We start from the raw sequence: 115,343 nt of genomic DNA on the forward strand, positions 1-115,343 counted from the left end.
TCTTGGACAAAAGTGGGTTTACGATTCAGCACAAATTGAGATTGAGCCAGTTTTTCGGCGTCAATTTGATCTGTTTTCCTCACACGCAAGCTATCCAGTTGCTTCTTAGCTTCTAAGGGATTAAGCCTTGTATAAGCATAGCCATTATCTTCTAGAAAAGCTTGGAGACGACGAGAATAGACACCTGTTGCTTCAAAGATGATTTCTGGCTTATGGACGGTTTTCAAATCGCCAAGTAGCCGAGCAAAGCCTAAGGCGTCATTGGACATGGTATAGCCATGAACTTTCTCACCATTGACTAGAATGGTCACTTCTGAACTTGCCTTACTCACATCAATCCCAAAAACTGCACGCATGATATTACCTCTTTGTCTTGAATGATTCCTTGTTTTAGTGATGTCATTTTCAATACTCGACGTCTGGCGTCCCACATACTTTGATAACATTCTTTCTAAAACAGGTGCCTTGCCAGTTTTTGATGCGACGTCTAGCGTCAAAAGAGTTCTCGACTTAACAAGACACCTCTACTTTAACATAAAGAAAAAGTAGTGAGTACTCTCTCCCGTCGGAGATTTCCTCACTACTAATCTTAGTATGTTTTTGATTTTTGATCAGGAAACTCAACTTCTTCGAGTTTTTCAAATGAAGCAAATTCTTCCAACATTTTTTCCAAATCATCTTGTCTTTTAAATGTTACAGCCATAAAGCACCTCCGAAAATCTTATATATCTATTATACCCTTTTTTGCTCAAATGTATCTAAAATTTCCTAACCTAATTCAAAACTAAAATCTTCAATTGCCTCCTTATGTCATGGTATAATGGTCTTATGGAAAAAAGAATATCAGAATTAGTAGATTTACTTAACAAATATGCCGACGAATACTATCGTTCAGACAAACCAAGTGTGTCTGATGCCGAATATGACAAACTCTATCGAGAATTGCTAGAACTGGAAACAGCTCATCCAGAATGGGTCTTGCCCAACAGTCCAACCCACCGCGTTGGTGGCAAAATTTTAGACGGCTTTGAAAAATATACCCATGTCTATCCTCTTTTTAGCTTGCAGGATGCCTTTTCGCGTGAAGAATTGGACGCCTTTGACCAACGTGTTCGCAAGGAATTTCCACAGGCGACCTATATCTGTGAACTCAAGATTGACGGTCTGTCCATTTCCCTGACCTATGAAGCTGGCAATCTAGTAGTAGGTGCGACACGTGGTGACGGTAGTGTCGGTGAGAATATCACCGAAAACCTCAAGCGTGTGGCAGACATTCCCCTGACCTTGCCAGAGGCGGTTGATGTCACCGTCCGTGGCGAGTGCTATATGCCAAAAGCCTCTTTTGACCGCGTCAACCAACAACGTCAGGAGGCAGGTGAGGCTGAGTTTGCCAATCCACGAAATGCAGCGGCGGGTACCCTTCGCCAGCTGGATACGGGTGTAGTAGCTCAGCGTGGTCTTGCAACCTTCCTCTACCAAGAGGCCAGCCCTTCTGAAGCGACCAGCCAGTCGCAAGTGCTGAAAAAGCTGGATGCTCTAGGCTTTGTGACCAACCACGACTACCAGTTGGCCGACAGCATGGACGATGTTTGGGCTTTTATTGAAAAAATGGCAGAGCGACGAGACGATTTGCCCTATGAAATCGACGGTATCGTCATTAAGGTCAACGACCTAGCCATCCAAGAAGAATTAGGTTTTACTGTTAAGGCACCACGCTGGGCAGTGGCCTACAAGTTTCCAGCTGAGGAGAAAGAAGCACAAATCCTATCAGTTGACTGGACCGTTGGCCGAACAGGCGTTGTCACGCCGACAGCCAATCTCAGCCCAGTACAGCTAGCAGGAACGACCGTTAGCCGTGCTACCCTGCACAATGTTGATTACATCGCAGAAAAAGACATTCGCATTGGCGATACGGTCATTGTTTACAAGGCTGGGGACATTATCCCCGCTGTTCTGAAAGTGGTGGACAAGTACCGAAAAGATCAAGAAGTCATGCCTGTTCCAAGACAGTGTCCGTCTTGTCAGAGCGACCTAGAACACTACGAAGATGAAGTGGCCCTTCGTTGTATCAATCCCATTTGCCCTAGCCAGTTGATGAGCAAGTTGGAGCACTTTGCCAGTCGCGACGCTATGAATATAGCAGGTCTGGGGTCTTCTATTGTGGAAAAACTCTTTGGAGTCGGCTTGGTAAACGATGTTGCTGATATTTATAAATTAACTGTTGACGACCTCTTGACCCTAGATGGTTTCAAGGAAAAGTCCGCAGACAAGCTCTATCAGGCCATTCAGACATCAAAAGGAAATTCAGCAGAACGGCTCTTGTTCGGTCTGGGCATTCGTCATGTCGGCAGTAAGGCCAGTAAGATTTTGCTGGAAAACTTCGGTGATTTGGAAGCCCTAGCTCAAGCCAGCCAAGATGAGATTGCCTCCCTAGAAGGCTTGGGTCAGGTTATTGCCAAGTCCCTGACCAGTTTCTTTGCCAGCTCAGGAGCCCAGCAGCTTTTAGCTGAACTTAAGGAAAATGCCGTAAACTTAGCCTATCTAGGACAGGTGGCTGATGAAAATGCTGCCCTGTCTGGACTGACAGTTGTCTTGACTGGTAAGTTGGAACGGATGAAGCGGGGCGAAGCCAAAGCCAAGCTAGAAGCCCTAGGTGCCAAGGTAGCAGGCTCGGTTTCCAAGAAGACCAACCTAGTCGTCGCAGGAGCTGATGCGGGAAGCAAGTTGGCCAAGGCACAAGAGTTAGGAATTGAAATAAAAGACGAGGCCTGGTTAGAAAGCCTATAAGGTATAGAAGATGGAAGAACGTAAGCGAGCAAGATTGATTTATAACCCGACCTCTGGTCAGGAAATCATGAAGAAAAATGTGGCAGAAGTGTTGGATATTTTAGAAGGATTCGGCTACGAAACTTCTGCTTTTCAGACAACGGCCGCAAAAGATTCTGCTAAGAATGAGGCGAAAAGAGTAGCGGAGGCGGGCTTTGACCTAGTCATCGCAGCAGGTGGAGATGGGACCATCAATGAAGTGGTCAACGGCATTGCTCCCCTTGAAAATAGACCAAAGATGGCTATTATTCCAACAGGAACGACCAATGACTATGCGCGTGCTCTCAAGGTCCCTCGTGGCAATCCAGTCGAAGCTGCCAAGATGATAGGGAAAAAACAGACGATTTTAATGGATATTGGACTGGCAAAGAACCAAAAGAATGGTTTTTATCAGGAGCATTACTTCATTAACATCGCTGCCGCGGGTACTTTGACTGAGTTAACCTATAGTGTTCCTAGTCAACTAAAAACCATGTTCGGTTATCTTGCTTATGTCGTAAAGGGAGCTGAACTCTTGCCACAGGTGCAATTTACACCAGTTAAAGTGACACACGATGGTGGCGTATTTGAAGGTTCTATTTCCATGATTTTTGTCGCCTTAACAAATTCTATTGGTGGTTTCGAACAAATTGTACCGGATGCTAAATTAGATGATGGTAATTTCACACTACTAATGGTAAAAACGGGCAATTTATTTGAAATCCTCCACCTGATTCGACAGGTTCTAGATGGAGGAAAACATATAGATAGTGACTTGATAGAGTATATAAAGACCAAAAAACTCACTATTGAACAATTAAATACTGAAAATCGCCTTTTGCTCAATTTAGATGGTGAGTTCGGAGGAGATGCACCAGTTGAACTCTATAACTTGCAAAATCATATTGAATTTTTTGCTGACACTGATTTAGTTTCTGATGAAGCCATTACCGTGGATATGGAGCAAGTTGATAGAGAAAATATGACCAAGCGCTTTATCGAAGAAAGTAGTCAAATTGATTCCGCATTATAAATAGGAAGAAAAGACAGCTAGGTCTTTTCTTTTTCTATTTTAATAACGAATTAAACGCTTCCAATGGCGGTATTTTCTTGACAAATAGATGTTTTAGGAGTATCCTTACATGGTATTAAATTTTAAAAGGAGAATTCGTTATGAATTTAGGCGCATTGGCTTTAGGTTTGGCCTGTCTTGGTGTAAGTATTGGTGAAGGACTGTTGGTAGCTTCTTACCTTAGTTCGACTGCACGTCAACCAGAAATGCAAAGCAAGTTAATGGCTGGTGTATTCTTGGGTGTTGCCTTTATCGAGGGAACGTTCTTCGTAACCTTGGCTATGATGTTTGTCTTGAAATAGTAGAAAATAGAGAAATAGAAAAGGGGGGAACCTCCATTGGAAGAACATTTAAGTCCAACCCTTACCCTTGGTCCCATAACCTTTGACCTGACCATGGTATTGGTTTCTATTATAACCATTTCCGTTATTTTCTTACTTGTTTTTTGGGCCAGTCGTCGAATGGAACTGAAGCCAAAAGGAAAACAGAATGTTTTGGAGTACGTGTATGAATTGACTATCAATTTTACTAAGGGGAACCTTGGAGATGAAGATGCTAAAAGGTATAATTTGTTCTTCTTCTCAGTCTTCACCTTTCTTTTGGTAGCAAATAACTTGGGTTTGATGACCAAGTTGGAAACAACAGAAGGCCATAACTTATGGACTTCGCCAACAGCCAACATGGCCTACGATTTTGGACTAGCAGCCATTGCAACGGTTTTTTGTCATGTCGAAGGCATTCGCCGTAGAGGGTTTAAGCAATATTTGAAAGATTTTGTGACCCCTTTGGCAATGACTCCGATGAACATTTTAGAAGAAATTACCAACCTTGCTTCATTAGCCTTGCGTTTGTACGGTAATATTTACGCAGGTGAAGTTTTGGTTTCACTTCTTTTACAATTATCACAACAAAGTGCAGTAGCTTATCCAGTTGCATTTGCTCTAAACATTGTTTGGACAGGATTCTCTGTCTTCATTTCATGTTTGCAAGGCTATGTATTTGTCATGCTGGTATCCATGTACTTGAACAAAAAAATCCACGGTGCTGGTGAGTAAGAAAGGGAAAGAAAAATATGGCAACAATTTTAGCAATGCAATCTAGCACTGTTCTTGGAAACTTTATTCTCGTAACGGCTTCTTTTGCGATATTGATTATCCTTATTCGTGTATTCGCTTGGGACCGTATTACAGGTATTTTTGAAGAACGTGCCAATAAGATTGCCAATGATATTGATGCAGCAGAAGAAAAATTAACTGCTGCTTCAAATCTGGTTCAACAAAGGGAACAGGAATTGGTTCAAGGTCGTGTTGAAGGACAAAAAATCATTCAAGATGCTATCGAGCGGGCGAAACTAGAAAAAAAACAGATTCTTGAACAGGCAGATGTTGAAATCCAAGGCTTAAAACAAAAAGCTGAAATGGAAATTGAAGCTGAGAAACGTGAGGCACAAGAAAACTTACGTGTGCAAGTTGCTGAGTTAGCTGTTGATTTGGCTGGTAAGATTATTTTAGAAGATCTAGACCAACAAGCACATAGCAACTTGATTGACCGTTATTTGGATAAACTAGGAGACAAGTAAATGAACGCTAGAGAAAATGCCCTTGTGCAAAAATACGCTCTATCATTTGTTGAAAAAGTCAGTGATCATGCAGAAATTTGGGAAATGTATGACCAGCTTTCTGAATTGATTACGATTATCCATGATAGCAAACTCAATCGTCTTTTGTTATCTGCTACGGTATCAAGAGAGGAAAAGGCTGCATTCGTACGAACCGTTCGCCAGTCAAGTTTCTGGCAAATCAATGATTTAATTGAGGATATTATTCGTGACGGCCATGCAGACTTGCTACTGGAAACACTAGAGCGTGTTCGTTTACAAATCAGTAAATTTAAAAATGAATTTGAAGCCCATGTGGTTTCAGTCTATCCTTTGACAGAAGCCCAAAAAGACCGTCTTCGTCAGTTAGTGGAAAAGCGTTTCTCCTTGCGTGTACGTACGATCATCGAAGAATTAGACCAAAGTCTACTCGGTGGTTTTATTGTGACGGTTAACCACAAGGTAATCGATGCAAGCGTTCGGACACAATTGAAGGACGTTAGAAAAAAACTTTAGAAAATAGAAAGTGGTGTTCTTTTGATTAATGCACAAGAAATTAGCGCTTTACTAAAACAACAAATTGAAGGCTTTCAGCCTGACTTTGACTATACAGAAACTGGTGTCGTAACCTACATTGGTGACGGTATCGCCCGTGCGCAAGGTCTTGACAATGCCATGAGTGGAGAGCTTTTGGTATTTGAAAATGGCACCATTGGTATGGCCCAAAACTTAGAAACCAACGATGTTGGTATCATCATTCTGGGTGAATTTACAGATATCCGAGAGGGTTCTGTTGTTCGTCGGACTGGTAAAATCATGGAAGTCCCAGTTGGCTCAGCCTTGATTGGTCGTGTTATCAATCCACTTGGTCAGCCAGTGGATGGTCTTGGTGACATTCGTACGACAAAAACACGTCCAATCGAGTACCCAGCGCCAGGTGTCATGCAACGGAAATCAGTAAATGAGCCGTTGCAAACTGGTCTCAAGGCGATTGATGCTTTGGTTCCAATCGGTCGTGGTCAGCGTGAATTGATTATCGGGGACCGTCAGACAGGGAAGACCTCTGTAGCTATTGATGCCATTCTCAACCAAAAAGGCCAAGACATGATTTGTATCTATGTGGCTATTGGTCAGAAAGAATCAACAGTTCGAACGCAGGTAGAAACTCTACGCCAATATGGCGCCTTGGATTACACTATCGTAGTAACTGCATCTGCTTCTCAACCGTCTCCATTGCTATTTTTGGCTCCTTATGCCGGCGTTGCGATGGCAGAAGAGTTCATGTATGAAGGTAAACATGTCTTGATTGTCTACGATGATTTGTCAAAACAGGCGGTAGCTTACCGTGAATTATCTCTCTTGCTTCGTCGTCCTCCAGGTCGTGAAGCTTACCCAGGTGATGTATTCTACTTGCACAGCCGCTTGCTTGAGCGTTCAGCCAAGGTTTCTGATGAGTTAGGCGGTGGCTCGATTACAGCTCTGCCATTTATCGAAACACAGGCAGGTGATATTTCAGCCTATATAGCGACTAACGTGATTTCAATCACGGATGGACAAATCTTCTTGAAGGACGATTTGTTCAACTCTGGTATCCGTCCAGCCATTGATGCGGGTTCTTCCGTATCTCGTGTAGGTGGTTCGGCTCAAATCAAGGCCATGAAAAAGGTTGCTGGTACCCTTCGTATCGACTTGGCTTCTTACCGTGAATTAGAGGCCTTTACGCAATTTGGTTCCGATTTGGATGCGGCAACTCAGGCCAAACTCAACCGTGGTCGTAGGACTGTCGAAGTTTTGAAACAGCCCTTGCATAAGCCACTTCCAGTTGAAAAACAGGTTTTGATTTTGTATGCTTTGACAAATGGCTTCTTGGATTCAGTGCCAATTGATGACATTTTGGCATTTGAAGAAGAGTTGTATGCATATTTTGATTTGCATTTTGATAGTCTTTTGGATGTCATTCGCACAACAAAAGATCTTCCTGATACAGATGAGTTGAACGCTGCTATTCAAGCCTTCAAAGACCAGTCTGTCTTTAAGTAAAGGAGTGAATAATGGCAGGTTCTCTCAATGAAATCAAATCAAAAATTGCATCTACTAAGAAAACCAGTCAAATCACCGGTGCCATGCAGATGGTTTCGGCTTCTAAACTAGCCAAATCAGAGCAATTAGCGCAATCCTTTCAGATCTACGCTAGCAAGGTTCGTCAGATTACAACGGACCTCTTGCGTGGAGAATTGATGGCTTCAGATACAAGCAATCCAATGCTGATTCGCCGTCCAGTTCAAAAATCGGGTTACATTGTCATTACATCTGACAGTGGACTAAAAGGTTCATATAATTCCAGTATCTTGAAGGCTGTGATGGGGATGATTGAACAGGACCATGACTCAAAAGACGAGTATGAGATTATTGCCATTGGTAGTATGGGAGCTGATTTCTTCCGTGCCCGTGGTATCAATCCTGTCTTTGAATTGCGTGGTTTAGCAGACAATCCAAGTTTTGAAGAGGTTCAAAAAATCATTTCTAAGTCAGTTGAGATGTACAAGAATGAACTCTTTGATGAGTTGTATGTTTGTTATAACCACCATGTCAATAGCTTGACCAGTCAGGTGCGTGTCCAACAGATGCTTCCTGTAGAAGATTTGGACCATAATGAAGCAGATGGTTATACATCTACTTTTGAATTGGAGCCAAACCGTGAAGTCATTCTGGAGCAACTCTTGACGCAGTATGCAGAGTCAACTATTTACGGAGCGATTTTGGATGCCAAAACTGCTGAAAATGCGGCTGGTATGACAGCCATGCAGACAGCAACGGATAATGCTAAGAATGTCATTAACGATTTGACAATTCAATACAATAGGGCACGTCAGGCAGCTATCACTCAGGAAATCACTGAGATTGTAGCTGGTGCCTCAGCCCTTGAGTAATAGAAATAGAGGAAATAGAATGAGTTCAGGCAAAATTACTCAGGTTGTCGGACCAGTTGTAGACGTCGCGTTTGCAGCAGAAGATAAACTTCCTGAGATTAACAACGCACTCGTTGTATACAAAAATGATGATTCCAAGCAAAAAGTTGTGCTTGAAGTTGCTTTGGAACTTGGTGATGGCGTTGTTCGGACCATTGCCATGGAATCAACTGATGGATTGACTCGTGGGATGGAAGTACTTGATACAGGCCGTCCGATCTCAGTTCCAGTTGGTAAGGAAACTCTGGGTCGTGTCTTCAATGTTTTGGGAGATACCATTGACCTTGATGAGCCATTCCCTGCTGATTTTGAACGTGAGCCAATTCATAAAAAAGCACCAGCTTTTGATGAGTTATCTACTTCAAGCGAAATTTTGGAAACAGGTATCAAGGTAATTGACCTTCTAGCACCCTATCTAAAAGGTGGTAAGGTTGGTCTCTTCGGTGGTGCCGGTGTTGGTAAGACCGTTCTTATCCAAGAATTGATTCATAACATTGCCCAAGAACACGGTGGTATTTCTGTATTTACCGGTGTTGGTGAGCGTACTCGTGAAGGGAACGACTTGTATTGGGAAATGAAAGAGTCAGGTGTTATTGAAAAAACGGCCATGGTATTTGGTCAGATGAATGAGCCGCCAGGTGCCCGTATGCGGGTTGCCCTTACTGGTTTGACTATTGCGGAATATTTCCGTGATGTGGAAGGTCAGGATGTGCTTCTTTTCATCGACAATATCTTCCGTTTCACGCAGGCTGGTTCAGAAGTATCTGCCCTCTTGGGTCGTATGCCGTCAGCCGTTGGTTATCAGCCAACACTTGCAACTGAGATGGGACAATTGCAGGAGCGTATTACCTCAACCAAGAAGGGTTCTGTTACATCTATTCAGGCTATCTACGTGCCTGCCGATGACTATACAGATCCAGCTCCAGCGACAGCTTTCGCTCATTTGGATTCGACAACTAACTTGGAACGTAAGTTGACTCAACTTGGTATCTACCCTGCGGTGGATCCATTGGCTTCGTCATCACGTGCACTTGCTCCACAAATCGTTGGTGAAGAGCACTATGCAGTTGCCATGGAAGTCAAACGTGTCCTTCAACGTTACCAAGAATTGCAAGATATTATCGCCATTCTCGGTATGGATGAATTGTCTGACGAAGAGAAGACCTTGGTTGGACGTGCTCGTCGTATTCAATTCTTCCTATCTCAAAACTTTAACGTTGCTGAGCAATTTACAGGTATGCCAGGTTCATATGTGCCAGTTGCAGAAACTGTTAAAGGCTTTAAGGAAATCTTGGATGGTAAGCATGACCATCTACCAGAAGATGCCTTCCGAAATGTCGGTTCAATCGAGGATGTAGTCGCAAAAGCTGCAAAAATGAGATTCTAAGAGGTGGCCTATGGAACAAATGACTGTTCAAATTGTGACACCAGATGGAATGAAATATGACCACCATGCTGCCTTTGTTTTGGTAAAGACTGTCGAAGGCGAGATGGGAATTTATCCCGGACATGAGGAACTGATTGCCGTTTTGGAAATTGATGAAATGAAAGTCCGCCGTGTTGATGATGAAAATCACGTGGACTGGATTGCTGTCAATGGTGGGATTATTGAAATCAACAAAAATAGGATTACGGTGATTTCGGACTCAGCAGAGCGAGAACGTGATATTGATATCAGTCGTGCAGAACGGGCTAAGTTGCGGGCTGAAAGAGAGCTTGAAGAAGCCCATAACGCTCATAATGCTGATTTGGAAAAACGTGCCACAGTAGCACTCCAAAGGGCTATTAACCGTATTCGAGTGGGTAAACATTAAAAATGGGATTGAACTTAGTTCAGTTCCTTTTTTGCATTTCGTGGTATAATGGAAACATGATTATTTCAATTTTACAATTTTTTAGTCACATACTTTTTATCTATCTGGCCCATCATCTTTTGGTGACAACAGTTGACTGGTCACGGTGGTTAAAGGTTACAGGAGAAAACCAGCAGAAAATTAATTTGCTCATTCTCTTTCTAGCCATTGCTCTGGGCTACCTGGTATCCAACTTTTTCTTGGAATTGTTGGTGGTAGGGCGCTCATTTGCAAGTATATGATTTAAGTAAGAAAAGGATAGTAAATGGACACAATTATCGTTAAAGGTAGTAAAACTGGCTTGAAGGGTCAGGTTGAAATTGAAGGTGCTAAGAATGCTGTTCTACCTTTGTTGGCTGCGACTGTCCTAGCAAGTCAAGGACAAACCAAATTAACTCAAGTCCCAATTCTTTCTGATGTTTATACCATGAATAATGTGGTTCGAGGTTTGGGTGTTCGAGTTAAATTCGATGAAGAAACCAAGTCCATTGACATTGATGCTACTGGCCGACTGGGCAACGAAACTCCATATAAATATGTCAGTCAAATGCGCGCCTCTATTGTTATTCTTGGTCCGATTTTGGCACGTAATGGCTATGCCAAGGTTTCCATGCCAGGAGGTTGTACCATCGGTAGTCGTCCAATTGATTTGCATTTGAAGGGCTTGCAGGCACTTGGTGCAAAGATTAAGCAACGTGCGGGTTATATTGAAGCAAGTGCAGAGAAATTGCAGGGTACTCATATCTATCTTGATTTCCCAAGTGTTGGGGCTACTCAAAATCTAATGATGGCTGCAACGCTTGCTCAGGGTACGACTGTTTTGGAAAATGCTGCGCGGGAACCAGAAATCGTTGACTTAGCAATTTTCCTCAATAAAATGGGTGCTAAGGTCAAGGGTGCTGGTACAGAAACCGTTACCATTACAGGTGTTGACCAGCTGTACGGAGCAGAACACCAAGTTGTTCAAGACCGTATTGAAGCAGGGACCTTTATGGTGGCTGCTGCCATGACTGGTGGAGATGTCTTAGTTAAGGATGCTGTCTGGGAGCACAACCGTCCACTCATTTCTAAGATGCTAGAAATGGGAGTTGAGGTGACGGAAGAAGCTGAAGGGATTCGAGTTCGGTCACAAGTTGATAAACTTAAACCTGTTACCGTAAAAACCTTACCTCATCCAGGCTTTCCAACTGATATGCAGGCGCAGTTTACGGCTCTTATGGCAGTAGCCAAGGGGGAATCGACTATGATTGAAACGGTTTTTGAAAATCGTTTCCAACATTTAGAAGAGATGCGTCGGATGGACTTGCATTCGGAAATTTTGCGTGATACAGCTATCATTACAGGTGGTCAGACCTTGCAGGGTGCCCAGGTGATGTCAACGGATTTGCGGGCAAGTGCAGCTTTGATTTTGGCTGGTTTGGTCGCTGAAGGTGAAACGATTGTTGGGAAATTGTCCCACTTGGACCGAGGTTATTATCGGTTCCATGAGAAATTGGCAGGACTTGGCGCTGACATCAGACGTGTAAGTGGAGAAATTGAAAATGCTTAAGGAAAATCTAAACTATGTTGGAAAAAAACTGCTTATGGTTGCTATCGTAGCACTTTTAGCCCTACTGGTTTTTGCTCTAGGACTTATGGTAGGCTATGGTGTCATTGGTGATGGGGATAATTTGTTTGCAGTCCTATCCCCTGCAAAATGGCAGGATTTAATCAATAAATTTACAGGAAAGTAGGGTAACCTACTTTTTTGATGGGGGATTTTATGGCGAAGAAAAATGTAAAGAAACAGGCTATGAGCCTACTAAGTTTGTTAGCTACTATTGTTGTAGTTGGTGGTGGCTACTTTTTAAATAATACGAGCAGCGACAATGCTGCAAACTATTCTTATTATGTCAATCAGTCGCAAGCGAGCGATTTTACACCTAGCCAGGAGCTGGCTAGTTCGGTATTGACGGAGAAAGTAAGGAAACAACTTGGGAATTCCATTGAATGGAATGGAGCTGGCGCTTTTCTGATCAACGGCAATAAGACCGATTTAGATGCTTCAGTCGCTAGTGCACCTTATGGGGATAACAAGACTAAGACTGTGCAGGGAGAAACGGTTCCAACCGTAGCCAATGCCCTATTGGCTAAGTCAACACGTCAGTATAAGGATCGTGAAGCAACTGGTAATGGGCGTACATCATGGACTCCTGCTGGCTGGCACCAAATTCATGATTTGCCAGGGGAATATGATCATGCAGTTGATCGTGGACATCTGCTTGGCTATGCTTTGATTGGTGGTCTAGCTGGATTCGATGCCTCAACAAGCAATCCAAAAAACATAGCGGTTCAAACAGCCTGGTCTAACCAAGCCAATGATTCTACTTCGACAGGTCAAAATTATTTTGAAACCTTGGTAAGAAAAGCCTTGGACAAGAACAAGCGTGTCCGCTACCGTGTAACCCTAATCTATGCAGAAAACAATGACTTGATTCCAGTAGGAAGTCATTTAGAAGCCAAAGCAGCAGATGGTAGCTTAGAGTTCAACGTATTTGTCCCAAATGTGCAGAGTGGCTTGAGTATAAATTACCATAGTGGGGAAATTACGGTGAATGAGTAAAGAAATCAATTGCCAAACTTTCTTATTTTTGATAGAATATTCTTAATTGAATAGAGGTCTGTGAGACTAGTACACCTATGGAAACTGCCCAGGGAGTTGAGCCGTGACTGCAAGCTCAATCAGTGAAAGTTGGTCGAATTCACTCACGCAAGGGCTTAGAACTAAGGTCTGCCTAGCAGATGAAAACGGATGGTACCGCGTGACAACGCTCCGATATGAGTGGTGTCATGCGTTTTTTTTATTGGAGGAATTATGTCAAACATTGAACAACAGTTGGCTGAATTAAGCCAGACCACACTTGAAAAGTTAAAAGAAATCCAGCACCAAGGAGAAAAAGAACTACAAGACCTGCGTGTTGCGGTTTTGGGTAAAAAAGGGTCCTTGACTGACTTGTTGAAAGGCTTGAAAGACCTATCTAACGAAATGAAACCAATCGTTGGTAAGCAGGTCAATGAAGTGCGTGATGTGCTGACAGCTGCTTTTGAAGAAACAGCTCAAAAGGTTGCAGCAGCAAAAATTCAGCAGCAATTAGCATCTGAAACCATTGATGTGACCTTGCCAGGTCGTCAGGTCAAGGTCGGAAAACGTCATGTCTTGACCCAAACTTCTGAGGAAATCGAAGATATTTTCTTGGGCATGGGCTTCCAAATCGTTGACGGATTTGAAGTGGAAAAAGACTACTACAACTTTGAGCGGATGAATTTGCCGAAAGATCACCCAGCACGTGATATGCAGGATACCTTCTACATCACAGAAGAAATCCTTATGCGGACTCATACGTCGCCTGTTCAGGCACGGACTATGGACCAACATGATTTTTCAAAGGGTGCCTTGAAGATGATTTCGCCAGGTCGTGTTTTCCGTCGTGATACGGACGATGCGACCCACAGCCACCAGTTCCACCAGATTGAAGGCTTGGTTGTTGGTGAAAATGTATCCATGGGCGATCTCAAAGGTACGCTTGAAATGATTATCAAGAAAATGTTTGGTGAAGAGCGTCAGATTCGCCTGCGTCCATCATACTTCCCATTCACTGAGCCTTCTGTTGAGGTGGACGTTTCCTGCTTCAAGTGCGGTGGTGACGGCTGTAACGTATGTAAGAAAACAGGCTGGATTGAAATCCTCGGTGCCGGCATGGTCCACCCACAAGTATTGGAAATGAGTGGTATTGACTCAACCAAGTACTCTGGCTTTGCCTTCGGTCTTGGTCAGGAACGCATTGCCATGCTCCGTTACGGTATCAACGATATTCGTGGATTCTATCAAGGCGATGTACGATTCTCGGAGCAGTTTTAACGTAGCACTACTTAAGGCTGACAAAGTCAGCTCTTAAGTAGACGGAAATCGCCATTAAGCGACTTTCCTAGCTACCTTACTAGGATTTCAAGCGAAAAATATCGTTTCGCTTGAAATCCGTCGTAATCCTATAAAATTAGTAGATTGTTGATTGAGAGAAAGGATAGCTGCTATGGCGGTCTACCTACTCTCCTCACTAGTTCTAATGTTGAAAAAATGTCGTTTTCAACATTAGAACGTCGTAATCTCGCACTATTTAAGGTGTGGGAATCGCTGCTCTGCGACTTTCCTAGCTACCTTACTAGGATTTCAAGCGAAAAATATCGTTTTGCTTGAAAGCCGTCGTAATCTGATAAAGGTTAGTAGATTGTTGTTTGAGAGAAATGGTAGCCGCTATGGCGGTCTACCTACTCACCTCACTAGGTTTAGAGTTGAAAAAGTATCGTTTTCAACCTTAGAACGTCGTAACCATGGACGAGGAAGTGAAGGGAAATCGCTATTGAGCGACTTTCCTAGCCCAGTTAGAAATGAGAGGCAATGAGATGCAGATAGATTCGATACGTTTGGAAGAGGTTTCTGCTTTGCAGGAGTTGGCCAAACAGACCTTTGCAGAGACCTTCGCTCACGATAATGAGCCGAAGGAACTGGAGGCATTCTTCGAGGAAGTCTACTCCTTGGAGGTCTTGACTAGTGAGTTATCGGATCCCAACTGCCAGCACTATTTTCTAAGAATAGATCATCAGATAGCTGGCTATCTTAAGCTCAACCAAGGTTCTGCCCAGACGGAGCAGGAGTTGGAAAATGCCTTTGAAATCCAGCGTATCTATCTCTTGCAGGCTTTTCAAGGTCGCGGTCTTGGGAAGGTCTTGTTTGAATTTGCTTTGGAAAAAGCAGAGCAGTCAACTTGTGACTGGGTCTGGCTGGGAGTCTGGGAACACAATCTCAAGGCCCAACAACTCTATGCAAAATATGGATTTGAAAAATTTGGCCAGCATGAATTTGCGGTCGGTGATAAGATTGATGTGGATTGGCTACTAAAACGGCCTTTGCACCAGAAAGGATAATATGTTAGTAAGTTACAAATGGTTAAAAGAACTGGTTGACTTTGATGCGACAAGCCATGACTTGTCTGAAAAAATGTCAACAACAGGAATTGAAGTAGAAGGTGTTGAGCAAAAGAGTGCTGGCCTGTCTAAGTTGGTTGTCGGTCAGGTTGTGTCTGCTGAGCCCATTCCAGATACCCACCTCAATATCTGCCAGGTCAATGTGGGTGACGAAATCACGCAAATCGTTTGCGGTGCTCCGAATGTGAAAGCTGGCATCAAGGTAATCGTCGCTCTGCCAGGAGCTCGTATCGCTGGCAACTACAAGATTAAGAAAGGCAAAATCCGCGGAGTTGAGTCCTTGGGTATGCTCTGCTCATTGAGCGAAATCGGCGTGTCCGACTCAGTTGTGCCAAAGGTCTATGCGGATGGAATCTACCACCTGCCCGAAGATGCAGTTGTGGGTGAGCCAGTCTTTTCATACCTAGACCTCGACGACGAGATTATTGAGTTGTCCATCACGCCAAACCGTGCCGACGCCCTCTCCATGCGTGGCGTGGCTCACGAAGTCGCAGCCATTTACGACAGCAAGGTCAACTTCAAGCCTGTGGTCTTGGAAGAAAGCGACAAGAAGGCCAGCGATGTGATTGAAGTGGCCATTGAGTCAGACAAGGTGACTGCCTACACGGCTCGTGTCATTGAAAATGTGACCATCGCACCAAGTCCACAGTGGTTACAAAACCTGCTCATGAACGCAGGTATTCGCCCGCTCAACAATGTGGTGGACATCACCAACTACATCTTGCTTTACTTCGGTCAGCCAATGCACGCTTTTGACTTTGACAAGTTTGATGGCAAGAAAATCGTGGCTCGTCAGGCAAAAGAGGGTGAGAACTTGGTAACTCTTGACGGCGAAGAACGTGACTTGATTGCTGACGACATCGTCATTTCCGTTGCGGACAAGGCAGTTGCCCTCGGTGGTGTCATGGGGGGGGCCAACACAGAGATTGACAACAGCTCTAAAACCGTTGTGCTGGAAGCCGCCCTTTTTGACGGCAAGTCTATCCGCAAGACCTCTGGTCGCCTCAACCTTCGCTCTGAGTCCTCTTCTCGCTTTGAAAAGGGCATCAACGTGGCAACTTTGACGGAGGCTATGGATACAGCAGCTGCTATGATTGCAGAGCTGGCTGGCGGTCAGGTCTTGTCTGGCATCGTTTCTGCGGGTAGCGTGGACACTTCGGACGTCCCAGTCACAGCAACCATTGATTACGTTAACCGCTCGCTCGGGACTAAGCTTGACTATGCACAAATCGCAGACATTTTCCGTCGTTTAGGTATGGAAACAACTGGCGATGCAAGTCAGTTTACAGTCGCAGTACCGCGTCGCCGTTGGGACATTCGCATTCCAGCAGACTTGGTAGAGGAAATCGCTCGTATTTATGGCTACAATAATCTGCCGACCACTCTTCCGAAAGAGGACGGAACAGCAGGTGAGTTGACCCTGACCCAGAATATCCGTCGCCAAGTGCGTAGCCTGGCAGAAGGTGCAGGCCTGACAGAAATCATTTCCTATGCTCTGACAACACCTGAGAAGGCTGTGGAGTTTGCGGCTCGTCCAACCACTGTGACCGAACTCATGTGGCCGATGACCGTTGACCGCTCTGCCCTTCGTCAGAACATGGTGTCTGGTATGTTGGAAACAGTGGCCTACAACGTGGCTCGTAAGAACAAGAACTTGGCTCTCTACGAAATCGGTAAAATCTTTGAACAGTCTGGCAATCCAAAAGAAGACCTGCCGCAAGAAATTAATAAGTTTGCCCTTGTTTTGACTGGTTTGGTGGTTGAGAAAGACTTCCAGACACCAGCTGTACCAGTTGATTTCTTCCATGCCAAAGGAATTTTGGAAGCTATCTTTGCTCATTACAAGTTGGCTGTTGACTTTGTGGCGACTAGTGAGATTGCTGCCTTGCACCCTGGTCGTACAGCTGAAATCCATTTGAATGGGGCGGTTATCGGCTTTGTCGGTCAGGTACATCCTCAAACGGCTAAGGACTACGGAATTTCTGAAACCTATGTGGCTGAAATCAATCTGGATGCGATTGAGGAAGCTCTCCAGCCTGCTCAGCCATTTACCGAAATCTCTAAATTCCCAGCAGTTAGCCGTGATATTGCCCTGCTCTTGAGCAGTGATGTTAAACATCAGGAAGTCTTGGAGGCCATTGCGTCTGCGGGCGTCAAACGCTTGACTAAAGTGACCCTCTTTGACGTCTATGCGGGCAATAATATTGAGGCTGGTAAGAAGTCTATGGCTTACAACCTGACCTTCCAAAATCCTACGGATAGCCTGACGGATGAGGAAGTGGCTAAGTACATGGAGAAAATCAGTAAGTCGCTCGAAACACTTGGAGCTGAAATTCGTTAACATGTAAATCTTATGAAATCCTAGTCAGCGGGCTAGGATTTTTTGGAGGGAAGTATGAACACTAAAGATATTCACGAAAAATTTTTTCGAGATGGGAAGTTACTTGTTATTCCTAAGAAGTTGAAAAGTAAGCAAGTTTTATTTGCCTACTTGCAAGAAGAGTTGGCTAAGAAAGGCTCAACCTTCACAGAAAAAGAAGTCAATGCCTTTCTAGCTGAAATCTATGATGATTATGCTATTTTAAGACGCTACTTGGTGGATTATGGCTACCTGTCTCGAGACCAGTATGGATTGGAATACAGAATAGAAGAAAAGAGATGATTGCGGTCATCTCTTTTGTCTTACAAAATAAAGGGTTCAATCTTCAAGTCGACCACATCACCATACTTGGCTAGCAAGTCATTTGCTAGAGGGTGATAGAGTGTTCGTAGCTGTTCAATCTTGTCAGGGAACTGCTTGCCGATGTAGTCAAACTTGCACTCGATGGTTAAGAAAAGTTGGTGGAAGAGTTCGTTAATCTCATTCAAGCGGGTAATCATTTCTTCATCCTCTTTTAGAAAATCAGGGATTTCTGAGCGATTGTTGACAAAACCGTCGATGAGTTTTACAGGGAATGAGCCGTATTCTAAGACAAATTCGTACATAGTTTTCTCCTTTGTTATCATTATCCTAATTGTAACACAGATTGAAATAAGACAAAAGAATTTCAACTTTATTGCAGTTTAAGTTTTGTTTAAATTTACTTTTAGTTTCGTTTAAAGGTTATTCAGTAAACTAAGTATTGTCATCGAGGCAGATATTTGCTTAGAAGTTTTAAGATAAAGAGGGAAAAACATGAAAACTAGAATCGTACAAAAACAATTTAAACGTAAAGAAACAAAATATATCGTTGACAAGGAAACATTTGCTCTTTTAGAAAAAGATTTGCAGAAATATATGGTTTCAGATGAATTTGCAACTTCAACCATTACGAATATTTATTTCGATAATGAAGAATTCGATATGATTCAAGATTCCATTGCCAAAAAGAATGGACGAGAAAAAATTCGGATGCGTGTCTACGATTCTAAACCTTCTGAATCAAGTCAAGCTTTTCTTGAAATCAAGAAAAAAGAAAATAAAATTGGTTATAAATACCGCTTAACTTCAAACCCTGTTTCTGTAACAAACTATATTGAAAATGGAGTGATTGATTCCACAATTAAAGACGATAAAGTTACATCAGAACTAGAGCAATTGAGAGAACGCTACGGGACTATTAAGCCGAAGATGTATATCTACTACGATCGTGTATCCTACAAAGGAATCGAAGACAAAAAGGTTCGTCTCACAATTGATAAGAACTTACTTTATCGAGATTACGATGTAGATGCCATGGAGGGCAAATTTGGAAAGGACCTTTTGGATCCAACAAAAGTCATCATGGAAGTAAAAGTTCCAGAAGAACGACCAGACTGGTTGGTAGCCCTGCTCGAAAAATACCAGATCGAAAAACAATCATTTTCAAAATATGGCAATGCCTATAAGCTTGCCCACAACATCACTGGAGAGGAAGTAAATCAACATGCAGCTGTTTAACAGTATATTTTCAACGGCCAATAGCAGTATCACCTTAACACAGATGGCGCTGGTCTTTGCAGTCAGTCTGTCTATGGGGGTGCTCTTAGCAGCTGTTTATAAATATAAATCTAATTATACAAAGGAATTTGTCATCACACTAAGTTTAATGCCAGCTTTGATTGCAGTAATCATAGCATTGGTAAATGGTAACTTAGGAGCGGGTGTTGCGGTAGCAGGGACCTTCAGTCTAATTAAATTCCGCTCAGCGGCAGGTTCATCAAAAGAAATGCTTGCAGTCCTCTTAGCGATGGCTATTGGTCTAGCGACAGGGATGGGCTTCCTAGGTTTGGCTGTCTTTATGACGGTCATCCTATCTGCTTGTATTTTGATTTTTGAAAATATCAGTTTTGCCCAAGTCAATCAAAATCGTCGACATCTCTTGGTAACAGTGCCAATGAATTTTGACTACGACCAATTTTTTGAGAAACAATTTGGTACATCCTGCAAGCAAGCGGATCTCATTTCCCTCAAATACAAGAAGAAAAAAGAAGCGCTGATCTTAGAATATCAAGTTCTCCTCGATAAAAAAATTACAGATAAACGCTTGGTAGATACAGTGTTATCAGCCGGTCCCCTGGATGTCGTATTGAACAAGCAAATGCCGAAGAAGAAGTATTTGTAATATCAAAGAAGCCCTGGATTTCCAAGGCTTTTTTCCATTTCATAGAAACTATTCTTCATAAAAATCAACACTGTAATCCAGCAAGTTATCTCCGTCATAGCGGAAGCAAGCGGAAAAGAAGGGTTTGTCCTCTAATAGCCATTCTTGAAAATGCCGGTCGCCCTCCCAGGTTGGTTTGGAGAGCACTTGCTCATAAGGAACCCATTCTAAATCGCCTTCGTTGCAGTCAATAAGACTTCCTTCAAAACCGGTAATCTTAAAGACATAGGTGTACCAGTCTGTGTTTGGAGTAAAGTCTGGGAAGGTGATCACTCCTTTTAGAGCATGCTTCGTTACAGTAAGCCCAGTTTCCTCAAAGACTTCTCGAATAGCGCAAGCCTGCGGTGTTTCACCGGGTTCCAGTTTGCCACCAACTCCAATCCATTTACCTTGATGGACGTCATTTTCTTTCTTGTTTCGATGAAGGAGAAGAAATTCCTTACCATTATCAATGTAGCAAATCGTAGCCAGTTGGACAGGTTTCTTGGTCATAGTAGCTCCTTGTAGTTAGTTTGTTCCTATTATATCACAAAGGTGAGAGTGTCTGGCATTCTGAACGGGGACAGTTTGTTGTTTAGAATGTTGAAAGCCCTTTTCTGAAAACAGTTTTTAGGGTATAATAAGAACATCAAACTATTTAGGATGCATTATGTCAAAACAAGAACAAATCGAACAAACCATTTATCAATTATTAGAATTATTGGGTGAGGACCCGAATCGTGAAGGTTTATTAGATACGCCTAAGCGGGTTGCTAAGATGTATTTAGAAATGTTTAACGGTTTAGAAGAAGACCCCAAAGACCAATTTACAGCTGTCTTTTCAGAAGGTCATGAAGAGGTTGTTTTGGTCAAGGATATTCCTTTCCACTCCATGTGTGAACACCATTTGGTGCCCTTTTATGGCATTGCACATGTAGCCTATATTCCTAGCAAGGGGCGTGTGACCGGTCTTAGCAAATTGGCGCGTGCAGTGGAGGTAGCAAGTCGTCGTCCTCAATTACAGGAGCGTTTAACTCATCAAGTTGCTCATGCACTTCAAGATGCCCTTGAACCAGAAGGCGTTTTTGTCATGGTCGAAGCAGAGCATATGTGCATGAGTATGCGTGGTATTCGCAAGCCAGGTAGTAAGACAGTGACCACAGTTGCCCTTGGCAAATATAAGGAAGATGCTATTTTGCGCCGTGAACTCTTGTCCATGATTCACAATAAATAGGAGGTTCTATGTCAATCGAACAGTTAGCGAATCAAGTAACCATTATGGGGATTCTCAATGTGACGCCAGATTCATTTTCAGATGGTGGTCACTATAATGAGGTGGAGTCTGCCTTGGTACAAGTAGAAAAGTTGTTGGCTGAGGGTGCTACCGTCATTGATGTTGGTGGTGAGTCCACTCGTCCAGGTGCAACATTTGTGTCTGAAGAAGACGAGATTGCTCGCGTGGTTCCGATTATCCGCGCTATCAAAGAAAACTATGATTGTCTTGTCAGCGTTGATACCTATAAAACAGGCACAGCACGTGCAGCCTTGGAAGCAGGCGCAGATATTTTAAATGATGTTTGGGCAGGTCTTTATGATGGGGAAATGTTGGCTCTGGCTGCGGAGTACAAGATTCCTATCATTCTCATGCACAATCAGAAAGAAGAAAGATATGTGGATGTTGTTGGAGAGGTCAAAAACTTTCTAGCAGAGCGAGCTCAGGTTGCTTTGGATGCCGGTGTTACTGCAGATAAGATTTGGCTGGATCCAGGCTTTGGCTTTTCAAAGAATGTCCAACATAACCTAGATCTCTTACAAGGTTTGGAACAGATTACTGCCCTTGGTTATCCTGTTCTTTTTGGAATTTCCCGTAAGCGCGTGGTGGATTATCTGCTTGGAGGAAATAGTTTACCGACTGACCGCGATCAAGCAACGGCAGCCTTGTCTGCCTGGGCAGTCCAAAAAGGCTGTAAAATGGTCCGTGTTCACAATGTCGCTGCCAACCGTGACATCGTTAACGTTTGGGACCAATTGACTTCTGGAGGTCAACATGGATAAGATTTCTCTCAATAAATGTCGCTTTTATGGCTACCATGGTGCCTTCAAAGAAGAACAAGTTCTTGGTCAAATTTTCACAGTTGACTGTGATTTGTTTGTTGACCTGACAGCAGCTTCACAAACTGACAATTTAGAAGACACAGTTCACTATGGTATGGTCTTCGAAACCATTAAAGCAGTTGTGGAAGGCAAGCCCTACATCCTTATAGAAAAGGTAGCAGGTGTTATTTGTCAGGAGATTTTTGATAAATTTCCAAAGGTGGAGAAGATTCGCTTGGCCATTTACAAGGAAAATCCGCCCATTGCTGGACATTATGATTCTGTCGGAATTGAATTGGAGCGTGAACGACCATGAAGCATCTAGCCTATCTCAGTATCGGAGGGAACATGGGCAATCGGCAAGACTATTTACAGGCAGCCCTAGACAAATTAGCCAGTCACCCAGCTTGCCAGCTTGGCTTAGTTTCCAACATTTATGAAACTCCAGCTTGGGGCAAGACCGACCAAGATGATTTCCTAAATCTAGCCTGTCAAGTGTATACTGATTTGTCTGCTCAGGATTTTCTAAGCGTTTGCCAGAACATCGAACAAGAGTTGGACCGAGTACGGATTGAAAAATGGGGCCAACGCACCATTGATTTGGATATTATTTTTTGGGATGAGGAGAAGATTCAAGAAGAGGATCTGATTGTTCCCCATCCTTATGCACATGAGAGGGCATTTGTTCTTTTGCCGTTGGCTGACATTTCTAGAGATTTTTGCCATCCTATCCTTGGTCAAAAAGTAGAAGAGTTAGTAAGAAATTTAGGAGATACATCAAACATCAAGAAAATCTCTCTTGAATAAAAGGGGAAAATAAGGAGAACTATGGAAATTTTTGCAATTTTAGGAGTTTTACTGGCCGTTGTGACCATTATTTACTGGACATCAAAAAATTTACATGTTATCATTGCTGCACCACTAGCTAGTTTAATCATCGTTCTGACCAATCAGATGAATGTTTTGGAAGTTATGTTGGGCAAAGAGCAGTCTTATATGGCAGGCTTAGCAGGTTTTTTGATTAATAATTTTGCTATCTTTATGTTGGGGTCTATCTTGGCACGGTATATGGAGGCAAGTGGAGCTACGCAGACGATTGCCAATAGTATTTTGAAGGTAATGGGAAAGGATAGTCCCTATAAGGGCTTGTTAGCTATCACTTTGATTGCTTCTATTCTGACCTATGGCGGTGTGAGTATTTTTGTAGTTATTTTTACCCTACTTCCCCTGTCACGCCCACTTTTTAAAGAGTTGAATATCAACTGGGCCCTTTTTCCGATTCCTGTCTTTCTCGGAGCAAGTACCTATACCATGACATCCTTGCCAGGGACACCTTCCATCCAGAATGCTATTCCGACAAAAGTTTTGGGAACTAGCTTGACCGCGGCACCCGTTATCAGTTTAGCAGCCAGCTTGACGTTATTAGTATTTGGCTTGCTCTACATGGCCTACTGTCTCAAGAAAAGTCTAGCAAATGGAGAGACGTACACGGAAGAAGAGGATGAAACTGCAGTAGTGGTAGCTGATAAGACACCAAATCTATTTTTATCAGTCCTGCCTCTATTCAGTCTTATTGGGACGATTTTCCTAATGAGTAAAACTCCGAATGTCCTGACAATCGGTTTGTTGGTCTCTATTCTTCTATCAGCCTTGATGTTTTATCCATATCTGCCAAATCAAAAAGAAATTTTGAATGCTGCGACAACAGCATCTATCGTGCCGGCTTTTGCAACTTCTAGTACAGTAGCATTTGGGACGGTGTTAACCTTATCAGCAGGTTTTGCAGTCATTCAAGAATGGATTCAACAAATACCAGGATCGCCGCTGATTAGTTTATCTGTTTCGACAGCATTGGTTAGTGGTATTATCGGTTCCTCTTCTGGTGCAGTAGGTATTGCTTCAAGTAATTTCCTTCCTGCCTATTTAGAAATGGGGATTCATCCGGAGTTGCTGCATCGAGTGGTAGTTGTTGCATCAGCTATTTTGACAGTTGTACCGCAATCGGGTGTCATGATTACCTTCCACAATCTTTCGAAATTGAGTATGAAACGTGGACTCAAGTATTCATTTATCCTAGTGACAGTCGGACATATCTTGGCACTCATGGTTGTTTTAGCCTTGGTAGGCCTACTTTACTAGAAGAATTGAGATGGGATTTTCATTTGAAAATCCTATTTTTTGCACAAAACTTAACCATTTTATAATTAACTGGTTGACTAATAGCATTAAAAATTATATACTTTACTGGTAAAATACTTGTTAACTATAGAAGGAGAGTATTGTGAAGAAGAAACGAAATCTTGCCTTGACAGGCATAAGCTTATTGTGTGGTTTGACCTTGTTGGCTTGCCAGCAGAAACAAGCGACACAGGTGCTTGACGAAAAAGTAAAGCAGGAACAGGTTCAGAAAGAGGAAATAGTCTATGTCGTTGCGGAGTTGACAGAGGATGGTTATGTCCTTATTCACGGTGACCATCAGCACCTGGAAAAAGGTTTTGTTCCCTACGATGCCAAGTTTTTGAAGGAAACCTTGTTAGAGGATAAGAACTACCAATTCAATGAAAAAGATATCTTGTACAAGGTACGGACAGGTTATATCATTCAAGTGAAGGGGAAGGTCTATTATTATCCTAAGAAGGCTGGGGCTGGTCTTGTTACTTTAGAGGAAGCCCGAAAACTAACGGCAAATAATCCTGAACATGACCACCATGGACACAATCACAACCATGACCACACTCATGAAGAGCAAAACCAGTCATCGACCAATCAAGTAGGTGTGGCCGGGATTGATAGACCAACCAGCGACGGTTTTTTATTGAGCGATACCAAGCAAATTTCAAGCAAGACGGATACAGGCATTATCGTTGAGCATAATGGTCACAGTCACTTTATCTTTTATGGTGACTTGAAAGGTAGTAAGTGGGAGTACCTTATCCCAGCTGGAGCTGATGTGACCAAGAAACAGGGAAATAGTACATCTAGTCAGTCATCCAGTCAGGATGGTCAGGACCATTATCAATTCAATCCTGCTGATATTGTAGCTGAAGATGCTAATGGCTATACCGTTCGCCATGGAGATCATTACCATTATATTTTGAAGCAAACTGTCGGTGGAAGTCTGGGAAATCCTGTTCATACAGGTGCTAGCCAGTTTGCTAGTTCTACAGCGGCGGCACCGGTTATGCAAAATCACTTGGTGACTTTACCTGTTTCCCCAATAGCTAACCTACCAGTTCCAGTAGTTACTGCAGGTGCTAATCAAGCAGCGTCTGTGGTTTTTCGTCAAGGGATTGCTGGGATTGACTATCCGACCAGCGATGGCTTTCTCTTTGATGGAAGTGGGCTTATCGGTCAGAATGCGGTTGGTTTGCTCATTCAACATCAGGGGCATATCCATGTCTTGCGTAGGGAGCAAGTAGCTGCTTCCAAGTGGGCTTATTTGTTAGAAAATCAAGCCAGTCAAGTAAGTCCAATCCGTCCCCTGCCAGATGTGGTGACAACACTAGTTGCAAAACCAGTGGAAAAAACGGAAGTAGTAGCCGTTCCAAGTACCTCCAGCCAATCACAAGCAGCAAGTCCAGCACCTGTCACTCCTGCAGAGGCGACTGTGGTGGATGAGGTTGCGGACAAGCGAAACTATCTAGCTCAAGCTCTCGATTTGCAGATCGGCTCCATTACGCTTTTGGATACTCCCCAAGGTCAGGCCTTTATGTATCCCCATGGTGACCATGATCATGTGGTGCTCTTGAAGAATATTGACCTGACCAAACCTTTTGAAAGTGAAGAAGAGGAGCATAGTACCCCTACTCCGAACACTTCATCAATCAGTGAAACGACTTCATCTAGCTCAGAAAAGCCAACAAGCTCCAGCACCTCAACGCCAACTACTAGTAGCCAAGCAACAAGTGAGTCAGAAGCATCAACCACAACCAGCCCATCCTTGTCAGAGGTGGCTGAAGCGCCTAATTCAGCACCTGTCACTCCTGCAGAGGCAACTGTGGTGGACGAGGTTGCGGACAAGCGAAACTATCTAGCTCAAGCTCTCGGTTTGCCGGTCGGCTCCATTACGCTTTTGGACACCCCCCAAGGTCAGGCCTTCATGTATCCCCATGGCGACCATGATCATGTGGTGCTCTTGAAGAATATTGACCTGACCAAACCTTTTGAAAGTGAAGAAGACTTGGAAAGAAAAATTGATTACATTTCCAAGGTCTATGGTGTGCCAAAAGAAGCTATTCGGGTTTCTGATACTACTTTTAGTTTCAATGATCCAAGTCATGCCTATGACCCGACCCATGTCCATCCTTATGTGATTTTACGGTCTATGTTGATTATCCCTGAAGTAACTGGTGATCCGGAAACGGACTTTGAAGCGGAGCTTTTGGCGGTAGCCAAGCGGACAGGTATCGCACCGTCAAAACTCATCATTCGTGACAAGAAATTCATCCTGCCGCATGGAAGCCATGACCATGTCTTGCATATTCAGGCTGTGGAGGGCATTGAGCCCTATCTGACCAATAAATTGCCAGCTATTTCAGGTAGCTATCTGGAGGGGGAATTTGATCGAGCGAGTGTGGATAGTCAGCTTGAAAGTTTGCGTCAAGTGGCAGCTGAAAAGTATGGGACAAGTAGCAAGGAGTATCGTCGTATCAAGCGAGCTTTGGACGATTTTGCTAGCAATCTAGATGACCTGGTAACCAATTCGACCAAGGGCTATCTAGCAATGTTGGAGCAATTTGAAAAGGTTCATATCTTAAAAGAAACTACTAACAATCCAGAGGAACAAGTAGACCCACTCTATCAATCAATACTTGAACAGATTCGCTTGCTTGATATCAGCAACCTACCTGTCAATAAGGAAGACCTGACTAGTCAACTCAACCAAGCCAGTCAAGGTAAGGACAGACAGGCCTTGCTCAACCTGGAACACCTCTTGCAAGAATTGAAACATTTCCAAGACCGTCCTGATATTACAGCCATGGAGTATATGGATTATTTACTTGGTCAGTTGGATCAGCCGTATGTACCAGCTGATTTGCAAGAAAGATTAGCGAGTACACTGGATCACTTATTCCAAGCAACCTTAGGCGGCAATGGTTCCATCAAGCCACTGGACTTATCCAAAGAATTGGTTGACTTGAAAGTTGCACTCCATCTGGCCAAGGCAGCTAATCAGACCTACCCTATCCAAACCAGTCCTGCTTCTGAAAAAATGCAGGAAAACAGGGCAATCATGGAGGCATTTGTGAGAGATATCCGTGAGATGTTTACTAGACAGATGACCTTCCCTGAAATTGTGGAGAAAGCAGAGCATGAAACTCCAGTAACCTCTCCTAGTCATGTGACGGATAATCAGACCTATCAAGAGCTACTGACTCTACTTAGACAAACAGATTTAACTGGCACCCAGACCTCACAAACCGCCTGGGTTGAGCGGATTAACCAGGCAAGCTTGAAGGGGGATGAGCGTGAGTTAGCAAGTATTTCCCATAGTTTGAAGGAAATTCAGCACTTCCAAGACCGAGCAGAAATTCGATTGATGGAATACATGGCTTACTTGCTTACTCATATTGACAGCACTTATCTTCAAGCGCCTACTCGTCAGGAAGCGGCTCGCCTCATCAATCAAATCTATGGTTTGGTTGTGCGAAGGGAATTGGCAACTAGTCCAATTTCTTTGGCAGAAGACTTAATTGCCAGCAGTATTGCAGTTGCCAATGATGTAAAAGGGCAAATTAATCAGCAGTTTGAAATGTCGGATGACTATGGCATTATGCAGATGAATCGTCTAGAAATGAATATGTTTGTCGAAGGAACCAGAGATTTCTTTGTCAATCCGTTAAGTTTGCCTGAGGAAGTTCTGGTAAAAGTAGGGCAGACAAGTCCTGTTCCAGCAATTGAAGAAGGTGTAGGGGCAGCCAGTCCAACCAGTCAGGATAGACCGGAAAGTTCATCTAGTCCAATCCATGACCATGAAAGTGGCAGCAAGGAGGAAAGCTCATCCAGTTTATCACAAGCAGTTGAAGAAAACTCTTCGTCAGAAACTGGCTCAGGCTCCGAACAGGCAACCAGTCTTGCAGAGCTTGTTGAGGCAGAAGCGGTTGCTCCAACCAATAGTGATGTCCTAATATCAGAAGAAAGTGCTTCAAGCGATGGAAGCAAGCCTACAGAAGTGCAAGAAATCCCTTCGCCAACAGAAGAAACAAATGCCTCATCAGCTTCAGCTTCGGAGCCAAGCAGTCCAGCAGTAGCAGAACAATCTCTGCCTAGTGAAAGTGCTGGGGAAGAAGAAGTGGAATTATCCGATGAAGACCTAGAATGGCTATCCGATATTTTCGGTGAATTTACAGGTTCAACTTCCGAAGAGGAAAGTGAAGACATCGGCTTGACCTGGAAACCGATTGGTAACATTGAAGGATGGTCTTAATAATCCCTTCTAACCACGGACAGTTTCAAGGATGGTCCTAATAGATTTATCAGAATTGCAAATAAAAGCCCTGCCAAATGGCGGGGCTTTTATGCACGAATATCAAGAAGTGGCTTACGACCAAAACTTCTCTGCAATATCTTGACCTTGTTTAATTTTTGCCCACTGTTGCGGGATGGCCAATTCATTACCTGAATCGCACGATGCAAATCCACATTGGTGAGATAAGTAGAGACGATCTTTGGGTATGATTTTACTTGCTTCCTCAAGGAGTCTGAATACTCGTTCCTCATCATCTAAGTCTGATGTCTTACTTGACAGCAAACCAAGTACAACTTCAACGTTTGAATCACGTAAGCTTTCTAGAGCTTTGAGATCGCCAGCTCGCTCATCATCCCATTCAAGGAAGAAACGACTGTATCGTTGGTTTTTAAGGAATTTCTCAGCAATAGCTTCATAAGTTCCACCAGCTGCAGAGCGGCTTTCATAGTTTCCACGGCAGTTATGGGTCCAAACTGTTAATCCGATTTCGTGACCATAGACTGCCACGGCGTTGTTGATGGCGATAAATTCATCTGCAAGCGCACCTAGGGCATCAGGGTCGTCTTGCGGTAAGAATGGAACTGGGTTTGATGGGTCGAAGAGTTCCCAAAGGCAATCGTCAAACTGGATAATCTGTCCACCAGCAGCCTTGTACTGGTCTAAAAATTCTTTATAAGCAGCGATGAGACCGTCTTTCAATTCATCACGAGTCTTGTAAACCTGATCAGGTCCAACTTGTCCATTGAAAATTGTCAATTCATTAAAGGCGTGGGCTGGACCGAAAATAGTCTGTTTGGTTACAGTATCTCCTGCTAATTCTTTCACTTGTTTGAAAATATCAATGAAATGGTGATTTTTTGCAGAAAGTGGAGCAGTAATACGCAAACCAATGTCCTTACGTGTTTCGTATGGTTGCCCATCGTGGTCTTTGAAAGGATAGCCGTGTTCAGCAATGTACCGTTCGATTCCCTCTAAGCCCCAGAGAAAATCTAGGTGCCACATTGAACGACCAAATTCTCCGTCTGTTACAATATCCAAACCGTTTTCTTTTTGTTCCGCAACAATTTTTTGGATAAGTGAAGCTTCCGTTTCTTTGTACCCATCGAAGTCATCATAGAATGGGTATTTGATGTCATCACGAGCTTCGATCTGACGTTTGAATTCTCCTAAAGTAGATGGACGCAGTAGTGAGCCTACTAATTGAAATCTTGATGTAGTCATGTAAAATCTCTCTTTCGATTCGTGATGAACTTATTCTAACCTAGAAAGTCTCATTTGAAAAATAGTTAAAAAATGGCAAAATATATAGTTAGAAACTATAACAAAATGAAATAGAGAAATCCCTTTCGCTCACATGTCAAGTGTGTTATAATTTTAGGAGTGTAAAATCCGAACATTGTATATTTTAGGAGAGTGAAAAATGAAAAAACAATCCCCATTCCTTATAGCAGGAATTGTTATGTTAGGAGTTGTCATGCGTGCTCCATTTACGGCCTTACCATCCATTCTAATAGATATTGCAAACAGTCTAGGAGTTGAGGTTAGTTCGCTAGGAATTTTGACTTCAATCCCTCTTATCATGTTTGCGCTCTGCTCTTCTTTGGCACCTCGTCTGGCTGCTAAATTTGGAATGGAAAGGCTAATGGCCTTTGTTCTATTGGTCATGGCTCTTGGTTCTGGGATGCGAGTGTTTAATCTATCTACTTTATTTCTTGGTACTATGTTGGTTGGAGCAACCATTTCCTTTATCAATGTACTCTTACCTAGTATAGTCGCAGCAAATTTTCCTAAGAAGATTGGTTTCTATACTACCATATATATTACATTAATGGGGGTTGCGGCGACGGTTGCGTCCATGTTAGCTGTTCCAATTGTATCCGCAAGCTCTTGGCAGACCTTTATCATCTTGATAACAGCTGTAGTCTTGTTAGCCTTTCTGCTCTGGTTACCCAATATTCGCAATAATCACCGTTTTGAAGTAAAAAAACAGGATAGGCAAGCAAGTTCAATTTGGAAAAATAAAACGGCCATTGCTTTTCTGATTTTCGGTGGCTTACAGTCAGTTCTTTTTTATACTGAAATTACCTGGTTACCAACCATTTCTCAGTCAGTAGGTTTTACCAAGGCTGAAGCTGGTTTGATGGCAGGAATCTTTAACTTGACTGCCATTCCAATGTCCATGATCATACCAGCAATTTTATCGCGTCAGACTAAGGAAATGCGTCGAAACATTATGCTAGGAACATCATCCGCAACTCTTCTAGGTCTTGCTTTGATGACATTCTTACCAAGTAATTTTATACTTTGGAGTATCCTCCATATTATTCTTAGCTTTTCAAACGCTGCCCTTTTCCCCTATATGATGTTGGGCTTTACCTTGAAAACTAGCAACAGCCAAGCAACTGCTCAGTTATCAGGCATGGTGCAGACCGGTGGCTATCTCATTGCTGCATTTGGACCAGGTCTTCTTGGTTATAGCTTCCCTCTATTTGGAAGTTGGATGCCTCTGATTCTGGCACTTGCAGTCGTGACTCTTGCCATGATGTGGACTATTGTTCTGATCGAAAAAGAAGATATCATTGTCTAAATGTATAGGTTGGCAATTGCCAGCCTTTTTTATATCTGTTATCGTTGACGAGTAGACTAGAAAACTTTATACTCTTCGAAAATCAAAATCAGACGTTGTTGACTTGATTTGATGAACTTCAGTTCTATCTGCATCTGCGTCGCCTAGTCTGTTTTTGATTTTCATTGAGTATTAGAAATTCTAATAGGAATTCAGAAAGTGTGATTAGGTCATTAAAAATGTAAAATGCATCAAAATAGTTAAATGATCTATTTTAAACATTTAAAATAAGCCACAGCAATGAAATGACATGTTTTAAAATGTAAAAATACGCAAATGCATTGCAATGACATGTTTTAAAATGTAAAATTACGTAAATGCAATGAATTGACATAGTTTAAAATGTAAAAATACTCAAATGTATTGAATTGACATATTTAAAAATTGATTTTCCTGTCACAACAATGTATTCACGTGTTCTAAACATTTATTTTTTAGTTTTTAGAAATGAAAATGTTCATAAAAAAACCTATCTCACATAGGAGATAGGATTTTATACTTATGGACAATGAACTTAAATTCAGCTTATTGTCCTGAGCAATTGTAAAAAATTAATGTGCAACACGACGGCGCGCAGCTTTTTTACGATTTTCTTCAATGAAGGCTTCTTTCTTTTCTTCTGGTTCAATGATTGTTTTGTGAACGGTGAAGACTGCACCTGCTGCAAGAGCAACTGTAGAAAGAACACCTGTTAAGAAACCTTTACCAAAACCTTTAGCCATAGTTATTTCTCCTTTACTTGTGTTATAATAGATTTTAGCGAAAAAACAAAATATTTTCAAGGAAAAAGATGAAAACTAAAGTTATTGTGGTCATTGGACCAACTGCGGTAGGAAAAACTGCTTTAGGAATTGAATTGGCCCAGCGCTACAAGGGAGAAATTATCAGCGGTGATAGCCAGCAAGTCTATCGCAAACTGGATATCGGCACGGCAAAGGCTTGCCCTGAAGAGCAGGCTGCTGCGATTCATCACCTGATTGATGTCCGAGATGTGACCGAGGGCTATTCGGCTTATGAATTTGTAGCAGAAGCCAAATCCCTAATTACCGACATTACTAGTCGTGGCAAGTTGCCTATTATCGTGGGTGGAACAGGCCTATATATCCAGAGTCTACTTGAAGGCTACCATCTGGGCGGTCAAGTTGACCAAGAGCAAGTTCTGGCTTATCGAGCGGAACTCGACTGCTTGTCTGACGAGGTTTTGGAAACAATGGCAGAGCAAGCAGGTTTGATGGTCGAGGGAAACAGCCGTCGGAGAATCATTCGTGGGTTAGAGTTGAAAAAATTTGGCAAGAACTTAGAAAATACAGAGTCAGAATTTGAGCCTCTTTACATCTGCCTGACGGATGACAGACAGGTTCTTTACGACCGCATCAATCAGAGAGTGGATAAGATGATGGCGACGGGCTTGCTCGATGAAGTTAGCTGGCTCTACCAAGAACACCCAGAAGCCCAAGCTGCTATGGGAATTGGCTACAAGGAGTTTTTCCCATACTTAGCAGGTCAAATCAACCTAGAAGAAGCAGTTGATAAGGTCAAGCAAAATAGCCGCCGCTTCGCCAAACGCCAATTGACTTGGTTTAGAAATCGGATGCAGGTTCCCTTTTATTCAGTAGGCGAGCCAGATTACAAGTTGCAGATTTTCACCGCTGTGGAGGAATTTTTAAATGATTGAAACGCAGAAAGAACAAGAACGTGCCCTCCTGGTTGGAGTGGAACTACAGCAGACAGATAATTTTGACATGTCCATGGAGGAGTTGGCAAGCCTTGCTAAGACAGCTGGCGCTCTGGTCAAGGGAGTCTACACTCAAAAACGAGAAAAATACGACAGCAAGACCTTTGTCGGCTCAGGGAAACTAGAAGAAATTGCCCAGATGGTTGAAGCTGATGAGATTGATACCGTCATTGTCAATAACCGACTGACACCCCGCCAGAATGTCAATCTGGAAGAGATTTTAGGTGTCAAAGTCATCGACCGTATGCAGCTGATTTTGGATATTTTTGCCATGCGGGCACGGAGTCACGAAGGAAAACTACAAGTTCATCTGGCCCAGCTCAAGTATATGTTGCCTCGTTTGGTTGGTCAGGGGATTATGCTCAGCCGTCAGGCAGGGGGAATCGGCTCTCGTGGACCGGGTGAAAGCCAGTTGGAGCTCAACCGTCGAAGCATTCGCAACCAGATTCACGACATCGAACGCCAACTCAAAACGGTGGAGAAAAACCGAGCGACTGTCCGTGAACGCCGCCTACAATCAGGCGTCTTCAAAATCGGTTTGATTGGCTATACCAATGCTGGTAAGTCCACTATCATGAATGCCATGACGGATAAGCGACAGTACGAGGCCGATGAACTCTTTGCCACACTGGATGCCACGACCAAGCAGATTAACTTGGCTGACAAGTTCAACGTGACCTTGACCGATACGGTTGGGTTCATTCAGGACCTGCCGACCGAGTTGATTTCCGCCTTCAAGTCCACCTTGGAGGAGTCCATGAACGTTGACCTCTTGCTCCATGTCATCGATGCTTCTGACCCCAATCACAGTGAGCAGGAACAGGTGGTCTTGGACATTCTCAAGGACTTGGATATGTTGGACATTCCCCGTCTAGCTCTCTATAACAAGCTAGACAAGACCGATGATAGCTTTACCCCCAGTCAGTTTCCGCATGTCATGCTGTCCGCAAAGGATGAAAATGCCAAAGGCCATATTCAGATGATGGTCTTGGCCAAGATTAAGACCATGTTTGAACGATTTGAGGTCAGAGTACCACTGGCTGAAAGCTATAAATTGCATGAGCTGGCTAGTCTAGCCCTGATTGAAGAACGATGTTACGAAGACGATGTCGAAGTAGTATCCGGCTACATTGCCAGCAATCATAAATGGAAGTTGGAAGAATTTTATGACGGATTATCTTGATTTGGCAATCAAATACGGTGGCTTTACCAGTCTGGACAAGGTTTATCTGGCTAAGAAATTAGAAGATTTGACCGACCAGCAGAAATTGGATTTTATCACGCCACCGCCTTCGGTTATCAATGCCTATTTTGCGGAAATCTACCAGAAACAAGGGGCAGAAGAGGCGACGGACTATTATCTGACTCTTTCTCAGCAGCTGAGCCTTTTTCCAAAAGAACCCAGCTTTGCTGAAGACAAGCCCTTTGTCCGCCTCAACTTATCAGGCAAGTCTTTCGGATTTGCCTATGTGTCGGCTGACGGTCTGGCCCAGGTTTTTTCGGAGCAGGAAGAGGAAGTGACAGATAGCCTACTCTTTGAAATCGCCCAAGTTTTTCCCCACTATGTCGTCTTTGTGGAGGATGGCAATATTTTTATGAAAGTCAATCCCTTTGAGGACGCCGAGTTAGAGGAAGTTGAAACAGACTACCTCTTGACCCAGGTGGAAAAGACAGAAGGTTTGGTCAAGATTTCAGGCTTTAATCAGGAAGAAGTGCTGGAAGTAGCGGAAGGTTTTTCTGGTCAGTCATTTTTTGCCTGGTCGGGTCGCTCAGCGATAATATTTATAGAAAATAGAAAGTAAACAATGCAAATTCAATTTTTAGGTACGGGGGCTGGACAGCCCTCCAAGGCTCGAAATGTATCCAGTTTGGCCTTGAAACTCTTGGATGAAATCAATCAGGTTTGGTTATTTGACTGTGGCGAAGGAACTCAAAATCAAATTTTGGAAACGACTATTCGTCCACGTAAGGTCGCAAAAATCTTTATCACTCACCTGCACGGTGATCATATTTTTGGTCTACCAGGTTTTTTGTCTAGCCGTTCTTTCCAGTCAAGTGAGGAGCAGACTGATATTGATATTTACGGTCCTGTTGGCATTCGTTCCTTTGTATTGGCAAGTCTGAAAGTATCTGGGACACGCCTACCTTATCGCATTCATTTTCATGAGTTTGATGTTGATACGGTAGGTCAGGTCCTGGAAACGGACAAATTTACGGTATTCGCTGAAAAACTGGACCATACCATTCCTTGTGTCGGCTATCGTGTCATCCAGAAAGATTTGGAAGGGACCTTGGATGCAGAGGCTCTGCGCGCGGCGGGTGTACCATTTGGTCCTCTCTTTGGGCAAATAAAAAATGGTCAAAATGTGACGCTAGGAGATGGGACTGAAATTATCGCGAGTGACTATATTTCTCCTCCACGGCCTGGTAAGGTGGTGACCATTCTTGGTGATACGCGCAAGTGCTATGCAAGTGTCCGTTTAGCTGTCAATGCTGATGTGCTGGTGCATGAGGCGACTTACGGAAAAGGCGATGAGAAGATTGCTCGCAAGCATGGGCATTCGACCAATATGGAAGCCGCACAGGTTGCTAAGGATGCTGGTGTCAAACAGCTGCTTCTCAATCACATTAGTCCTCGCTTTTTGGCCAAGGATGTCAGTCAGCTGCGGAAGGATGCTAGAACCGTCTTCGAAAATGTCCACATTGTTAAGGATTTAGAGGAAATCGAAGTATGAGAACCATTCTGATAACAGGTGCTTCTGGAGGTTTGGTGCAGGAGATGGTACCTTTGCTCAAAGATGATTTCTTGATTTTATTAGGGCGAGATGTGGAGAAAATCGAGCAACTCTATGCCTTTCATGAAAAAAAGGCTGTCTTTGATGTAGACATCCGAGATGAAATAGCTCTGACGGCATTCTTTGAGGAAGTGGATAGCCAGTTTGAGCAGATTGATATCTTGGTCAATAATGCAGGCTATGCCATTTACGATGATTTTGAGAATTTTTCCAGCCAGCAGGTGCAGGCTATGTTTGACATCAATACCTTTGCTCTGATGACCATGTGCCGTTTAGTAGGTAAACGGATGAAGGCAAGACGGAGCGGGCAGATCATCAATATCATTTCTATGTCAGGATTGATTGCTTCAAGCAAGTCATCCGTTTATTCGGCGACCAAGTTCGCGGCCATGGGATTTTCCAATACTATTCGCTTGGAACTGGCTCAGTATGGTGTGACAGTTACTACGGTCAATCCAGGTCCAATCGCGACCAGCTTTTTCGATCAAGCTGACCCGGATGGAAGCTATCAAGAGAGCGTCAAAGCTTTCTTACTCCAGCCAGACTATGTGGCTCGTAAAATTGTTGCAGCCATAGGGACGAAGAAACGAGACATCAATCTGCCTTGGTCACTAGCAGTTGCTCATAAACTCTATACACTCTTTCCGAGGCTGGCTGATTATTTGGCAAGTACTGTTTTTAATTTGAAATAAAGAAAAGTGAACACATAATATGACCTAGATGGATTAATGCCATTCTAGGTTTTTTTGATCTAATCGGTTGACATTTTTTGACTACAAGTGTAAACTATAATTATAAATCGATTACAAATGTAGACAGAAATAGGAGTTATCTTATGAACCATTCAAAAGAAAATAAGCAGGAACACCAACATATGATGCATTCTGAGGAAGTTGGTCAGACCAGCCATCATTCTCATCATTCTCATCATTCTCATCATTCTCATCATTCTCATCATACTCATGATTCTCATGATGCTCATCAGCATCACCAAGGGCATGACCATGACATGATGGATCATGGTGGGCACATGATGCACATGGGGGATATGAATACAAAGCTCAAGGTGGCAGTGGCAGTCATGATTCCCCTACTGGCCATTTCTCCAATTGCAGGTTTCACTCTCTTACGTTTTCCGGGTGTTGAACTTGTCCAGCTGATACTAGGTTCTATTATCTTCTTCTACTCAGGAACACCTTTCTTTAACGGAGCTAGAGGGGAGTTGCAAGCTAAAAAACCTGCAATGATGACCCTGATTTCCATGGGGATTATTGTTTCCTATCTTTACTCAGTTTATGCAACAATTTTAGCGCTATTGGGACAAGAAAGCATGAACTTTTGGTTTGAGTTGTCTACGCTGATTGTCATTATGCTGATTGGGCATATCATTGAGATGAAGGCGGTTATGGGAGCAGGCGATGCCCTGAAAGACTTGGCCTCTCTCATTCCGAAAAAAGCCCATCTCAAGGATGGGACAGATGTTGCGGTAGAGGACTTGCAGATTGGGGATTTCCTCCTAGTCAAGGAAAATGAAAAAATTCCGGCTGACGGTAAGATTTTGAGTGTTGCTCATATTGATGAATCCATGATTACTGGGGAATCTCGAGCTGTCAAAAAAGAGGCAGGAGATAGGGTATTCGGTGGTTCGCTCAATCAAAACACGCCCTTTGAAATGGAAGTGACCACTCTTGGTAAGGACAGCTTTTTGGCGGAGGTGACCGAAATGGTCCGTCAAGCGCAAAACCAGAAATCCAAGCTTGAAAATATGGCTGACCGCGTAGCCTCTTGGCTCTTCTATGCAGCTTTAATTGTGGGGATTTTGGCCTTTATTTATTGGACCATGACGGCTAATCTTGCCTTTGCCTTGATGATGGCAGTTTCTGTTTTTGTCATTGCCTGTCCGCATGCCCTTGGTTTAGCCATCCCTCTTGTTGTGGCGCGTTTGACCACGATTTCTTCAAAAAATGGTCTTTTGGTTCAGAACCGAACAGCTCTTGAACAGGTTAACCAGATTCGGTTTGCCTTGATGGATAAGACCGGAACATTGACCGACGGAAAATTTCAAGTTCGTCACAGTCAAGATTTGGTTGAGGGAGCGGATGTGCTGGCCAAAATGGCAGCCCTAGAAGTTCATTCAACCCACCCAATTGCCCTTTCCATAGTGGAGGCGGCAGGTCAACATTCCTATCAAGTAGAGCAGGTTGAGAATATCCCTGGTAGTGGGATTCGAGGAGTCTTGGATGGAAGGGTTTATGAAATCATGTCTTACAAAGGTCTGCAGGAAATAGGTTTGTCAGTGGATCAGGACGTGATTGCTCCCTATCTTGATTTGGGTCTAACCGTGAGTTTTTTGGTGACTGATCATGTGGTCTTGGGATTTGTAGCCTTGGGAGACCAGATAAAAGAAGATGCTAAAGATTTTGTAGCAGGCTTGAAAGCGCAGGGTATTAGTCCTGTGATGTTAACGGGTGACAATCCAGCTACCGCACAAAAAGTGGCCAGTCAGTTGGGCATAGAGGATTACCGAGCTGAACTTAAACCAGAGGATAAGGCAAAACTGGTCAAGGACTATCAGGCGCGTGGGGCAGTTCTTTTCATCGGCGATGGGGTCAATGATTCGCCTGCTCTAGCGACGGCAGATTTAGGCTTTGCCATTGGCGCAGGAACTTCTGTTGCCATTCACTCTGCAGATGTAGTCTTGGTTCAATCCAATCCATCAGCGGTCTTGGATATGTTGAGCATTGCCAAGACAACCATCCGCAAAATGAAGCAAAATCTCTGGTTTGGGGCAGGTTACAACATCATTGCCATTCCCTTAGCTGCTGGAATCCTCTATCCAAGCATGGGCATTATGGTGGATCCTTTATTGGCGGCTGTGCTCATGAGTCTATCGACGGTTATTGTCGCTATCAATGCTATGGGCTTACGTTACGGTAAACCGTAGAAATTTTGACAGATAATATATATAAGTAAAACACCGGTCTATGTCGGTGTTTTATGATGTAGGAGATAGGGGTGCTGTTTTCAAGTAAGAACTGCGAGAAATCTACTGCGATAATTAGTATGATATTTGACTATAATCTGGTATAATGGGAAAAAACATCGTGAGAGTGTAGTATGAAAAAATTGTGGAAAATTATTTATAGTCGGGTTTTTATAGTTCTTGCCCTTTTATTATTGACAGTCTTTGCGATAGTTTGGGTGGTTGGCTCACTAGCAGTTTATGTCCCAGCTATCTTGACGGCATTACAAGTTTTTTCTATTATCGTAGCCATTTCCATTATCAATCGCCCAATGAACGCCAGTTTCAAGTTGACCTGGATTGTTTTTGTCATCGGATTTCCAGTTTTTGGAGCCCTCTTTTACTATATTCTTCAATCCAATATTGAAACCCGTCGCTATCGCAAAACTTTTCAGCGACAGGCGGAAATCATGCGCCAGTTTGGAAAGACCTCTGACAAGGTAATGAATGGCTTGGCCAAAGAGGATAGGGAGCAGCTGAAACTGGCCCATTACATGAGCGAGTATGTTGGTTATCCTCTTCATACCAATACAGATGCGGTTTATTTTTCGTCAGGCGAGGCCAAGTTTGAAGCTCTTTTAGAGGAGTTGAAAAAAGCAGAGCAGTATATCTTTATGGAGTACTTCATTATTGATGAAGGCTTTATGTGGGAGTCGATCTTGGACATTCTCAAGGAAAAGGCGGCTCAAGGTGTAGAAGTCCGATTTATGTATGACGGAATGAATTCACTCAGTAATCTCCCCTATTTTTACTATAAAAAATTGCGGAGTTTTGGCATACAGACCAGGGTCTTTTCTCAGATTATTCCCGCCCTTTCTACCGTTCAGAACAACCGTGACCACCGTAAAATTACGGTCATCGACGGCAAGGTGGCATTTACAGGCGGTGTCAACATTGCAGATGAATACATTAACAAGATAGAACGTTTTGGTCACTGGAAAGATGCGGCCATCATGGTCAAGGGCGAGGCCGTTTCCAACTTTACTCTCATGTTTTTGCAGATGTGGAACCACAATGAGAAAAAGCCAACGGATGATTTGAAATACTTGAAAGCGGCGCGTGAGGCGGAAGTGGAAGAAGTGACTGGTCAAGGCTATTTTCTGGCCTACGGTGAAAATCCCTTCGATAATGACGAGGTTGCCAAGCGTGTTTATTTGGATATGATCCAGTCTGCAACGGATTATATCTACATCATGACTCCATATCTGGTCTTGGATGATGAGATGATTGATAACCTGACCTATGCTGCCAAACGTGGTGTACGGGTTAAATTACTCTTACCGCATATCTATGATAAGCAATCGGCTTATCTGGCCGCTCGGATGGATTTTAGAACTTATTTAGAAGCTGGCATTGAGATTTATGAATACACACCGGGCTTTGTCCATTCAAAAGTCGTTTTGGTAGATGATAAGAAGGCGACTGTTGGAACGGTCAATATGGATTTTCGTTCCTTCTATCTCAACTTTGAGTGTGGCTTGTATGTTTACAATCACAAGCAAGTTCTGGTAGATATTTTACAGGATTTCGAAGACTCCTTTGCCCAGTCTCAACGGATTACCCTAGTCGGTTTTGAAAATACTTATCCTTGGTATAAGCGTCTAGCTGGTGCCTTGATGAATATTATTTCACCATTATTATAAATACAATTTAGACAGGTAGAAAATCTAATTTAGAGTTGACTTTCTACCAGTCTATTTTTTATTTTAAATGGTATAATAGAAAGACATCTTGAAGGAGTGAAACGCGTGATAAAACCCAACTATGACTGGCAATTATTGACCGGTTTTTCTGATGAACAATTTATCAAAATCGCAAAAAAAGAGAGCTTGGATCCCCTTGCTGCTAAGTTACTCTATGAACGAGGCGTTCAAACTGTTGAAGAGTTACAAGCCTTTTTACAACCAAGCCTAGAAGAACTCCACGATCCCTATTTGTTACATGATATGGATAAGGCAGTGGAGCGGATCCGTCGGGCTATTGAAGATTATGAACAAATCTTGATTTATGGGGATTATGATGCGGACGGGATGACCTCGGCGTCGATCCTCAAGGAAACCTTGGAGGAAATGGGGGCAGAAGTCCAGGTCTATCTTCCAAACCGTTTTACAGATGGCTATGGTCCCAATCAGTCGGTTTATAAGTATTTTATCGAACAACAGGGGATTTCTCTGATTGTGACGGTGGATAATGGCGTAGCGGGTCATGAAGCCATTGCCTATGCTCAGGAAATGGGTGTCGATGTTGTCGTGACTGATCACCACTCCATGCAGGAAACGCTTCCCAATGCCTATGCCATTGTTCACCCAGAACATCCAGAGGGGAACTATCCCTTCAAATACCTTGCTGGTTGTGGTGTGGCCTTTAAACTGGCCTGTGCTCTTCTTGAAACGGTTCATGCAGATTTGCTGGACTTGGTCGCAATTGGTACGATCGCTGATATGGTTAGCCTAACTGGCGAAAATCGTGTGATGGTCAAGTACGGACTTTCTCTTCTTAAACAAACGGAGCGAGCAGGTCTTCAAGAATTGATGAAAATTGCAGGAATTGATGTAGATAGCCTTGACGAAGAAACTGTTGGTTTCCAACTTGCTCCGAGATTGAATGCTCTGGGACGTCTGGATGATCCAAATCCAGCCATCGAATTATTGACTGGTTTTGACGATGAAGAAGCCCATGAGATTGCTCTCATGATTGATAGTAAGAACGTCGAGCGTAAGGATATCGTTCAAGCCATCTATGATGAGGCCAAGTCCATGCTTCGTTCTGATAGACCTGTGCAGGTTCTAGCTAAAGAGGGCTGGAACCCAGGTGTTCTAGGAATTGTTGCAGGTCGTTTGCTTGAAGAACTACACCAGCCCGTCATTGTCTTGTCCATAGAAGATGGTAAGGCCAAGGGCTCTGCCCGCTCGGTTGAGGCTGTGGATATTTTCCAGGCCCTCAAAGATCACCAAGACCTCTTTATCGCCTTTGGTGGCCATGCTGGTGCGGCTGGAATGACCCTGGAAGTGGAAAAATTGGACCAGTTGGCCGATACACTGACAGCCTACATCATTGAGAACAAGCTGGACTTGTCTAGCAAATCTTCCCTTGTCTTAGATGAAGAATTGGACTTGGAAGAATTAAATCTTGATACGCTAAAGTCCTTTGAAAAATTAGCACCCTACGGCATGGACAATAAAAAGCCGATTTTCTATGTTAAGGATTTCCAAGTGGAATCTGCACGGACCATGGGGCAGAATAATGCCCACCTCAAACTGCGTATCACCAAAGGTGGCTCTGGTTTTGATGTGGTGGCCTTTGGCAAGGGCAACCTAGCCCTAGAATTTTCACAGGCTAAAGACCTAGAATTAGCTGTTACTCTTTCTGTTAACAAGTGGAATGGCAATACCAGTCTTCAACTTATGCTGGTAGATGCTAGGGTCAATGGTGTCCAACTCTACAATATTCGCGGTAAACAACACCAGATACCAGTAGGCATTCCTATTTTGGATGTGGCCAACCCAGCGACGAAAGAAAAAGCTATAGTTCTAGCTAGTTTGCCTGAGGACATCAGTAGTCTGCGCAGCTATTTCCAAGAAAATGAATTTGAGGCGATTTACTTTAAAAATGAAATTGCCAAGCCTTACTATCTTGATGGTTATGGTAGTCGGGACCAATTTGCCAAATTGTATAAGACTATTTATCAGTTTGATGAGTTTGATGTGCGCTATAAATTGAAAGATTTGGCTGCTTACTTGAAAATCAAGGACACCCTGTTAGTGAAAATGATTCAAATTTTCCAAGAATTGGAATTTGTGACCATTACGGATGGTGTCATGCGGGTCAACAAGGAGGCACAGAAACGAGAAATCTCAGACAGTCAGATTTACCAAGACTTGAAAGAAACAGTTATCCAGCAAGAATTGATGGCACTTGGCACTGTTCAGGAAATCTATGACTGGCTGTGTGGGCAAGTTTGATGATGCTTGTATTTCTTGGTTTTCTACTTTTATTGCTTATCCATGTGTTAATTAGAGACATCAATGGCCGGAAAAAAGCCTTGAAAGCCTTGGAAGAAGTTGAACCAGTCCGGCAAGTCTTGAAAGTATTGAGGAGCAGAGGGTTGTCAGAAAAGGTGATTTACAAGGCATTTCTTAAAGATTTATTGAAAATGCCAAAAGCAGAGATTCCAGTATTTGTCCAAAAATTCATGGATGAACTTTCGATTTTTGCCTCAACCAGTTTTTACAAGTTGTTAAAAGCTGAAAGTTCGTCTATGACCAAAGAACAAGCACGGAGTTTGGTAGGGCAGGTTATGGAGATCTTGGAAGCTCCAGAAGAACTACACCAAAGCCACCTGTCTGACTTGCTAGGGAAAATAGACGGTAACTGCCCTCCCCACCATCCTTTCTGGCGCTTGTTTGCTGACTTAATTGACAAGGCCTTTCCTGGTCAGGAGCTGGCAGAGGAGGGTAAATTTAGCAAACAAGTCCATCAATTGCGCTATCTGATTTCCTACCAGCAGGCGACTTGGGTTCGTCAGCACTATGGACAAGGAAAATCAGATTGGCAGGCCTTGGCAGCCTACCTGGCTAGTCTGCCTCGTTGGTCCTATCGTTTGAGAGAATCTGCCCGTCTGCATAATAAGCAATTTTTTGCTAGGGATGAGAAAAAAATATTACCCATCAATCTTAAGGTCTTGATTGGATTTCATAGCGAATTCATCCTGGCACAAGAAGGACAATTTGCCTTGATTTTAGAAGAAAGACCTTATAAAAACGGTGTTGTCAATGGAGCCTCTTTCAATTATGCCAGAGCCAATAATAAGCGCCACTACCAGTTAGACATGGCTCCAGTTGGTCCGCATGACCCTCCTTTTCGTAAGAAAATGATTAGGTCTAAAGCTGGGACCTACCTTTCTCCTACTCGCATTTCTAAGCATAAAAGCAAGCTTAATCAGACAGCTTGGGAACAATCCTATTTCAATTCTCAAGGCTATTTTTCCCATATGGCACATAGCAGAGCTGCACTTGTAGCTAGCTTGAGTAGGCGTTTTGCCAAAGATATAAGATTTGAAATGTACCAAAAACTAATTTCATGGTATAATAAAGAGTAAAACTAAAAATTTAAAGAGAGATGAAAATGAACTTAAAAGATTACATCGCAACCATTCCTGATTATCCAAAAGAAGGTATCGAATTCCGTGACATCAGTCCTTTGATGGCTGATGGCAACGCTTATAGCTATGCCGTACGTGAAATTGTTCAGTACGCGACGGACAAGCAAATTGATATGATTGTAGGTCCGGAGGCGCGTGGTTTCATCGTTGGCTGCCCAGTTGCTTTTGAATTGGGTATTGGTTTTGCCCCAGTTCGTAAGCCAGGCAAACTACCACGCGAAGTTATCTCAGCTGACTATGAAAAAGAGTATGGTGTGGATACTTTGACTATGCATGCGGATGCGATTAAGCCAGGTCAACGTGTTCTCATCGTTGATGACTTGTTGGCAACTGGTGGAACTGTCAAAGCGACCATCGAAATGATTGAAAAACTTGGTGGTATTGTAGCAGGTTGTGCCTTCTTGATCGAGTTGGATGATCTCAAGGGTCGCGAAGCAATCGGTGATTACGACTATAAAGTATTAATGCATTATTAAGATTGATATAGCCAAAACTTATAACTGGTACTTATTTTCTTCTAATTGAATTGTATAACAACCTGTCTTATAATAATTATAAGAAACTCAGGAGGTTGCTTATGCCAATTAAAATTGAAAAATCATTACCAGCAGTAGATATTTTGAGAGAAGAGAATATATTTGTCATGGACAGCGTACGTGCAAGTCATCAGGACATTCGTCCCATCAATATTTTAATTCTCAATCTCATGCCACAGAAAATTGTGACGGAGACTCAGCTGCTCCGTCTTTTAGCAAATACACCCTTGCAATTGGAAGTGGAGTTTCTATACATGGTAAGTCATGAGTCTAAAAATACTCATTCGGACCATCTGGAGCAGTTTTACAAGACATTTGAGCAGGTCAAAGATGAATTTTTTGACGGACTGATTGTCACAGGTGCTCCAGTGGAAAACCTCCTCTTCGAAGAAGTGGATTACTGGCACGAACTAACTCAGGTCTTTGAATGGTCCAAAACACATGTTTATTCGACCCTTCACATTTGCTGGGGAGCTCAGGCTGGACTTTATGCCCGCTATGGCGTTCCCAAGCATGCCATGTCTCAGAAACTTTCAGGTGTATATAGTCAGGAAGTTACTCATCCAACTTGTTCTCTGATGCGAGGATTTGACGACGAATTTCGTTCACCCCATTCTAGGTACACAGAGGTCAAAGAAGAAGACATTACTCATTTAAAGAATTTACTGGTCCTTTCAAAAGGGGAAGATGTTGGCTTGTCTATCTTAGCTAGTAAGGATTTGAGAGAAGTCTATAGTTTTGGGCATTTGGAGTATGACCGCGATACGCTAGCTAAAGAATATGAGCGTGATTGTTTGGCGGGTAAAAATCCTAATATCCCAGAACATTATTTTAAAGACAATGATCCAACGAGTCGTCCTTCCTTATCATGGAATTTACCAGCAGCGCAATTCTTTACCAACTGGGTCAACTATGCTGTCTATCAGGAAACACCGTACGATTGGAAAACCTATGAGCAGTCGGCACTTTCAGCAAGTCTTTAATGTTTAAAGAGGAAATATGAACTATTCACAGCAATTTCGGCAGGGACATTTGGTCCTACCTTCAGCCATTCTGTTTCATTATCGGGATCTTTTTCCTTCAGCAGATGATTTTTTAGTCTGGCAATTTTTCTTTTATCAAAATACATCCAATTTAGAAACCTTGATTCCGAGTGAAATTGCTGAGGCGATAGGTATTCCTGAAGCAAATGTCAATCAATCCATTGGGAACTTGCAGGAAGCTGGATTATTAGAATTTAAGACCATTAGTATCTCGGGTGAGATTGAGGTTATTTTTGATGCTCTTCCTGCGCTTGAGAAACTGGATGACTTGCTAAATACTGAAGAAAAACAGGAATATAGACCAATTAATGATCTTAAAACTTTGGTAACTGATTTCGAACGTGAATTAGGTCGTTTCTTATCCCCCTTCGAAATCGAGGACTTACAGAAAACGATTGAAGATGACAAGACCTCTGTTGAATTAGTTCGTGCTGCCTTAAAAGAAGCTGTTTTTAACAATAAAACCAATTGGAAATATATACAAGCAATTTTGCGCAACTGGCGTCGTGAGGGAATTACAACAGTCGCTCAGGTAGAAGCAAAAAATGCAGAAAGAGAAGCTCAGGTTCCAAAGAATGTAACGGTATCCAATGACTTTCTTGATGCAATGAATCTTTGGAAAGATTAATATGGAAACAAAATTATCAAGACGATTAGAGGCAGTAGCCTCCTATGTGCCTCAAGGGGCTCGATTAGCAGATGTAGGGAGTGATCATGCTTATCTCCCTCTTTTTTTGGTGGAACAGGGCAGAATTGAATATGCCATCGCAGGCGAAGTTGTTCAAGGTCCCTACGATTCTGCTCTTCAAAATGTGGAGCAGGCTGATCAGTCAGATAAGATTTCTGTCCGCATGGCCAATGGTCTGGCGGCAGTTGAGCTAGATGACCAAGTAAGCACCGTTACCATTGCAGGAATGGGTGGTCGTTTAATTGCCGAAATCTTGGAAGCTGGGAAAGATAAACTTGTGTCGGTAGAGCGTCTGATTTTACAGCCCAATAACCGAGAAGATGATGTCCGTCGGTGGTTGGTCGCCAACGGTTTTCAGCTTGTTGCTGAGGAAATCTTGGAAGAAAATGACAAGATTTATGAAATCTTAGTGGCAGAGAAAGGAAATATTGACTTGACTGCCGACCAGTTACGGTTTGGCCCTTATTTGTTGGAAGAGCAGTCTGCAACCTTTCAGAAAAAGTGGCTCAAAGAACTGGACAAGTTGACTTATGCCTTTGAGCAAGTGCCCCGTGAACGCAAGGCTGACCGCTCTGCTATTTCCCAAAAAATCCAACAAATTCAGGAGGTGCTTCATGTTAGCAAGTAAAGTGATTGAGCGTTATCAGGCTTTTTGTTCGCCATCTTTGGCTATGGAGGGCGATGTGAAAGGGCTGCAAATTGGCACGCTCAAGAAGGACATTCGTCGGGTCATGGTGGCTCTGGATATTCGTGAAACGACGGTGGCGGAGGCTATTGACAAGCAGGTGGATCTGATTATCGTCAAGCATGCTCTGATTTTCCGTCCGATCAAGGATTTGGTGGCGGACAATCTTCAGACCAAGATCTATCTGGATTTGATTAAGCACGATATTGCGGTCTATGTCAGCCATACGGATATCGATGTGGTGGACGGCGGGCTCAACGACTGGTTCTGTGACCTTTTAGGTATTCAGGATACTAGCTATTTGATTGAAACTGCCGAGGGACAGGGGCTTGGTCGTGTGGGGACAATAGCAGAGCAGACCTTGGAGGAGTTGGCTTTGAAAGTCAAGGAGGTCTTTGGTCTGGACGCTGTCCGTCTGGTGACTTATGGGCATCAAGCACAGCAGTATGTCAACCGTGTGGCAATCTGTGGTGGTAGTGGCGGCTCTTACTACCATGAGGCCCTTGCCAAGGGGGCAGATGTTTACATCACAGGTGATATCTACTACCATACTGGACAGGACATGCTGACCCAGGGCTTGTTGGCGATTGACCCCGGTCACCATATCGAAGCCTTGTTTGTTAAGAAAATTGCAGATTTGCTGGAAACATGGAAGATAGAAGAAGGTTGGGATGTGGAAATCCTTCCATCGACCGTATCAACAAACCCATTCAGACACCTATAAAAGTCACAAATTTGTGGCTTTTTTACCTTCCTCTTGATTTTTTATAGTAGTTAAGGTATCCTAATTAATATCATATGCATGACTAAAGAGAAGGAGTTTTGGAATGACTTGGTTTACTGAACAGTCTGTAGTGTTACAGGCCTTGATTGGTGGTTTATTTACTTGGTTTTGTACTATTTTAGGCTCTGCTATTGTATTTTTCTTTAAAACTGTTAGCCGACGTTTGTTAGATACTATGCTTGGATTTGCAGCTGGTGTTATGATTGCGGCTTCTTTTTGGTCTTTATTAGCCCCATCGATTGAGTATGCTGAAAGTTCATACGGTAATCTGGCTTGGATACCAGCAGCAGTAGGTTTTGCAGCAGGTGGTATTTTTTTACGCTTGGTAGATGCCTGGATTCCGCATTTGCATTTGGGAAATGATAAAGATAAGGCAGAAGGTGGTGGTGAGAAGGAGAGAAAAAATCTATCCAAAACAGCCCTGCTCTTCTTAGCTATTACAATTCACAATATTCCTGAAGGTTTGGCGGTCGGTGTGACATTTGGTGCACTTGCTTCTAACTATAGTCCAGCAGCTTTTATCGGCGCAATTGGTCTTGCTATTGGGATTGGTATACAAAATATTCCTGAAGGGGCAGCCTTGGCTATTCCCATTCGGACGGATGGTGCTTCACGCTGGAAAGCCTTCTATTGGGGCTCCATGTCCGCTATTGTCGAACCGATTGCAGCAGTCATTGGGGCTTTTGCGGTAACCTTTATGACACCTATTTTACCTTATGCCCTCTCTTTTGCGGCAGGAGCCATGATTTTTGTCGTCGTAGAAGAGCTCATTCCAGAATCGCAGACAAACGGCAATACGGATATTGCAACACTTGGGCTCATGGCAGGGTTTATCATTATGATGATTTTGGATGTTGCCCTAGGATAATTTGTTAAAGTCTGTCGTCACAGGCTTTTTTCTTATGCAAATATCTCTGAAAATATGGTATAATGAACTGATATTAATTTAGGGAAGGTACTCTTATATGAAAGGTATTATTCTAGCTGGTGGGTCAGGTACACGCTTGTATCCTTTAACGCGCGCAGCTTCAAAACAGTTGATGCCAATTTACGATAAACCAATGATCTATTATCCATTGTCAACACTTATGTTGGCTGGGATTAAAGATATTTTGATTATTTCAACTCCGCAAGATCTTCCACGTTTTAAGGATATGTTAGGAGATGGTTCTGAACTTGGAATTTCACTTTCATATGCAGAACAACCTAGTCCAGATGGTTTGGCGCAAGCCTTCCTCATCGGCGAAGAGTTTATCGGTACGGATAGTGTTGCCCTTATTTTAGGTGATAATATTTACCACGGAAATGGATTGACCAAGATGTTGCAACGTGCAGCCAGCAAAGAAAAGGGAGCGACTGTCTTTGGTTACCAAGTAAAAGACCCAGAACGCTTTGGTGTTGTTGAGTTTGACGCAGATATGAATGCTATTTCTATCGAAGAAAAACCTGATGAGCCAAAATCGAATTTTGCTGTTACTGGTCTTTATTTCTATGACAATGATGTTGTGGATATTGCGAAAAATATTAAGCCTTCACCTCGTGGCGAGTTGGAAATCACAGATGTCAACAAGGCTTACTTAGAACGCGGCGACTTGTCTGTTGAGCTTATGGGACGAGGCTTTGCTTGGTTGGATACAGGTACACATGAAAGTCTTTTGGAAGCTGCGCAATACATTGAAACTGTTCAACGCTTGCAAAACGTTCAAGTAGCTAACTTGGAAGAAATTGCCTACCGCATGGGCTACATTACAAAAGAACAAGTGCATGAATTGGCACAACCACTTAAGAAAAATGAATACGGACAATACTTGCTCCGTTTGATTGGAGAAGCTTAATGACAGAAAACTTTTTCGGTAAAACACTAGCTGCCCGCCCAGTCGAAGCCATTCCAGGAATGTTAGAATTCGACATTCCTGTTCATGGCGACAACCGTGGCTGGTTTAAGGAGAACTTCCAAAAGGAAAAAATGTTGCCTCTCGGCTTCCCTGAAAGCTTCTTCGCAGAAGGGAAATTGCAAAATAATGTTTCTTTCTCCCGCAAAAATGTTCTTCGTGGTCTTCACGCAGAGCCTTGGGATAAATACATTTCAGTAGCAGACGGCGGTAAGGTTTTGGGAACTTGGGTTGATCTACGTGAAGGCGAAACCTTCGGTAATACCTACCAAACCGTTATCGATGCTTCAAAAGGTATCTTCGTTCCGCGCGGAGTAGCCAACGGTTTCCAAGTCTTGTCAGACTTCGTGGCCTACAGCTACTTGGTCAACGACTACTGGGCTTTGGAACTCAAGCCTAAGTATGCTTTCGTCAACTACGCTGACCCTAGCCTCGACATCAAGTGGGAAAACCTAGAAGAAGCAGAAGTTTCAGAAGCAGATGAAAACCACCCATTCCTCAAGGACATCAAGCCTTTGAGAAAAGAGGACCTCTAATGTTTCAAGCCTTTTTGGAAATAGCAGAGCAGTTAAACAAGTTAGGAATCACTCCCTTGTTAATGGGCTCAGTTGGTTTGGAAAGGCGCACAGGGAGGGACTGGCAGGCAGGAGATTTAGATATTCATGTTCCAAGTGATCCGCGTGGCTGGGAAGCCCCAGACGACCAACGGATTTATCAGGCGGACGCCTTGATTTCTATGATGAATCAACTAGGATATGTCCTTGTTGACCGTCATGAACATGAATTTCATAAAGATGGCTTATCTGTTGAATTCGGAGGTCTACATTCACTGCCTGAATTTGCTGGTGTAGAGCTAGAAGATTTGGAAGAATTAGAAACAGCAGGTGTTCGCTATTACCTACCGACACTTGAACAATACCTGAAAATCTACCAAGCCTCTTCAAAAGATTCCTACCGTGCAGAAAATAACAATCAAAAAGACTTTGCTAAGATTACTTACTTGAAAGAAATCTTGAAGTAAAATAAGCGAACAAAGCGAGCAGTTCTGTGTGTCATCACCGTAGTGAGAAGCTCCTTTGCTTTGCTAAGGAGCGAGGGAAACCATGAGATCTTAGGCTCATGGTTTAGTAATGAAACACCTTGGTGGTTGCTTACGACCCCACTACCTAAGTTGACACACAAAAAAGAAAAAACTTTTCGGAGAAAAAAATGTCTCAATTTAAAAATATTATCGTAACTGGTGGAGCTGGTTTCATCGGTTCAAACTTCGTACACTATGTATATAACAATCATCCAGACGTTCACGTAACTGTTTTGGATAAACTCACTTATGCAGGAAACAAGGCGAACTTGGAAGCTATTCTTGGTGACCGTGTTGAGCTGGTTGTTGGCGACATTGCAGATGCTGAATTGGTTGACAAATTGGCTGCTAAGGCAGATGCCATCGTTCACTATGCGGCCGAAAGCCACAACGACAACTCTCTCAACGACCCAAGCCCATTCATCCATACCAACTTTATCGGTACTTACACCTTGCTTGAAGCGGCTCGTAAATACGACATCCGTTTCCACCATGTATCGACCGACGAAGTATACGGTGATCTTCCTTTGCGTGAAGACTTGCCAGGTCATGGAGAAGGTCCAGGTGAGAAATTCACTGCGGAAACCAACTACAACCCATCATCACCTTACTCATCAACCAAGGCTGCTTCAGACTTGATTGTCAAAGCATGGGTGCGTTCATTTGGTGTTAAAGCAACGATTTCTAACTGTTCAAACAACTACGGTCCATACCAACACATCGAGAAATTTATCCCACGCCAAATCACCAATATCTTGGCAGGTATTAAGCCAAAACTTTACGGTGAAGGTAAAAACGTCCGTGACTGGATTCATACCAACGACCACTCGACTGGTGTTTGGGCAATCTTGACAAAAGGCCGTATGGGTGAAACTTACCTGATTGGTGCTGACGGTGAGAAGAACAACAAAGAAGTGCTTGAATTGATTCTTGAAAAAATGGGTCAACCAAAAGATGCTTACGACCACGTGACTGACCGTGCAGGACACGATTTGCGCTATGCTATTGACGCAAGCAAACTTCGTGATGAGCTAGGATGGACACCACAATTCACAGACTTCTCTCAAGGTTTGGAAGAGACTATCCAGTGGTATACAGATAACCAAGACTGGTGGAAGGCTGAAAAAGAAGCTGTTGAAGCAAACTATGCTAAGACACAGGAAGTTATTAAATAAGATTATTAAAGGCTAGGGCTCTTGCCCAAGCCTTTCTTGAAATAAGGAGCAAACATGATTTTAATTACAGGTGCAAATGGTCAGTTGGGGACTGAATTGCGTTATCTCTTGGATGAGCGTGGCGTCGAGTATGTTGCCGCTGATGTAGCAGAAATGGACATCACAGATGCAGAGAAAGTAGATGCCTTCTTTGCAGAGGTCAAGCCGAGCGTTGTCTACCACTGTGCAGCCTATACAGCTGTTGATATGGCAGAAGATGAAGGCAAGGAACTCAACTACAAGATTAACGTAACAGGCTCTGAAAATGTTGCTAAGGCAGCAGCAAAATACGGTGCAACCCTCGTTTATATCTCAACGGACTATGTCTTCAATGGTGAGTTGCCAGTCGGTCAAGAATGGCAAGTAGATGACCAACCAGATCCGCAATCTGAATACGGTCGTACCAAGCGTTTGGGTGAAGAAGCAGTTGAGAAGTTCGCAGACAAGTTCTACACTGTTCGTACAGCTTGGGTATTTGGTAACTATGGTAAAAACTTTGTTTTCACCATGCAAAATCTTGCGGAAACCCGCGATACTTTGACGGTTGTTAACGACCAGCACGGTCGTCCAACTTGGACACGTACGCTTGCGGAATTTATGGTACACTTGGTTGAAACTGGTCAAGAATTTGGCTATTATCATTTATCAAATGATGCGGCAGAAGATACAACTTGGTTTGACTTTGCGACTGAAATCCTCAAAGATACTAATACCAAGGTATTGCCAGTGGATTCTAGCCAGTTCCCAGCTAAGGCAAAACGTCCCTTCAACTCAACCATGAGCTTGGACAAGGCAAAAGCCACAGGCTTTGTCATCCCAACTTGGCAAGAAGCTTTGGAGGCATTCTATAAGCAGGAAAAGAAGTAGATCTTTCGGTAACCAAACTACAAAGTGTAAGTGTATAAGTTTTCTTTTCTACTTCTATTGTTGGTATTACAGATAACAGGACGAAGAAATCGATAGGAGCTTTTTGCACTTCCAGTCAAGTAAGTATAGATGATCGTGACTTTTGAAGTATGTTAGGTCGAGTAGTTTCTTTTTAGTACTTGTTCCAACTATCTTGAAAATAGTTGGAGCTTGGAATAATGTGAATAAAGTTTGTGTCAACAGTTAATGGTTGATTATATAGTCAAGTGACTGTATAAGTTTGGGAGAGTACTTTGGAAGCAGTCTCTTATACAAAGTAGGGCAAGGTGAATTAACCAAGTGATTGAAGAGAAACCAACTGACACTATAATAAAAACGAGGTTCTACCTCGTTTTTATTATAGTGTCAGTTCTTTATAGTGGAGTATAAGTTTGTTGAAATTAACTTTGATATACTTGATTAGTTCTCTTTTTGTATAATGTTACTAGCCACAGGATATACTCTACAGTTGCGACTTGGTTTACAAGGTATACTATTGGAAAATCAAAAATGGTACTTGTTGACTGGATTTGAAGAGAATAATGTTTCTGCGGAACTATTTAGTCTCTTACCTGAAAATGAGAAAGTACTAGGGTTCTACCTACACTTGCGTTGATTAGTTTATTTTTGATTTTCATTGAGTGTTATTTTCCAATATAGCACAACTACATGGTTGTTTTGGCAACCTGAATCAGATTGAGTTGTATGAAGTTCATTCATTCGGCTAATATTAGTTTTACTCGTAGCCCCCTCCTACAATTCCAAAATACTCTTCTAGAGTTAGACCAGAACGGTAGATTTCAGCGGCTTCTCGACCGATGTAACGAAGATGCCATGGTTCGTGCATATAGCCAGTAATGTGTTCTTTTCCAGGTAGATAGCGGACAATAAAACCGTACTCATGGGCATGATTGGCAATCCAACTAGCAGTAGCATTGTTTAATGTTAGCCCTTGATTTGAAAAAATATCAAAAGCTAAACCTGTCTGATGTTCGCTGTAACCAGGTCTTGCGGCGTAACGATCAGCTGCAGCCCTCCCATCCCTGAGCACATAATTTTGATACAATCCTGCTTGGTGGTTGTAACTTCTATACCCACTGTAACTGTTACTAATAGGATAACCTAAGACTCTCATTCTATTAGTCATCGCAAGAAAAGCTTGTTTTGCAGTTGTATTTTCTCCAGGTGCGTATGATGGAGAGAGAGGGTGCTTTTTATTAATAATAATAATTTTATCATATTTTCCTTGAATACTGTAGAATTGTCCGTTGTATATTGGACCTTTGTAAGTTACTTCGTGGCTTGTATTGGAAACGAAGTGAAGTTTTCCTAGCGTATCTTGATAGTACAAATGAATATGATAGAGTCCACTACTATATTTATGATTGGCAGCCGTGATGGCTACTGTATAGCTGCCATCGACCTGTTTTTGCCCGGAATACCAAACGATATCATCTTGACCGTTTGCATTAGACCATATTGGTACTTTGACTGTTTTCACTCCAGTAGGGGAGCTGATATTGCTGATACGGACAGAAAAGCTACCTGTTTGCTGATTGGTGGTTTCAACCTGAATATGACCGGCTAGATCTTTCGGTCCTGGTAGGGTATGCTTTGTTGCAAACAGAGCGGTTAGCTGATTGTTCGGTAATACACCATAGGCATGGATATGATATAGTCCGGTTTCATAATGATGATTCGTAATATCCAATGTTGCCCTGAATCGTCCTTCTGTTAATCTCGTTGTCTCATACCATTTTATTTCATCCTGACCATTGGTATTTGACCAGATCGGTACACGGACAGTCTTGAAATACTGAGGCACTCCAGAAATTAGAATGTCAACACTTGTATTGCTTGTTTGAGTGAGAGTATGCTCAATTTTAGGACTTGGCAAAGTATAATGGGTCGCAAATAATCCAGTTAACTGACTATTTGGCAATAGACCATAGGCATGGATATGATATAGTCCAGTTTCATAATGATGGTTCTTAATATCCAATGTTGCCTTGAATTGTCCATCTGTTAATCTCGATGCCTCATACCATTTTATTTCATCCTGACCATTGGCATTTGACCAGATCGGCACACGGACAGCCCTGACATAATCAGGTACACCGGCTACCAGAACTTCAACACTTGTATTGCTTGTTTGAGTGATTTTGTAATCAATTTTAGGTACTGGGAAAGTGTAATTAGTAGCAAATAAGGCGGCTAATCTATCATTCTTTTGTACCCCATAGACATGAATATGATATAGTCCAGTTTCATAATGATGGTTCTTAATATCTAATGTTGCCTTATAGCTGCCGTCCTTTAGTCTGCTTGCCTCATACCATTTTATATCATCTTGTCCACTTGCATCTGACCACATCGGCACACGAACAGCTTTGAAAGTATTAGGTACACCTGAAATCAGAACTTCTAGACTTGTATTGCTAGTTTGTCTAACGGTATGGTTTAATTTTGGAGGAGTAGTAGTAATGGTATCTGCTGCTAATCCAATCATTTGCCCATTGCGATTGGCATAGGTGTGAATGTGGTATTTACCGTATTCTAAATGTTTGTTTAGATCGACATATGCAATACTAGATTTATCTAGACTATACCATTGTAAATCATCTTGTTGATTGAAATCAGACCAAACGGCAACACTGATAGATTCAGTTTGTTTCATTTGATAATTATACTGAACAAGAAGCTGCTGGTTTTCTTGAGTAACAGTAATAACTGGAAGTGTATTGGTTGTTTCCTTGGTCGATAAACTTGTATCCTCTGACCTACTTATAGTCGTTTGCACTGGCGTGCTAGTTTCTGTGGCATTGTTGCTAGAAGCACTACGAAAGCCAGCCCCTGATGCATTTGTTAGTTGATTGAGAGACTCAACTTGTTCATCTGTTTCCGAATTATTAGTAATTGATTCGGTAAGGGATTGACTAGAAAGGTTTTGTTTACTATCTGAAGTAGTAGGTGCAGTCGTAGCGATAGTTGTCGTAGTAGTTGAAGTTGATTCGCTGATAGTTGGAAATTCACTTGTTTCAACAGAGGTTTGTGAAACTGTAGCTATTTCTTCAGCATGAGCCTGTAGATTAGAAAAAAGTGCCAGTACAATTGGAATAGCTAAGTATGGTTTAGGCTTGTAGGGAAAATTCTTTTTATTACTCATTACAATTTCCTTGTTAATTAATTAAGTCAAAAACAGTATACTATTTTCATCATATAAATACAAGTAATTTTAGAACTGTACCTTGAAAGGAACAGAACTTTTATTTACTGAAAAATTTTCCTTTTCAAATAGAGGAGAGTGTGCTATACTTAAAAAGTCATCTTATATTTTCTATGGAATTTTCAACATTTCTTGAAAATTTAGGAAAAATTATGTTAAGGAGTACTATGTGAAAAAGAAATCTTTGCTTTTTCTTTCAATATGTGCGTGGGCTTTACAAAGTCATTTGGTTCATGCTAACACATTGGCAGAAACAACAAGTACAGTTTCTCAAGGTAATGAGATATCTGAATCATCTGCAACAACTAAGGCTACTTCAAGTGTGACAGCTGAGTCAACAGTGCAGGCAGAGCAGACAGTTGAAACGGATGCTGTAACAAATAATCAAGTAGTTGTTGCCTCATCAAGTTCGGCTGAAACTGGTTCACAAACAAGCCTTGTTACACCGGCTTCAACTGCACAAAATAAGTCAGCAAGCACAAGTTCTGCTGATACAGTAGCTACCGCAACTTCTAAGACTGAAATTGCATTTGCACCATCCCCTTCACAAACGGAAACAAGTTCAGTTGCAACTGAGCCAACAGGCACTGTTTCGGTAGTAAATGTTGATGCTCAAAAGGGGAGCTTTGATGTAAAAGTGACCAATGTTTCGTCACCGAAAGAGATTTCAAACGTGTATGTCCCTACTTGGACAGAAACGAGTGGTCAGGATGACATTATTTGGTATGAAGCCAAACGTCAATTGGATGGGAGCTATCTATTAAACGTAAATAAAGCGCAACACAAGTATGGTTCAGGAAAATACCATTCCCATGTCTACTATCGAACAACAGATGGAAGTTTGACAGGTATTGGAGCAACTTCAGTTGTTTTACCAGAAGTTAAAACAAGCGGTACAATTACAACAACTGTCAGTGCTCAAACAGGTAGTTATCAAGTTAGGGTTAGTGATATTTCGGCTCCACGTGGGTTAGACAAGGTCTTAGTTCCAACATGGACAGCGGCAAGTGGCCAAGATGATATTATTTGGCACGAAGCCCAGCGCCAGTCTGATGGAAGCTACATTGCTAAAATTAGTAAAGTCCAGCATAAAAATGAATCTGGACAATATGTTTCTCATGTTTATTATCGAGGAATAGATGGCAGTTTAACTGGTGTAGGAGCGACTTCAGCGGTCTTGCCAGAAGTAAAGGCAAATGGTATTGTGAAGGCAACCAATATTAGTCCAGAGACAGGTAGCTATGAAGTAGCAATTAGTGATATCATTGCACCAAAAGGACTTGATAAGGTATTTGTGCCAACTTGGTCTGAAAATAAGGGCCAAGATGATATTATTTGGCATGAGGCCCAACGTCAATCAAATGGGACCTATCTTGCAAAAATAACTAAATCACAGCATAAGAATGACTCAGGAAAATATATTTCCCATGTTTATTACCGTGGATTGGATGGCAGTTTAACAGCCATTGGTGCGACCGATGCAGTTTTGCCAGAAGTCAAGGCAAGTGGTACAGTAACAGCTAAGAACATAAACACTCAAACTGGTAGTTATGAAGTTCAAGTTAGTAATATTGTAGCTCCACGTGGCTTAGTGAAAGTTCTTGTACCAACATGGACTGAGACAAATGGTCAAGATGATATCATTTGGCATGAAGCCCAACGCCAGTCTGATGGCAGCTATCTTGCAAAAATTAACAAAGCAGATCATAAATATGGTTCAGGGAAATACATTTCCCATGTTTATTATCGAGGAACAGATGGCAGTTTAACAGGCGTGGGAGCCACTTCAGCAGTTCTAACTGAAGTAAAAGCAAGTGGTACAGTAACAACTAAGAACATAAACCTCCAAACAGGAAGTTATGAAGTTCAAGTTAGCAATATTGTTGCACCTCGTGGTTTAGAAAAAGTATTTGTACCAACCTGGACAGATTCGAAAGGACAGGATGATATTGTTTGGCATGAAGCTCAACGTCAATCTGATGGTAGCTATCTTGCAAAAATTAGCAAAGCAAATCATAAATATGGCTCTGGAACATATATTTCCCATGTTTATTATCGAGGAACAGATGGAAATTTGACAGCCATTGGCGCAACAACTGTAGAATTACCCGAGGTAAAAGCGACAGGAACACTAACAGTTAAGAATATTAATAATCAAGCCGGTAGTTTTGAAGTTCAAGTTAGCAACATTACAGCACCTCGTGGCGTGGATAAAGTATTTGTACCGACTTGGACGGATTCAAAAGGTCAAGACGATATCGTTTGGCATGAAGCTCAACGTCAAACTGATGGTACTTATATAGCAAAAATTTATAAATATCAGCATCGCTTTGAAACAGGTGTCTACCATACTCACCTCTATTATCGTGGTTTGGACGGTAGTATGACAGGTGTTGCTGCTACAACAGCGGAGTTGGTTCCTGTGGATCCTGGCACTATAACTCGTTCCTATACTGTATATCTTGACCCAGGTCACGGTGGTATTGATTCGGGTGCATCATATGGGGGAGTCCATGAGAAGAATCTGGCTTTGTCTGTAGCTAATAAACTAAAAGATACTCTTTTGCAACGTGGCATTAATGTATTGATGACTCGTAATGCTGATTATAACGTTGACTTTTTAACTGAACGTTCTCGCATGGCAAATGAAAGTAACGCAGACTTATTCGTCAGCATCCACTTTAATGCTAGTGGTGCAGGTGTGACGACGGCAAAAGGAATTGAGACCTACTGGTATCAGCCGTATGATGCATATCCTTCTAAGATTAATCAGGCGAAGCATGCAGATCCAGTTCGTTTAGCAGAAAGCGAGATTTTAGCAAATAAAGTCCAGTCAAATCTGATTTCGGAAACAGGAGCGGTCGATCGTGGTATTCTCCGAAGAACTTTTGCAGTCTTGCGTGAAACAGCCATTCCAGCCATCCTTGTTGAACTTGGATATATGGACAATCCATCTGAATTGCAGACCATCAAGCAATCTTCATATCATGATAAACTTGCTGCTGGCTTGGCAAATGGTATTATGGATTGGTATGGCACTGTTGAGGGAAAGCAGTTACCGCGTTAGAGACTAGGGATTCACAATTAGATGCCTTGTGGAGTAAACCGATAGCAACAACTATGGTGATGACTCCAAGTTAGAAGTCTTTCCTTGATAAAATCGGTCCAGCTGTTCGTTTGCTATCTAAAAATACAGAAATTCTTTCCAGTGTGATACTGGCTCAAGCGATTCTTGAAAGTGCATGGGGAAATTCAACATTAACTCAGCAGGCCAACAACCTATTTGGTATTAAGGCAGATTCCAATAGGTTAGTGGGACATTTACCGTAAAAACCAAGGAAATAAGAGCAGAGAATGAAGTAATAGAAGAAGCTATTTTTAGATCCTACCCGTCTCTAACTCAGGGAATAATGGATTATGGTCAATTTTTTACCTCAACTCCATGGCGCAAGCAAAACTATCAGAAGTTTAGACAGTCGGATAGCTATCTTCAAGCTGTGATAGAATTGCAAAAATCAGGATACGCAACGGATCCTAAATTCGCTGAGAAATTGAAATCAATTATCGAACGCTATTCGCTAGATAAATTTGATTTTTAACCCTATAGATAAAACACCTTGAATGTTAGAAACTGTCTAGCTTTCAAGGTGTTTTTATTTCATAATTTTACGGTAATTTATTATAATGAACAATTTTTCTTTGTAAAATGCGAACTAATAAGTTGGAAACATAAAATTCTATTTGAAATTTTTGTAAAAATAAAGTAGGATAGTATATAGGAAATGTACCTAAAAGGAGTTTATGATGAAAAAGGATATTAAATTATATTCAAAGACTTTGTTGACATTACCAATTGTTGTAGCAACCTTGTCAGCTGGTCTAGTTCATGCAGAAGAAGTAGAGACACCGGTATCTACCAACAATCTTACGACTACAACTGAAAACACAGAAACTGTTGTTGAAACAGCAGAAAGCCAAACTTCTGTTGCTCCGGTCGAAAGCAGCCAACTATCATCTGCTGAAACTAGTACTTCTACAAGTACCAGTGAGGGAACAATTTCTAGTCCTGCTAGTGAAACGGCTTCTACGCTTTCCTCTGAGACAAGCAGTCCTGTGTCTGCAGTAGCAAATACAACAGTCACAACTTCTGCAAGTTCTACTCTAGGAACTGCGACAAGTGTGAGGAACGCTCCAGCACCAAAACAAGAGATTGTCAGTGTCCAACAGAGAGAACAAAACTTGGAGCTTAAGTATAACCTCCCTATTTCTAGTGGGGAAGTGGTTAGATTTGCGGTTTGGTCTGACAAAAATAGTCAAGATGACATTATTTGGTATAGTGCAGATCAGACGGGTGCTGCCTATGTTGAGCTTAAAAAACATAAGGATTACGGCCTCTATCATATTCATACCTATTCAGACCGCTCAGGTCATTTTACGGGATTGAATGCGACTTCAATTAATGTAGCAGCGCCAAAACCAGTTTCGAGCAAGGCAGTCTTGAAAACCGAATCAAGCTTTGAAGTTACGATTACGGATGTTCCAAGTCATATTTCCAGTGTCTCTGTGCCGATCTGGTCAGACAACAAGGGTCAAGATGACATCATTTGGTATACTGCTCAAAAGCGTGCAGATGGCAGTTACGGAGTCTTGGTTGACACACAAAAACACAAGACAGATATAGGTACCTATCACATCCATGTCTATGGTCAGAACAGCCAAACAGGTAAGCTAGAGGGTCTGTCTGCAACAAGTCTTACAGTGCCTGCTCGTCAAACTACCAAACCAGTTTCAGCTAAGGCAGTTTTGAAAACCGAATCAAGCTTTGAAGTTTCGATCACGGATGTTCCAAGTCATATTTCCAGTGTTTCTGTGCCAATCTGGTCAGACAACAAGGGTCAGGATGACATCATTTGGTATACAGCACAGAAGCGTGCAGACGGCAGTTACGGAGTCTTGGTTGACACACAAAAACACAAGACAGATACAGGTACCTACCACATCCATGTCTATGGTCAGAACAGCCAAACAGGTAAGCTAGAGGGTCTGTCTGCAACAAGTCTCACAGTGCCTGCTCGTCAAACTACCAAACCAGTTTCAAGCAAGGCAGTTTTGAAAACTGAATCAAGCTTTGAAGTAACTATCACGGATGTTCCAAGTCATATTTCCAGCGTTTCTGTGCCGATCTGGTCAGAAAACAAGGGTCAAGATGATATCATTTGGTATACTGCTAAAAAGCGTACTGACGGCAGTTATGGTGTATTAGTTGACACACAAAAACACAAGACAGATACAGGCACCTACCACATCCATGTCTATGGTCAGAATAACCAAACCGGTAAGCTAGATGGTCTATCTGCGACAAGTCTCACTGTGCCTGCTCGACAAATCACTAAACCAGTTTCAACCAAGGCGGTCTTGAACACTGAATCAAGCTTTGAAGTAACTATCATGGATGTTCCAAGTCATATTTCCAGCGTTTCTGTGCCAGTCTGGTCAGAAACAAAGGGTCAGGATGACATCATTTGGTACACCGCACAGAAGCGTGCAGATGGCAGTTACGGAGTCTTAGTTGATACACAAAAACACAAGACAGACACAGGCACCTACCACATCCATGTTTACGGTCAGAATAGCCAAACAGGAAAACTAGACGGCTTGTCTGCGACAACAATCACAGTTCCAGCACCGAAAGCTACCAAACCAGTTTCAAGCAAGGCAGTCTTGAAAACTGAATCAAGCTTTGAAGTAACGATCACGGATGTTCCAAGTCATATTTCCAGCGTTTCTGTGCCGGTTTGGTCAGACAACAAGGGTCAAGATGACATCATTTGGTATACTGCTCAAAAGCGTACAGATGGCAGTTACGGAGTCTTGGTTGACACACAAAAACACAAGACAGACACAGGCACCTACCACATCCATGTCTACGGTCAGAACATCCAAACAGGTAAGCTAGATGGTCTGTCAGCAACAACTGTAACTGTACCAAAACCACAAGTGGTAAAAGAAGAGGCTAAGGTGCCAACAGTAACTGTTACGCCAAAAGGTGCCTTTGCATTCGATGTAGAAATTTCAAATGTATCTACAGATATTATTGAAGTCTTATTCCCAGTTTGGTCAGACAACAAGGGTCAGGATGACATTATTTGGCATAAGGCAAATAGGATTTCAGCTGGATTATATAAAGCAAGTATTGATTTAGGAAAACACAATTATTATATAGGTACCTACCATATTCATGTTTATGGAAAAAACAAGACTTCTGATAAACTAGTTGGTTTAGGTGCAACATCACATATCGTACCTGAAATACAAACAAATGCAAGCATCCACATTGATAATGTCAACAATTATAATGGTACGTTTGATATTGTTGTATCAAATATCAAATCAACTGCCAAACCTCAATCAATTGAAATCCCAGTTTGGTCTGAGAAAAATGGTCAGGATGATATTAAATGGTATCAAGCTCAGGCGCAAGCTAATGGGACATATAAGGTAAAAGTTTTCGCAAGCGACCATAAATATTCAGATGGTTTATATCATGCACACTTGTACTTCAAGAATAGTCAAGGAAATCTTGAAATAGTCACAGCTACGACTACCAGCTTGGCCTTAGAAGCCCAATCTGAAAAACAGTTTACCGTTTCTAATAGAACCTTTACTATTTATGGTAAGTATAATCCTACTTATAGTGTTTTACAGAGCCTGGCAAATACTATTATTAATTTTGAAAATCAAGGTTATAGTATTGGATTTAAACTCATGGATGCAGATAGCAACAAGGGGATAGCCTACAACCAGCAGGCGAAATTCTATTCTGCTTCAACCATAAAAGGACCATTTGTTGCTAGCCTGGCAGCTAACAATAGTACAGCAGTGCAACAGGTCAAGAGTACAATGTTAGATGTATTAAGAACTTCAAGTAACGATGGATATAAGTATTTACGTGATACCTACGGACCAAATGCCATCTATAACTGGGCAAAAGAATCAGGAGTTGATCCGAATGTTGTAACACCATTGTATCCTTATCTTGCTGCACAAGAACTCTTTGCTCTTTGGCAGAGAAACTATAAGTTCTTTGTTAGCAATAACTTTGGTAAACAAGTAGGTACGTGGTTTGAGAATCCGAACCTTTCTCCTATCAAGGCAACCCTAGGAACTACCTATAAAACACAATCAAAAGCAGGTTGGATTGGATATCCTGGCTACCGTTCAGCAAGTGATGCGGGAATCGTTTATACTCCGCAAGGAAATTATATTTTATCTGTGATGACAAACGCAGATGGAAGACTGGGGTTAGTAAATCCAACTGTACAAGCATTGAATAGTGTATATCATGATATAAAAAAGTAAAATACTGATAAAGGTGAGCTGATTAGCTCGCCTTTTTTGGAGAAATAAATTTAAAACCTCAACTCAAAAGTGTCTTAAAAAATCAAAAATTTCAATAACGGAGAAAATTTGCAACTATTTAACACATTGGTTATAATGTAGTTAAGATAAACAGGAGGAACTATGAACAAATATTCATACAGTCATATTGTAAATGTGTTAAAAAACAGTCGTATTAAAAAACGTTTGACACAAATGGAATTAGCACAACTTACAGGAATAAATAGAACGGTAATAAGTCGGTTTGAAAAAGGTAGGTATGAACCTAGTCTTTCTCAATTGTTAAAATTAATCGAAGTATTAGATATTGAAATTGAGTCTTTATTTATTGAAACAGAAAAAGTATCTCAAAGCGTTTTTGAAGAGAATATGAATATTACAGTCGTGGGAACAGGCTATGTAGGCTTATCTGTAGCAACATTACTTGCAGGAAAACATAATGTTATTGCTCTGGATGTAGACGAAGAAAAAGTGAACATGATAAATAATAGAATATCCCCAATTAAGGATGACTATATTGAGGTGTTTTTCAATGAGAAAAAATTGAATTTAAAAGCAACCTTGGATCCAAAAGAGGCATACCTTAATGCTGATTATATTGTAGTAGCAACTCCGACAAACTATGATGATAGAAAAAATCATTTTGATACTTCTATCGTGGAACAAGTGATAGAGGAAGCTATCAGTATTAATCCTAATGCAATCATTGTGATAAAATCAACCATACCTGTTGGATTTACAACAAAGATCCGTGAGCGTTTTAGAACAAATCGCATTATTTTTAGCCCAGAATTTTTACGGGAATCAAAAGCACTATATGATAATCTATATCCGTCTAGGATAATTGTTTCGATTGAGAAAGATGATCCAGAAGAAATCGTAGAAGGTTCGAAAAGATTTGCATCGGCCTTAAAAAATGCAGCTTTAAAGGATGAAGTAGACGTTTTATTCATTGGTGCGACAGAAGCAGAAGCTGTAAAACTATTTTCAAATACTTATCTAGCACTTAGGGTTTCATATTTTAATGAATTAGATACATACGCAGAGTTGCGAGGTTTAGATTCAAAATCTATAATAAAAGGAGTCGGATTGGACCCACGAATAGGGGAGCATTATAATAATCCGTCATTTGGCTATGGTGGATATTGCTTACCTAAAGATACTAGGCAATTGCTAGCTAATTATAGCAATGTTCCTCAGAATATGATAACAGCTATTGTGGAATCAAATCGAACCCGGAAAGATTTTATAGCCGATCAGATACTAAAAAAAGCAAATTATTATGCCTATTCTGAACAAGTACAGTATTCTATCGAAGATGAAAAAGAAATGGTCATTGGTATTTTTAGACTAACAATGAAAACAAATTCAGATAATTTTAGACAAAGTTCTATTCAAGGTGTAATGAAACGTATAAAAGCAAAAGGGGCAAAAGTAGTCATATATGAGCCGAATCTTGCAGATGGTTCTACTTTTTTTGGTTCTCTCGTAGTTAATAATTTGAAAAAATTTAAAAATATGAGTCATGCAATTGTAGCTAATCGCTATGACTCTAGTCTAGATGATGTGCAGGATAAAGTTTACACGCGGGATATTTTTAGACGTGATTAAAAGAAAACTATCAGAGTCAAGCGAGGGAATCCTCGCTTTTTCAATGATAATCTATCTAAATTATGGTATAATTATCTGATTACTATTTTTTAGAGATATTGTTATGAAACACATTTTTATCATCGGTAGCCGTGGTTTACCTGCCCAGTACGGAGGTTTTGAAACCTTTGTCGAGCAACTGGTTTCCAATCAAGTAAGCCCCAATATCCGCTACCATGTGGCCTGTCTATCGGACAGCAGTCACCACCAACATACAGAATATAAGGGAGCCGATTGTTTTACAATCAATCCCCCAAAACTCGGTCCAGCCCGTGTCATCGCCTATGACATGATGGCCATTTCCTATGCACTGGAGCTAGTAAAAACTCAGAAAATGGAAGCGCCTATTTTCTATATCTTGGGAAATACCATAGGTGGCTTTATTGGTCCCTTTGCCAAGAAGATTCACTCTGTGGGCGGAATTTTATTTGTCAATCCTGATGGTTTAGAATGGAAGCGAACAAAGTGGTCCAAACCTGTCCAGGCCTATCTAAAATATGCTGAAAAGCTCATGGCCAAACACGCAGATTTGCTGATTGCGGATAATGAAGGTATTGAAGACTACATTCAGAATGCTTATCCAGGAACAAAAACACGTTTTATTGCATACGGAACGGACTTAAGCTCAACAGATTATCAGTCTGACAGTGAGGCAGTACTAGACTTTTTTGGCCAGTGGAATCTAATCGAAAAAGACTATTATTTGATTATCGGTCGTTTTGTTCCTGAAAATAATTATCTGACAGCTATCAAGGAATTTATGGCTAGTTCAACCGAACGTGATTTGGTCATCGTTGCCAATCATGAAGGCTCTGCTTATTTCCAAAAGCTTGAAGAGGAAACAGATTTTTCACGAGATAAGCGGATTAAATTTGTCGGAACTGTCTATGATAGTAATTTGCTCAAGTATTTGCGAAACCAATGTCGTGCCTATATCCATGGGCATGAAGTAGGAGGCACCAATCCCAGCCTACTCGAAGCGCTGGCTCAGACCAATGAGAATTTAGTTCTAGGGGTTGAATTTAATCAAAAAGTAGCCTTGGATGGGGCCCGCTATTGGTCTAAGGAACAGGGTAATCTCTCTCAATTGATTGACAGGATTGATGGACAAGCAGAAGCAGAAGACCTTGGACGGATTGCCAAAGAGCACATGAGTACTGCTTATACTTGGGAAAAGATAGTCCAAGAATACGAGGAATTATTTTTACAATGAAAGTAAACATATTGATGTCTACCTACAATGGTCAACAGTTCTTGGCTGAGCAAATTAGCTCTATCCAAGAGCAGACTTTTTCAGATTGGACATTATTGATTCGAGATGATGGTTCCAGTGACCAAACGAAAGATTTGCTGCAAGATTTTGCAAGACAGGACAGTCGCATCCGCTTGATAGATCTTGAGGAACAAAACAATCTAGGAGTGATAAAAAGTTTTCATCGCCTCCTTCGTTATGAGAAGGCTGATTATTATTTTTTCAGTGATCAGGATGATGTCTGGTTGCCTGACAAGCTGGAAGTCAGTTTGCAGGAAGCCCGATTATATCAGACTGACCAGCCTCTGATGGTCTATATGGATTTGACCGTCGTCAACCAAGACTTGCAAGTCATGACAGAGAGTATGATTCGTTCCCAGTCCCACCACGCCAATACTGAGTTGGTGCAAGAATTGACCGAGAATACGGTGACTGGTGGTGTTGCCATGATCAACCATGCCCTAGCAGAACTGTGGTCTGGAACAGAAGACATTTTGATGCACGACTGGTATTTAGCTTTGTTGGCATCGGCTTTGGGTAAACTGGTTTTTATTGACAAGCCTGGAGAACTCTATCGCCAGCATGCGGATAATGTCTTGGGAGCTAGAACCTTTTCTAAACGATTAAAAAAATGGATTCGGCCCCATATTCTATTTAAGGTTTATTGGGACTTAATAAAAAATAGTCAAAAACAAGCCAGCTTTTTACTTGATAAGCCCTTATCACCGACTGATAGAGAGTTAGTTCAAGCTTTTGTGATGATTATGGATAAACCTATGCTAGAACGCTTTAAAACTTTAAGAAAATATGGTTTGAGTAAGAATAAGGCTTTCCATACACTAGTATTTTCAACACTGATTGTGACAAAATTTGCCTACATCAAGGAGTAAATATGGATTTATTTTCCACTAAAAATAGAATTCTTTTGAAAGAATTGATTAAAACTGATTTTAAACTCAGGTATCAGGGGTCAGTCATTGGCTACCTTTGGTCCATTTTAAAACCGCTTATGTTGTTTGCGATTATGTATGTCGTCTTTATTCATTTCTTACGTTTAGGTGGAGATGTACCACACTTTCCGGTCGCACTATTACTAGGAAATGTCATCTGGTCTTTCTTCTCAGAAGCGACAAATATGGGGATGGTTTCCATTGTAAATCGTGGTGACTTGCTTCGAAAGTTAAATTTTCCTAAAGAAATTATTGTCTTGTCATCTATTTTTGGAGCAGCTATTAATTTTTCTATAAACTTAGTAGTAGTATTGATTTTTTCAATCTTTAATGGTGTACAATTTTCATGGACTATTCTGCTGGCTATTCCATTATTTTTGGAACTCTTTCTTTTAGCGACAGGTATTGCCTTTATACTCTCGACATTTTTTGTGAAATTCCGAGATTTATCGCAGATTTGGGAAGTGTTTATGCAGGCAGGAATGTATGCGACACCGATTATCTATTCTCTATCTTTTGTGATGGCTCAAAGTGAGTTGGCAGCTAAAGTGATTATGCTCAATCCTATGGCGCAGATTATTCAAGATATGCGTTATTTTTTGATTGATAGAGCCAACTTACCTGTTTGGCAAGTTATTGAGAATAAAGCTATTGTTTTGATTCCATATGTGATTCCGATCATCGTTTTTGTGATTGGTGTCAATGTTTTTAACAAGCATTCTAAGAAATTTGCGGAGATTCTCTGATGACAGAAAAGAATATTGCAGTAAAAGTAGATCATGTCAGCAAGTTTTTTAAATTACCAACTGAGGCAACACAAAGCTTGCGAACAACCCTGGTCAACAGATTAAAAGGCATAAGGGGCTATAAGGAACAACATGTCCTAAAAGACATTTCATTTGAAGTTGAAAAAGGTGATTTCTTTGGAATACTTGGGCGAAATGGCTCAGGAAAATCTACTCTTTTAAAAATAATTTCTCAAATTTATGTACCTGAAAAAGGTTCTGTAACAGTCGATGGAAAACTGGTTTCCTTTATCGAGTTAGGTGTTGGTTTTAACCCTGAATTAACAGGTCGTGAAAATGTATATCTGAACGGTGCCTTGCTTGGTTTTTCTCAGGAAGAAATCGATGCTATGTATGATGACATCGTTGATTTTGCGGAACTCCGTGACTTCATGCATCAAAAACTAAAAAACTACTCTAGTGGTATGCAGGTGCGTCTAGCCTTTTCAGTTGCTATCAAGGCTCAAGGGGACATCTTGGTTCTCGACGAAGTTTTGGCAGTTGGGGATGAGGCATTTCAACGGAAATGTAATGACTATTTCTTGGAACGAAAAAAAAGTGGTAAGACAACAATTCTCGTAACACATGATATGGGAGCGGTGAAGAAGTATTGTAATAAGGCTGTGTTGATTGAGAATGGATGCGTTAAGGCTTTTGGGGACCCGGATGATGTATCTAATCAATATAGTTTAGATAATGCGACAACTACCATACAAAAAGCATCAGTCTCAAAAAATAATGTAGTAGTTCCTAAAGAACCAGAAAAGAGTTCACCTATTAAAAATTTAAAAGTTAGCTTATTGAGTTCCCCTCAGACTACGCCAATTGAGAAAATACGATTTAGAATTACATACGATGTGTTGGAAAATATTTCAACATACGTAGCATTTTCGTTAACAGAAATTGATAAACATATTTGGATCTATAATGATAATTCATTAGATAGTTTAACTCATGGAGTTGGGAAAAAAACTATTGAGTACAGCTGTAGTTTAGAAAATGTCAATAATGTCACTTTAAAATTACAAGTAGCAGTAAGAAATGCTCAACATGAAATAGTTGCATTTGCAACATCAGAGGAAACTCCTATTATTATGGTGGCAAGAAATGATATTTCTGACGAAATGAAGTCTGAGAAAATAGCATCATCTGGACTGATTAGAAGAAATGGGAAATGGGTAACATTGGATGAATAATTTAGTTTCTGTTGTAATTACTTGTTATAACCATGAAGAATATATTAGACAGTGTATTGAAAGTGTATTCAATCAGTCATATCGGAATATAGAACTTATCATTATTAATGATGGCTCATCAGATCGGTCTGAACAAATCATAGAAGACGCACTCAAAGTAAATCCTTTTAAAAAAACGACCTATATATACCAGAAAAATCAAGGGATATGTGCAACCAGAAACCGTTGTTTAGAGCTTATAAACGGAGATTTTGTGCTTTTTGTTGATAGTGATAATTATTTAGAAGCTAATTTTGTCGAGGAAATGTTGAAAACAGCATATCTAGAAAATGCTGATATTATCTATACAAGTTTGAAAGATATTGATTCTGGAGAAGTAATTATTCCTATTCAAAAATTTAATTTGGAAAAATATTTCATTGGAAATCATATAGATAATTGTTCATTGATTAGAGTTTCTAAAATTGAAAATCAACGGTATGATCTAAACTTAAATAGAAAGAAGTTAGTTGACTATGATTTTTTTCTAGGTTTGATATTGTACCAAAATGCGAAGCCAGCCCCGTGTGATTCCACGTTCCTTAACTACAGAAAATTGGTAGATTCGATTAGTGAACATGGGAATGTTAAAAAATATTCTGATGCATACCTATATATAATGATGAAGTATTCTGCTGTACAACCAGAATTTTCAAAAAAAGGTTTAGCTACCTATATAGATAATTTATCAACTCCACAGTGGTTACAGCAAGAATGTCTTTTGATATATCTATCTGAGGACAGTTCATTTAAAAACTTCACTGTACAATTTTTATCGCTGAATAAATCTGGTACAGAACTAATTCATATTCCAAAGACCTGTAAGAAATTTCGTTTAGATTTTTCAGAACTTCCTATCATTGTAAAATTTATTTCAGTAAAGCTAGTTGGAAAAGATACTCATTTACTGCCAGAATTTACGAATGGGATTGAACATTTATCCGGATACATATTTGGAAAAAACGATCCACAACTTCTTTATGATATTTCTTCTTATGAGGAGGACTTGCAGGTTGAAGTAAGTTATGAATTAGAAATAGAAACAATGGATATCATTAGAAGTGTTGGCCAAAAGTTAGATGATGATGTTAAAGCACTAAAGTCTTTGAAAAACAGACAGGAACAAACTTTATTGCAGAATCGAGAGCTAGAAAATAGACTATCTAATTTACAACATGAGTACAATAACGTAGTTACATCTCGCCGATGGATTATTGCAACGAAACTAATTAATTTTTTTAGGAGAAAATAATGAAACGATTACTATTGTATGTCCATTACAATAAGTATGACAATTTAAGTTCCCATGTTGTTTACCAACTGGAAAAGATGCGTCCCTTATTTGAAGAAGTTCTATTCATTTCAAATAGTAAATTATCAAAGTTAGACCAAGAACGATTAGAAACATCTGGATTAATTACTGATTTCTTACAAAGAAAAAATAGTGGTTTTGACTTTGTCGCATGGAAAGATGGATTTCAAAAGTTAGGTTTTGAGCATGTATCGAACTATGATTCTGTGACCATTATGAACGATACTTGCTATGGTCCAATTTGGGATATCCAGGAAGTTTTTGGCCGCTTTGAAAGTGATTTGTCTACAGATTTTTGGGGCATGACAAATCATCGTGCTACGGAACGTTTTAAAGAACACCTCCAGAGTTACTTTGTCACTTTTAAAAAGCAGGTTGTTCAATCGCCTGAGTTTAAGAAATTCTGGTCGAATGTACGAGAATATTCAATTGTACAGGATGTTATTGATTATTTAGAATCGCCAGTAACCAATATTTTTGTGGATGCTGGATTTAACTATAAGGCAGTCTTTGATACAACAACCGAAGAGCTACATCATATGCCTTTACCAGATTTTTCATATTATAATGTTGCTAAGATTATTGAAAAAAGAGTACCTTTTATCAAAGTAAAAGCCTTGGAAGGAAATCCCCAGCAAACTTCATTTGTAATCGATGAGTTGGCACAGATTTCAGACTATCCTACCGAGCTTATTGTCGAACATATGTCGAATATGTTCACTCCGGCAGCTTATAACTTATTAAAGTACAAGTACTTAGATAAGAATATTCAACCTGAATTTTTGGATAAGAAGGTAGCGATTCACCTACATACTTATTATGTTGATCTTTTGGAAAGTTTTCTAGATATTTTTTCAACGTTTAGTTTTGAATATGATCTATATTTGACGACCGATAAGGGAGAAAAAGCTGATCAAATTCGAGAGATTTTATCACAAAGAGAAGCGATTGCCTCTGTCCATATCACTGGAAACCGTGGAAGAGATGTTCTTCCAATGCTAAAATTAAAAGAACAGCTATCGAATTATGATTTTATTGGGCATTTTCATACAAAAAAATCACTTGAAGCTGAATTTTGGGCTGGAGAATCATGGAGAAGAGAGTTGTTAGAAATGTTAGTGAAACCATCGGACGCGATAGTTTCCCAACTTGCACAAAATGATAAATTGGGCTTGGTTATTGCAGACATTCCAACATATTTCCGTTATATCTCTTTGGATCCATTTTATGAAGGTGCCTTATCTACGGATATGAATGTGCTATGGGAAAGAATGGGAATGAAGAAAGAGTTGGATTTTCAGGAATTTTCTACCTATGTCATGAGTTATGGTACCTATGTATGGTTTAGGTATGATGCCCTAAAACCATTATTTGATATTGATATTCAAGACGAAGAAGTGCCAGAAGAACCTCTACCTCTTGCAACAATTCTTCATTCGATTGAGCGGATGCTGGTGTATATTGCTTGGGGCAATGACTATGATTTCCTCATTTCAAAAAATCCAGTTACCTTGCCACCATTTGTAGATGTTACTTTATTGAATAAGAGAGAAGGGATTCGCTTTAACCCTGTTGCACCAGCTGATTTTACTTACTTTGGAGGCTTAACAGGTGCCTTGAAATATTTCTTCTTTATCAATAAGTCAATTGCAAAATATGTAGTGAAACGGTTGTTGAGACGATGTTAGGAAAGATTTTAGAGTTTCTTAAAGAGTATGTGAAAAATATTGATTTTAAGAAAAGTAAGGATAAACTTTTTTCAAATGTTCCGTTTATATTTTTAGCTTTAATAATTATTTTTTTACAATGGTACTATATCGGAACTGATATTATTAAGTCTCCTAGTTCGGACTATCTTTTTGTACTCTTATTGTTATTAACAAGTTTGATTATTCTGTATATTATTTGTTTACATATTAGTATTAGAGTGCACTTAAAGTTATTTCTCATGTTAATTTACTTCGGAATTATTTCGTATTACTTGCAAAAAGCAATACATCTAAATGATGCCAATTACTATTCTAGTTTGACTGAAACGATGTTTGATTATCCAGTTTCAATTTTAACTTATATTAGTATATTGCTCTTAAGTTCAATAGTAATTCGAACGATAATTGAATCAAAGGAAATTCAGCTACTTGATATAAAATTAGCATCTGAAAATCAAACTGTAATTCTTTTACTAATAGTAATTTTGAACCAAAATAATCAATTGGTTAGAACAATTATTAATTTTTTTAAAGTTTCCTTAACACTCAGTAATATCTCGGTATTAACTGAATTGTTTATTGGTGCCTTGTTCATAATATTTCTTTCTAATGGTTTGTTACAATTAATTCAAGAAAAAAATGGAAAATGGGTAGGTGTTTACACTGTATTTCTAAGTTCCATATTACTCTCATCCTTTTATAACTATTTTCTACAAAGTGGAGTTCGCATACAGAATATTACCAATTCAAATACTGTAGAATTTATGTTTAACGGTGCTTTGGAATTTCAAACGTTTATATTATTTGTGTTGTTCTGCTTAGTATATTTGATTATTAATAAATATTTACTGGCTACACTTGTTAATATAATTGTATGGTCACTTGTAATTTATGCAAATATTTCCAAGTTCAAACAACGTGATGAACCTTTATTACTGACCGATTTTACATGGTTAAGGAAATTTAGTTTTCTACTGAAGTTTATTAACTTGAATATATTTTTATTCGGGGTGTTACTAATATTAGGTATAGCAGTTGGATATACATTATATTTAAAAAAAGTTGATACATATAAAATAATAAATAGTATTAAATATAGACTAGTTGCTATCTTTACTCTGATTTTCCTGCCTTACTCTTTGTTATCTGTTTCGATAAATAATGTATCAGAGAATTATTATTTTGCTGAATTGAGAAATCGTACCGATTTTAATTGGCTTGGTTTTTCAGCTAACTCCAGATTTAAATCAGTAACGTATCTTTGGGCTCAACAATTCTTTAGTCCGATAATGAAAAAACCACTTAACTATAGTGAGTCAAACGTTAAAGAGTTAGTCAATAAATATACTCAAATTTCAGAACAGTATAATAGTGAAAGAACAAATCAAATTTTTGATCAAACAGTAATTTATATTTTGAGTGAGAGCTTTATTAATCCAGAGAGATTGTCTTCCCTTACGGTTTCAAGACCAATAGTTCCTAATATTATGGAAATTTCAAATGCCAATACTGGAGGAACTATGAAATCAGACGGTTACGGTGGAGGAACTGCCAACATGGAATTTCAATCATTGACAGGTTTACCGTTTTATATTTTTTCTGACTCGATTTCAGTAGCAAATACAGAAGTTTTTCCAAAATTGAAGTATATACCAGTACTTAGTGATTCATATAATTCTGAAAATAGGATTGCAATTCATCCTGATAGTGCTACTAACTATAATAGAAATAACATATATGATACCTTAGAATTTTCTAAATTTATCGCTAAAAGAGATAGTAAGGATGTTTTTATTAAGGATGAAATTGTTGGAATTTATCCGAGTGATCGCTCGGTTTACCAAACGATTGTTGAAGAACTCTCTGAAACAGATAATCAATTCTTTTCAGTGATTACAATGCAAAACCATGCTCCATATTCAGCTAATGACCCCTTGGATATTGTTGTTACAGGTAGCAACTTTACTGAGGAAGAAAATAATAGTGTTACAAACTATGCTAGATTACTAAATCATACAGATAATTTCACAAAAGATTTTTTGAATAGTTTGACTGAAATTAACAAGAAAATAACAGTTGTATTTTATGGTGATCACTTGCCGGGAATTTTTCCTGAGAATACATTTACCACAAATCCAGAGAGTCAGTTTGAAACAGATTTTTTTATTTGGAGTAATTTTGAAACGGTTAAAAAGGACTATTCGACGATTCATTCAAGCGATATGACTGCGGTGTTATTGGATCACACAAACTCAAAAGTATCTCCATATTATGCATTATTGACAAAAGTTGCACAAGTGGACATAAATTATAAGAAACAGGGAATGGTGAAAGAATCAGAATTTCTGAGAGATTTAGAATTACTACAGTATGATATAACTGAGGGAGAGGGATACATATTAAATTATCCAGATTTTTTTGAATTTAAATAAAGGAAGATTATATGAAAAGTAAGTTTTTTTCACATAAGTTAAAATTATTTGTTTTATCTATTCTGATAATAATGTGTTCACAGTTATTGCTGAGGATGCCAATAAATACAAATTTTAATCCTCTATTAGTGATATTAATTGCTATATCAGGACTATACTTTTTTTTAGTTAATCTGTCTGACTCTGAGTCTCTTGCTAAGAATGCTCTGATTACCATCCTGCTTTTTGGTACAGTTATTTCACTAGCTAAACCTGTTCAATTTGGTCTTGACGAAGAAACGCATCTAAGAAATACATTAAGACTTTCAGATGGATTTATTATTCAGTTTGAGAAGGAAAATATTCCGGATTATTCTTCGGTGTATAATCATGACATTTTAAGAAGTCCGGACACATATACTGACAATACTTATTGGTTAAATGTTGAACATCAGGATAGTCAATTTAGTGGAAAAATTATTGGGTTGAATAATATTGTTTATTTGCCTAGCGCATTAGGTTGGAATTTAGGAAAACTGATTTCGACCAAAATTTTTATTTCATACTATCTCGGAAGAATTGCTAATATAATAGTGTTCGGGCTCTTAATTTATTTGGCAATCAGATTGAGTAGAGTTTATAAAGAAATTGTATATTTATTTGGTACATTTCCAGCAATACTCTATATTTGTGCAGGGTTTCATTATGATTATCTCTATTATGCGGCGTCACTAATTTTAGCTGCATTACTAACAAATATTTTAAATCAGGACTCGCCTCTTACAGATAAACAAGTTATAGCTTATCTATCATTGACATTCTTGTTTACTTTTGCAAAGTTTCCTTATATTCTTTTAGGCGCATTAATCTGTTTATTACCTAATCGATATTATCAGTCAATGAAGCAAAGACTTAGAACGTGTTTCTATTTCATTTTGCAATTTATTTTATCATTCGTATATTACATAAATGGATCAATTATCAGAAGAATAACAGGTGGAGTTGTAGAATCTATTCCTTCTGAGACCTCCCTAGGCTACTTTCTTACACATCCGTTCCCAGCAATTAGAACGTTTTTTATAAGTACTTTGAGTGGAAGTTTGAATTCATTTGCAAGAGCGTTAGAATATACAATCATTGAATCAGAAGTCTTACAAAGTATTTCATTAATTCTGTTTTTATTTTTAATCTTTTTACTTAGTTTGAAATTAAAAATAAAGGTTTCCAATATGACAAAAATTTTGATATTCACTTTCTTTGTTGGAATTACAATATTAATAATTTATGCTATATCTGGTGATGTTAGAGTGTATAGACCTGGTGATATTTGGATTGGGGGTGTACAGGGAAGATACTATTATCTCATGTTGCTATTTTTACCAATTATTCTTTCTTCATTTTTAAGAGAAATACTAGTGAAAGACGATTATGTTATCGATCCAGATAATAACGTGGCAAAAATTATGCAACATTCAATCGCACTTTTAAATATTCTTACTATAGCAATTGCGATTTTTACACAAACGCCACATAAATTATAACTTGCTTAAGAAAACAAAGTAAGGAATATTTACGGATTCGTGTGTTTAATTATTAGAAAGTAGAAATGAAAAGTCCAAAAGTTTCAATTATTATACCAGTATATAACGCTGCTAATACAATCAAAAAGTGCGTTAGTTCTATATTAGGTCAAACCTTTAAAGATTTTGAACTTATACTAATAAATGATGGTTCCTCGGACTCTTCCTTATCAAAAATACAAAAATTTATGTTTGATAGTAGGGTTAGAGTAATTGATAAGCAAAATGAAGGGGCCTCAGAAACAAGAAATAGAGGCATTCGTGAGGCTAAGGGAGAGTACTTATTATTTATAGATAGTGATGATTATATTGATAAAGATTATGTGGAATCCTTGTATAAGGAAATTGAGCAATCAAACTTTGATATGATTATCAGTGGTATTCGAATGGTTGATAATTCTGGGAAAGAGTTAAATCAATTTCGGTTGAATGATTCTCCATGGTCGAAGTACATGATTACATCACCATGTACACGGATTATTAGAAGGAAATTTGTATTAAAGAATAATTTATTTTTCATAGATTACACTATGGAAGATATTCATTTCAACGCTGTATTTTTTTCAAGGACAGATCGGGTAAAAGTGATACCATACATTGGTTATAATTATCTAATGAATCCTGAGAGTACTACCCACACGCTTCATAAAGGAATTAGTAAGGAAGTCGACATTCTTCACATTATTTCCTCTATACATACTGCTGTCAATCCGACAGATTTAGTGAAATATTTTTATAGAAAAGTGTACATATATTATTTGCTAAAATCTGGAAGATATTCCACACCAGAAGTGTTTTTAAATGAATATAAAAGAATCGTAGATTACATAAAAACTAATCAACTAGAGTCAACGATTCGCTTATTTGATAAGCGAATCAGTGAGGAGAAATTTATGACAAAATTCATTATTTCTACATTTGGCGTTTTTGAAAAGTTTAACTTAATGTCATTATTTGCTAAGTGTTATTGTAAAGGATAGGAGACATATGAGATCAAATGGTAGAGGTCATAGTAACAATAGTCAATATGTTTGGAATATTGTTGGAACCGTATCATCTGTTTTAATATCAACTTTTCTACTATTAGTTGCAACTCGATTAGGAACCTCTCAACAAGCGGATATATTTGCTTTAGCCTATACTATTGCTCAACAATTATATATTATTGGGATTTTTGGTGTCCGTCCTTTTCAATCTACCGATGTTAAGGAAGAATTTTCGTTTCAATCTTATTTATCAACAAGAGTGATTACTATAGTAATGATGAATATGTGTTTGGTTGCGATTCTAATTGCAGGTGGTTACTCATTTGAAAAATTGCTAATTATATTATTTGTTTCTCTTTACAGATCATGTGATGCTTTATCAGATGTATATCAAGGTTTTTTTCAACAGCAAGTTCGTTCAGATTTGGCTGGGAAAATACTGTTTTATAGGAGTGTTTTCTCAGCAACTATTTTTGTGGTTGTGACTTTTGCAAGTAAATCTTTGATATTTTCAAGTGTTGCTCTGTTTTTGTGTAACTTTTTCCTCACATTTCTACTTGATTTTAGGTTGTATAGACAAAGTTTTAAAGCAATTTCTTGGAAAGATAGTTTACAAAATATTGAGATTTTTCAAATATTAAGAGCATGTTTTCCTTTGTTTTTTAATGGTTTTCTGATTAATTATATTTTTTCTGAGCCTAAACTTGCTATTGATGGACTATTAGAAGCTGGAAATGGATTTGAGGGGATGCAACGTGACTTTAATGTTTTGTTTATGCCGACATTTGTTCTTAATCTCTTGTTTATTGTTTTGCGACCGTTACTAACACAGTTATCAATATATTGGACAAATAAAGAATATTTAAAATTTAATGTGCAGATAAAGCAAATTACACTTGCATTGTTAAGTTTAGAATTATTAGTTCTACTAGGTGGCTATTTGATTGGTTTACCTATTTTGGGGGTAGTCTTCGGAGTCAACTTGTTAAGTTACAAGATGATATTTATGATTTTACTAATTGGTGGATTGTTTAATTTATTCGCAACACTTATAGATAACATAATGACGATTTATAGAAAACAAAGATTGCTTTTGGTAGCCAATATTGTTTCTTTTGTAATTTCAAAGTTAATCACTACAAGTCTAGTGAATAGCTATGGTTTAATTGGTGCCTCTTTAAGCTTTTTGATTTCTATGATAGTTTTTTTTAGCCTAAGTTTTGTGATATATCTGTATGCGAGGAAAGAATTGAAAGAGTGATGTGCAACATGAAAATACTAATGATTATCCCTGCCTACAATGAGGAAGAAAGTATTCTTCAAACGGTTCAGGGAATTATAGATTATAGAAATAGTGTGAATTTCCAATTAGATTACTTGGTCATCAATGATGGTTCAACGGATAGTACGAAGCAAATTTTGAACCATAATAAGTTAAATGCCGTTCACTTGGTACAAAATTTGGGAATTGGCGGTGCAGTCCAAACAGGATACAAATATGCCTTGGAAAATGATTATGATGTTGCTGTTCAGTTTGATGGCGACGGGCAACACGATATTCGTTCTTTAAATAGCTTAATTCAGCCAATCTTAGTTGGTCAGGCTGATATGGTAATTGGCTCTCGCTTTGTTGGTGAGACATTGTCAGAATTCCAGACCAGTTTTATGAGACGATTTGGAATAGGAGTTATTTCAAATATGATAAAACTAACTACAGGTAAACGAATTTGGGATACAACATCAGGATATCGATTAGGAAATAGAAAAGTGATTGCTCAATTTGCTAGAAGATACCCTACGAAATATCCAGAACCAGAATCAAGTGTGCATTTGATGAAGCAGAATTTTAAGGTGGTAGAAGCACCGGCTAATATGTTTGAAAGAGCAGGAGGTGTTTCTTCCATAACACCATTAAAATCTATTCGCTACATGGTTGAGGTTTGTTCATCAATCTTGATTGCATCATTAATGAAGGAGGGAGAGTAATGACAGTTCAATCCCTTGCAATGCTGATAGCTTCAATCGGTTTTCTTTATTATATTTTCAGAAATATCAATAAAAACAATATCCTATTCGAACATGCTTTTATGTGGATAGTGATTGGTTTTGGAATGATTGTTTTTGCCCTGTTTGAGGTTATACCAGTCAAATTAGCCTACTTATTTGGATTTGGGCTGACTTCAAACTTCTTATTATCTGTGGCAATCTTTATCCTTTTGGTGATTGGCTTTTTGCATAGTATGGCTTTATCTCAACAAAAGCAGCAAATTAAAAATCTTATTCAAGAAGTTTCAATGGCTAAAAAAAGAATTGCTGAATTGGAGGAATCTGATGCAGAATAATCATACCTTTGTTATCTGTGCCTATGGCGATAGTAGGTATTTGGAGGAGTGCATCCAGTCCTTGGTCTATCAGACTTTAAAAACCAATATTATACTCTACACTAGTACCCCGAGCAACTATATCCAAGGACTTTGTAAAAAGTACGAAATTCCGTTCTTTTCATCCGATGGTGGTGGTATTGGGAAAGACTGGAATAATGCCTTGTCCTTTGTACAAACTCAATTTGCAACGATTGTTCACCAGGATGATATTTATTTGGCAGATTATGCAAAAAAAATAGTTTCATCTATAACTGACGAGACCCTCATTGCCTATTCAGATTATCTGGAAGTGAAGGACGGCGAGGTCATTTCCCTCACATCAAACTTGAAAATCAAGCAATTGATGTTGCGGACGATTGCTATTTTTCCAAAGTGGAAATTTTGGCGTAATAGAGTGTTAGCATTTGGAAATCCAATTTCTTGTCCAGCTGTGACCTATAATTTGACGAAATTGAACGGTTTCAAGTTCAATGAAGAAATGAAAGTTTCTCTTGATTGGTTTGCTTGGTATCAGATTGCACAAAAAAATGGGAGCTTTACCTTTGTAGATGAGAGTTTGATGTATCACCGTATTCATGAAGAATCCGAGACGACAAATAGTATTGAAAATAATATTCGTACGAAAGAAGATTATGAAATGTATTTGTTGTTCTGGCCAAAGTTTATTGCCAAGTTTCTCCTGAGTTACTATGTTAAGAGTCAAGAGACGAATGGAGGAAACAATGGGGAGAACTAGGAAAGTAGAAAATACACGGACTCGTAAACAGACACAACACTTGTTTTTTGTATCCATTGTAGCAGCATTTTTGGTGTTTTGTTTAGCAATTGGGTTACGACATTTTTCTTTGTTGCGAGATGGTTATATTCCATTGAATACAGTTTTAGAAAAGCAATCATTTCAAAAAATTTCTGATGGGCAGTATGAGAAAAAAATCGGTAATATATCATACTCCTTGATCATTGATAAAGAAAAAAATAGCGTTACTAAAGCAGGTTATCAATTTGATATTAGCAATAATATTCAGCATTTCTTATGGGTGGACTATCTGTCAGCAGATAAGCTTGAGGAAATATTCAATGTTCAAGTTTCTTCCAATGGAATTTTTGTAGATGTTAAAGATATTGAATTTTCACAACATGAGTGGACAGAGGAATTTCCAAATCTTATTGCTCATGCTGGTGGGACCTATCGAGAAAAAGCCTACAATACATTCTATACGAACTCCTTAGAGGCTTTGCAGCAGAACTACTCTTTGGGTCATAGAGTGTTTGAAATAGACTTTTATCTGACAAGTGATGGAAAGATGGCTGCAGTACACGACTGGGACCAATTTGGTAACATGAATGGTGTAGCTATGAGTTCCCAGGAATGGAAAGCATTTCAAACATTTGGTTCGCCAGTTACTGAATCTCGATTTACAACGATGCTTATTGGTGATGTGTTAGATCAAATGCTGATCAATAAAGATATGTTTTTTGTGACGGATACGAAGATATTGGACGCTTCTGATGAAATGAAGTTGCAATTTACTGAAATCGTAAATGAAGCTATGAAGCGTGATCCGGAGTTACTGAATAGAATTATCCCTCAGATTTATAATGAAGAAATGTATGCCCTAATTCGAGAAATTTATGATTTTCCTGAAGTAATATATACTCTTTATGCATCTCAAGATAGTGCAGATAATGTTTTGGATTTTGTAAAAAATAATCCCGCAATTAGTGTAGTGACGACTCCTATAGGTCATGCAAATTTCTTCACTGCAGAATTTATTAATAATTTACATGCAGCAAATAAAAAAATCTATACCCACACTATTCATACATATGATGATTTGACCAAATATGCTGCGCTTGGAATCGATGGTTTCTATACTGGTTTGTTATTGCCAAGAGATTTTAATACCTTAACGAATACTGCTCAGTAGTCATTATTATCTGTTCAGCTATGTTATCAAATATTTCAAACACATGTCAATCAGTTTACAACCTTAAAGAAGTTGTCATGTAAATGAAATATTTTCTTTCAAAAAGAGAGGTTTTCATATGAAAATCTCTCTTTTTATGCTAGAATAGTATGTGGAGGTCTGATATGATTAAAATTTTTGGAAAGATTCGCTATCATTGGCAGCCAGAACTTTCTTTCTTTATTATTTACTGGTCTCTTACATTCACACCTCTATTTTTAGGTCTTTCTCTTCTGTTAGAAAGTTTGCATATTTCAAGCTTGTCAATTGTGCTTATTTCAGTATTTCTAGTTTTTAGTATGCTGGGAATGCATCGGTATTTTGAAATCAAAGAGGATAGTTTGAAAATAACAGCCGCGAATCCTTTTGGAAATCATTCAATTAAAATTGAAACAATTTCTAAAATCGAGGTCACCTATCTATCCATTAGCATCATTTCGACAGAATTTCCTGATGGAATTACTTATTATATGAGAAAATGGCCGAAGAAGTATTTTGTTAATCATTTAGGGATTCATCCTCATTTTTCTGGAGAAGTTGTATTGACAGACCACTTGATTAAACAAGATTATTTTGAAGAGTATTATTCAGAAAAAGCCAAATCACTTAAGTGAAATGGCTTTGGTAGGACAGGACTTGATGGCGAGAATGATTTCCTCTGAGGGGATGTCGGCCTGTTCTGGGGAATATTGGTCTGAAAAGATAACAATGCCCTCGTCATCATAGTCAAAGATAGGTGAGATAGTTTGGCAAAGCCCACAGGCTATGCACCGTTCTGGAATTAATTTTATGTTCATGTTTTTATTGTAATCATTATTTTAAAAAAATACAAGGAGTTGCCACGATAATGTCACAAGATCTATGGAATGAAGAAGTATATCAAACTGAAACAACTAGCCGTAAAGAACGTATGAATAAAGGAGTAGCAAGTACCAGAGTATTTACTATTTTGGCGACGATTTTCTTTTTGATCGTACTTGCTATTGGTATTTTTGCTATCTACCTGTCAATTGGGGGAAGTACCACAAATTCAACCCAGGAGTTTTATAATGTAAATAATGCTGCAGTAGCTGCGACAAGTTCAACTGTAGAAAGTTCTACTGAGGCTCCTGCGGCAGAGACGACAGAAACAACGGAAACTACCGCTAGTGAGTCAACTTCACTTGTAGACACTGGAGATGGCACTACTCTAACGGTCCAAGCAGGCGAAGGACTAGGACAACTGGCATATCGTGCAGGTGTTTCTATGTCTGAATTGGAACGCTTAAATCCAGAGAAGATGGTTGGTCCAAATGGCACATGGTGGGCAAACCCAGGTGATGTTATTCGTATTAGATAAGAGGAATTATGAAATCAATTCAAATTGCAATTGACGGTCCAGCTTCTAGCGGAAAGTCAACAGTAGCAAAAATTATTGCTAAAGACTTGGGTTATACCTATCTTGACACGGGTGCTATGTATCGGTCAGCTACCTATTTGGCTTTAACAAATGGTGTTGAGGTTACTGATCAAGATCGTATCGTGGACTTGCTTGCCCAAAATCCAATTCGATTTGGTCGTGATGAAGACGGGCAACAATTAGTTTTTGTTGGAGATGAAGATGTTACTTTACCAATTCGTGATAACCAAGTAACAAATAATGTATCAGCGGTAGCATCTCTCCCTTTGGTGAGGGAAGAATTAGTTCGCTTGCAACAGGAAATTGCACAGGCTGGTGGCATCGTTATGGATGGGCGAGACATTGGTACAGTCGTATTGCCTCAAGCGGAACTTAAGATTTTCTTGATTGCATCAGTGGAAGAGCGTGCTCTTCGTCGTTTTAAGGAAAATACGGAACGTGGTATTGAGACAGATTTGGAGACCTTGAAAGAGGAGATTGCTGCTCGCGACTATAAAGATTCCAACCGAGCAGTTTCTCCCTTGAAAGCTGCTGACGATGCCATTACATTTGATACAACAGGAGTATCCATCGAAGGTGTAGTGAAATTTATTTCAGAAAAAGCACAAGAAATTCTTGACAAGTAGTTTGTGACATGTTAGAATAGTCGTATTGAGAAAAGCAGAAGTGAGAACTTCTCGCCTTGCGACTAACGTTGTCTGGCTCTACGGATTAAGATTTCTTCGGAAAGAATAATGGTGTAGTGCGGACTTGTGTAGCAAGTCCGTTTCGTTTTTCTCGAAAAATATAAAATGAGGTGAAAAGCCATAGCAAAGCAAGATTTGTTCATCAATGATGAAATTCGAGTGCGTGAAGTTCGTCTTATCGGTCTTGAGGGTGAACAGTTGGGAATCAAACCGCTCAATGAGGCTCAGGCCATTGCTGATAGCGCAAACGTGGATTTAGTCTTGATTCAACCACAAGCCAAACCACCAGTAGCTAAAATTATGGACTACGGTAAGTTCAAATTTGAATATCAGAAGAAACAGAAAGAACAACGCAAAAAACAAAGTGTTGTCACTGTGAAGGAAGTGCGTCTAAGCCCAGTTATTGACAAAGGGGACTTCGAGACAAAACTTCGTCATGCCCGTAAATTCCTAGAAAAAGGAAATAAGGTAAAGGTTTCGATCCGTTTCAAAGGTCGTATGATTACCCACAAAGAAGTTGGAGCGAAAGTATTAGCTGAGTTCGCTGAAGCAACTCAAGATATTGCTATTATCGAACAACGCGCTAAGATGGACGGACGTCAAATGTTTATGCAATTGGCCCCAGCTTCAGATAAAAAATAAGCTTTTTAAGCAAAAGGAGAATTAACATGCCAAAACAAAAAACTCACCGCGCATCAGCTAAACGTTTCAAACGTACAGGTTCTGGTGGATTGAAACGCTTCCGCGCTTACACTTCACACCGTTTCCACGGTAAAACTAAAAAACAACGTCGTCACCTTCGTAAAGCAGGTATGGTACATGCTGGTGACTTCAAGCGTATCAAGTCTATGCTTACTCAAATGCGCTAAGCACTGATATTGCACTACTTATTATTTGAATTATTTGGAGGAAAATTAAATGGCACGTGTTAAAGGTGGCGTTGTTTCTCGTAAACGCCGTAAACGTATTTTAAAATTAGCTAAAGGTTACTATGGAGCTAAACATCTCTTGTTCCGCACTGCGAAAGAACAAGTTATGAACTCTTACTACTATGCATACCGTGACCGCCGTCAGAAAAAACGTGATTTCCGTAAATTGTGGATCACTCGTATCAACGCGGCTGCTCGCATGAACGGTTTGTCATACTCACAATTGATGCACGGTTTGAAATTGGCAGAAATCGAAGTAAACCGTAAAATGCTTGCTGACTTGGCAGTAAACGATGCAGCAGCGTTCACAGCTCTTGCAGATGCTGCTAAAGCACAGCTTGCTAAATAAGGTATAAGAAAATCTTGGGAAATTTTCCAGGATTTTTTTCTTTGACAGGCTAAATTTTAGTAAAAATTTGAATTATGAATAAGTAAGCTTTGAGTGTTCATATTAGGCACTCGCTTCCCAAATAGTTCTTGAGTTATCAACTTTATAAACTTAAACTTGTCTTGTTTCTAATGCAGTTTACATAGGACTAGCTGTAGCTGATATAAAATAATTTGCTGATGCTAGTTCATTGTTGTAATAATAACCTTCGTTGAGTAGCTTTACTTAATTGGTAAGTGCGGTTGAAGTTAACCTATTTATGGTATAATTATACTTATGGAAATTACTATTACAAAACGAGAAAATATATACAAAATGAACCTTTCCTATAATGTTTCCTCATCCTTGGAACAAGTTTGGAATTTATTAGCGACAGACAGTGGTTTTGCCCGCTGGTTTCCGCAGTTGAGGGTTGAGGATGACAAGTTGATATTTGAAATGGAAGACTTCCGTGAAACTATGGACTTATTGACTTATGAACTGCAGGAAAAAATTGCTTACACTTGGGATACGGCTAAGATTTCTTTCAGTCTGAGCCAGCGAGAGAAAGGAACACAGATCCTTTTTGAAGAAGAAATCCCTGTCGATTTTGGCAATGATCATGTGGACGCTCAAAAAGACATGACAGGTTGGCTAGTTCAAAATGAATGTATTCAACTTCTCTTGCAAGGACAGGACTTGCCTGACCACCTGCCTTTGCAGGAAAAATGGGCTGCATTTTTGGAAGAAGAATTGAAACGATAGAAGACTAGGAGATTGAGTAAGATGAAATGGTGGGCCCGATTGAGAGAAGAATATTATGAAACACGGTACAATTCTGGCGAGGATTGGTTGGAATGGTTCATAAAAAGAAAAATGACCTGGGGCTGGCGGTGGTTTTTAGTCGTGGCTATTTGTGTCCTCTATCGATTGTTTTGGCTAGAACCACGAAATATTTTTCGCTTCTTCTATTTTATTTTTGTCCTTGGACTTGTATATGGTTGTTATAATTTGATAAGGTTAATACGCAGGAAGTGAAAGAATGTGTGAGCGTCTTTATTGTTAGCACGCGTGATAAAAGAATGTAAATGAAAGGAATTACCATGCAACAAATTACTTGCCCTCATTGCGATACCGTTTTTACGGTTAATGAAACAGAATACAGTCAGCTGTTAGCACAGGTACGAGGTGCGGAGTTTGAAAAAGAAATCCATGACCGCTTGGAGCGGGAACGGGAATTATTGTCCCAAAGGGCAGAAAATGACTTGCAAGCTAAACTGGGTGATAAGGACAAGGAAATCCTTGAATTGACTGCGCGTTTGGATAAGCTGGCTAGTCAAACGGAGCTTGAAATCAGCTCTGCCATTTCCCAAAAAGACCAAGAAATTCTAGAACTGACTGCAAAGTTGGATAAGCTGACTAGTCAGACGGAGCTGGAAGTCAGCTCTGCTATTTCCAAAAAAGACCAAGAAATCCAAGAGCTTAAGGCTCAGTTGAGGCAAATCGGTTTGGCTAAGGACTTGGAGTTGCAGCAGGCGGTGGCTAAGGTGGAGAAGGAGCGGGATGCAGCTCAGAATGCCTTGGCCATGCAGGAGCAGAAGCAGGAGTTGGCCTTGGCGACCACCCGTCAGGAGTACGAGGTGCGTCTCAAAGCGGCGGATGAGCAGGTGGAGTTTTACAAGAACTTCAAGGCCCAACAGTCCACCAAGGCGATTGGTGAGAGTTTGGAACTGTATGCTGAGGCAGAATTTAACAAGGTGCGGCAGCTGGCCTTTCCAAATGCCTACTTTGAGAAGGACAATCAGGTGTCGGCACGGGGCTCCAAGGGCGACTACATCTATCGGGAGCTGGACGAGAATGGGGTGGAAATCCTCTCCATTATGTTCGAGATGAAGAACGAGGCGGACGACACGGTCAAGAAGCACAAGAACGAGGACTTTTTCAAGGAGTTGGACAAGGACCGTCGGGAGAAGGACTGCGAGTATGCTGTCTTGGTGACCATGTTGGAGGCGGACAACGACTACTACAACACTGGTATCGTGGATGTCAGCCACAAGTACGAGAAGATGTACGTGGTTCGTCCCCAGTTCTTTATTCAGTTGATAGGGCTTTTGCGAAATGCTGCGCTCAATAGCTTGAAGTACAAGCAGGAGTTGGCTTTAGTCAGAGAACAGCATATCGACATAACTCATTTTGAAGAAGATTTGGCTACTTTCAAGACAGCCTTTGCCAAGAACTACCAGTCAGCCAGCAACAATTTCCAGAAGGCTATTGATGAAATTGACAAGGCAATCAAGCGTATGGAGGCTGTCAAGGCAGCCCTGACCACTAGCGAAAACCAGCTTCGCCTAGCCAATAATAAACTAGACGATGTCTCCGTCAAAAAACTAACCCGTAATAACCCTACGATGAAGGCCAAGTTTGAGGCGTTAAAGGAGTAAAAACAATGAACACAATTGACCTAAATCTGCCTGTTGCAGAGATTATCAGCCAGCACCCAGAAGTCAAGGACATACTGGTAGAGCTTGGTTTCAAGCCCTTGGCAAATCCAGCTATGCTCAATACAGTTGGTAAGGTGACCAGTCTTAAGACTGGATCCAAGATGACAAAGATTCCGTTAGACCGTATTCAACATGTCTTGGAATGCAACGGCTATGAGGTAATAGGAGGAGAAGTATGACAGAACAACGGATTGATATTTTGAAGAATATTCTCTTAGAACTGCACAATGGTGCCAGCCCAGAGTCTGTTCAAGACCAGTTTAATCAGTATTTCACAGGAGTTTCTGCCTTGGAAATCTCTATGATGGAGCATGAACTTATGTCCAGCGACACGGGTATCACTTTTGAAGATGTCATGAGCCTTTGCAATATCCATGCCAACCTCTTCAAAGGAGCCATTGCTGATGTGGAAGTGGCGGATATGGATCGGGAAGGTCACCCTGTCTATGTTTTCAAGCAGGAAAACCTGGCACTGCGGGCAGCTCTCTTACGCATCCGCCGTATCCTCGACCAGTATGAGCAGACAGAGGATGTGGAGCTGAAAGACCAGCTCCTGCAAGGTTTGACACGCCAGTTTGACCTCTTGGGGCAGTTTGAAAACCACTACACTCGCAAGGAAAAAGTCTTCTTTCCGATCATGGAGCGGTACGGTCATGATGCACCGCCCAAGGTCATGTGGGGTGTAGACGATGAGATTCGCGATCTCTTCAAAACGGCTCGCAAAACCCTTGCAACAGGTGACATAGCAGCAACAAAAGCCCATTTTGAAACCTTTGCCAAGGAATTTGAAGAGATGATTTTCAAGGAGGAGGCCATTCTCCTCATGATTCTATTGGAGATTTTCACCCAGGACGACTGGCTCCAAGTGGCCGCAGACAGCGACGCCTACGGCTACGCCATTGTCAAGCCGACAACCAAGTGGGTGCCTCATCGGGAGGTTTTTGGAGAAATAGCAGAGCAGGCAGCAGATAGCATTTCTCCGCAGCCAGCTAGCCCAAACCAGCAGATTATCGACACGCCAGAAGGCCAGTTTACCATTACCTTCACACCCAAGGAAAAGTCAGAAACTGTTCAGGACAGGACTAGTCCGCAGACCTTCGGCAATGGTTATTTATCTGTTGAGCAGGCCAATCTTATCCTCAACCATTTACCGTTGGAACTCACCTTTGTCAACAAGGATGATATTTTCCAATATTACAATGACAGCCACCCTGTTGAAGACATGATTTTCAAACGAACGCCAAGCCAGATTGGACGTCATGTGGAGCTCTGCCATCCTCCCAAAATCTTAGACAAGGTCAAGAAAATTTTTGACTTGCTCCGCACAGGGCAAAAAGACCAGGTCACCATGTGGTTCAAGTCCGGGAGCATGGGCAAGTTTGTCTATGTGGTCTATAAGGCGGTGCGTGATGACCAAGGAGAGTTTCAAGGCGTTTTGGAGTATGTCCAAGATATCCAACCATTTTTTGAGATTGATAGCGATTTTCATCGGGATATTTAATCCAACCGGACCGCCCACAAGAGCGGTCCTTTGTGTTATAATGAGAACATGATTTCAGGAATTATTAACGTAAAAAAAGAGGCGGGTATGACCTCGCACGATGTTGTATTTAAGCTTCGCAAGATTTTGCAGGAGAAGAAGATTGGGCACGGGGGAACCTTGGATCCAGATGTGACAGGTGTTCTGCCTATCGCAGTAGGCAAGGCCACGCGCATGATTGAGTACATGCAGGAAGAGGGAAAGATTTACGAGGGGGAGATTACCCTCGGCTATTCGACCACGACCGAAGATGCATCGGGTGACCTTGTTGAACGGACGCCGGTTTTGGACATAGCAGAGCAGGCAGTGGATGAGGCCATAGCTAGTTTTATTGGCACCATTACCCAGATTCCGCCTATGTACTCAGCCGTTAAGGTCAAGGGCCGCAAACTTTACGAATACGCACGGGCGGGCGAAGAAGTCGAGCGTCCACAACGCCAAATTGAGATTTACAGTTTTGAACGGACTAGCCCGATTGAACGAGCAGATGACTGTGCACGGTTTACCTTCCGAGTTCGCTGTGGCAAGGGCACCTATGTCCGTACCCTGTCTGTTGATTTGGGAGCTAAACTAGGTTATGCCAGCCATATGTCCAAGCTAGAGCGGACAGGTTCAGCAGGTATGAGCCTGACAGACGCCCTGACAATCGAAGAGATTGCTGACAAGGTTGCTCAAAATGATTATTCCTTCCTCCGTCCCATTGAGCAGGGAATTGGTGACTTGCCGATAGTTGATTTGACGATTGAGCAAGTCAGTGATGCCAGATTTGGTCGTTTTATTACCTTAGATAGTCAGGAGGAATTGTTGGCAGGTTTTCATAAGGAGAAACTGGTGGCTATCCTAGAAAAACGTGACCAAGTCTATAAGCCTCGGAAGGTTTTTCTTGAAGAAGTTTTAGCCTAGTTGTGATAAAATAAACGATATGAAGATTAGAACGATTAAAAATTATCAAGAATTCCATCAGGAAGAGCCGACTGTTTTGGTTTTAGGCTATTTCGATGGGATTCATTTGGGACATAAAGCCCTTTTAGACCGTGCTAGACAAGTTGCAGATGAAAAAGGATTGTCAGTAACTGTACTTACTTTTCCAGAAACACCTCGTCTGGCTTTTGCGCGTTTTACACCAGAACTTTTACTCCATTTGACCAGTCAAGATCAGCGTTACCACTTGTTGGAGAAATACGGTGTAGACCAGCTGGTTTTGACAGATTTTACCAGTGAGTTTGCCAGCAATACCCCTCAGCAGTTTTTAGAACGCTACATCAAGGGGTTGAACGCACAAGTCTTAGTGGCAGGTTTCGATTATCATTTCGGAAATTGCAGAGCAGATGTGACAGACTTGACAGCCTTGTTTGACGGGCAAGTTGAAATTATTGAAGAAGTCTGCCTAGATGATGAAAAGGTATCTTCTACCCGTATCCGACAAGCTATTCAAGCAGGAGATGTTGAATTAGCCAATCGTCTGTTAGGTTATACTTTTATGACAGAAGGTATTGTGGTGCATGGAGATGCCAGAGGCCGCACAATCGGCTATCCAACAGCAAATTTGGCTCCATTTGACCGTGTTCATTTACCATCTGAGGGTGTATATGTTGCTGATGTTGAAGTAGATGGGAAACGCTATCGAGCCATGACAAGCGTTGGGAAAAATGTGACCTTTGATGGAACCGAAATGCGGATTGAAGCCCATATTTTTGGATTTGATCGCTTTATCTACGGAGAAAAAATAACTATTTTTTGGCTTGAAAAAATTCGAGATATGGTTAAATTTGATGGGATTGAAGGGTTGATGGAGCAGATGAAATCTGATGAAATTTTTGCTTTGAATTGGAGTCGGAATGCTTAAACATGTCATACAAGATCCTCGCTATGATAAAGGTATGACCTACCTAGCCGTTGTTTATGTCTTGTTAATTGTCCTTGAACTGATAGATCCTGGCCTAGCGAACTCTAGTGGTTACAATATTTTAGATTGGCTACTTTGGTTTACTTTTGTTGTTGATTATTTCCTTAATCTTTATTTTTCTGAAGATAGGGTAGAATTCATTCAAGGTCATGTTCTAGAATTAATTGCCATCATTCCTTTTGATTCCGTCTTTAGTTTCCTTCGTTTGGGGCGTTTGGCTCGGCTATTTAGGTTGGTCAAGGTGGCTCGCATTTTTGCCCTGTCCAACCGTTTCTGGGACACTCTTAACAAGCTCATGCATACGAATAGCTTGTCCAAAGTCTTACTCTTGAATGTATCTGCTGTTTTGACAGCTAGTGTCCTGCTTTCAGCAATAGAAGGCAAATCATTTTTTGATGCTGTTTGGTGGTCAATTGTAACCATGACAACTGTTGGTTATGGTGACATTGTCCCGCAGGATACGATATCAAAAATCATTGCCATTCTTTTGATGCTGGTTGGTATCAGTACCTTTGGTATGGTGACTTCGACAATCACTCGATTCTTCTCGGAGACTGAAAGAGAAACAAAACTGGATGCTTTAATTGCAAAAGTAGATGAACAGACAGAACTCCTAAGACAGTTAGAGAAAAAAATAGAATCTTTAGAAAATTTAATAGATAGAGATTAGTTTGCTATTGAAAACTATTCCAAAATACATTATAATAGAAAGAGAATGTAGAAAGGGATGATGGCATGATTACTTTATTTTTATCGCCGAGTTGTACAAGTTGCCGAAAAGCTAGGGCTTGGTTAACAAGTCACGAAGTCCCTTTTACTGAACACAATATAATGACTAGCCCTTTGACTGCTGATGAATTGAAAAAGATATTGGCTTTGACTGAGAACGGGACAGATGACTTGATTTCCACTCGTTCCAAAGTTTTTCAAAAGTTAAATGTTGATGTGGATGAGTTGTCCATCAAGCAGTTGATTGAGCTGATAGAGCTTTATCCTAGTCTTCTGCGTCGTCCGATTATCTTGGATGAGAAACGTATGCAGATTGGGTTTAATGAAGATGAGATTCGTGCATTCTTGCCACGCAAATACCGTAAACAAGAACTAAAAAATGCCACACTTCGGGCAGAAATAGGATAAGAGAGAAAAGAGATATGAACAAAAATTATTCATATCCACTTGATTTTTCGTGGAGCACAGAGGAGATTTCCTCCGTGCTTTCTTTTTTAAATCAGGTGGAGGCTACATACGAAAAAGGTGCTGATGCGAGTGCTATTTTGACTAGCTACAAACAGTTTAAAGAGGTTGTTAAAAGCAAGGGACAGGAGCGTCAAATCGACCGCGAATTTGAAGAAGTATCAGGCTATTCTACTTATCGCGTGATTAAGGCCGCGAGGGAGAAGAGGAAAGGGGTTATTCGACTTGGAAACTAAGTATCGACTAGCTCAATCACTTGTTCTACAAGCAGGTGAATTTCTAAAAACACATTTGCATGATGAACTTGAAATTGAAGAAAAAGAAAATGCCACGGATTTGGTGACTCAGCTTGACAAGCTGACACAACAATTTTTGACAAACCAGATAAAAAAAGAGTACCCATCAGATTTGATTTTTGGCGAAGAAGGTGGGGATGTTAGCTCTATTTCAAATGGAAATGTTTGGGTTATAGATCCGATTGATGGAACCAGCAATTTTATTGCTCAGAAAAATGATTTTGCTCTTATGTTAGCCTATTTTGAAAATGGCATTGGTCAATTTGGATTGATATACGATGTTATGCAAGACAAGCTATTTCATGGTGGTGGAAAGTTTCCAGTTTTTTGCAATAAAGAGCGTCTTGCAAGTCCTAGTCTGTCTTCCATCAGTCAGACTTTATTAGGGTTGAATGCCCAACTCTACGCTGCCAATAAACACGGTCTAGCTGACCTTGCAAATATCAGCCTGGGTACACGCTCTGTTGGCAGTGCAGGAATTGGATTTTCCCATGTCTTAGAAGGAAGATTATTTGCCTATGCGTCCTATCTCTATCCTTGGGACTATGCTGCCGCCAGTATTCTTGGACAAGGCTTAGATCTTAGTTTGTTGAGCTTGGAGGCTGAAAATCCATCATTTGATAAAAGAGAACACGTTATTCTAGTTGCTAATCAGCACTTGGAAGAAGTGAAGAGGTATTTATTCTAATGCAATTACCACAGGATTTTATTGATAAATATAGTGATTTGCTTGGTCAAGAAGCCCAAGCATTTTTTGAGAGTTTTGAACAACCTGCTATTTCAGGTTTTCGGACTAATCCCTTGAAGGAAGGTCAAATTGCTTTTGACAACCCAATTCCAGATATGCCATGGTCCTATTATGGCAAGGTCTCTGGGAAATCGCCAGAACACGTGACGGGTCTTGTCTACTCGCAAGAACCAGCTGCGCAAGTGGTTGGTCAAGTTGCTAGTCCTGAAAAGGGTATGAAGGTCTTGGACCTAGCGGCAGCGCCAGGTGGAAAGTCAACCCACTTGCTTTCCTATTTGGACAATACTGGATTGCTAGTGAGTAATGAAATTTCGAGCAAACGTGCCAAAATTCTAGCAGAAAATATTGAACGATTTGGAGCAAGAAACGTAGTCGTGACCAATGAGTCTGCGGACCGTCTAGCCAAGGTATTTCCAGCTTATTTTGATATGATTGTCTTAGATGCACCTTGCTCCGGTGAGGGAATGTTCAGAAAGGATCCGGATGCGATTCAATACTGGTCAAAGGACTATCCTGCCCAGTGTGCTAGTTTACAACGTGAGATTTTAGAATCAGCCTTGACTATGTTGGCTCCATATGGGCAGTTGATTTATTCGACCTGCACCTGGTCACCTGAAGAAAACGAAGAAATTGTCTCTTGGTTACTGGAAAATTATGACTTGGAATTGATAGATATTCCAAAAATCAATGGTATGGTTGAAGGGACTGGCTATTCTCAAACTGCTCGTATGTATCCTCATCATTTTTCAGGTGAGGGGCAGTTTGTTGCAAAGTTTAAATTTCTAGGGGAATCCAAGCAGAAAAAACTAAAACCAGGAAAATCAAATTTGAACAGAGAGCAGCAGACTCTCTGGAAAGAATTTGAGCAGAAGCAATTAACGGTGCAGTTAACTGGCTTGTTACAGGTTTTTGGCGATAATCTCTATCTCTTGCCAGATGGATTGCCGGATTTGTCTAACGTTAAGATTGCTCGTAATGGACTTCATTTAGGCACTTTCAAGAAGAAACGCTTTGAACCTAGTTTTGCCTTGGGCTTAGCACTTCACAGTAGTGAAGTCAGGAATCGAGTTGACATCAGTTTAGATGTTTTTCCAGCCTATGTTTCTGGACAAACTGTTGCAGTTTCTAAAGAACTGGTGAATGGTTGGTATCAGGTTGCAGTTCAAGGGAACGGTCTAGGATTTGCGAAAATTGTTTCTGGTACCCTAAAAAATGCCTTTCCTAGGGGCTTGAGATTTTAGTAGAAATAAGCAGATTTTTTTTGCAACTTGTCTTTTTATATGATATAGTGGATGAGTGGAAATAACTTGTAAATTCCTTGTAAAATACAAGGAAATCAAAAGGAGATTCCACTGAAAAATGTAAAGGAAAAAACGAAATGAAAAAAAAGCAGAAGCTTGGAATTGCAGCTTTGTTTCTTTTGAGTAGTGTAGCTCTTGCTGGTTGTTCCTCATGGATTGACCGTGGAGAGTCTATTACTGCAGTTGGATCTACAGCTCTTCAGCCTTTGGTTGAAGCCGCAGCAGATGAATTCGGTAGTGTCAATATCGGAAAATCTGTAAACGTTCAAGGTGGTGGATCAGGTACTGGTTTGTCACAGGTTCAGTCTGGAGCAGTTCAGATTGGTAATTCAGACGTATTTGCTGAAGAGAAAGACGGTATTGATGCTAGCAAATTAGTTGACCATCAAGTAGCTGTTGCTGGTCTTGCAGTGATTGTCAACGAGAAAGTAACTGTTGATGATATCACCACAGAAGATCTCCGTAAGATTTTCACAGGAGAGATTACCAACTGGAAAGAGTTAGGTGGAAATGACTTAACTATCTCCATCATTAACCGTGCGGCAAGTTCAGGTTCCCGTGCTACCTTCGATAGTATTATTATGGACGGTCATACAGCGGCACAAAGCCAAGAGCAAGACTCAAACGGGATGGTCAAGTCTATTGTTGCTCAAACACCGGGTGCGATTTCTTACTTGTCATTTGCTTATCTTGATGATTCCGTAAAAACAATTAAGCTTAATGGTGCTGAACCAACCGCTGAAAATGTAGCAACAAATGCTTGGCCAATTTGGTCATACGAGCACATGTATACCAAGGGAGCGCCTACTGAATTGACAGAAGAGTTTCTAACATACATGATGTCTGATGAAGTTCAAAATGGTATCGTTGAAAGTATGGGCTATATTTCTATTCATGATATGCAGGTTGAAAAGAGTGCTGACGGCACTGTGACAGAGAAGGAGTAAGCATGAAAAACGAACAATTAGCTAAAGAGTTGTCATCACCTTCTAAGAATTCTCGTTTGGAGAAGTTTGGTAAGGTTATTACCTTCCTTTGTCTTTCATTGATTGTATTTATAGTTGCCATGATTTTGATTTTCGTTGCGCAACGCGGTCTATCTACCTTCTTTGTGGATGGAGTTAGCATCACCGATTTCTTATTCGGAAGTAAGTGGGAGCCAAGTTCTAAAATCTTTGGCGCTCTGCCAATGATTTCTGGCTCGTTCATCGTCACTATCTTGTCTGCCATCGTAGCAACGCCAATTGCTATCGGTGCGGCTGTCTTTATGACAGAAATTTCACCAAAGCGTGGTGCTAAAATCTTGCAGCCAGTTATCGAGCTTTTGGTCGGTATCCCATCCGTTGTATATGGTTTCATCGGTTTGCAAGTGGTTGTGCCATTCGTTCGTTCTATCTTCGGTGGTACTGGTTTTGGTATCTTGTCAGGAGTATTTGTACTCTTTGTCATGATTTTGCCTACAGTAACATTTATGACAGTGGATAGCTTGCGTGCGGTGCCTCGTCACTATCGCGAAGCGAGTTTGGCCATGGGAGCGACTCGCTGGCAAACCATCTGGCGTGTTATCTTGAATGCTGCCAAGCCAGGTATTTTTACAGCTGTTATCTTCGGTATGGCTCGTGCCTTCGGTGAAGCCTTGGCGATTCAGATGGTGGTTGGTAACTCAGCAGTGATTCCAACTTCTCTGACTACGCCAGCCGCAACCTTGACTTCTGTTTTGACCATGGGTATTGGTAATACGGTTATGGGAACTGTACAAAACAACGTTCTCTGGTCATTGGCTCTTGTCTTGCTCTTGATGAGCCTTATCTTTAACATGATTATGAAATTTATTACGAGAGAGGGTAAGAAAAACTATGCACGCTAAAAAATTCGATAAATTGGCGACTGGTATTCTTTACTCCATCGCTACGGTGATTGTTGTCATCTTGACATCACTCATTCTCTACATCTTGCTCCGTGGTCTACCACATGTTAACTGGCATTTCTTGACCAGCAAATCCTCCTCTTATAAAGCTGGTGGTGGTATCGGAATTCAGCTATACAACTCATTCTTCCTATTGATTGTGACGCTCTTGATTTCTGTGCCCTTGTCAACAGGAGCAGGGATTTACTTGGCAGAATATGCTAAAAAAGGTCCCTTGACAAACTTCATACGTACTTGTATTGAGATTTTGTCATCTCTTCCATCCGTTGTCGTTGGTTTGTTTGGTTACTTGATTTTCGTTGTTCAGTTTGAGTATGGATTCTCAATCTTGTCAGGTGCCTTGGCCCTTACGGTCTTTAACTTGCCACAGATGACACGTAACGTAGAAGATAGTCTTCGCCACGTTCACCATACGCAACGTGAGGCGGGATTGGCTCTTGGTCTATCACGCTGGGAAACTGTTCTTCATGTTGTTATTCCAGAAGCTCTTCCAGGGATTGTCACAGGTATCGTCTTGGCATCTGGTCGTATCTTTGGTGAAGCAGCGGCCCTTATCTATACAGCAGGTCAATCAGCACCAGCACTTGATTGGTCAAACTGGAATCCATTAAGCGTTACAAGTCCGATTTCTATCTTCCGTCAATCAGAAACCCTCGCGGTTCACATTTGGAAGGTAAACAGTGAAGGTACAATTCCAGATGCAACCCAAGTTTCCGCTGGTTCAGCAGCAATCCTCTTGGTCTTCATCTTGATTTTCAACCTTTCTGCCCGTTATATCGGTAAGAAACTTCATGCGAAAATGACTTCAGCAGCCTAGAAGTCTGACTATTAAGGAGAAAAAATGGCAGATTACAACTGGAATGAACGCCATATCATCACTTTCCCAGAGGAAAAAATTGCCCTTTCAACAAAAGATGTTCACGTTTACTATGGTAAAAATGAAGCCATCAAGGGCATTGATATGCAGTTCGAGAAAAATAAAATTACAGCCTTGATTGGTCCTTCAGGCTGTGGTAAATCAACCTATCTTCGCAGTCTCAATCGTATGAATGATACGATCGATATTGCTAAGGTAACAGGCCAAATCCTCTACGAAGGAATTGACATCAACAGACCAGATATGAACGTTTACGAAATTCGTAAGCATATTGGAATGGTTTTCCAACGTCCTAACCCATTTGCAAAATCGATTTATCGCAATATTACTTTTGCTCATGAGCGTGCAGGTGTAAAAGATAAGCAAGTGTTGGATGAGATTGTTGAAACATCCTTGAAACAAGCGGCCCTCTGGGATCAGGTAAAAGACGATTTACACAAGTCAGCCTTTACCTTGTCTGGTGGACAACAGCAACGTTTGTGTATCGCACGTGCTATCTCCGTTAAACCTCAAATCTTGCTCATGGATGAACCAGCCTCAGCCTTGGACCCGATTGCCACTATGCAGTTGGAAGAAACCATGTTTGAGTTGAAGAAAGACTACACGATTATCATCGTTACGCACAATATGCAACAGGCAGCGCGTGCAAGTGACTATACTGCTTTCTTCTATCTTGGTGACTTGATTGAGTACGATAAAACAGCAAATATCTTCCAAAATGCCAAACTCAAGTCTACTAACGATTACGTTTCAGGACACTTTGGATAGAAAGGGAAACAATGACATCACCTATTTTACAAGTAAAAGATTTGTCTGTTTACTACAATAAGAAAAAGGCTTTGAATAGTGTTTCAATTGATTTCTATCCAAATGAAATTACAGCCTTGATTGGTCCGTCAGGTTCTGGAAAGTCAACGCTCTTGCGTGCGATTAACCGCATGGGCGATTTGAACCCAGAAGTAACCTTGACTGGTGCTATTGATTACAATGGTAAAAATATTTACAGTCCCCGTACAGATACGGTAGACCTTCGTAAGGAAATCGGGATGGTCTTCCAACAACCAAACCCATTCCCTATGTCTATCTATGAAAATGTTGTCTACGGCCTTCGTATCAATGGTATTAAGGACAAGCAACTTCTTGATGAGACTGTAGAGCGTGCCTTGATTGGTGCTTCTATTTGGAACGAGGTTAAGGATCGTTTGCACGATTCAGCAGTTGGTTTGTCAGGTGGTCAGCAGCAACGTGTCTGTGTAGCGCGTGTCTTGGCTACTAGTCCTAAAATTATCTTGTTGGATGAGCCAACATCAGCACTTGACCCTATCTCAGCTGGTAAGATTGAAGATACCTTGTATGGTTTGAAGGATAAGTACACCATGGTATTGGTAACACGTTCAATGCAGCAAGCGTCACGTATTTCAGATAGAACTGGTTTCTTCTTAGATGGAGATTTAATCGAATACAATTCTACAAAAGAAATGTTCATGAACCCTGCAAACAAAGAGACAGAAGATTATATTACAGGTAAGTTTGGTTAATCCTGTTAAAAAGAAAAGAGGTTTATATGTTAAGAGCGCAGTTTGAAGAAGAATTAGGAAAACTCCACAACCAATTTTACGCGATGGGAAATGAAGTTTTGGCTCAAATTAATAATGCTGTTCGTGCCTTTACAACTCATGATCGTGAATTGGCGAAAGAAGTGATCGAAGCAGATAAAAAAATCAATGATTTTGAAATTAAACTCGAAAAGAAATCTTTAGAGATTATTGCATTGCAACAGCCAGTTTCTACAGATTTACGTCGTGTAATCACTGTCTTGAAAGCAACAAGTGACTTAGAACGTATGGGAGACCACGCAGTTTCGATCGCAAAAGCTGCTATTCGTATGAAAGGCGAAGTCCGTATTCCAGTAGTTGAAGATGAAGTGAAGAAGATGGGCCGCGAAGTTCGAAAACTTGTTGAAGAAACTTTGGAGCTTTATCTTGGTGATGCGGATATGGAAGTCGCATATGAAGTAGCTGCTCGTGACGAAGTTGTCAATGAATTTTACTCAACAATCCAAGAATTGACAACTGAAGAAATCAAGAAAAATCCAGATGCATTGATTGCTGGTCGTGATTACTTCCAAGTACTAACGTATTTGGAACGTGTAGGAGACTACGCAAAGAATATCTGTGAATGGGTTGTTTACCTACGAACAGGTGATATTACTGAATTGTAAAATGGAAGTCCGAAAGGACTTCTTTTAGTTTACATTAAGGCAAATGCAATGAAACTTTAGATTGGTTTAAGTTTTTCATTTTATACTGTTCTTGTCATCTGGTGAGTAAAGACTCGCTATGATAAAATATTATTGAAAAGAGGAATTTTATGTCAATAATCAATCAATTAAAGTCACAGTCTAAAACAGTTTTGGCAGCAGTAGCCATTTCAGCCGCAACGATTGGATTTGTTGGAGGGATGAGTATTTCAAAATCTTCAACAGCTGTATCGACACAAAGCCAAGCAAGTTTGGCGCAAAATAATTCTGCAACAACGAATGGACAGGTAGCCGCATCTGCGAATACCCAAGGTATGCCACCAGGTCAAGGTGGAGCTCCCCAAGACATGCCACCAGGACAGGGTGGAGCACCTCAAGGCATGCCTCCAGGACAGAATGGGAATAGTCAAGGTATGACTCTACCAGATGCAGCAGGCGAAACATCCCAAGGAATGCCATCGGGTCGAAAAGGTGAGATGCGTGGTATGCCCCCTGGTCAAGGGACAAGCCATCCGGATACGACAAGTGGTGCAACACAGTCAAATTCATCATCAAGCACTTCATCAGACGAAGTAAATGCCTTAAAAGAGAAAATCAAGAAATAAAAGCTCAAATTTCAGGTAGTTCTAGCACTTCAAACCAATAGGAAAAATTTGAGATAAGTGGTATAATAAATTAGACTATGACAGAAAGCAGAGGCAACTTATTAATGTGAAAAAATATATTCAAAGACCAAGTTTTTACTTGTGTCTTTGAATTGTCTTTTAGATATTAGGTTAAGGAGATAGTCATGATTAAGATTTTGTTAGTAGAAGATGATTTAAGTCTTTCGAATTCTGTTTTTGATTTTTTAGATGATTTTGCAGATGTCATGCAAGTTTTTGATGGAGAAGAAGGAATCTATGAAGCGGAAACTGGTGTATACGACTTGATATTATTAGATTTAATGTTACCTGAAAAAGATGGTTTCCAAGTTCTCAGAGAATTACGTGAAAAGGGTGTTACAACTCCAGTATTGATTACAACTGCAAAAGAAAGTCTTGAAGATAAAGGTCATGGATTTGAATTAGGTGCAGATGATTATTTGACCAAGCCGTTCTATTTAGAAGAGTTGAAAATGCGTATTCAGGCACTTCTTAAACGTTCAGGTAAGTTCAATGATAATCAATTGACTTATGGGGATGTAACAGTAGATCTAGCTACCAACACAACAACAGTAGATGGTAAGGCTGTTGAATTACTAGGAAAAGAATTTGATCTTTTAGTATATTTCTTACAAAATCAAAATGTAATCTTGCCTAAAACACAGATTTTTGACAGATTATGGGGATTTGATAGCGATACTACCATTTCTGTAGTGGAGGTTTACGTTTCAAAAATCCGTAAAAAATTGAAGGGGACAACATTTGGAGAAAATTTACAAACTCTCCGTAGTGTTGGATATATTTTGAAAAATGCCTAAACAGTTGAGAAGTATAGTTAGCACAGATAAATTTTCTTATTTTATTCGATATTTTGCTGTTTTTACCTTAATTTTTGGACTGATTACGGTTATTATTTTCCAACTAATGCGCTCGACAATGTATCAAAGGATTGATGATTCTTTAGTGAGAGTAAAAGACTCCCCAGCTATGATAGTAGGTTTTGCTATAGCACGAACCTATGATCAAAATGTAGAGATGGTGATAGATTCTTCCTCAACTGTTGAATCAAGTTTCGATACGAGCTCGTCAAGTAATGTGAGAGAAGAGATGCCTCCGAAAAGCATTGGTGGTATTCAAGAGATGAAATTTGGTGCAAATACTCACGTTTTATTATATAGTAAAAACGAGAGTTTATTGAACCCAGACAATTTTACAGGGCTTTCGGAGTTTAAAGTTGATAAATCAAGTCTTGGTGAGATAAAAGAAGTAACAATTGAAAGTCCATTCGGTAGTGAAGAACATTATCGCTACATTTCTATTGAACTTTCTGAAGAGGATTTGGGATATTATTCAGATTATGATATTGCTTGTGCAACTGTTCTTATAAATGTAACACAGATTAAATCATCTATTTCAACTTATGAGTCAACAGTATTAATTGTCATGATTTCTGCCTGGTTGGTTTCAATATTTGCGAGTATTTATTTATCAAATATCAGCATGAAGCCGATTTTGATTAGCTATCAGAAGCAAAAAGATTTTGTAGAGAATGCCAGTCACGAATTACGTACCCCACTGGCTGTATTGCAAAATCGCTTGGAAAGTCTTTTCCGAAATCCAGAAGCAACAATATTGGAAAGTAGTGAGAGCATTGCTTCCAGTCTCGAAGAGGTTCGCAATATGCGCCTACTGACAACCAATCTTCTTAATCTAGCAAGACGAGATGATGGATTTAAGGTGGAAATAGTAGATGTTGAACCGGCTTATTTTGATGAAATATTTGAAAATTATTGCATGATAGCCGAAGAAAACGGTAAGAATATTGTAGTTGAAAATCACATTCAAAAATTCATTAGAACAGATAAAGTCCTACTCAAGCAATTGTTGACAATATTATTTGATAACGCCATGAAATACACGGATAACAATGGTGAAATCAAAATTATTGCTAGTCTAAAGGATAAAAGTATTCACATATCGATTGCTGATAATGGTTTGGGGATATCGGATGCAGATAAAAAGAAAATTTTTGATCGATTTTATCGTGTCGATAAGGCAAGGACTCGTCAAAAAGGTGGTTTTGGTTTAGGGCTTTCTTTGGCTCAGCAGATCATTAAAACCCTTAATGGTCAAATTGTGGTAAAAGATAATCAACCAAAAGGTACCATTTTTGAAGTTCATCTACCTAAATAATGATAGTTCTACATAGATTTATGCAACTTAGTAGAAGTAGCTGACACTTTTTGATATGTAAGCTAGTCTGAAATTCGGTATTTATAGTTCAGCCCCTCCATTGATTAAAAGAATATAAAAATTGGACCGATTTTTTCTTGGTCCAATTTTCCTTTATGAAGAAAAGTTTGTTCAATAGCAGTGGATGATGATTATTTGATATTGCTCAGCTCTTAGAAGCGAGTCTGGTCTAGGGCCCAGCACCAGTATTATGAAAAATAGTGAGCATAGGGTATTGAAAAATATGATATACTATGTGCAGGTAGGTATGATATATGAAGAAACGATTATTAAATGTTATTTTTCTGCTTTCTGTTACTATGCTGTCTGCATGTACACCCCAAGAAGTGGGTAAGCAGTTAGAAGGAATTCAATCCATTATTTTCCAAAAAGACAGCCAATTAGAGGCAGAATTAGAAAAACTAAAGGAAGAGGTTAGAGTCAACTATTACTATCAGCAATTAGACAGTGACCAAGAGCGTCGAGTCTATCTTCAGTTTGTTAATGGTTTAAAGAAAGGTGAGAAAACAATTACCATTGATACAGAAGAGGAAGAAGTCTATACCCGTGTCTATTTTTCTGTTGCAAATGATTATCCGGAATTTTACTGGCTGACAGATGAAATGTCTGACGGAATTAGTCTATCGGATTTGTCCCTGCCAGGCTATCCCAAAGATTATAAAGAGATCATGAAGAAAGTGGAGGATACAGCTTTTGATATTCTTTCCATGAGTCCACAGGGTTCAGACTATGAAAAAGTTAGGTATTTCTACGAGTACATCATCAATCAAACAGATTATGATGTTGATGCACTGACAAATGATAGTTTGGCTTGGAAGAGGCAGTCTGTCACTAGCGTGTTACTTGATAGAAAATCTGTCTGTGCTGGCTATAGTAGAACCTTTCAGTATTTATGTAAACTTTCTGATATCGAATGTATTTATGTTTCTGGTATGGCTAGGGATGTAGATGGAACAGAGTTTGGACATGCCTGGAACCTTGTTAAAATTGCTGGGAACTTTTATGGTGTAGATACAACCTGGGGAGACCCTGTTTTTGATGCGGCAATTGGTGGGGAAGAGAATCAGGATATTTCTTATGATTATCTTTGTGTTACTGACCAACTGCTTGAAACGAGTCGAGTAGCAGATCGTGACCTCTTGTCCTACTGGGGAAATGAGTATCCATATCAGTCTCGTGTACTTTCTTATCCTGTTTGTGATGATAACTCCTTGAATTACTATGTAGTCAACAATCAATATTTTGAAAGTTTTGACAAGGAACAAGTATTAGAATCTATTTCTAGACAAGTGACAATGGGGAACCAGAAGGTAACTATGCAGTTTTCTGATAGTGCCTTACTCGAACAAATGCTACAATTCATTGAGTCACAGGACTTAAGTATTTTTCAAGCGTTTGGAGAATATGTTTCGACCTATCAATATTCTAGTAATGAGCAAACTAATACACTCCAATTAACAAATTGGGAATAAAAAAAGGAAACCCGAAGGTTTCTTTTTTTTATTAAGCAAGTTTTGATGCAAGACGTGCTTTGTCGCGACTTGCTTTGTTTTTGTGAATCAAACCTTTAGTTTCTGCTTTATCGATTGCTGAGCTAGCAGCGCGGAAAAGCTCTTCAGATGGGTTAGCTTCAAATGCTTTAATTGCAGTACGCATAGCTGATTTTTGTGCTGAGTTTTTCTCGTTTTGTTTAACGTTCAATTCAGCGCGTTTGATAGCTGACTTAATGTTTGCCAATGGTTTCACCTCCACCCTTTCTTGTACTAACTATACCATTATATCTGAAAAGATAGGTTTTGACAAGTGAAATTTATTTTTTTAGATAAATTTTATCGATTTCGTGGTTTTCAGCCTTATGAAGTATGATGTCGGCTCTGTTTCTCGTTGGCTCAATATATTTTTCGAGGTTGGCGAGATTGATATTTTTCCAGGTGTTTTGTGCAATGGCGATGATTTCTGGATAGGTCATTTGCGTAAAACGATGATAGTAGTTGCTAGGGTCGTTTTTGGCCAATGTCAACAATTTTTGAAATCGTTCCAAGTACCAGCTTTCGATGTGATCCACATCAGCATCGACGTAAATGGATAAGTCAAAGTAGTCACTGACATACAGACGTTGGTTCTGTGGATTTTGAAAAACATTAATTCCCTCAACAATTAGAAAGTCAGGTGCTTTGATTTCTTGCATCTGGTCGGGTACGATGTCATAAATCTCATGAGAATAGACAGGGATTTGACAATCGTAACCATTTTTTATTTTATCTAGGAAATCAATCAATTTTTCCATATCATAGGATTCAGGAAACCCTTTTTTATTCAGCAATTGTCGTTCTTCCAAGATTGCATTTGGGTGGAGGAAACCGTCGGTTGTGACTAGTTCAACTTTAGCATGTTTAAAGGTACGGGCGATAAGAATCTGTAGAAGTCTGCTTGTTGTTGACTTGCCAACGGCTACACTTCCAGAAACCCCAATAATAAATGGTTGCGGTTTGATAGATTTTTGCAGGAAGAGGCTCTTGGTGAAATTGAGGTCCTTTCGAGCCTTCCGATAAATATGAATGAGGTTGATTAAGGGAAGATAGATATCAGAAACTTCGTGTAGTTGTACGCGGTCATTAAAACTCTTAATAGAGTTCAATTCATCTTGACTTAAAGGTATTGTTGTCTTTTTATGAAGCTGTTGCCAGGTAGAACGGTCGATTTCTTCAAAATTTAAAAATTCATTCTTCATAGTTTATTCTTTCTAATAGAAGTAAGCGTTTTACATAATACTTACATTTTATCATATTTTCCAATCTTGCAAAACTCTTGAAAACGTTTTTAAGAAATGGTATAATCGGAGTATGTCTAATATGTATTATGAAAAAAATCCAAGTGTAGCACATGATATTCATGAACTCCGTGTCAGCTTACTAGATACTCAGATGTCTTTCTTAACAGATGCTGGTGTATTTAGTAAGAAAATGGTTGATTATGGAAGTCAGGTGCTTTTAAAGTCCCTTGATGTTGCGAAGGGGAAGACTCTCTTGGATGTAGGTTGTGGCTACGGACCTCTGGGATTGACCTTAGCAAAAGTCTATGACCTAAATGTTACCATGATTGATGTCAATAGCAGAGCCTTAGAGCTAGCCGAGAAAAATGCTGAGAAAAATGGTGTTTCTGCGACGATCTTTCAATCTGATGTCTATGAAGCAGTTGAGGGTAGTTTTGATTATGTGATTTCTAACCCTCCCATTCGAGCTGGTAAGTCAGTTGTGCATGAAGTGATTACAGGTGCCAAGGAACATTTGGTTGACGGCGGGAGCTTAACCATTGTCATCCAAAAGAAACAAGGGGCACCGAGCGCTAAAAAACGGATGGAAGAAGTGTTTGGGAATTGCCAGATTATTAAAAAAGATAAGGGATACTATATCCTTGAAAGTGTGAAAGAATGAGAGCAGTTGATTTAATTCAGAAAAAACGTGATGGCTTGGAGTTAACTACTGAGGAAATTCAGTGGTTGATTGATGGCTATGTGGATGGCAGTGTACCAGATTACCAAATGTCAGCTTTGGCGATGGCTATCTATTTTAAGGGAATGTCCACAAGAGAGATTTCAGATTTGACCATGACTATGGTGCATTCGGGTGAGGAAATTGACCTTTCAGCGATTGCAGGTGTTAAGGTTGATAAGCACTCAACTGGCGGTGTAGGTGATAAGGTTACCTTGATCTTGGCACCACTTGTAGCAAGTTTTGGTGTTCCTGTTGCAAAGATGAGTGGTCGAGGTCTGGGCCACACAGGTGGCACACTTGATAAGTTGGAATCCATTAAGGGATACCAAATCGAAGTAAGTCAAGAAGACTTTATCAAGCAGGTGCAGGAAACAGGAGTAGCTGTCATTGGTCAATCGGACAATCTGGTTAAGGCTGATAAATTACTTTATGCCCTGCGTGATGTGACGGCAACTGTGGATATCATTCCTTTGATTGCAAGTTCGGTCATGTCTAAAAAGATTGCGGCTGGTGCCGATGCCATTCTTCTCGATGTAACGGTTGGCGAAGGTGCCTTCATGAAGAACATCGAAGATGCGCGTGTTCTGGCACGAACCATGGTGGACCTTGGAAAAGCAGTTGGGCGCAAGACAGTAGCTGTCTTGACAGATATGTCCCAGCCGGTAGGGACCTCCATTGGTAACCGCTTGGAAATTTTGGAAGCCTTGGAAATTCTTAAGGGAAATGGCAGAGCAGATGTGACAGAATTTATCTGTGAATTGGCTCAAATCATGCTCAGTTTGGCGAACGTTGAAAAGTCAGTCGAAGAAGTTCGTCAGCATATTGATAACGGAGCAGCCCTCAAGAAATTTGAAGAAATGGTTGTAGCTCAGGGCGGAGATTTGGAAGATTTGTACCGTCCGGTTCAAGTTTCTATTCAGGTTGACGTACTCTCTGATGAAGATGGTTACATCGTTGGACTTCCAGCCTTGGAATTCGGACTATTTGCTATGAGAATTGGTGCTGGTCGGGCTGTTAAGACAGATGATTTGGACTATGAAACAGGAATTGTCTTCCATAAGAAAGTCGGAGAAGCGATTGCCAAGGGTGAAAAAATCGCAACAATTTATGCAAATGAAAATATTTCGGAAAATTTGCTTACAAATTTCAAGAAAAATGTTAAAATAGATAAAGTAAGTGTAAAAACGAAAGAAATCATCGAGATTATATCATAATGTACGGAGAAAGTATGAAACTTAATAAATATATCGATCATACCATTTTAAAGCCAGAAACCTCTAAAGAACAGGTTGCTCAGATTTTGGCAGAAGCCAAAGAATATGACTTTGCTAGTGTCTGTGTCAATCCTACTTGGGTAACCTACGCAGCCCAAGAATTGAAGGATAGTGACGTAAAAGTTTGTACCGTCATCGGCTTCCCTTTGGGTGCAAACACACCAGCTGTTAAAGCCTTTGAGACAAAAGATGCTATTGCAAATGGTGCTGATGAAATCGATATGGTCATCAATATTGGCGCCTTGAAAGATAAAAATTATGACCTTGTTTTAGAAGATATTAAAGCAGTTGTCGAAGCGAGTGGTGACAAACTTGTCAAAGTTATTATCGAAACTTGCCTTCTAACAGATGAAGAGAAAGAAAAAGCTTGTGAACTATCAAAAGAAGCAGGTGCAGATTTCGTCAAAACTTCGACTGGTTTCTCAACAGGAGGTGCCACTGTGGCAGATGTAGCCCTAATGAGAAAAACGGTTGGACCGGATATGGGGGTTAAAGCTTCTGGTGGAGCTCGTTCTTACGAAGATGCCATTGCCTTTATCGAAGCTGGGGCTAGCCGTATTGGTGCATCATCTGGCGTTGCAATCATGAAAGGAGAAAAGTCGGATGGCGACTACTGATTTAATTGATTTATCTGTTGAAGTTAGTAAAAATGCCTATGTCCCCTACTCTCGTTTTCCAATTGGAGCAGTACTAGTTGCTAAAGATGGTCAAGTATTTACAGGGGTAAATATTGAAAATGCCAGCTATGGCCTGACCAACTGTGGTGAACGAACAGCTATTTTTAAGGCAGTCTCAGAAGGCGTTACAGACTTTTCAGAACTGGTTGTTTACGGTGAAACAGAAAAACCAGTATCTCCTTGCGGAGCTTGCCGTCAGGTGATGGCAGAATTTTTTGAACAGGATCTAAAAGTGACCTTGGTCGCTAAAGATAAATCGACAGTCGAGATGACAGTCGGGGAATTACTTCCGTATTCTTTTACAGACTTAAAATAGGTTTGTAAAGCAGTCTTTAGGCTGTATCATTTCATCACTGCAACTTTTTGTTGCCAAAGAATTTTTTAGGAGGGTTCAGAAATGAACAAGAAACTTGTTGGCTTGGGTGTTGTATCTTTAGCAGCACTTACTCTAGCTGCCTGCGGTAGCCGTACTTCAAATAACTCATCATCAGATTCAGCTTCATCTTCAGTAAAAGCTGCAATCGTTACTGACATCGGTGGTGTTGATGACCGTTCATTCAACCAATCAGCTTGGGAAGGTCTTACTGCATGGGGTGAAGAGCAAGGATTTGAAAAAGGTAATGGCTATGACTATTTCCAATCTGCAAGTGAATCTGACTATGTCACAAACCTAGATTCAGCTGTTTCAGGTGGTTACAATCTAGTATTCGGTATCGGTTTCGCCTTGGAATCTGCAATTGCTGAAGTTGCTCCAAACAATACTGATACACATTATGTAATCGTAGACTCTGTTGTACCAGATCTTGATAACGTAGTTAGCGTTGGTTTCGCAGACCACCAAGCTTCTTACTTGGCAGGTGTTGCAGCAGCTAAATCTACAAAATCTAACCACGTTGGTTTCATCGGGGGTATGGAAGGTGTCGTAATCGACCGTTTTGAAGCTGGTTTCGTAGCAGGTGCAAAATCTGTAAATCCAGATATCAAAGTAACAGTTGACTACGCTGGTTCTTTCGGTGATGCTGCTAAGGGCCAAACACTTGCTGCTGCACAATATGCTGCTGGTGCAGATATTATTTTCCATGCTTCAGGTGGCACAGGTAATGGTGTATTTGCGGCTGCTAAAGCTGAAAATGAGACTCGTAATGAAGCTGATAAAGTATGGGTAGTCGGTGTTGACCGTGACCAATCTGCAGAAGGTGAATATACATCTAAAGATGGCAAAGCTTCAAACTTCGTATTGGCGTCAACAATCAAAGAGGTTGGTACTGCTGTTAAAGATATCGCAACTAAAGCAGTTGCTGGAGAATTCCCTGGCGGTACTGTAGTTCAATTCTCATTGAAAGACAAGGGTGTAGAATTGGCTGAGACTAACCTTTCAGAAGATGCTTCAAAAGCTGTAGCAGATGCAAAACAAGCTATCATTGATGGTAAGGTAGAAGTTCCAGAAAAACCATAAGAACATTCTTTTGAATAAACTTTTTCCGAATCGGCGGCCGAAATCGGTCGCCCTTTTCGGAGCTGAGAATTTTTCTCAGTAAAGCCTATTACTATCTAGTAGGTTTTACTGACAAAAATGATAGTCAGAAAGGAAGAAGATTATGACTAGGGATAATGTCATTGAAATGCGCAATATCACCAAGATTTTCGGTGAATTTGTCGCGAATGACCACATCAATTTACATGTCAGACGAGGTGAAATCCACGCCCTTCTCGGTGAAAATGGTGCTGGTAAATCAACTCTTATGAATATGTTGGCAGGTCTTTTGGAGCCTACTAGCGGAGAAATTGCAATTAACGGTGAAGTTGTATCAATTGACTCGCCTTCTAAAGCTGCCCATCTAGGTATCGGTATGGTGCACCAGCACTTTATGTTGGTTGATGCTTTCACTGTTGCTGAAAATATCATTCTTGGTTCTGAAACAACAAAGGCAGGTATGATTGACCTCAAAAAGGCCATTGCTGAAATCAAAGAATTGTCTGAGCGTTACGGCCTAGAAGTTGATCCGACAGCTAAGGTGGCAGATATTTCTGTCGGAGCTCAACAGCGCGTAGAGATTTTGAAGACCCTCTATCGTGGTGCAGACCTCTTGATTTTTGACGAGCCAACGGCTGTATTGACCCCTGCGGAAATTGCAGAGCTTCTCAAAATCATGAAGAAATTGATTGAAGAAGGCAAGTCTATCATTCTGATCACTCACAAACTGGATGAAATTCGTGCTGTTGCGGATCGTGTTACTGTTATTCGTCGTGGTAAATCCATTGAAACAGTTGATGTCGCGGGTGCAAGCAATGAAGACTTGGCTGAGTGGATGGTTGGACGTTCTGTATCTTTCAAAACAGAAAAAATCCCTTCAAATCCTAAGGAAGTTATTCTGTCTATCAAGGATTTGGTAGTAAACGAAAACCGTGGCATTCCGGCAGTTAAAGGCCTTAACCTTGAAGTACGAGCTGGAGAAGTAGTTGGTATTGCTGGTATCGATGGAAATGGACAGAGTGAGCTTATCCAAGCCATTACAGGGTTGCGTAAGGTTAAATCAGGTTCCATTACCATCAAGGGTGAGGAAGTAGTTGGTAAAACACCTCGTAAAATCACTGAGATGCAAGTAAGCCACGTTCCTGAAGACCGTCACCGTGATGGCTTGGTATTGCAAATGTCTGTTGCAGAAAATATTGCTTTGCAGACATACTATAAAGAGCCAAACTCTAAGAATGGTATTCTGAATTACAATATTATCAATGAAAAGGCACGTCAGCTAATGGAAGAGTTCGATGTGCGTGGTGCCAGTGAGTTAGTTCCTTCTAAGGCCTTGTCAGGTGGTAACCAGCAGAAAGCCATTATCGCCCGTGAAATTGACCGTAACCCAGATCTTCTCATCGTGAGCCAACCAACTCGTGGTTTGGACGTTGGTGCTATCGAATACATTCGTAAACGTTTGATTGCAGAGCGTGATAAGGGCAAGGCTGTTCTTGTTGTTAGCTTTGAATTGGATGAAATTTTGGATGTTTCAGACCGCATTGCTGTTATCCATGACGGTACTATTCATGGTATCGTCGATCCTGCGACGACAAATAAGCAGGAGTTGGGTGTCTTGATGGCAGGTGGAAAATTAGAGAAGGGAGAAAGTCATGCCTAAGAAATATCACAATGTGGCCCTTCCATTTTTGGCAGTATTTTCTGGTCTGTTGTTAGGTGCCATTATCATGCTTGTCTTCGGTTATGACCCAATTTGGGGCTACGAAGAACTATTCTATTCAGCTTTTGGTAATGTGAAATCAATCGGTGAAATTTTCCGTGCTATGGCACCACTGATTTTTACCGCTTTAGGTTTCGCAGTGGCTAGTCGTGCTGGTTTCTTCAACGTCGGTTTGCCTGGTCAAGCCTATGTGGGCTGGGTATTCGCAGGCTGGTTTGCCTTGTCAAATCCAGATTTGCCCCGTCCAGTTCTTATTTTAGCGACAGTAGTTATTGCTATGATTGCCGGTGGTATAGCTGGTTCTATTCCAGGTATCTTGCGTGCCTATCTTGGTACCAGTGAAGTTATCGTCACAATCATGATGAACTACATCTTGCTTTACTCATGTAACTATATCATACGTGAAGTATTCGCTGATGATTTGATGAAGAATACGGATTCGACGATCAACGTTTCAGCCAATGCTTCCTATCAGACAGAATGGCTCCGTGCTTTGACAGATAATTCGCGTATGAACCTGGGGATCTTCTTTGCAATTATAGCTGTCTTGGTCATCTGGTTCTTGTTAACTAAAACAACTCTCGGTTTTGAAATTCGTTCAGTTGGTTTGAACCCAACGGCATCCGACTACGCAGGTATGTCAGCTAAACGTACCATCATTCTTTCAATGGTTATCTCAGGTGCCCTTGCGGGTCTTGCTGGTGCCATCCAGGGTCTTGGTACCTTCCAAAATGTCTACATTCAAAGTGGTAATTTGGATATTGGTTTCAACGGTATGTCTGTTGCCCTCTTGGCTTCAAACTCACCGCTCGGTATCCCATTGGCAGCCTTCCTATTCGGTGTTCTCTCTGTTGGGGCACCAGGTATGGTTCGTGCCCAAATTCCACCTGAATTGATAAACGTTGTAACAGCGTCTATCATCTTCTTTATCGGTGTGAAATTTATCTTTGAGCAATTGCTTAAAGCAAAAAATAAAGCGAAAGGAGCGAAATAAGATGAATATTTCCATTCTTGCCTTACTCATTTCGCAGATGTTAATCTATTCAGCACCCCTGATTTTTACCAGTCTTGGTGGCGTATTTTCTGAACGTGGCGGTATTGTAAACGTTGGTTTGGAAGGGATCATGGTAATTGGTGCTTTTGCCGGCGTTGTCTTCAACATTGAATTTGCTGAAACCTTTGGTAAAGCAACTCCTTTGTTAGCAATCCTAGTTGGTGGTTTAGCAGGTGTCTTATTTGCAGCAATTCACGCTATGGCTACCATTAACTTCCGTGCAGACCACGTTGTATCTGGTACGGTGTTGAACCTTCTAGCTCCAGCCTTGGGTGTCTTCCTTGTCAAAGTTATCTATAACAAGGGACAAACTGACAGCATCACTCAGTCATTCGGTAAGTTTTCATTCCCAGTATTGGCTGATATTCCGGTTATTGGAGATATTTTCTTTAAGAATACGAGTTTGATGGGCTATGTTGCTATTGCAACTGCATTCCTGGCATGGTTCATTCTCTATAAGACTAAGTTCGGCCTTCGTCTTCGCTCAGTTGGTGAGCACCCACAAGCAGCTGATACACTTGGTATCAATGTTTATGCTATGCGTTATGCAGGTGTATTGATTGCTGGTTTCCTTGGTGGTGTTGGTGGTGCAGTTAGTGCCCAATCCGTAAACATCAACTTCTCAGCAACAACAATCGTTGGCTCAGGTTTTATTGCCTTAGCTGCAGTTATCTTTGGTAAGTGGAACCCAATTGGTGCCATGTTAGCTAGTCTTTTCTTTGGATTATCTCAAAGTTTGGCAGTAGTTGGAAGTCAGCTTCCAGGTTTGAAAGATATTCCGACAGTATATCTACAAATCGCACCTTACCTTATCACAGTCGTAGCTCTCTCTGCCTTCTTTGGAAAAGCTGTTGCACCAAAAGCTGATGGTGTTAACTATATCAAATCAAAATAATATAATAAAAGAACTCCCAGCACTTTGCAGTTCTCCAAAAAGTTTGTAAATAAATAATTTTTGGAAGGTAAATGCATGTTGGGTGTTCATTATTTTATCAAAGGAGGTAAGTCAGTATGCGTCGCCTAGTTTTGAATATTGCAATGAGTTTGGACGGTTATATCGCTCGAACAGACGGGAGTTATGATTGGATTGAAGGCCATGGTACTCGTCAGTATGATACTAGTTTGCAGTTTGATAATGCTGGATTTTTTGCAAGCTGTGATATGGTCATTATGGGGCGTAAATCTTTAGAGGATTGCCCGCTTGAGATGATTGAGGGATATCAGGAAAAACAATTTATAATTGCTAGTCGTAATGCACAAATTGACTATGATAATGTTCGTTTTGTGAATGATATTGTTCCGGAAATTGAACGCTTGCGCTCTTCTGAGGGTAGCGATATTTGGCTTTTTGGAGGTGCAAATTTGGTTCAAACCTGTCTTAAAGCGGGAGTGGTTGACCATCTTATTGTCGGCATCATTCCAACCATACTTGGAGATGGAATAGCACTTTTTGATAGACTGTCCAAAGAACAGAAATTGATTTTAGTAGAATCAACAGTCACTGATGGCATTGCCATGTTACGGTATGATATTAGAAAATAGAGCCGTTTATCTGAGCCTGACATAGATGGCTTTTTCTGTCTAGCTTAATTTTACAAATTGGGGTTCTAAAAGTTCCTACAGCCGAACGCGTGCCACTTGATGTCTTTGTTTATTGGTCGCTTCCAGTTTGACGTTGGAATAAGGCAATTCCATGGCGTTCGTGATGTAAGTTTTATATTTTAGAAATGTTTTAAAAACAGTTTTAAAGACAGGATTGACAAGGTCCAGGTTGTCTTCTAGAAGCTCTAAGAAATATTTCGAGTTCATCTCTTGGAAATGGAAGAGAAGGATCTGATAGAGTTCGTAATAGAATTTCAGTTCCACAGAGAAATTCACTGTCTTCTGGACAACCTCTCTCGGTGTTACTGTTTGCCCAAAAGTGCGGGAATAGAAGCGATTCAGCGACAGTTTACGGCTATCTTTTTGGAGTAAATCAGTCCAGTGGACTGATTTAGCCTGAGCCTAGAAATAGGAGAGCGAAGTTCCAGTAGCGATTCTGGGAACTGTATTCTTGAGATTTTCTAACGAAATGATTCATAATTTGAATACGGACACGGTTCATAGCACGGCTCAGGTGTTGGATAATGTGAAATCTATCAATGACAATTTTAGCTTTTGGGAGTGAAACAGTCTGGGAATAGACTGTTTCAGCCTGAGTCTAGAGATAGTATAGCGAAGGGACTAGCTATTTTGTAGCCAAAGCATGGTCACGACCTCGACAGTTTCTCTGACCTCCCTAGAATACTTGTAGAAATAGTTCTTGATGGTGCTTTGGCAGTTGCTGTCAAGAATGGTCACAATCGATCTCGTCTCAAAATTCTGAGCAATAAAGGCGAGTTTTCCCTTGTTCCGACTAAATTCATCCCAGCTCAAGACTTTTGGCAATTTCGTAAAATCATGCTCAAATTGAAACTGAGCCAGTTTCCTCTGGACGACCGATACGGAGATATGTAATCTTCTAGCGATGGCTATATTGGTCATATTTTCTGTATGGAGTTGTGTGACTTTCTCCCAAATAGGTTGGGAAATCTGACAGTTTTTCTTGACTAGAGCTGCCTCAGCTACGGTCACTTTTTTGCAAGATTTGCGCTGAAACCGGCGTTTTTTAAGCAGGAGGAATGTTGGAAACCCCAGACAATCTAAAATAGGGATTTTTGACGACTTTTGAAAATCGTACTTGATACATTTTCCTTGACAATAAGGACAACGAGAACTGTAATCTCTACAGTGGATTCACCCACTACAGTCTTATAGAGCCAGATAAAAAGGAAAGGTTCGCCTTTCCTTTTGTGTTGGCTTTTATTACTAAGTGAAATATGATAAAATGGACTATCTGATAAAGTAGATATAGAAATATGGGAAAATTCTGTCAATCCTGTGCGATGTCCTTGAATTTGCATCTTAAAGATGTTAGAGAAACAGAAGTAGGTGGCAGTTTATCAGGTATTTATTGTTTTAATTGTTATGGCAATGGTACATTTTGGAACCCAATATAAAATTTGAACAAATGCTTGAGAAAGGCAAGAGTGCCAATTCAAATGGGAAGGGAATGCAGTTGTCAAATTTTTGATGAAAGCAAGTTACCCAATGATGCTGAAGATAGCAGAAAGATGGAAAAATAGAATATTTTCCAGTAACTAATAAGAATAAGATAGTTCAGAAAGGATACTTATTGTGCATTACAAACACTTATTATTCGACCTAGACCACACACTCCTTGACTTTAATCATGGAGAAGAAGTTGCTTTGACGCAATTTCTAGAATCCATGCAAGTGGAGGATATT

The 115,343-nt window shown here is 40.5% G+C and carries 112 protein-coding genes, 3 pseudogenes and 1 other annotated feature (1 of these 116 running past the window's edge); of the genes and pseudogenes, 104 read left to right on the top strand and 11 right to left on the bottom strand.

Translation table 11 applies throughout. The annotated features are described in order from the left end of the window. Together NF418_RS00005 and NF418_RS00010 are read right to left on the bottom strand one after the other, a co-directional pair. Positions 1-356: IS110 family transposase (locus NF418_RS00005; RefSeq protein ID WP_256777888.1), on the bottom strand; the 356-nt coding region annotated here is incomplete at its 3' end. Between the two features lie 233 nt (positions 357-589). Then, positions 590-703, bottom strand: a complete 114-nt coding sequence (locus NF418_RS00010; protein ID WP_256777889.1) for an SPJ_0845 family protein — start codon at positions 701-703, stop codon at positions 590-592. A 125-nt stretch (positions 704-828) separates the two neighbouring features. Between NF418_RS00010 and ligA the strand changes: the two genes are divergently transcribed. The 18 genes from ligA to NF418_RS00100 all read left to right on the top strand — a co-directional run bounded on the left by ligA (position 829) and on the right by NF418_RS00100 (position 17,980). Continuing rightward, a complete protein-coding gene (gene ligA / locus NF418_RS00015) occupies positions 829-2,787 on the top strand; it encodes an NAD-dependent DNA ligase LigA (protein ID WP_256777890.1) in 1,959 nt (652 codons plus the stop codon). 10 nt (positions 2,788-2,797) lie between these two features. Beyond that, on the top strand, positions 2,798-3,838 hold the full coding sequence (locus NF418_RS00020; protein ID WP_256777891.1) for a diacylglycerol kinase family lipid kinase: 1,041 nt from the start codon (positions 2,798-2,800) through the stop codon (positions 3,836-3,838). 140 nt (positions 3,839-3,978) lie between these two features. Continuing rightward, on the top strand, positions 3,979-4,179 hold the full coding sequence (locus tag NF418_RS00025; protein WP_105109681.1) for a F0F1 ATP synthase subunit C: 201 nt from the start codon (positions 3,979-3,981) through the stop codon (positions 4,177-4,179). Between the two features lie 36 nt (positions 4,180-4,215). After that, the gene (atpB, locus tag NF418_RS00030; protein WP_256777892.1) at positions 4,216-4,932 is read left to right on the top strand and encodes a F0F1 ATP synthase subunit A; all 717 of its coding nucleotides are present in this window, start codon (positions 4,216-4,218) and stop codon (positions 4,930-4,932) included. Between the two features lie 17 nt (positions 4,933-4,949). Beyond that, complete coding sequence (atpF, locus tag NF418_RS00035; RefSeq protein WP_256777893.1) at positions 4,950-5,456, top strand: F0F1 ATP synthase subunit B; 507 nt, start codon at positions 4,950-4,952, stop codon at positions 5,454-5,456. After that, on the top strand, positions 5,457-5,990 hold the full coding sequence (locus tag NF418_RS00040; protein WP_172022836.1) for a F0F1 ATP synthase subunit delta: 534 nt from the start codon (positions 5,457-5,459) through the stop codon (positions 5,988-5,990). Between the two features lie 3 nt (positions 5,991-5,993). Continuing rightward, positions 5,994-7,514, top strand: coding sequence for a F0F1 ATP synthase subunit alpha (gene atpA, locus NF418_RS00045; RefSeq protein ID WP_256778052.1), 1,521 nt, complete (start codon positions 5,994-5,996; stop codon positions 7,512-7,514). Between the two features lie 11 nt (positions 7,515-7,525). Further along, positions 7,526-8,404: a F0F1 ATP synthase subunit gamma gene (locus NF418_RS00050; RefSeq protein ID WP_024398204.1), complete on the top strand. Its 879-nt coding sequence runs from the start codon at positions 7,526-7,528 to the stop codon at positions 8,402-8,404. 19 nt (positions 8,405-8,423) lie between these two features. Further along, positions 8,424-9,830: a F0F1 ATP synthase subunit beta gene (gene atpD, locus NF418_RS00055; protein ID WP_172005235.1), complete on the top strand. Its 1,407-nt coding sequence runs from the start codon at positions 8,424-8,426 to the stop codon at positions 9,828-9,830. Between the two features lie 10 nt (positions 9,831-9,840). Continuing rightward, positions 9,841-10,257 carry a F0F1 ATP synthase subunit epsilon gene (locus tag NF418_RS00060; protein WP_172084593.1) on the top strand — a complete coding sequence of 139 codons (417 nt, stop codon included), beginning with the start codon at positions 9,841-9,843 and terminating at the stop codon, positions 10,255-10,257. Positions 10,258-10,313: 56 nt separating this feature from the next. Continuing rightward, positions 10,314-10,538, top strand: coding sequence for a DUF1146 family protein (locus NF418_RS00065; protein WP_172050474.1), 225 nt, complete (start codon positions 10,314-10,316; stop codon positions 10,536-10,538). A gap of 23 nt (positions 10,539-10,561) precedes the next feature. Continuing rightward, the gene (gene murA / locus NF418_RS00070) at positions 10,562-11,845 is read left to right on the top strand and encodes a UDP-N-acetylglucosamine 1-carboxyvinyltransferase (RefSeq protein WP_256777894.1); all 1,284 of its coding nucleotides are present in this window, start codon (positions 10,562-10,564) and stop codon (positions 11,843-11,845) included. Beyond that, a complete protein-coding gene (locus NF418_RS00075; protein ID WP_256777895.1) occupies positions 11,838-12,029 on the top strand; it encodes a DNA-directed RNA polymerase subunit beta in 192 nt (63 codons plus the stop codon). The genes murA and NF418_RS00075 overlap by 8 nt, the downstream gene beginning before the upstream one ends. 29 nt (positions 12,030-12,058) lie before the next feature. Next, complete coding sequence (locus NF418_RS00080; protein ID WP_256777896.1) at positions 12,059-12,898, top strand: DNA/RNA non-specific endonuclease; 840 nt, start codon at positions 12,059-12,061, stop codon at positions 12,896-12,898. 252 nt (positions 12,899-13,150) lie between these two features. Then, on the top strand, positions 13,151-14,194 hold the full coding sequence (gene pheS / locus NF418_RS00085; RefSeq protein ID WP_024403151.1) for a phenylalanine--tRNA ligase subunit alpha: 1,044 nt from the start codon (positions 13,151-13,153) through the stop codon (positions 14,192-14,194). Between the two features lie 542 nt (positions 14,195-14,736). Next, a complete protein-coding gene (locus NF418_RS00090) occupies positions 14,737-15,258 on the top strand; it encodes a GNAT family N-acetyltransferase (protein ID WP_256777897.1) in 522 nt (173 codons plus the stop codon). A gap of 1 nt (position 15,259) precedes the next feature. Then, a complete protein-coding gene (gene pheT, locus NF418_RS00095) occupies positions 15,260-17,659 on the top strand; it encodes a phenylalanine--tRNA ligase subunit beta (RefSeq protein ID WP_256777898.1) in 2,400 nt (799 codons plus the stop codon). A 54-nt stretch (positions 17,660-17,713) separates the two neighbouring features. Next, entirely contained in the window at positions 17,714-17,980 is a 267-nt protein-coding gene (locus NF418_RS00100; protein WP_256777899.1) for a DUF2087 domain-containing protein, read from the top strand. A 20-nt stretch (positions 17,981-18,000) separates the two neighbouring features. On the opposite strand, the gene NF418_RS00105 is transcribed toward NF418_RS00100, so the two are convergent. Then, complete coding sequence (locus NF418_RS00105; RefSeq protein ID WP_256777900.1) at positions 18,001-18,303, bottom strand: hypothetical protein; 303 nt, start codon at positions 18,301-18,303, stop codon at positions 18,001-18,003. Positions 18,304-18,493: 190 nt separating this feature from the next. Here NF418_RS00105 and NF418_RS00110 point away from each other — a divergent pair, with 190 nt between their 5' ends. Further along, positions 18,494-19,237, top strand: coding sequence for a polyphosphate polymerase domain-containing protein (locus NF418_RS00110; protein ID WP_256777901.1), 744 nt, complete (start codon positions 18,494-18,496; stop codon positions 19,235-19,237). Then, positions 19,224-19,901: a DUF4956 domain-containing protein gene (locus NF418_RS00115; RefSeq protein ID WP_256777903.1), complete on the top strand. Its 678-nt coding sequence runs from the start codon at positions 19,224-19,226 to the stop codon at positions 19,899-19,901. The genes NF418_RS00110 and NF418_RS00115 overlap by 14 nt, the downstream gene beginning before the upstream one ends. Positions 19,902-19,949: 48 nt before the next feature. Here NF418_RS00115 and NF418_RS00120 read toward each other — a convergent pair whose 3' ends face one another. Further along, positions 19,950-20,432, bottom strand: coding sequence for an NUDIX hydrolase (locus tag NF418_RS00120; RefSeq protein ID WP_256777904.1), 483 nt, complete (start codon positions 20,430-20,432; stop codon positions 19,950-19,952). Positions 20,433-20,589: 157 nt separating this feature from the next. Here NF418_RS00120 and folE point away from each other — a divergent pair, with 157 nt between their 5' ends. From folE to NF418_RS00150, 6 genes are all read left to right on the top strand, one after another. Continuing rightward, positions 20,590-21,153: a GTP cyclohydrolase I FolE gene (gene folE / locus NF418_RS00125; protein ID WP_002938082.1), complete on the top strand. Its 564-nt coding sequence runs from the start codon at positions 20,590-20,592 to the stop codon at positions 21,151-21,153. An 8-nt stretch (positions 21,154-21,161) separates the two neighbouring features. After that, positions 21,162-21,974, top strand: a complete 813-nt coding sequence (gene folP / locus NF418_RS00130; RefSeq protein ID WP_256777906.1) for a dihydropteroate synthase — start codon at positions 21,162-21,164, stop codon at positions 21,972-21,974. Then, positions 21,967-22,329, top strand: coding sequence for a dihydroneopterin aldolase (folB, locus tag NF418_RS00135; protein WP_256777907.1), 363 nt, complete (start codon positions 21,967-21,969; stop codon positions 22,327-22,329). The genes folP and folB overlap by 8 nt, the downstream gene beginning before the upstream one ends. Continuing rightward, a complete protein-coding gene (gene folK, locus NF418_RS00140; protein WP_256777908.1) occupies positions 22,326-22,820 on the top strand; it encodes a 2-amino-4-hydroxy-6-hydroxymethyldihydropteridine diphosphokinase in 495 nt (164 codons plus the stop codon). The genes folB and folK overlap by 4 nt, the downstream gene beginning before the upstream one ends. A gap of 21 nt (positions 22,821-22,841) precedes the next feature. Beyond that, positions 22,842-24,152, top strand: a complete 1,311-nt coding sequence (locus NF418_RS00145) for a GntP family permease (RefSeq protein ID WP_256777909.1) — start codon at positions 22,842-22,844, stop codon at positions 24,150-24,152. Between the two features lie 142 nt (positions 24,153-24,294). Continuing rightward, on the top strand, positions 24,295-28,440 hold the full coding sequence (locus NF418_RS00150) for a pneumococcal-type histidine triad protein (protein ID WP_256777910.1): 4,146 nt from the start codon (positions 24,295-24,297) through the stop codon (positions 28,438-28,440). 114 nt (positions 28,441-28,554) lie between these two features. Here NF418_RS00150 and NF418_RS00155 read toward each other — a convergent pair whose 3' ends face one another. Next, positions 28,555-29,703 (bottom strand): cobalamin-independent methionine synthase II family protein, encoded by a 1,149-nt coding sequence (locus NF418_RS00155; protein ID WP_256777911.1) that lies wholly within the window; start codon positions 29,701-29,703, stop codon positions 28,555-28,557. Between the two features lie 199 nt (positions 29,704-29,902). On the opposite strand from NF418_RS00155, the gene NF418_RS00160 reads away from it, so the two are divergent. Continuing rightward, complete coding sequence (locus NF418_RS00160) at positions 29,903-31,069, top strand: MFS transporter (RefSeq protein ID WP_256777912.1); 1,167 nt, start codon at positions 29,903-29,905, stop codon at positions 31,067-31,069. Positions 31,070-31,659: 590 nt separating this feature from the next. Here NF418_RS00160 and NF418_RS00165 read toward each other — a convergent pair. Then, on the bottom strand, positions 31,660-31,830 hold the full coding sequence (locus NF418_RS00165; protein WP_002941416.1) for a DUF3042 family protein: 171 nt from the start codon (positions 31,828-31,830) through the stop codon (positions 31,660-31,662). A gap of 68 nt (positions 31,831-31,898) precedes the next feature. Between NF418_RS00165 and miaA the strand changes: the two genes are divergently transcribed. The 20 genes and pseudogenes from miaA to rfbD all read left to right on the top strand — a co-directional run bounded on the left by miaA (position 31,899) and on the right by rfbD (position 52,611). Further along, positions 31,899-32,783, top strand: coding sequence for a tRNA (adenosine(37)-N6)-dimethylallyltransferase MiaA (gene miaA, locus NF418_RS00170; protein WP_256777913.1), 885 nt, complete (start codon positions 31,899-31,901; stop codon positions 32,781-32,783). Continuing rightward, a pseudogene (hflX, locus tag NF418_RS00175) lies at positions 32,776-33,805 on the top strand (GTPase HflX); the annotation flags it as partial. The gene miaA and the pseudogene hflX, both read left to right, overlap by 8 nt. Before the next feature lie 204 nt (positions 33,806-34,009). Continuing rightward, positions 34,010-34,645: a cystathionine beta-lyase gene (locus NF418_RS00180; protein ID WP_256777915.1), complete on the top strand. Its 636-nt coding sequence runs from the start codon at positions 34,010-34,012 to the stop codon at positions 34,643-34,645. 3 nt (positions 34,646-34,648) lie between these two features. Continuing rightward, positions 34,649-35,578: a ribonuclease Z gene (gene rnz / locus NF418_RS00185; RefSeq protein ID WP_256777916.1), complete on the top strand. Its 930-nt coding sequence runs from the start codon at positions 34,649-34,651 to the stop codon at positions 35,576-35,578. Next, on the top strand, positions 35,575-36,330 hold the full coding sequence (locus NF418_RS00190) for an SDR family NAD(P)-dependent oxidoreductase (protein WP_172082728.1): 756 nt from the start codon (positions 35,575-35,577) through the stop codon (positions 36,328-36,330). Before rnz ends, NF418_RS00190 begins: the two co-directional genes overlap by 4 nt. A 143-nt stretch (positions 36,331-36,473) precedes the next feature. Beyond that, positions 36,474-38,582, top strand: coding sequence for a copper-translocating P-type ATPase (locus tag NF418_RS00195; RefSeq protein WP_256777917.1), 2,109 nt, complete (start codon positions 36,474-36,476; stop codon positions 38,580-38,582). 173 nt (positions 38,583-38,755) lie between these two features. Next, positions 38,756-40,303: a cardiolipin synthase gene (gene cls, locus NF418_RS00200; protein WP_256777918.1), complete on the top strand. Its 1,548-nt coding sequence runs from the start codon at positions 38,756-38,758 to the stop codon at positions 40,301-40,303. Positions 40,304-40,408: 105 nt separating this feature from the next. After that, the gene (recJ, locus tag NF418_RS00205) at positions 40,409-42,622 is read left to right on the top strand and encodes a single-stranded-DNA-specific exonuclease RecJ (RefSeq protein WP_256777919.1); all 2,214 of its coding nucleotides are present in this window, start codon (positions 40,409-40,411) and stop codon (positions 42,620-42,622) included. Then, entirely contained in the window at positions 42,607-43,758 is a 1,152-nt protein-coding gene (locus NF418_RS00210) for a DUF3114 domain-containing protein (protein ID WP_256777920.1), read from the top strand. Before recJ ends, NF418_RS00210 begins: the two co-directional genes overlap by 16 nt. A gap of 26 nt (positions 43,759-43,784) precedes the next feature. Beyond that, complete coding sequence (locus NF418_RS00215) at positions 43,785-44,297, top strand: adenine phosphoribosyltransferase (protein ID WP_222328175.1); 513 nt, start codon at positions 43,785-43,787, stop codon at positions 44,295-44,297. A 101-nt stretch (positions 44,298-44,398) separates the two neighbouring features. After that, the gene (gene metA / locus NF418_RS00220) at positions 44,399-45,340 is read left to right on the top strand and encodes a homoserine O-acetyltransferase MetA (RefSeq protein ID WP_256777921.1); all 942 of its coding nucleotides are present in this window, start codon (positions 44,399-44,401) and stop codon (positions 45,338-45,340) included. A 16-nt stretch (positions 45,341-45,356) separates the two neighbouring features. After that, complete coding sequence (locus tag NF418_RS00225) at positions 45,357-46,028, top strand: DnaD domain-containing protein (RefSeq protein ID WP_171998776.1); 672 nt, start codon at positions 45,357-45,359, stop codon at positions 46,026-46,028. A gap of 1 nt (position 46,029) precedes the next feature. Beyond that, positions 46,030-46,716, top strand: a complete 687-nt coding sequence (locus tag NF418_RS00230) for a tRNA (adenine(22)-N(1))-methyltransferase (protein ID WP_256777922.1) — start codon at positions 46,030-46,032, stop codon at positions 46,714-46,716. Then, positions 46,703-47,497, top strand: coding sequence for a Nif3-like dinuclear metal center hexameric protein (locus tag NF418_RS00235; protein ID WP_256777923.1), 795 nt, complete (start codon positions 46,703-46,705; stop codon positions 47,495-47,497). Before NF418_RS00230 ends, NF418_RS00235 begins: the two co-directional genes overlap by 14 nt. Positions 47,498-47,600: 103 nt before the next feature. Then, positions 47,601-48,425 carry a ZIP family metal transporter gene (locus tag NF418_RS00240; RefSeq protein WP_256777924.1) on the top strand — a complete coding sequence of 275 codons (825 nt, stop codon included), beginning with the start codon at positions 47,601-47,603 and terminating at the stop codon, positions 48,423-48,425. Positions 48,426-48,522: 97 nt separating this feature from the next. Beyond that, positions 48,523-49,392, top strand: a complete 870-nt coding sequence (rfbA, locus tag NF418_RS00245; RefSeq protein ID WP_256777925.1) for a glucose-1-phosphate thymidylyltransferase RfbA — start codon at positions 48,523-48,525, stop codon at positions 49,390-49,392. Then, the gene (locus NF418_RS00250) at positions 49,392-49,985 is read left to right on the top strand and encodes a dTDP-4-dehydrorhamnose 3,5-epimerase family protein (RefSeq protein ID WP_256777926.1); all 594 of its coding nucleotides are present in this window, start codon (positions 49,392-49,394) and stop codon (positions 49,983-49,985) included. The genes rfbA and NF418_RS00250 overlap by 1 nt, the downstream gene beginning before the upstream one ends. Then, positions 49,985-50,470 (top strand): phosphoribosylanthranilate isomerase, encoded by a 486-nt coding sequence (locus NF418_RS00255; RefSeq protein ID WP_256777927.1) that lies wholly within the window; start codon positions 49,985-49,987, stop codon positions 50,468-50,470. Before NF418_RS00250 ends, NF418_RS00255 begins: the two co-directional genes overlap by 1 nt. 188 nt (positions 50,471-50,658) lie before the next feature. After that, on the top strand, positions 50,659-51,705 hold the full coding sequence (gene rfbB, locus NF418_RS00260; RefSeq protein ID WP_002937117.1) for a dTDP-glucose 4,6-dehydratase: 1,047 nt from the start codon (positions 50,659-50,661) through the stop codon (positions 51,703-51,705). Positions 51,706-51,759: 54 nt separating this feature from the next. After that, the gene (rfbD, locus tag NF418_RS00265) at positions 51,760-52,611 is read left to right on the top strand and encodes a dTDP-4-dehydrorhamnose reductase (RefSeq protein ID WP_256777928.1); all 852 of its coding nucleotides are present in this window, start codon (positions 51,760-51,762) and stop codon (positions 52,609-52,611) included. A gap of 775 nt (positions 52,612-53,386) precedes the next feature. Here rfbD and ldcB read toward each other — a convergent pair. Continuing rightward, positions 53,387-55,816, bottom strand: a complete 2,430-nt coding sequence (ldcB, locus tag NF418_RS00270) for an LD-carboxypeptidase LdcB/DacB (protein WP_256777929.1) — start codon at positions 55,814-55,816, stop codon at positions 53,387-53,389. A 229-nt stretch (positions 55,817-56,045) separates the two neighbouring features. Here ldcB and NF418_RS00275 point away from each other — a divergent pair, with 229 nt between their 5' ends. From NF418_RS00275 to NF418_RS00370, 20 genes and pseudogenes are all read left to right on the top strand, one after another. Continuing rightward, on the top strand, positions 56,046-58,943 hold the full coding sequence (locus tag NF418_RS00275) for a GBS Bsp-like repeat-containing protein (protein ID WP_256777930.1): 2,898 nt from the start codon (positions 56,046-56,048) through the stop codon (positions 58,941-58,943). Between the two features lie 110 nt (positions 58,944-59,053). Beyond that, positions 59,054-59,206 carry a glucosaminidase domain-containing protein gene (locus NF418_RS10630; protein WP_373325935.1) on the top strand — a complete coding sequence of 51 codons (153 nt, stop codon included), beginning with the start codon at positions 59,054-59,056 and terminating at the stop codon, positions 59,204-59,206. A gap of 8 nt (positions 59,207-59,214) precedes the next feature. Then, a pseudogene (locus NF418_RS00285) lies at positions 59,215-59,475 on the top strand (glucosaminidase domain-containing protein); the annotation flags it as partial. Positions 59,476-59,680: 205 nt separating this feature from the next. Continuing rightward, positions 59,681-63,235, top strand: coding sequence for a GBS Bsp-like repeat-containing protein (locus tag NF418_RS00290; RefSeq protein ID WP_256777931.1), 3,555 nt, complete (start codon positions 59,681-59,683; stop codon positions 63,233-63,235). A gap of 162 nt (positions 63,236-63,397) precedes the next feature. Next, the gene (locus tag NF418_RS00295) at positions 63,398-64,885 is read left to right on the top strand and encodes a nucleotide sugar dehydrogenase (protein ID WP_256777932.1); all 1,488 of its coding nucleotides are present in this window, start codon (positions 63,398-63,400) and stop codon (positions 64,883-64,885) included. Between the two features lie 103 nt (positions 64,886-64,988). After that, entirely contained in the window at positions 64,989-66,137 is a 1,149-nt protein-coding gene (gene cps2T, locus NF418_RS00300) for a beta 1-4 rhamnosyltransferase Cps2T (RefSeq protein WP_256777933.1), read from the top strand. Then, positions 66,134-67,066: a glycosyltransferase family 2 protein gene (locus NF418_RS00305; protein ID WP_256777934.1), complete on the top strand. Its 933-nt coding sequence runs from the start codon at positions 66,134-66,136 to the stop codon at positions 67,064-67,066. The genes cps2T and NF418_RS00305 overlap by 4 nt, the downstream gene beginning before the upstream one ends. A 2-nt stretch (positions 67,067-67,068) precedes the next feature. Next, positions 67,069-67,872: an ABC transporter permease gene (locus NF418_RS00310; RefSeq protein WP_256777935.1), complete on the top strand. Its 804-nt coding sequence runs from the start codon at positions 67,069-67,071 to the stop codon at positions 67,870-67,872. Further along, a complete protein-coding gene (locus NF418_RS00315) occupies positions 67,872-69,107 on the top strand; it encodes an ABC transporter ATP-binding protein (RefSeq protein WP_256777936.1) in 1,236 nt (411 codons plus the stop codon). The genes NF418_RS00310 and NF418_RS00315 overlap by 1 nt, the downstream gene beginning before the upstream one ends. After that, positions 69,100-70,398: a glycosyltransferase family 2 protein gene (locus NF418_RS00320; RefSeq protein WP_256777937.1), complete on the top strand. Its 1,299-nt coding sequence runs from the start codon at positions 69,100-69,102 to the stop codon at positions 70,396-70,398. The genes NF418_RS00315 and NF418_RS00320 overlap by 8 nt, the downstream gene beginning before the upstream one ends. Further along, complete coding sequence (locus tag NF418_RS00325) at positions 70,398-72,146, top strand: rhamnan synthesis F family protein (RefSeq protein WP_373325936.1); 1,749 nt, start codon at positions 70,398-70,400, stop codon at positions 72,144-72,146. Before NF418_RS00320 ends, NF418_RS00325 begins: the two co-directional genes overlap by 1 nt. Next, positions 72,140-74,599, top strand: a complete 2,460-nt coding sequence (locus NF418_RS00330) for an LTA synthase family protein (RefSeq protein WP_256777939.1) — start codon at positions 72,140-72,142, stop codon at positions 74,597-74,599. The genes NF418_RS00325 and NF418_RS00330 overlap by 7 nt, the downstream gene beginning before the upstream one ends. A gap of 11 nt (positions 74,600-74,610) precedes the next feature. Further along, entirely contained in the window at positions 74,611-76,119 is a 1,509-nt protein-coding gene (locus tag NF418_RS00335) for a DUF2142 domain-containing protein (RefSeq protein ID WP_256777940.1), read from the top strand. A gap of 65 nt (positions 76,120-76,184) precedes the next feature. Continuing rightward, positions 76,185-77,138, top strand: a complete 954-nt coding sequence (locus tag NF418_RS00340; protein ID WP_256777941.1) for a glycosyltransferase family 2 protein — start codon at positions 76,185-76,187, stop codon at positions 77,136-77,138. A 7-nt stretch (positions 77,139-77,145) separates the two neighbouring features. Continuing rightward, positions 77,146-78,405 carry a lipopolysaccharide biosynthesis protein gene (locus tag NF418_RS00345; RefSeq protein ID WP_256777942.1) on the top strand — a complete coding sequence of 420 codons (1,260 nt, stop codon included), beginning with the start codon at positions 77,146-77,148 and terminating at the stop codon, positions 78,403-78,405. A gap of 8 nt (positions 78,406-78,413) precedes the next feature. Continuing rightward, positions 78,414-79,130, top strand: coding sequence for a glycosyltransferase family 2 protein (locus tag NF418_RS00350; RefSeq protein ID WP_256777943.1), 717 nt, complete (start codon positions 78,414-78,416; stop codon positions 79,128-79,130). Further along, positions 79,130-79,486 carry a DUF2304 domain-containing protein gene (locus NF418_RS00355; protein ID WP_044775505.1) on the top strand — a complete coding sequence of 119 codons (357 nt, stop codon included), beginning with the start codon at positions 79,130-79,132 and terminating at the stop codon, positions 79,484-79,486. The genes NF418_RS00350 and NF418_RS00355 overlap by 1 nt, the downstream gene beginning before the upstream one ends. Further along, complete coding sequence (locus tag NF418_RS00360) at positions 79,476-80,264, top strand: glycosyltransferase (protein WP_256777944.1); 789 nt, start codon at positions 79,476-79,478, stop codon at positions 80,262-80,264. Before NF418_RS00355 ends, NF418_RS00360 begins: the two co-directional genes overlap by 11 nt. Beyond that, entirely contained in the window at positions 80,239-81,456 is a 1,218-nt protein-coding gene (locus NF418_RS00365; RefSeq protein WP_256777945.1) for a glycerophosphodiester phosphodiesterase family protein, read from the top strand. The genes NF418_RS00360 and NF418_RS00365 overlap by 26 nt, the downstream gene beginning before the upstream one ends. Positions 81,457-81,620: 164 nt before the next feature. Next, positions 81,621-82,109 (top strand): EbsA family protein, encoded by a 489-nt coding sequence (locus NF418_RS00370; RefSeq protein WP_172052896.1) that lies wholly within the window; start codon positions 81,621-81,623, stop codon positions 82,107-82,109. Here the strand turns inward: NF418_RS00370 and NF418_RS00375 are convergent. Continuing rightward, positions 82,098-82,292, bottom strand: a complete 195-nt coding sequence (locus NF418_RS00375; RefSeq protein WP_105109740.1) for a ferredoxin — start codon at positions 82,290-82,292, stop codon at positions 82,098-82,100. The genes NF418_RS00370 and NF418_RS00375 overlap by 12 nt on opposite strands. A gap of 50 nt (positions 82,293-82,342) precedes the next feature. On the opposite strand from NF418_RS00375, the gene NF418_RS00380 reads away from it, so the two are divergent. The 26 genes from NF418_RS00380 to NF418_RS00505 all read left to right on the top strand — a co-directional run bounded on the left by NF418_RS00380 (position 82,343) and on the right by NF418_RS00505 (position 103,795). Further along, on the top strand, positions 82,343-82,834 hold the full coding sequence (locus NF418_RS00380) for an SAG1386/EF1546 family surface-associated protein (protein ID WP_256777946.1): 492 nt from the start codon (positions 82,343-82,345) through the stop codon (positions 82,832-82,834). Between the two features lie 8 nt (positions 82,835-82,842). Further along, positions 82,843-83,520, top strand: coding sequence for a (d)CMP kinase (gene cmk / locus NF418_RS00385; RefSeq protein WP_256777947.1), 678 nt, complete (start codon positions 82,843-82,845; stop codon positions 83,518-83,520). 26 nt (positions 83,521-83,546) lie between these two features. Beyond that, positions 83,547-83,675: a sequence feature (ribosomal protein L20 leader region), on the top strand. Between the two features lie 40 nt (positions 83,676-83,715). Continuing rightward, positions 83,716-84,222, top strand: a complete 507-nt coding sequence (gene infC, locus NF418_RS00390) for a translation initiation factor IF-3 (protein WP_002940606.1) — start codon at positions 83,716-83,718, stop codon at positions 84,220-84,222. 26 nt (positions 84,223-84,248) lie between these two features. After that, positions 84,249-84,449, top strand: a complete 201-nt coding sequence (gene rpmI, locus NF418_RS00395; protein ID WP_024375714.1) for a 50S ribosomal protein L35 — start codon at positions 84,249-84,251, stop codon at positions 84,447-84,449. Between the two features lie 49 nt (positions 84,450-84,498). Beyond that, the gene (gene rplT / locus NF418_RS00400) at positions 84,499-84,858 is read left to right on the top strand and encodes a 50S ribosomal protein L20 (protein WP_256777948.1); all 360 of its coding nucleotides are present in this window, start codon (positions 84,499-84,501) and stop codon (positions 84,856-84,858) included. A gap of 354 nt (positions 84,859-85,212) precedes the next feature. After that, positions 85,213-85,641 carry an ATPase gene (locus NF418_RS00405; protein ID WP_256777949.1) on the top strand — a complete coding sequence of 143 codons (429 nt, stop codon included), beginning with the start codon at positions 85,213-85,215 and terminating at the stop codon, positions 85,639-85,641. Positions 85,642-85,979: 338 nt separating this feature from the next. Further along, entirely contained in the window at positions 85,980-87,317 is a 1,338-nt protein-coding gene (locus NF418_RS00410; protein WP_256777950.1) for a DUF2130 domain-containing protein, read from the top strand. A gap of 5 nt (positions 87,318-87,322) precedes the next feature. Beyond that, the gene (locus NF418_RS00415) at positions 87,323-87,556 is read left to right on the top strand and encodes a DUF1858 domain-containing protein (protein WP_256777951.1); all 234 of its coding nucleotides are present in this window, start codon (positions 87,323-87,325) and stop codon (positions 87,554-87,556) included. Next, positions 87,553-88,878 carry a DUF438 domain-containing protein gene (locus NF418_RS00420; protein WP_256777952.1) on the top strand — a complete coding sequence of 442 codons (1,326 nt, stop codon included), beginning with the start codon at positions 87,553-87,555 and terminating at the stop codon, positions 88,876-88,878. Before NF418_RS00415 ends, NF418_RS00420 begins: the two co-directional genes overlap by 4 nt. 51 nt (positions 88,879-88,929) lie before the next feature. Next, positions 88,930-89,820 (top strand): tRNA pseudouridine(55) synthase TruB, encoded by an 891-nt coding sequence (gene truB / locus NF418_RS00425; RefSeq protein WP_256778054.1) that lies wholly within the window; start codon positions 88,930-88,932, stop codon positions 89,818-89,820. Between the two features lie 19 nt (positions 89,821-89,839). Further along, positions 89,840-90,763, top strand: coding sequence for a bifunctional riboflavin kinase/FAD synthetase (locus tag NF418_RS00430; protein ID WP_256777953.1), 924 nt, complete (start codon positions 89,840-89,842; stop codon positions 90,761-90,763). After that, the gene (locus tag NF418_RS00435) at positions 90,756-91,493 is read left to right on the top strand and encodes a potassium channel family protein (RefSeq protein ID WP_256777954.1); all 738 of its coding nucleotides are present in this window, start codon (positions 90,756-90,758) and stop codon (positions 91,491-91,493) included. Before NF418_RS00430 ends, NF418_RS00435 begins: the two co-directional genes overlap by 8 nt. Positions 91,494-91,558: 65 nt before the next feature. Further along, positions 91,559-91,960: a Spx/MgsR family RNA polymerase-binding regulatory protein gene (locus NF418_RS00440; protein WP_044690746.1), complete on the top strand. Its 402-nt coding sequence runs from the start codon at positions 91,559-91,561 to the stop codon at positions 91,958-91,960. Between the two features lie 14 nt (positions 91,961-91,974). Further along, positions 91,975-92,253 carry a UPF0223 family protein gene (locus NF418_RS00445; protein WP_105107616.1) on the top strand — a complete coding sequence of 93 codons (279 nt, stop codon included), beginning with the start codon at positions 91,975-91,977 and terminating at the stop codon, positions 92,251-92,253. After that, on the top strand, positions 92,243-93,001 hold the full coding sequence (locus NF418_RS00450) for an inositol monophosphatase family protein (RefSeq protein WP_105107615.1): 759 nt from the start codon (positions 92,243-92,245) through the stop codon (positions 92,999-93,001). The genes NF418_RS00445 and NF418_RS00450 overlap by 11 nt, the downstream gene beginning before the upstream one ends. Further along, positions 93,001-94,302 carry an RsmF rRNA methyltransferase first C-terminal domain-containing protein gene (locus tag NF418_RS00455; protein WP_256777955.1) on the top strand — a complete coding sequence of 434 codons (1,302 nt, stop codon included), beginning with the start codon at positions 93,001-93,003 and terminating at the stop codon, positions 94,300-94,302. Before NF418_RS00450 ends, NF418_RS00455 begins: the two co-directional genes overlap by 1 nt. Before the next feature lie 137 nt (positions 94,303-94,439). Next, positions 94,440-95,309 (top strand): phosphate ABC transporter substrate-binding protein PstS, encoded by an 870-nt coding sequence (locus NF418_RS00460; protein WP_256777956.1) that lies wholly within the window; start codon positions 94,440-94,442, stop codon positions 95,307-95,309. A gap of 2 nt (positions 95,310-95,311) precedes the next feature. Further along, entirely contained in the window at positions 95,312-96,229 is a 918-nt protein-coding gene (gene pstC, locus NF418_RS00465; RefSeq protein WP_029176378.1) for a phosphate ABC transporter permease subunit PstC, read from the top strand. Next, positions 96,219-97,106, top strand: coding sequence for a phosphate ABC transporter permease PstA (pstA, locus tag NF418_RS00470; RefSeq protein WP_105206767.1), 888 nt, complete (start codon positions 96,219-96,221; stop codon positions 97,104-97,106). Before pstC ends, pstA begins: the two co-directional genes overlap by 11 nt. A 24-nt stretch (positions 97,107-97,130) precedes the next feature. After that, positions 97,131-97,934 carry a phosphate ABC transporter ATP-binding protein PstB gene (gene pstB, locus NF418_RS00475; protein ID WP_172002517.1) on the top strand — a complete coding sequence of 268 codons (804 nt, stop codon included), beginning with the start codon at positions 97,131-97,133 and terminating at the stop codon, positions 97,932-97,934. Between the two features lie 11 nt (positions 97,935-97,945). Beyond that, positions 97,946-98,704: a phosphate ABC transporter ATP-binding protein PstB gene (gene pstB, locus NF418_RS00480; RefSeq protein WP_029186694.1), complete on the top strand. Its 759-nt coding sequence runs from the start codon at positions 97,946-97,948 to the stop codon at positions 98,702-98,704. A gap of 26 nt (positions 98,705-98,730) precedes the next feature. After that, the gene (gene phoU, locus NF418_RS00485) at positions 98,731-99,387 is read left to right on the top strand and encodes a phosphate signaling complex protein PhoU (protein ID WP_256777957.1); all 657 of its coding nucleotides are present in this window, start codon (positions 98,731-98,733) and stop codon (positions 99,385-99,387) included. Between the two features lie 149 nt (positions 99,388-99,536). Beyond that, positions 99,537-100,031, top strand: coding sequence for a hypothetical protein (locus NF418_RS00490; RefSeq protein ID WP_256777958.1), 495 nt, complete (start codon positions 99,537-99,539; stop codon positions 100,029-100,031). Positions 100,032-100,216: 185 nt separating this feature from the next. Continuing rightward, positions 100,217-100,888, top strand: coding sequence for a response regulator transcription factor (locus NF418_RS00495; RefSeq protein ID WP_105109433.1), 672 nt, complete (start codon positions 100,217-100,219; stop codon positions 100,886-100,888). Further along, positions 100,881-102,263, top strand: coding sequence for a sensor histidine kinase (locus NF418_RS00500; protein WP_256777959.1), 1,383 nt, complete (start codon positions 100,881-100,883; stop codon positions 102,261-102,263). The genes NF418_RS00495 and NF418_RS00500 overlap by 8 nt, the downstream gene beginning before the upstream one ends. A gap of 314 nt (positions 102,264-102,577) precedes the next feature. After that, positions 102,578-103,795 (top strand): transglutaminase domain-containing protein, encoded by a 1,218-nt coding sequence (locus NF418_RS00505; protein ID WP_256777960.1) that lies wholly within the window; start codon positions 102,578-102,580, stop codon positions 103,793-103,795. Between the two features lie 31 nt (positions 103,796-103,826). On the opposite strand, the gene rpsT is transcribed toward NF418_RS00505, so the two are convergent. Further along, positions 103,827-104,075 (bottom strand): 30S ribosomal protein S20, encoded by a 249-nt coding sequence (gene rpsT, locus NF418_RS00510; protein WP_012027069.1) that lies wholly within the window; start codon positions 104,073-104,075, stop codon positions 103,827-103,829. A 58-nt stretch (positions 104,076-104,133) separates the two neighbouring features. Beyond that, a complete protein-coding gene (gene coaA / locus NF418_RS00515) occupies positions 104,134-105,054 on the bottom strand; it encodes a type I pantothenate kinase (protein WP_256777961.1) in 921 nt (306 codons plus the stop codon). A gap of 112 nt (positions 105,055-105,166) precedes the next feature. On the opposite strand from coaA, the gene NF418_RS00520 reads away from it, so the two are divergent. The 9 genes from NF418_RS00520 to NF418_RS00560 all read left to right on the top strand — a co-directional run bounded on the left by NF418_RS00520 (position 105,167) and on the right by NF418_RS00560 (position 113,558). Continuing rightward, complete coding sequence (locus NF418_RS00520) at positions 105,167-105,757, top strand: class I SAM-dependent methyltransferase (RefSeq protein WP_256777962.1); 591 nt, start codon at positions 105,167-105,169, stop codon at positions 105,755-105,757. Further along, on the top strand, positions 105,754-107,031 hold the full coding sequence (locus NF418_RS00525) for a pyrimidine-nucleoside phosphorylase (RefSeq protein WP_256777963.1): 1,278 nt from the start codon (positions 105,754-105,756) through the stop codon (positions 107,029-107,031). The genes NF418_RS00520 and NF418_RS00525 overlap by 4 nt, the downstream gene beginning before the upstream one ends. A gap of 14 nt (positions 107,032-107,045) precedes the next feature. Beyond that, a complete protein-coding gene (gene deoC / locus NF418_RS00530) occupies positions 107,046-107,708 on the top strand; it encodes a deoxyribose-phosphate aldolase (RefSeq protein WP_256777964.1) in 663 nt (220 codons plus the stop codon). Next, positions 107,695-108,084 (top strand): cytidine deaminase, encoded by a 390-nt coding sequence (locus NF418_RS00535; protein ID WP_256777965.1) that lies wholly within the window; start codon positions 107,695-107,697, stop codon positions 108,082-108,084. Before deoC ends, NF418_RS00535 begins: the two co-directional genes overlap by 14 nt. Before the next feature lie 81 nt (positions 108,085-108,165). Further along, the gene (locus tag NF418_RS00540; RefSeq protein ID WP_256777966.1) at positions 108,166-109,224 is read left to right on the top strand and encodes a BMP family lipoprotein; all 1,059 of its coding nucleotides are present in this window, start codon (positions 108,166-108,168) and stop codon (positions 109,222-109,224) included. A 142-nt stretch (positions 109,225-109,366) separates the two neighbouring features. Further along, the gene (locus NF418_RS00545; RefSeq protein ID WP_105109424.1) at positions 109,367-110,902 is read left to right on the top strand and encodes an ABC transporter ATP-binding protein; all 1,536 of its coding nucleotides are present in this window, start codon (positions 109,367-109,369) and stop codon (positions 110,900-110,902) included. Next, the gene (locus NF418_RS00550) at positions 110,895-111,956 is read left to right on the top strand and encodes an ABC transporter permease (protein WP_105109423.1); all 1,062 of its coding nucleotides are present in this window, start codon (positions 110,895-110,897) and stop codon (positions 111,954-111,956) included. Before NF418_RS00545 ends, NF418_RS00550 begins: the two co-directional genes overlap by 8 nt. Before the next feature lies 1 nt (position 111,957). Beyond that, positions 111,958-112,911, top strand: coding sequence for an ABC transporter permease (locus tag NF418_RS00555; RefSeq protein ID WP_171998878.1), 954 nt, complete (start codon positions 111,958-111,960; stop codon positions 112,909-112,911). Between the two features lie 116 nt (positions 112,912-113,027). Further along, on the top strand, positions 113,028-113,558 hold the full coding sequence (locus NF418_RS00560; protein WP_256777967.1) for a dihydrofolate reductase family protein: 531 nt from the start codon (positions 113,028-113,030) through the stop codon (positions 113,556-113,558). A 65-nt stretch (positions 113,559-113,623) separates the two neighbouring features. Here the strand turns inward: NF418_RS00560 and NF418_RS00565 are convergent. Then, positions 113,624-114,791, bottom strand: a pseudogene (locus NF418_RS00565) (transposase). A 149-nt stretch (positions 114,792-114,940) separates the two neighbouring features. Here NF418_RS00565 and NF418_RS00570 point away from each other — a divergent pair. Continuing rightward, positions 114,941-115,054 (top strand): zinc ribbon domain-containing protein, encoded by a 114-nt coding sequence (locus NF418_RS00570; protein ID WP_256778055.1) that lies wholly within the window; start codon positions 114,941-114,943, stop codon positions 115,052-115,054. A gap of 178 nt (positions 115,055-115,232) precedes the next feature. Further along, a protein-coding gene (locus NF418_RS00575; RefSeq protein ID WP_256777968.1) for a YjjG family noncanonical pyrimidine nucleotidase crosses the window boundary here: on the top strand, positions 115,233-115,343 show its beginning. Its footprint extends 576 nt past the window's final position; the window shows 111 of its 687 coding nt (coding positions 1-111); the start codon lies at positions 115,233-115,235; its stop codon lies off the right edge, out of view.

Source organism: Streptococcus suis (genome assembly GCF_024509555.1).
Taxonomy (GTDB): Bacteria; Bacillota; Bacilli; order Lactobacillales; family Streptococcaceae; genus Streptococcus; species Streptococcus suis_AD.

Excerpts from the sequence above, each read along its gene's own strand:
- NF418_RS00520 (WP_256777962.1), top strand. The coding sequence starts at position 105,167 with ATGTCTAATATGTATTATGAAAAAAATCCAAGTGTAGCACATGATATT.
- NF418_RS00535 (WP_256777965.1), top strand. The coding sequence starts at position 107,695 with ATGGCGACTACTGATTTAATTGATTTATCTGTTGAAGTTAGTAAAAAT.
- folE (WP_002938082.1), top strand. The coding sequence starts at position 20,590 with ATGTCAAAACAAGAACAAATCGAACAAACCATTTATCAATTATTAGAA.
- NF418_RS00455 (WP_256777955.1), top strand. The coding sequence starts at position 93,001 with ATGCAATTACCACAGGATTTTATTGATAAATATAGTGATTTGCTTGGT.
- cls (WP_256777918.1), top strand. The coding sequence starts at position 38,756 with ATGAAAAAATTGTGGAAAATTATTTATAGTCGGGTTTTTATAGTTCTT.
- pheT (WP_256777898.1), top strand. The coding sequence starts at position 15,260 with ATGTTAGTAAGTTACAAATGGTTAAAAGAACTGGTTGACTTTGATGCG.
- NF418_RS00075 (WP_256777895.1), top strand. The coding sequence starts at position 11,838 with ATGCTTAAGGAAAATCTAAACTATGTTGGAAAAAAACTGCTTATGGTT.
- deoC (WP_256777964.1), top strand. The coding sequence starts at position 107,046 with ATGAAACTTAATAAATATATCGATCATACCATTTTAAAGCCAGAAACC.
- NF418_RS00230 (WP_256777922.1), top strand. The coding sequence starts at position 46,030 with ATGGAAACAAAATTATCAAGACGATTAGAGGCAGTAGCCTCCTATGTG.
- NF418_RS00325 (WP_373325936.1), top strand. The coding sequence starts at position 70,398 with ATGAAACGATTACTATTGTATGTCCATTACAATAAGTATGACAATTTA.
- NF418_RS00155 (WP_256777911.1), bottom strand. The coding sequence starts at position 29,703 with ATGACTACATCAAGATTTCAATTAGTAGGCTCACTACTGCGTCCATCT.
- pstB (WP_029186694.1), top strand. The coding sequence starts at position 97,946 with ATGACATCACCTATTTTACAAGTAAAAGATTTGTCTGTTTACTACAAT.
- NF418_RS00440 (WP_044690746.1), top strand. The coding sequence starts at position 91,559 with ATGATTACTTTATTTTTATCGCCGAGTTGTACAAGTTGCCGAAAAGCT.
- NF418_RS00540 (WP_256777966.1), top strand. The coding sequence starts at position 108,166 with ATGAACAAGAAACTTGTTGGCTTGGGTGTTGTATCTTTAGCAGCACTT.
- NF418_RS00295 (WP_256777932.1), top strand. The coding sequence starts at position 63,398 with ATGAACAAATATTCATACAGTCATATTGTAAATGTGTTAAAAAACAGT.
- NF418_RS00145 (WP_256777909.1), top strand. The coding sequence starts at position 22,842 with ATGGAAATTTTTGCAATTTTAGGAGTTTTACTGGCCGTTGTGACCATT.
- NF418_RS00195 (WP_256777917.1), top strand. The coding sequence starts at position 36,474 with ATGAACCATTCAAAAGAAAATAAGCAGGAACACCAACATATGATGCAT.
- pheS (WP_024403151.1), top strand. The coding sequence starts at position 13,151 with ATGTCAAACATTGAACAACAGTTGGCTGAATTAAGCCAGACCACACTT.
- pstB (WP_172002517.1), top strand. The coding sequence starts at position 97,131 with ATGGCAGATTACAACTGGAATGAACGCCATATCATCACTTTCCCAGAG.
- atpF (WP_256777893.1), top strand. The coding sequence starts at position 4,950 with ATGGCAACAATTTTAGCAATGCAATCTAGCACTGTTCTTGGAAACTTT.
- NF418_RS00495 (WP_105109433.1), top strand. The coding sequence starts at position 100,217 with ATGATTAAGATTTTGTTAGTAGAAGATGATTTAAGTCTTTCGAATTCT.
- NF418_RS00330 (WP_256777939.1), top strand. The coding sequence starts at position 72,140 with ATGTTAGGAAAGATTTTAGAGTTTCTTAAAGAGTATGTGAAAAATATT.
- NF418_RS00340 (WP_256777941.1), top strand. The coding sequence starts at position 76,185 with ATGAAAAGTCCAAAAGTTTCAATTATTATACCAGTATATAACGCTGCT.
- NF418_RS00020 (WP_256777891.1), top strand. The coding sequence starts at position 2,798 with ATGGAAGAACGTAAGCGAGCAAGATTGATTTATAACCCGACCTCTGGT.
- NF418_RS00080 (WP_256777896.1), top strand. The coding sequence starts at position 12,059 with ATGGCGAAGAAAAATGTAAAGAAACAGGCTATGAGCCTACTAAGTTTG.
- folP (WP_256777906.1), top strand. The coding sequence starts at position 21,162 with ATGTCAATCGAACAGTTAGCGAATCAAGTAACCATTATGGGGATTCTC.
- NF418_RS00335 (WP_256777940.1), top strand. The coding sequence starts at position 74,611 with ATGAAAAGTAAGTTTTTTTCACATAAGTTAAAATTATTTGTTTTATCT.
- NF418_RS00365 (WP_256777945.1), top strand. The coding sequence starts at position 80,239 with ATGGAGGAAACAATGGGGAGAACTAGGAAAGTAGAAAATACACGGACT.
- pstA (WP_105206767.1), top strand. The coding sequence starts at position 96,219 with ATGCACGCTAAAAAATTCGATAAATTGGCGACTGGTATTCTTTACTCC.
- NF418_RS00105 (WP_256777900.1), bottom strand. The coding sequence starts at position 18,303 with ATGTACGAATTTGTCTTAGAATACGGCTCATTCCCTGTAAAACTCATC.
- murA (WP_256777894.1), top strand. The coding sequence starts at position 10,562 with ATGGACACAATTATCGTTAAAGGTAGTAAAACTGGCTTGAAGGGTCAG.
- ldcB (WP_256777929.1), bottom strand. The coding sequence starts at position 55,816 with ATGAGTAATAAAAAGAATTTTCCCTACAAGCCTAAACCATACTTAGCT.
- rpmI (WP_024375714.1), top strand. The coding sequence starts at position 84,249 with ATGCCAAAACAAAAAACTCACCGCGCATCAGCTAAACGTTTCAAACGT.
- NF418_RS00525 (WP_256777963.1), top strand. The coding sequence starts at position 105,754 with ATGAGAGCAGTTGATTTAATTCAGAAAAAACGTGATGGCTTGGAGTTA.
- NF418_RS00405 (WP_256777949.1), top strand. The coding sequence starts at position 85,213 with ATGAACCTTTCCTATAATGTTTCCTCATCCTTGGAACAAGTTTGGAAT.
- NF418_RS00345 (WP_256777942.1), top strand. The coding sequence starts at position 77,146 with ATGAGATCAAATGGTAGAGGTCATAGTAACAATAGTCAATATGTTTGG.
- rnz (WP_256777916.1), top strand. The coding sequence starts at position 34,649 with ATGCAAATTCAATTTTTAGGTACGGGGGCTGGACAGCCCTCCAAGGCT.
- NF418_RS00545 (WP_105109424.1), top strand. The coding sequence starts at position 109,367 with ATGACTAGGGATAATGTCATTGAAATGCGCAATATCACCAAGATTTTC.
- coaA (WP_256777961.1), bottom strand. The coding sequence starts at position 105,054 with ATGAAGAATGAATTTTTAAATTTTGAAGAAATCGACCGTTCTACCTGG.
- folK (WP_256777908.1), top strand. The coding sequence starts at position 22,326 with ATGAAGCATCTAGCCTATCTCAGTATCGGAGGGAACATGGGCAATCGG.
- NF418_RS00180 (WP_256777915.1), top strand. The coding sequence starts at position 34,010 with ATGACGGATTATCTTGATTTGGCAATCAAATACGGTGGCTTTACCAGT.
- NF418_RS00430 (WP_256777953.1), top strand. The coding sequence starts at position 89,840 with ATGAAGATTAGAACGATTAAAAATTATCAAGAATTCCATCAGGAAGAG.
- rplT (WP_256777948.1), top strand. The coding sequence starts at position 84,499 with ATGGCACGTGTTAAAGGTGGCGTTGTTTCTCGTAAACGCCGTAAACGT.
- NF418_RS00355 (WP_044775505.1), top strand. The coding sequence starts at position 79,130 with ATGACAGTTCAATCCCTTGCAATGCTGATAGCTTCAATCGGTTTTCTT.
- NF418_RS00040 (WP_172022836.1), top strand. The coding sequence starts at position 5,457 with ATGAACGCTAGAGAAAATGCCCTTGTGCAAAAATACGCTCTATCATTT.
- NF418_RS00165 (WP_002941416.1), bottom strand. The coding sequence starts at position 31,830 with ATGGCTAAAGGTTTTGGTAAAGGTTTCTTAACAGGTGTTCTTTCTACA.
- NF418_RS00370 (WP_172052896.1), top strand. The coding sequence starts at position 81,621 with ATGATTAAAATTTTTGGAAAGATTCGCTATCATTGGCAGCCAGAACTT.
- NF418_RS00380 (WP_256777946.1), top strand. The coding sequence starts at position 82,343 with ATGTCACAAGATCTATGGAATGAAGAAGTATATCAAACTGAAACAACT.
- NF418_RS00570 (WP_256778055.1), top strand. The coding sequence starts at position 114,941 with ATGTCCTTGAATTTGCATCTTAAAGATGTTAGAGAAACAGAAGTAGGT.
- NF418_RS00315 (WP_256777936.1), top strand. The coding sequence starts at position 67,872 with ATGACAGAAAAGAATATTGCAGTAAAAGTAGATCATGTCAGCAAGTTT.
- NF418_RS00560 (WP_256777967.1), top strand. The coding sequence starts at position 113,028 with ATGCGTCGCCTAGTTTTGAATATTGCAATGAGTTTGGACGGTTATATC.
- NF418_RS00460 (WP_256777956.1), top strand. The coding sequence starts at position 94,440 with ATGAAAAAAAAGCAGAAGCTTGGAATTGCAGCTTTGTTTCTTTTGAGT.
- NF418_RS00215 (WP_222328175.1), top strand. The coding sequence starts at position 43,785 with ATGAACTTAAAAGATTACATCGCAACCATTCCTGATTATCCAAAAGAA.
- rfbB (WP_002937117.1), top strand. The coding sequence starts at position 50,659 with ATGTCTCAATTTAAAAATATTATCGTAACTGGTGGAGCTGGTTTCATC.
- phoU (WP_256777957.1), top strand. The coding sequence starts at position 98,731 with ATGTTAAGAGCGCAGTTTGAAGAAGAATTAGGAAAACTCCACAACCAA.
- NF418_RS00250 (WP_256777926.1), top strand. The coding sequence starts at position 49,392 with ATGACAGAAAACTTTTTCGGTAAAACACTAGCTGCCCGCCCAGTCGAA.
- NF418_RS00110 (WP_256777901.1), top strand. The coding sequence starts at position 18,494 with ATGAAAACTAGAATCGTACAAAAACAATTTAAACGTAAAGAAACAAAA.
- NF418_RS00090 (WP_256777897.1), top strand. The coding sequence starts at position 14,737 with ATGCAGATAGATTCGATACGTTTGGAAGAGGTTTCTGCTTTGCAGGAG.
- NF418_RS00490 (WP_256777958.1), top strand. The coding sequence starts at position 99,537 with ATGTCAATAATCAATCAATTAAAGTCACAGTCTAAAACAGTTTTGGCA.
- NF418_RS00410 (WP_256777950.1), top strand. The coding sequence starts at position 85,980 with ATGCAACAAATTACTTGCCCTCATTGCGATACCGTTTTTACGGTTAAT.
- folB (WP_256777907.1), top strand. The coding sequence starts at position 21,967 with ATGGATAAGATTTCTCTCAATAAATGTCGCTTTTATGGCTACCATGGT.
- NF418_RS00255 (WP_256777927.1), top strand. The coding sequence starts at position 49,985 with ATGTTTCAAGCCTTTTTGGAAATAGCAGAGCAGTTAAACAAGTTAGGA.
- cps2T (WP_256777933.1), top strand. The coding sequence starts at position 64,989 with ATGAAACACATTTTTATCATCGGTAGCCGTGGTTTACCTGCCCAGTAC.
- NF418_RS00100 (WP_256777899.1), top strand. The coding sequence starts at position 17,714 with ATGAACACTAAAGATATTCACGAAAAATTTTTTCGAGATGGGAAGTTA.
- NF418_RS00360 (WP_256777944.1), top strand. The coding sequence starts at position 79,476 with ATGCAGAATAATCATACCTTTGTTATCTGTGCCTATGGCGATAGTAGG.
- NF418_RS00290 (WP_256777931.1), top strand. The coding sequence starts at position 59,681 with ATGAAAAAGGATATTAAATTATATTCAAAGACTTTGTTGACATTACCA.
- NF418_RS00190 (WP_172082728.1), top strand. The coding sequence starts at position 35,575 with ATGAGAACCATTCTGATAACAGGTGCTTCTGGAGGTTTGGTGCAGGAG.
- NF418_RS00415 (WP_256777951.1), top strand. The coding sequence starts at position 87,323 with ATGAACACAATTGACCTAAATCTGCCTGTTGCAGAGATTATCAGCCAG.
- NF418_RS00310 (WP_256777935.1), top strand. The coding sequence starts at position 67,069 with ATGGATTTATTTTCCACTAAAAATAGAATTCTTTTGAAAGAATTGATT.
- NF418_RS00115 (WP_256777903.1), top strand. The coding sequence starts at position 19,224 with ATGCAGCTGTTTAACAGTATATTTTCAACGGCCAATAGCAGTATCACC.
- NF418_RS00320 (WP_256777937.1), top strand. The coding sequence starts at position 69,100 with ATGAATAATTTAGTTTCTGTTGTAATTACTTGTTATAACCATGAAGAA.
- cmk (WP_256777947.1), top strand. The coding sequence starts at position 82,843 with ATGAAATCAATTCAAATTGCAATTGACGGTCCAGCTTCTAGCGGAAAG.
- ligA (WP_256777890.1), top strand. The coding sequence starts at position 829 with ATGGAAAAAAGAATATCAGAATTAGTAGATTTACTTAACAAATATGCC.
- NF418_RS00225 (WP_171998776.1), top strand. The coding sequence starts at position 45,357 with ATGAACTATTCACAGCAATTTCGGCAGGGACATTTGGTCCTACCTTCA.
- NF418_RS00010 (WP_256777889.1), bottom strand. The coding sequence starts at position 703 with ATGGCTGTAACATTTAAAAGACAAGATGATTTGGAAAAAATGTTGGAA.
- NF418_RS00120 (WP_256777904.1), bottom strand. The coding sequence starts at position 20,432 with ATGACCAAGAAACCTGTCCAACTGGCTACGATTTGCTACATTGATAAT.
- NF418_RS00350 (WP_256777943.1), top strand. The coding sequence starts at position 78,414 with ATGAAAATACTAATGATTATCCCTGCCTACAATGAGGAAGAAAGTATT.
- NF418_RS00445 (WP_105107616.1), top strand. The coding sequence starts at position 91,975 with ATGAACAAAAATTATTCATATCCACTTGATTTTTCGTGGAGCACAGAG.
- pstC (WP_029176378.1), top strand. The coding sequence starts at position 95,312 with ATGAAAAACGAACAATTAGCTAAAGAGTTGTCATCACCTTCTAAGAAT.
- metA (WP_256777921.1), top strand. The coding sequence starts at position 44,399 with ATGCCAATTAAAATTGAAAAATCATTACCAGCAGTAGATATTTTGAGA.
- NF418_RS00550 (WP_105109423.1), top strand. The coding sequence starts at position 110,895 with ATGCCTAAGAAATATCACAATGTGGCCCTTCCATTTTTGGCAGTATTT.
- NF418_RS00065 (WP_172050474.1), top strand. The coding sequence starts at position 10,314 with ATGATTATTTCAATTTTACAATTTTTTAGTCACATACTTTTTATCTAT.
- NF418_RS00240 (WP_256777924.1), top strand. The coding sequence starts at position 47,601 with ATGACTTGGTTTACTGAACAGTCTGTAGTGTTACAGGCCTTGATTGGT.
- NF418_RS00060 (WP_172084593.1), top strand. The coding sequence starts at position 9,841 with ATGGAACAAATGACTGTTCAAATTGTGACACCAGATGGAATGAAATAT.
- NF418_RS00160 (WP_256777912.1), top strand. The coding sequence starts at position 29,903 with ATGAAAAAACAATCCCCATTCCTTATAGCAGGAATTGTTATGTTAGGA.
- miaA (WP_256777913.1), top strand. The coding sequence starts at position 31,899 with ATGAAAACTAAAGTTATTGTGGTCATTGGACCAACTGCGGTAGGAAAA.
- NF418_RS00505 (WP_256777960.1), top strand. The coding sequence starts at position 102,578 with ATGAAGAAACGATTATTAAATGTTATTTTTCTGCTTTCTGTTACTATG.
- NF418_RS00420 (WP_256777952.1), top strand. The coding sequence starts at position 87,553 with ATGACAGAACAACGGATTGATATTTTGAAGAATATTCTCTTAGAACTG.
- NF418_RS00375 (WP_105109740.1), bottom strand. The coding sequence starts at position 82,292 with ATGAACATAAAATTAATTCCAGAACGGTGCATAGCCTGTGGGCTTTGC.
- NF418_RS00305 (WP_256777934.1), top strand. The coding sequence starts at position 66,134 with ATGAAAGTAAACATATTGATGTCTACCTACAATGGTCAACAGTTCTTG.
- rfbA (WP_256777925.1), top strand. The coding sequence starts at position 48,523 with ATGAAAGGTATTATTCTAGCTGGTGGGTCAGGTACACGCTTGTATCCT.
- rfbD (WP_256777928.1), top strand. The coding sequence starts at position 51,760 with ATGATTTTAATTACAGGTGCAAATGGTCAGTTGGGGACTGAATTGCGT.
- NF418_RS00435 (WP_256777954.1), top strand. The coding sequence starts at position 90,756 with ATGCTTAAACATGTCATACAAGATCCTCGCTATGATAAAGGTATGACC.
- atpD (WP_172005235.1), top strand. The coding sequence starts at position 8,424 with ATGAGTTCAGGCAAAATTACTCAGGTTGTCGGACCAGTTGTAGACGTC.
- NF418_RS00500 (WP_256777959.1), top strand. The coding sequence starts at position 100,881 with ATGCCTAAACAGTTGAGAAGTATAGTTAGCACAGATAAATTTTCTTAT.
- NF418_RS00050 (WP_024398204.1), top strand. The coding sequence starts at position 7,526 with ATGGCAGGTTCTCTCAATGAAATCAAATCAAAAATTGCATCTACTAAG.
- NF418_RS00555 (WP_171998878.1), top strand. The coding sequence starts at position 111,958 with ATGAATATTTCCATTCTTGCCTTACTCATTTCGCAGATGTTAATCTAT.
- NF418_RS00025 (WP_105109681.1), top strand. The coding sequence starts at position 3,979 with ATGAATTTAGGCGCATTGGCTTTAGGTTTGGCCTGTCTTGGTGTAAGT.
- NF418_RS00235 (WP_256777923.1), top strand. The coding sequence starts at position 46,703 with ATGTTAGCAAGTAAAGTGATTGAGCGTTATCAGGCTTTTTGTTCGCCA.